The organism is Sorangium sp. So ce406 (genome assembly GCF_051474675.1).
Classification (GTDB): Bacteria; Myxococcota_A; Polyangia; order Polyangiales; family Polyangiaceae; genus Sorangium; species Sorangium cellulosum_G.
This window is the reverse complement of the sequence record NZ_CP150340.1, coordinates 4282572-4397914: the sequence shown is the minus strand read 5'-3', so window position 1 is coordinate 4397914 and position 115343 is coordinate 4282572. Positions and strand designations below refer to the sequence as shown.

Below are 115343 nucleotides of genomic sequence, written 5' to 3'. Positions count from 1 at the left end.
GGCGCAGATGCAAGACGCACTGCTCCACGCAGATACCCGATCTCGGCGAAGAGAGCGCCTCGAGCAACATGCCCTTTTGCGTCGGCGAGAGGAAGTAAATACCTTCGATTCGATCTTGGTCCATGAGAGATCTCCCCGAAGCCTGGGCCGCAGGGCTCAGCAGCGCCCGCTCCCCGCCGCTTCGGCCGCCGCCCGCGAGAGCAGCGTCACGTGGCGCCCTAGCCCGGCAAGGCGCGGATTTCTCGTCTCGCCGCGCAAGTATCGCTCATGGAGACGCTGCGCGATCACCGCGACCTTGAAGAGCCCGAAGACATAGTAATACACTGCGCGCGCGAGCGGCCGGCCGGTCCGCTGCTCGTAGCGCTCTACGAGCTGGCGCCGGGTCAGGCTGCCGGGGAGATACGTCGGGCCTACCGCCAGGAGGCGATGAGCCGGGTCGTCACGCTCTTGCCAGTAGGCCAGCGCGGTTCCGAGATCCATGCGCGCATCGCCGACGCTCCCCATCTCCCAGTCCAGCACGGCGACCACACGCGTGAGATCGCCGGGATCGAACATGAGGTTATCGTACTTGTAATCATTGTGGATCATCGCCGCCGCCCCGTCGGCGGGAAGCTCTGCCTCCAGCCAGCGCGCGACGTCAGCCATGTCGACCAGGGAGTCCACCGCAGAGCGCTTGTAGCGCAAGATCCACTCCCGCACCTGGCGCGCCGCGTAGCCCTCGGAGGCCGTCAGACCGGTAAGACCAGCCGCCTCGGCATCAATGCTGTGCAGATGCGCCAACGTGTCGATGAACACCTCGGAGAGGCGGCGTGCCTCCGCGACGCCGAGCGCGAGCCCGGCGGGGAGCTGACGCCGCAAGACAAGACCTCGTCTCCGCTCCATGACATAGAATGGCGCGCCGATCACCGAACGGTCATCGCAGCGGCAGATGGGTCGCGGTGCCAGCGGGTAGACCTCGCAAAGCCGCGCGAGCACATCGTACTCCCGCAGGACGTCACGCGCGCCGCGCCCCTCGGCCGCGTCGGGAGCGCGGCGCAGCACCATTTCACGCCCGCCCACCGTCACGAGGTAGGTCAGGTTGGAATAGCCGCCGTGAAACTGCGCGACCTCTACCGCCCCGCCCCGCTCCGGTGCGCTGGCGCGGAGCCACCGGGCGAGCGCAGCGACGTCGAGCCCCTCGCCGGGTCGCGGCGCTGCCGGTTCGTCCATCAGCGCGCTCATCGACGCTCGTCCTTACGAAGCCCAGCGCCGGCGAGGATCCGCCTCGCGACCAGGGTCTTGTGGATCTCGTCCGGCCCGTCATAGATCCGCGCGCCGCGCTCCTGACGGTAGAAGAACGACAGTACGGTATCGTCTGTCATCCCCAGGGCGCCATGCACCTGGAGCGCACGATCCAGCACCTTCGCCATCACGTCCGCCACGTGGAACTTGACCAGCGACACGTCCGTCCGAGCCTCGTTTATCCCGCGGGTCTCGAGCTTCCATGCGGAATGCAGCACGAGCAGGCGCGCGGCGTCGATCTCGGCGCGGCTCTCGGCGATCCACGTCTGCACGATCTGGCGACCCCCGAGCGGGTCGCCAGGGGCGAGCTCACGGCGCGCGGCGCGCTCACACATCATCGAGAACGCGCGCTCGGCGACGCCGATCCAGCGCATGCAGTGATGGATGCGCCCGGTGCCGAGGCGCGACTGGGTAATCAGGGCGCCAGCGCCACGCGACCCGAGGAGGCTCTCGCCAGGGAGGCGACAGTCCTCGTAGACGATCTCGGCGTGGCTCGCCCAGCCGCTGCCGGTCTGCCCCATGATGGATAAGTTGCGGACGAGACGGTACCCCGGTGTGCTGGTCGGGACGATGAAGACGCTCTGGCGAGCATGGGGCTCCGCGGCGGGATCGGTGATGGCGACGACGAGCGCGAACGCGGCGCCATCGGCCCCGGTGGAGAACCACTTACGGCCGTTCAACACCCACCCGCCGTCGCGAGGCGACGCGGTCGTACCCAGCCACAGAGGGTTCGAGCCAGGGCGCTCCGGCTCCGTGAGCGAGAAGCAGCTCCGGATCTCCCCTGCGAGGAGGGGGCGAAGCCACCTTTCCTGCTGCTCCCGAGTCCCATGCTCGATGAGGATTTCCATGTTCCCGGCGTCCGGCACCTGGCAGTTGAAGGCGTAATGCCCGAGAGGGCTTCGGCCGAGCTGCTCGCTGATGAGGGCGAAGCCGAGCACACCGAGGTTCATGCCGCCGTGCTTCTCGGGGAGTTGCGGGAGCCAGAGCCCCCGCCTCCTGGCGTCAGCGCGCACGCCATCCAAGGCTCTCTCGATCTCGAGGAACGGTCTCGTCGCGAGATCGGCTTCGAGCGGGATGACCTGGGCGTCGATGAACCCACGGATCTCCTGCGAGAGATCGGCGATATGTCTAGGGATCGAGAACTCCATGAGGTCCACCTCGCAGGAAGCGCCGCGTCAAGAGTCGTTCGCGTCGACGACGCCGATCTGCGCTATGACCGATTTCATCTGCCGCGCGCTCAACGAGGCCTCCGCCGGCTCGGTGAGCTTCGGTGCAGCGGCGAAGGCTCGTAACGAGCCCGCGACGTGCTGGCCGATCTCCGTGACCGCTGACTCGTCGAAGCCTGGCTCCCGGTATGTCCAGTCGAGACGGAGGGCACCGGCGAACACACCCGCAGTGAGGCTCAGCCGGTACACCCCCAGCGTACGCGCGTCGGGATCAGGAGCGAGCGTCTCTCGCACCGGCAGGAAGAGGGCCTCACGATCCCCGCCCGCGTCGACCTGGCCCATGTAGAGGAAGCTCACCGCCGCGGTCGGCAGCGCCTGCATCCGGGTCCTGACCTCGGGATCCGGGTCGATGCAGCGGAGCACGCCATAGCCGACGCCACCACGCGGAACCTCGGCGAGTCGTGCGCGGATCACCGGAAGGGCCTCGCTCAGATCGCGCGCGCGGCCGAGATCGATGAGGATCGGGAAGATGGCAGTGAACCAACCGATCGTGCGAGAGACGTCGAGATCCTCCCCTGCGAGCGCAGCGTCACGCCCGAGCCCCTCCACGTCCACGAGATGCGCGGTCCGGTTCGTTCGCGCGGCGAGCGCGAGAGCCAAGCTGGCGAGGCAGAGGTCACCCATGCTCACCCGCAAGCGCCGCGCTGCCTCCAGCAGGGCACGGGTCTCGGCCTCGGCGAGAGCGAGCGAGGCGCTCGCTACCCTCGTCTCTGCCGGGAGAGGGCGATCGCCGGGCAGATCCTCGGCGCCCGCCCGACCCTGAGAGAGCCAGTAATCCAGCTCGTCGCGGAACGCACCCGCGCGCGCCAACCGATCCACCTTCTCCGCCCAGTTCCGGAACGATGACGTCGCGGCGGGGAGTTGAACCGGCTGGCCGCGCGTGAGCTGCAGGTAGGCGTGCTCCAGATCCTGTACGAAGATCCGCAGACTCATGATGTCCGCTACCAGGTGATGAACGACGAGGAGCAAGCGGCTTCCGCGGTCGCCACCCAACGAGAACAGGGCGACACGAACGAGCGGCCCGTTCACCGGATCCAGCTCCCACCGCAGGCTCATGGCGGCGGCGGCAGCGGCGGCGGCCTGGTGCACGGCGGGGGGGCTACCGCTGAGATCGACGTGATCGACACCGGCGGGGTGCGTCGCGCCGATCTGCTCCTGGGTCCACTCGCCGTCATGGCGGCGGAAACGCAGGCGGAAGGCGTCGTGGTGATCCAGGACGCACTCCAGCGCGCGCTCGATGCGCTCCTGCACCAGCTCGGCGGGACTCTCCAGCACCACGGTGAGATCGAAACGGCGGGCATCGTCGATGCCCTGAGCGAAGAACGCGCGCTGGATGGGCGTGAGCGGGACCGGTCCTGGCTCCCGCTTCGCTGGCGTCCGGCGGGCGGGAGAGAGCTCCAGCGTCGGCGCCAGCGCAGCGATGGTGTCGAGCTCGAACAGCTTGCGCGAATCCAGCCTCATGCCTCGTTCGTGGGCCCGCGCGGCCATCTGCACGAACGTGAGCGAGTCGGCCCCGAGCTCGAAGAAATTGTCGCGAACGCCGATGTCGGCGAAGCCGAGGAGCTCACCGAGGATGTCCGCGAGCGCGCGTTCAAGGGGGCTCTTCGGCGCGACGTACTCGCTGGTCAGCGCGGGGCGGGGCTGGCGCGCGTTCCGGCCTGCGGGCCGCTCCTCGGTAGGCGCGATCAGCGCGGCCACGGAGAGGGCTTCCCGGGTTCGCTGGAGGAGGCCATCGAAGTCGCGGGTCGACACGATCACGTGAGGCCGAGGGCTCGCCAGGATACGACGGAAGACCTCGATCCCTTCGCCAGGCGTCATGCCGCCGCGAGCCAGGTCCGCTGGGAGGTAGCGCGACACATCCGACGCGTCGGCGCCCATGCCGAGCTTGCCCCAGCCGTCCCACGCCACGGAGATCGCCGTATGCCCATAGACCCTGCACAGCCGCACCGCGAGCGCGTCGAGCGCGCTGTTGGCTGCGCAATAGTCGACGCTCCCAGGGGGGCCCATGTACGCCAGCATCGAGGAGCAGAGCACGATGAAATCGAGAGAGTCACCGCCGAAGACGGTCTCGATGACGTGTCCTCCCCGCACCTTGGGTTCCAGGACGCGCTCGGCGGCCTCCCGCGTCTTCGTGTGAATGAGCCCATCGGGCGGGAGCCCGGCCGCATGGATCACGCCGTGAATCGCACCGAACCGCTCCTGCGCGCGCTGCCGCACCTCGCGCATCGAAGCCTCGTCGGCCGCGTCTGCGCGCAGCACGAGCAGCTCCGCGCCGGACGCCTGGAGCGCCCGGAGCGCGCGGATCCGCTCTCGCGTGCGCTCTGGAGCTCCCGAGCCGCCGCTGCTCGCCAGCAGATCGTCCCAGCGCTCCTCCGGCGGGAAGTCCGAGCGGCCCACCAGCACGAGCTTGGCCGCCACGGAGCTCGCGAGGTACCCAGCCAGCGCGAGCGCTATACCGCCGAGACCACCCGTGATGAGGTAGACGCCTTGTCGTCGGAGGAGCGGCGGTTCGCCAGCGGGCGGATCGAGCGAGACCTGCTCGAACGCCTGGACCCAGCGGTGCTCGCCGCGGTACGCGACCAGGAGATCGGACGGCACGTCCTCCATCTCCGCGAGGAGCTGGGTGACCCCTCGGCCTCCGGCGGGATCGACGTCGATGTTGCGGCACAGGATGCTCGGATACTCCTGGTTGATCACGCGGACGGGGCCGAGCACGGTGGCGTCGTGGGGGCGCGGGCGCTCTGCACCCGTGACGTCATGGAGCCCGCTCGTCACGACGAAGAGCGGGGTCTGCGATTCGTCCGCTCCCGCGCCGAGAGAGGACAGGACGAGCCGCTCGCCGAGCGCCTGTGCGAGGCCGAGCAGCTCGTGGAAGAGCGTGGCCTCCGCGGGCCCGCCCTCGTCGGGCGCGGCGCCAAAATAAAGGACGGCTCGGCGTGAGCGGCCGGCGAACTGGGTCTCGTCGAGGAGACGGATGCAGTCGCTCGGACGCGCGGGATCGAGCGTGTAGGCATGCTCTTCGAGCTTCTCGAACTGCCCGCCTCGCGCTACCACCACCACGTCGTCACCGGACGCGCGCAAGCGCGTGACGACGTCCCGTCCCACGCCGCCCTCGCCGCCGAAGACGAGCCAGGAGCGCCCGCTCGCCCGCGGCGTTCGCCGGCTAAAGCGCGCCAGGGTGGAGCTCGATTGCTTCCACACGGGGACGTAGAACCAACGAGCGATGTCGGCCTCCGGTGCGAGCATGCTCGCCTTGGAGCTCCACGCCGAAGGCTCGATCCAGTAGCGACGACGCTCGAAAGGATAGGTAGGAAGCGCGCTGCGGCGGCGATGCTCGCCGGCGAACACCCCGCTCCAGTTGATCGAGAGCCCCGCGAGCCACAGCCGCCCCAGCGCTCCGAGAAGGAAGCTCTGATCCGAGCTGGGATCGCGCGGCCGCCTCAGGAGGGACACGGCGCGCGGCCGATCGCCGCCACGAGCGCTCCGCTCCAGCCATGGCGCCAACGTTCGCCCCGGTCCGACCTCGATCAGCACGCGCCGTTCGTCCGAGAGCACCTCCACCATCCCTTCCGCGAAGCGGACGGTCTGCCGGAGGTGATCCGCCCAGTAGCGCGGGCTGGTGGCCTCTTCCGCTGTCATCCATCGCCCGGTGACGTTCGACAGGACAGGGATCGTGGGAGGATGGAGGCTGACCCCCGCGACCACATCGGCCAGGCGATCGACGGCGGGCGCCATCATCCGGGAGTGGAACGCGTGGGACGTCGCGAGGCGCGTGCTGCTGATGCCGCCTTCCGCGAGGCGACGCGCGAGGGCCTCGATCGCGGGCGTCTCGCCCGCCACCACGCAGTCGGACGGGCCGAGGACGGCCGCGAGGCACAGATCGTCGCCGATCACCGCGCGCGCTTCCCGCTCCGACAGGCGGATCGCGAGCATCGACCCCTCCGGGAGCTCCCCCACGAGGCGACCCCGCGCGACCACGATCTGTAGCGCATCCTCCAGCGTGAACACGCCGGCCAAACACGCAGCGACGTACTCGCCGATGCTGTAGCCGATCATCACCTGCGGGTGGATCCCCCAGGCCATCAAGGTCCGCGCAAGCGCGTATTCGAGCACGAAGAGCGCGGGTTGCGCGAGCTCGGTCCGGTCGAGCGTCCGCTTCGGCTCTGCGCTGTCCGCGCGCGGGTAGAGCGCGCCGAGCAGATCGAACGCGGGCTGACGACGCATCAGGATGTCCGCAGCGTGGTCGACGTGGGCGCGGAACACCGCTTCTCGCTCGTAGAGCTCACGCGCCATGCCCTCGTACTGGGAGCCTTGCCCGGAGAACACGAACGCTGGGACACACTCCCTGGCGACGACGTCCGACCCGATCGAGTGACGCGGATCTGCGGTGCTCAGCGCGGCCGCGGCGTCGGCCGGATCGTGGCACACGAACGCGCTGCGGTGAGCGAAGGCCTTGCGGCCCGTGCTCAGCGTGAAGGCGACGTCGGCGAGGCTGACGCTCGGGTTTCGCCGGAGGTGGTCGGCGAGGTTCGCGGTCACCTTCTTCAGCGCGTCGCTCGTCTCCGCAGACAGGACCAGGAGCTGAGACGGCCTCGACGGCCCCGATGGCGGGAGCGCGGGCGCCTCCTCCACCACCACGTGCACGTTGGTCCCTCCGATGCCGAACGAGCTCACGCCCGCGCGGCGCGGCGCGGCGCCTGCGTCCCACGGAGAGAGGACGGTGTTCACGTAGAAGGGGCTGCCAGCAAAATCGATCTCGGGGTTGGGTGCCTCGAAATGGAGGCTCGCGGGCAACAGCCTGTGGCGTAACGCCAGGACGACCTTGATCAGCCCTGCGATGCCGGCGGCCGCATCCAGGTGGCCGATGCTCGTCTTCAGCGATCCTATGGCGCAGAAGCCGCGCCTGCTCGTCGCGGCGCCGAACGCGCGCGTCAGCGCTGCCATCTCGATGGGATCACCGAGGGGCGTGCCTGTCCCATGGGCCTCGATGTAGGTGATTTCATCGGGCTGGACGCCAGCGGCCGCCTGGGCCTCGGCGATCACCTCGGACTGCGCGGCTACGCTCGGCGCTGTGTAGCCGACCTTCTGAGCGCCGTCGTTGTTGACGGCGGCCCCCCTGATGACGGCGAGGACGACGTCGCCGTCGGCGACGGCCTCTTCCCATCGCTTGAGCAGGACGACCCCCACGCCGCTGCCGGGCACCGTTCCGCGCGCTCGCGCGTCGAACGCCCGGCAGTGCCCGTCGGGGGACAGGATTCCGCCCTCCTGGAACACGTAACCTCGTTCCGGGAACACGCCGATCCTGACGCCGCCGGCGAGCGCCATATCACACTGGTACGTGGCGAGCGCGTGGACCGCGAGCTGCACGGCGACCAGCGATGACGAGCAGGCCGTGCCCACGTACATGGCGGGTCCCTTGAGGTCGAGCTTGTAGGAGACCCGTGTGGCGAGGAACGCGGGATCGTTGCCGAGCATGATCGGCAACTCGCCCGCTGTCTGGACGACGGATGGCGTCATCGCGATGTTCTTCATCAGGTAGTCGCTCGGGCCCGTGCCCGCATAGACGCCGATGCGACCGGGATACGAGGCGGGGTTATAGCCGGCGCTCTCGATCGCCTCCCACGCGCTCTCGAGGAAGAGCCGATGCTGCGGGTCCATGAGCTCGGCCTCGCGCGGCGAGACGCCGAAGAACTCCGCGGCGAACCTGTCGATGTCGTCGAGCGCGCCGGCTGCGCGGACGACGCGCGGGCTCCCCTCCCCGGCCGCTCCGCCGCGGTCGAAGAACCTGATCGATTCCACCCCGTCGCGGAGGTTGCTCCAGAACTGGTCGAGATCAGCAGCGCCGGGGAATCGCCCGGCCATGCCGATGATCGCGACGCAACCCACAGGCAAGTCGCTCATTCAGCGCCTCCTTCCTTTCTCCCGCCGGAGGCGCTCGAGCACTTCCCGGCCCCTGTCGACCCTCTCCTCGATAGCTTCGAAGCGCGCCGGCTGCGGCGGAGCACGCTCCAGGTGCTCGGCGAGACGGCTCACGGTAGAAAACTGGAAGAGCTCCACCAGCTTGAGCTCGTGCCCGAGGCTCCGGAGCTGTGCGTGCATGCGAACCAACAGCAGAGAGTGCCCGCCCAGATCGAAGAAGTTGTCGTGGATGCCGATCCGCTCGATCTGAAGGAGGCTGGCCCAGACGCTCGCGATCTGCTCTTCGGTCCGTGTGCGGGGCGGCGCATAGGCCTCGCTTTGCTCGGGGCGCGCCGCCTCGGGCGCCGGCAGGGCCTTGCGGTCGACCTTGCCATTGAATGACAGCGGCAGGGCGTCGAGCCACATGAATCCGGCCGGAATCATGTAATCCGGCAGCTCGCCCTGCAGGTGGTTGCGCAGCTCGGCCACGCTCGGCTGCGCCGCGTCACGCGCCACCACGTACGCCACGAGCCGCTTGTCTCCAGGCGCGTAGTCGCGCGCCATCACCGCCGCGTCACGAATGGCGGGGTGCTGCTTCAGCACACTTTCGACCTCGCCGAGCTCGATCCGGTACCCTCGAATCTTTACCTGATGATCGATTCGCCCCAGGTACTCCAGGCTGCCGTCCGGCAACCACCGGCAAAGGTCACCCGACTTGTAAAGACGGCCGCCGGCGTCCCCACAGAACGGGTCAGGAACGAACCTGTCCAAGCTCAGCTCGGCGCGGTTCTGGTACCCGCGAGCCACGCCGGCGCCGCCGACATAGAGCTCACCTGGGACTCCGATGGGCAAGAGAGCGCGGTTCTGGTCGAGCACATACACGCTGAGATCGGGGATTGGACGTCCGATGGGGCTCACCGACGCGCCGTCGACGTCCTCCGCCACCAGCGGCCGATAGGTGACGAACACGGTGGTCTCCGTGATCCCGTACATGTTCACGAGCTCAGGGGCGCGGTCACCGTGGCGCTTGAACCAGGGTCGCAGGCTCTCGAGATCGAGCGCCTCGCCAGCCAGGATGACCAGCCGGAGGGCCAGTCCGGCGTCCTCTCCGCCGGCCGCTGCGTCCGCGGGCACGATCTGCCGGAAAGCAGACGGGGTCTGGTTGAGCACGGTGACCTTCTCGTCGCGGAGGAGCCGGTAGAAGACCTCCGGAGACTTGGTGACCTCGAACGACACGACGACGAGCCGGCCGCCATACAGCAGAGCGCCCCAGATCTCCCAGACGGAGAAGTCAAACGACGAGGAATGGTACAGCGTCCATACATCCCGTTCGTCGAAGTGGAACCACGCCTCGGTCGCCTGGAACAGCCGGGTCACGTTCGCATGGGTGACCAGCGCGCCCTTCGGCTTGCCGGTCGAGCCCGAGGTGTAGATCACGTAAGCGAGGTGTTCGGGCGTCACGCCGCTCGTCGGGTTGGTGCTCCTCTCCCCTGCGATCTCCGGCCCTATCGCGTCGATGCACAGCGTGTGGCCGTCATGCTCCGGGAGCCTCGACAGGAGCGCTCGCTGCGTGAGCAGCACGGCTGGCCGAGCGTCCGTCAGCATGAACGCGATCCGGTCCTTCGGATAGGCGGGATCGAGGGGCACGTAGGCGCCGCCGGCCTTCAAGATGGCGATGATCCCGATGAGCATCTCGAGCGAACGCTCGACGCACAGCCCGACGAGCACCTCGGGCCCGACGCCGAGAGAGCGGAGGTGGTGAGCGAGCTGGTTGGCGCGCTCGTTGAGCTCGCGGTAGGTGAGCTGCTGCTGCTCGAACACCACCGCGACGGCTTCCGGGGTCCGCTCGACCTGCGCCTCGAAGAGCTCGTGAACGCAACGGTCGCTGGGATAGCTCACGTCGGCGCCCGCCCAGGCGCTGAGCTGCGCTCGCTCCTCTTCCGTGAGCATTGAAACCTGCGAGACCGGCCGCTCGGGCTCCGCCACGATGTTCTCCAGGAGAGACTGGAAGTGGCCGGTCAACCGCTCGATCGCGGCGGCGTCGAACCGCTCCGCGGCATAGATGACCTGCAGCGCCATTTCCCGCCCGGGCTTCACGACCACCGTGAGGGGATAGTTGGTCTGCTCTATCGGCCGCACGTCGGTGATCTCAAGCGCTGGGTGGCCCTCCCGCAGCATCTGGTCGATGGGGTAGTTCTCGACGACGAGCACGCTCTCGAAGAGGTCTTTTTGCCATGGGAGCGAGCTCCAGCGCTGCACCTGAGCGAGCGGACTGTGCTCGTAAGGAAGCTGCTCCGTCTGCCGCGCTTGGAGCTCTTGCAGCCAGGACACGACAGGCTGCTCGGACGCGATCTGGACGCGCACGGGGATGGTGTTGATGAACAGCCCTACCATCGCGTCGATGCCATCGACGCCCGTCGAGCGTCCCGACACGGTCGCGCCGAAGAGCACGTCGCTCTCTCCGCTGTAGCGGCTCAAGAGCAGCGCCCAGGCGCCGCGGACCAGGGTGCTCAGCGTCAGGCCGTGCTCGCGGGCAAAGCGCTCGAGCGCTGATTGGCCCGCGGCAGTCAGCCGCCGCTCATGGTGCGGCGGCGCCGAGCCCGCGGGCGGCGCCGAGCCCGCGGGCGGCGCCGCGCCGCGGGGCCGGTCCACCGGGATCGGTGTCGGCGCCGAGAAGCCCTGGAGCGCGCGGCGCCAGAACGATTCGGCGTCCGCTTTGCCCTGCTGCTTCAGCCAGGCGATGTGGTCGCGGAACGGCCGCCGGCTCGGCATCGCGGCGGGTCGGCCGTCACGCGCCGCTTCGTAGAGCTGCAGCATCTCGGTGAACAAGAGCGGCAGCGACCAGCCGTCCAGGATCACATGATGGTAGGTCCAGACGCACTGATAAGCCTCCTCCGTGAGCCGGATGAGCGTGAACCGCATCAGCGGCGCCACGCTGGCATCGAAGCCCCTGGCGCGGTCTTCCGCGAGCCACGAGGACGTCCTTTCCTGCTGCTCGCTCTCCGGGACACCACGCCAATCGAGCTCGACCCACGGCAGCGGGACGCCGCTACGCACCACCTGCAGGAGCTCGTCGGCACCCTCCCACACGAACGCCGTCCGCAGGACGGCGTGCCTGGCGAGGAGCGTCTGCAGCGCCTCCTTGAAGGCCGAGACCACGAGCGCCTTCGGGATCTTGAAGGCGACCTGCTCGACGTACACGCCCGAGGTCGGGTCCCGGAGAGCATGGAAGAGCATGCCCTCTTGCATCGGCGAGAGTGGATAGGCATCCTCGACCTCCCTCGCCGCCCTCCCGACGCCCACGAGTCGATCCACGGCGGCCTGGGTCAGCTGCACGAGGGGAAAATCCGATGGAGTATGGCCACCCGCTTCCGCTGCGCGGCAGTGCTCCATCAGGGTCCTGAGGGACGTCAGAAACGCCTGCGCGAGACGGTCGATCGTGGACCTCCGGTGCAAGCCCTCGCTGTACGTCCACGCGATCTGCAGCCGACCCTCGGCGACCAAGGCGTTGATCTCGATCGCATGCGTCCGAGCGCCGCGCGGGCTGCGAGCTGGCCCGGTCGGCTCCGTGGCGCGTTCGAACAGGGTGGATTCCGCGAAGCTCTGGTCGAGCTGCCCCAGGTAGTTGAAGAGCACCTCGGCGCGCGGCAGCGCCTGGTACCTGGCAGAGACCGAGGGGTCCTCGTTCAGGTAGCGCAGCGCCCCGAAGCCCACGCCTCGGCCGGGGATGCTGCGCAGCTGCTCTTTGACCGCCTTGAGCACCTCCCCAGGTCCGCCCTCAGGCGCTCGCAGCTCGACGGGGAACAGCGCCGTGAACCAGCCGATCGTGCGTGACAGATCGAGGCCGCCGCCGATGTCCTCCCGCCCGTGCCCCTCCAGGTCGAGCCGCAGCGCGCGCTCGCCCGTCCACTCGCCAAACGCTTCCAGGAGCGCGGTGAGCAGGACGTCATTGATCTGCGTCCGGTAGACCGCCGGAACGTCTTGCAGGAGCGCACGGGTCTCCTCGACGCCGAGCGCCACCTCGACCGTCCGTGCCGAGGCGACGCTGTTGTCTCCCTCCTCGACGTCACGCGGAAGTCGTACCGGTGAGCTCGGGGCCAGCCAGAACGAACTCTCGCTCTGCACCGCTTCCGACTGCGCATACGCCGTGAGCCGCTCGGCCCATGCCTGGAAGGAGGTCGTCTTCGGCGGCAGCCGGATCGGCTCCCCCGCGCGCGCCTGCGCATACGACGTCTGCAGGTCCTCGAGCAGGATACGCCACGAGACCCCGTCGACCACGAGGTGGTGAACCACCAGCAGGAGCCTTCCGCGCTGCCCCGCGCCGCGGTGTATCAGGACCGCACGCATCAGCGGACCCTGCGCGAGGCTCAGGCTTGCCTGCGCCTCTGCCGCAGCGGCTTCGAGGGCGTGCGTCTTCGCCGGCGCAGGCACAGCCGAGAGATCGACGACGCTCACCGCCGCGGCCGCATCGAGGGCGCCGCTGACCTGACGCACGCTCCCGCCCTCCGCCACGAACCGCATGCGCAGCGCATCGTGGTGCCGCACCAGCGCCTGCACGGCCTGCTCGAGGCACACCGGCTCCAGCGGCTCGCGGAGCTCGAGAAGCACCGCCTGATTGAAGTGGTCCGGCTCCGGCTGCCGCTGCTCGAAGAACCAGCGCTGAATGGGCGTCAGCGCGACCGGACCGGTGACGGGCCCCTGCTCGGCCTGCGCCGCGACCACGGTCGTCGCCTGCGCCGCCAGCGACGCCACGGTCTGGTACTCGAAGACCTGCTGGATCGACAGCCCGAGCCCCGCCCGTCGGGCTCTACTTACCATCTGCACGGCAAGGATCGAGTCGCCGCCCAGCGTGAAGAAGTTGTCGTGAATACCCACCCGATCGATCCTGAGCACGTGGCTCCAGACGCCAGCGAGCAGCTCTTCCGCGTGGGTGCGCGGCGGCGCGTACGTCCAGCCTTGCTCCGGATGTGCCATGTCGGGCGCCGGCAAGGCCTTGCGGTCGACCTTGCCGCTGGGCGACAGCGGCAGGGCGTCGAGCCACATGAATCCAGTCGGGACCATGTACTCCGGTAGAGCGCGCTGCAGAAGCTCCCGCAGCTCGTCGATGTCCGGTCGCACCGCGTCGCGCGCCACGAGGTACGCCACGAGCCGCTTGGCTCCGGGCGTGTCCTCCCGCGCGAGCACCACCGCGCCCTCGACCGATGGATGCTGCGCCAGCACGCTCTCGATCTCGCCGAGCTCGATCCGGTAGCCGCGGATCTTCACCTGGTGGTCCAGCCGGCCCAGGTACTCGATGTTGCCATCTGGAAGCCACCGGCACAGATCGCCGGTCTTGTACATGCGCGCGTCCGGGTCGGCGTTGAAAGGGTCCGCCATGAACCTCTCCGCCGTCAACTCGGGGCGGTTCAGGTACCCGCGCGCCACCCCGACCCCGCCGATGTAGAGCTCTCCCGGGACGCCCACCGGCACGGGTGACGCGTGGGCGTCCAGCACGTAGAGCCGGGTGTTCGCTATAGGCCGACCGATGGGAACAACCCTGCGCGCATCGTCGCGCTGGCACTTCCAGAATGAGACCTCGATCGATGCCTCTGTCGGGCCGTAGAGGTTGTACAGCTCCGCTTGGCTGCGCTCGAAGAACCGCGTCATCAGCTCATAGGACAGCGCCTCGCCACTGCAGATGACCCGCTTGAGCGAGCCACATCGGCCGGCGCTCAGCTCCTCCATGAACGCATGGAGCATCGATGGGACAAAATGCACCGCCGTGACGCGCTGCGCTTCTATGATCCGAGCAAGGTAGGCGCTATCTCGGTGCCCCCCTGGTCGGGCTACCACGAGCCGGGCCCCTGTCAAAAGCGGCCAGAAAAACTCCCATATCGATACATCGAAGCTGTGCGGCGTCTTCTGCAACACCGCGTCTCCCGGCCCCAGGGCGAACGCGTCTAGCATCCACAGCAGGCGATTCCTCAGGCCCCCGTGCGTGTTCATCACCCCCTTCGGGCGGCCCGTCGAGCCTGACGTGTATATCACGTACGCCAGCGTTGATTCCGTCGCTCCGCTCGCGGGATTGTCCTCTCGCCCCTCCGCGGGCTCTGCGTCCAGGCACACCACCGTGGCTCTGGAGCCCGACACATGCTCTACCAGGTGCGTCTGCGTGAGCAGCACCGGCGCTCCGGCGTCCGCCATCATGAACCGCAGCCGCTCTTCCGGATAGCTCGGGTCGAGCGGCACGTACGCCCCTCCGGCCTTCATCACCCCGAGCAGCCCCACCACCAGCTCCACCGATCGCTCCGCGCACACGCCCACCAGCGTCTCCGGCCCCACCCCGAGGGCCCGCAGCCGATGTGCCAGGCGGTTCGCTCGAGCGTTCAGCGCCCGGTACGTCAGCTGCTGCTCCTCGAACACCACCGCTTCGGCTTCAGGCGTCCTCTCCACCTGCGCCTCGAAGAGCTCGTGAACGCAACGATCGCTGGGATACTTGACGTTGGCGCCTGCCCAGGCGCTGAGCTGCGTTCGCTCCTCTTCCGTGAGCATTGAAACCTGCGAGACCGGCCGCTCGGGCTCCGCCACGATGTTCTCCAGGAGAGACTGGAAGTGGCCGGTCAACCGCTCGATCGCGGCGGCGTCGAACCGCTCCGCGGCATAGATGACCTGCAGCGCTGTTTCCCCGCCGGGCTTCACCACCACGGTGAGGGGGTAGTTCGTCTGCTCGATCGGGCGGACGTCGGTGATCTCAAGCGCTGGGTGGCCCTCCCGCAGCACCTGGTCGATGGGGTAGTTCTCGACGACGACCACGCTCTCGAAGAGGTCTTTTTGCCATGGGAGCGAGCTCCAGCGCTGCACCTGAGCGAGCGGGCTCTGCTCGAAAGGAAGCTGCTCCGCCTGCTGCGCCTGGAGCCCTTGCAGCCAGGACACGACAGGCTGCTCGGACGCGATCTGCACGCGCACGGGGATGGTGTTGATGAACAGCCCCACCATGGCGTCGATGCCGTCGACGCCCGTCGAGCGTCCCGATACGGTCGCGCCGAAGAGCACGTCGCTCTCTCCGCTGTAGCGGCTCAAGAGCAGCGCCCAGGCGCCGCGGACCAGGGTGCTCAGCGTCAGGCCGTGCTCGCGGGCAAAGCGCTCGAGCGCTGACTGGCCCGCGGCAGTCAGCCGCCGCTCATGATGCGGCGGCGCCGAGCCCGCCGGCGGCGCCGCGCCGCGGGGCCGGTCCACCGGGATCGGTGTCGGCGCCGAGAAGCCCTGGAGCGCGCGGCGCCAGAACGATTCGGCGTCCGCTTTGCCCTGCTGCTTCAGCCAGGCGATGTGGTCGCGGAACGGCCGCCGGCTCGGCATCGCGGCGGGTCGGCCGTCGCGAGCCGCTTCGTAGAGCTGCAGCACCTCGGTGAACAAGAGCGGCAGCGACCAGCCGTCCAGGATCACATGATGGAAGGTCCAGATGCACTGATAAGCCTCCTCCGTGAGCCGGATGAGCGTGAACCGCATCAGCGGCGCCACGCTGGCATCGAGGCCCCTGGCGCGGTCTTCCGCGAGCCACGAGGACGTCCTTTCCTGCTGCTCGCTCTCCGGGACACCACGCCAATCGAGCTCGACCCACGGCAGCGGGACGCCGCTGCGTACCACCTGCAGGAGCTCGTCGGCCCCCTCCCACACGAACGCCGTCCGCAGGACGGCGTGCCTGGCGAGGAGCGTCTGCAGGGCCTCTTTGAAGGCCGTCACCACGAGCGCCTTCGGGATCTTGAAGGCGACCTGCTCGACGTACACGCCGGAGGTCGGGTCCCGGAGAGCATGGAAGAGCATGCCCTCTTGCATCGGCGAGAGTGGATAGGCATCCTCGACGTCCCTCGACGCACTCCCGACGCCCACGAGGCGATCCACGGCCTCCTGGGTCAGCTGCGCGAGGGGAAAGTCCGATGGAGTACGGCCGCCCGCTTCCGCTGCACGGCAGTGCTCCATCAGTGTCCTGAGGGACGTCAGGAACGCCTGCGCGAGACGGTCGATCGTGGACCTCCGGTGCAAGCCCTCGCTGTACGTCCACGCGATCTGCAGCCGACCCTCGGCAACCAGGGCGTTGATCTCGATCGCATGCGTCCGAGCGCCGCGCGGGCTGCGAGCCGGCCCGGTCGGCTCCGTGGCGCGTTCGAACAGGGTGGATTCCGCGAAGCTCTGGTCGAGCTGCCCCAGGTAGTTGAAGAGCACCTCGGCGCGCGGCAGCGCCTGGTACCTGGCAGAGACCGAGGGGTCCTCGTTCAGGTAGCGCAGCGCCCCGAAGCCCACGCCTCGGCCGGGGATGCTGCGCAGCTGCTCTTTGACCGCCTTGAGCACCTCCCCAGGTCCGCCCTCAGGCGCTCGCAGCTCGACGGGGAACAGCGCCGTGAACCAGCCGACCGTGCGTGACAGATCGAGGCCGCCGCCGATGTCCTCCCGCCCGTGCCCCTCCAGGTCGAGCCGCAGCGCACGCTCGCCCGTCCACTCGCCAAGCGCTTCCAGGAGCGCGGTGAGCAGGACGTCATTGATCTGCGTTCGGTAGACCGCCGGAACGTCTTGCAGGAGCGCACGGGTCTCCTCGACGCCGAGCTCCACCTCGACCGTTCGTGCCGAGGCGACGGTGTTCTCTCCCTCGACGTCACGCGGAAGTCGGGCAGGCGAGCTCGGGGCCAGCCAGAACGAACTCTCGCTCTGCACCGCTTCCGACTGCGCATACGCCGTGAGCCGCTCGGCCCATGCCTGGAAGGAGGTCGTCTTCGGCGGCAGCCGGATCGGCTCCCCCGCGCGCGCCTGCGCATACGACGTCTGCAGGTCCTCGAGCAGGATACGCCACGAGACCCCGTCGACCACGAGGTGGTGAATCACCAGGAGGAGCCTTCCGCGCTCCCCCGCGCCGAGGTGTATCAGCACCGCGCGCATCAGCGGCCCCTGCGCGAGGCTCAGGCTTGCTTGCGCCTCTGCCGCAGCGGCTTCGAGCGCGTGCGCCTTGCCCGGCGCAGGCACAGCCGAGAGATCGACGACGCTCACCGTGACGGCCGCATCGAGGGCGCCGCTGACCTGACGCACGCTCCCGCCCTCGGCCACGAACCGCGTGCGCAGCGCATCGTGGTGCCGCACCAGCGCCTGCACGGCCTGCTCGAGGCACCCCGGCTCCAGCGGCTCGCGGAGCTCGAGAAGCACCGCCTGATTGAAGTGATCCGGCTCCGGCTGCCGCTGCTCGAAGAACCAGCGCTGAATGGGCGTCAGCGCGACCGGACCGATGACGGGCCCCTGCTCGGCCTGCGCCGCGACCACGGTGGTGGCCTGCGCCGCGAGCGACGCGACGGTCTGGTACTCGAAGACCTGCCGGACCGACAGCCCGAGCCCCGCCTGTCGGGCTCTACTTACCATCTGCACGGCAAGGATCGAGTCGCCGCCCAGCGTGAAGAAGTTGTCGTGGATGCCGATCCGCTCGATCTGAAGGAGGCTGGCCCAGACGCTCGCGATCTGCTCCTCGGTCCGTGTGCGGGGCGGCGCATAGGCCTCGCTTTGCTCGGGGCGCGCCACCTCGGGCGCCGGCAGCGCCCTGCGGTCGACCTTGCCATTGAACGACAGCGGCAGGGCGTCGAGCCACATGAATCCAGCCGGAATCATGTAATCCGGCAGCTCGCCCTGCAGGCGCTTGCGCAGCTCGGCCACGCTCGGCTGCGCCCCGTCACGCGCCACGAGGTACGCCACGAGGCGCTTGTCTCCAGGCGCGTAGTCGCGCGCCATCACCGCCGCGTCATGGATGGCGGGGTGCTGCTTCAGCGCACTTTCGACCTCGCCGAGCTCGATCCGGTACCCTCGAATCTTCACCTGATGATCGATTCGCCCCAGGTACTCCAGGCTGCCGTCCGGCAACCACCGGCAAAGGTCGCCCGTCTTGTAAAGACGGCGGCCGGCGTCGCCACGGAAGGGGTCGGGAACGAACCTCTCCGCCGTCAACTCGGGGCGGTTCAGGTACCCGCGAGCCACGCCGGCGCCGCCGACATAGAGCTCACCTGGGACTCCGATGGGCAAGAGAGCGCGGTTCTGGTCGAGCACGTACACGCTGAGATCGGGGATTGGACGCCCGATGGGGCTCACCGAGGCGCCGTCGACGTCCTCCGCGACCAGCGGCCGGTAGGTGACGAGCACGGTGGTCTCCGTGATCCCGTACATGTTCACGAGCTCAGGTGTGCGGTCACCGTGGCGCTTGAACCAGGGGCGCAGGCTCTCGAGATCGAGCGCCTCGCCAGACAAGATGACCAGCCGGAGAGCCAACCCGGCGTCCTCTCCGCCAGCTGATGCGTCCGCGGTCACGATCTGCCGGAAGGCAGACGGGGTCTGGTTGAGCACCGTGACCTTGCCTTCGCGGAGGAACCGGTGGAAGGCCTCCGGAGATCTGGTGACCTCGAACGACACGACGAGGAGCCGGCCGCCATACAGCAGAGCGCCCCAGATCTCCCAGACAGAGAAGTCAAACGACGAGGAATGGTACAGCGTCCACACATCCCGTTCGTCGAAGTGGAACCACGCCTCGGTCGCATGGAACAGCCGGGTCACGTTCGCATGCGTGACCAGCGCGCCCTTCGGCTTGCCGGTCGAGCCCGAGGTGTAGATCACGTAAGCGAGGTGTTCGGGCGTCGCTCCGCTCGTCGGGTTGGTGCTCCTCTGCCCTGCGATCTCCGGCCCCATCGCGTCGATGCACAGCGTGTGGCCGTCATGCTCCGGGAGCCTCGACAGGAGCGCTCGCTGCGTGAGCAGCACGGCTGGCCGAGCGTCCGTCAGCATGAACGCGATCCGGTCCTTCGGATAGGCGGGATCGAGGGGCACGTAGGCGCCGCCGGCCTTCAAGATGGCGACGATCCCGATGAGCAGCTCGAGCGAACGCTCGACACACAGCCCGACGAGCACCTCGGGCCCGACGCCGAGAGAGCGGAGGTGGTGAGCGAGCTGGTTGGCGCGCTCGTTGAGCTCGCGGTACGTCAGCCGCTGACCTTCGAACACCACCGCGACCGCGCTGGGCGTCCGCTCCACCTGCGCTTCGAAGAGCTCGTGAACGAGCTTGTCGGCTCGGTAGTCTGCCGCCGTATCGTTCCACACGTTGAGCTGCGATAGCTCCGCGGTCGTGAGCATCGGCAGCTCGCCGATACGCCGGGCTGGATCGGCGACGATGCCCCGCACAAGCTCCTCGAAGCTCCCCGCCATCCGCTGGATCGTCGCGACGTCGAACAGGTCCGTGTTGAACTCCCAGACGCCCGAGAGCCCCCGGTCGACCTCCTCCAGGATGAGGGACAGATCGAACCGCGCCATGCCGCTGTCGAGCTCCAGCGGCGTCACCGTGAGCCCGCGCAGCTCGAGCTTCGGCAGGCGCACGTTGTGAAGCGCGAACAAAACCTGAACGAGCGGATGGTAGCTCAACGTCCGACTCGCCTGGGTCTCATCGACCAACCTCGCAAACGCCACCTCCTGGTCATCGAAGGCGTCGGTGGCGACGCGACGGACGCGCTCGAGCACCTCATCAAAGCTCGGATCGCCGGCGAGGCGCGTACGCAGCGGAAGTATGTTGATGAAGAGGCCCAGCATCGACTCGGTCTCAGGCCGCGTCCGGTTCGCGACCGGAGAGCCCACGACGATGTCATCCTGGCCGGAGCGCCGCGCGAGCAACACCTTGAAGACGGCGAGCAGCGTCATGTAGAGCGTGGCGCCGTGCCGGCGCCCGAGCGCCCTGAGCTTCTCCGTCACCTCCGCGCTGAGGTGGAATCGCACGCTCCCCCCGCGGAACCCCTGGACCGCGGGGCGCGGCTGGCCCGGGGTCAGATCGAGCAACGGCGGCGCCCCTGCCATGCGCTGCTTCCACCGGCCAAGCTGCTCTTCGAACGACGAGTCCGCGGACCGCCTGCGCTCCCAGCGGGCGTAATCGGCGTAGTCGAGGGGTACCTCAGGGAGCGGAGATGGCTTGCCCGAGGAGAACGCTTCGTAGAGCGCGACGAGCTCCCGGAGGAAGATCCCCGCCGACCAGCGATCGAAGACGATATGGTGCACCGTCAACACGAGGATGTGCAGCGCCGAACCGAGCCGCAGCAGCGCGGCGCGAGACAGTGGCCCTTGCTCGAGCGAGAAAGGCCGCTCCACTTCCTCCCGGAGGATGCGTTCGACGGCCTCGGCTTGCAGGGGCTCCGGCTGCGCGGAGAGGTCGAAGAACGCTGGTGTGACCTGGGCGCTCGCGGCGACGACAGGCTTCAGCACGCCAAGCTCTTCGCGGATCGTCCAGCGGAGGATCGCGTGCCGGCGTGCGATCTCCGTCAGGCACCGCGCCAGCACCTCGGCGTCCAGCGCGCCGGTGAGGCGCAGCGCCATGCGCTCGTTGTAGAGCGCGCTCTGCCCCGCGAGCTGATGAACGAACCAGAGGCGCCGCTGTGCATCGGTCACCTCCGGCTCGGCGCCGGACTCCCGAAGGATCGGCGAGGCCGCGCGGCCGTCGCTACCCTGGAGCAGCGCGAGCACCGCGGCCTTGGACTCGACGAGCTGACGCTGCAGGTCCGGGCGCAGCGCGCCTTTCGGTGCCTGAATGCAGAGCTTGTCGCCCTCGGCCCAGAGCCGCACGCCGAGGCTGGACAGCTCGGTGATGAGTTCAGACGGTATCATAGCTCGATGATCTCGAACGCGTCGGTCGACGCGGTGATGGGTGGGGCCGGGGCGACGAGCTCACGAAGCGCGAGCTCGACGGTGACGCGCTCGGCGAGGTCCTCCAGCGTCGAACCGCCGAGGAAAAGCTCGAGGGGGACGTCGACGCCCAGAAAGGCCTTGATCCAGCTCTTGAGCTCCACCGCCATCAGCGAGTCGAGGCCGAGCTCGAGCAGCGAGGTCTTCGCGTCGATGGCCTCCGCGTCCTCGCGCTCGAGGACCCCGGCGAGCTGCTCCGCGACGAGGGCGCGCAGGACCGGCGCGCGGTCCGTGGCAGGGGTGCGCAGGACGCTCTCGAGCACATCCCGGGTCGGGCTTTCGAGCTGCGCGCGCGGCGCGTGGGCGCGCGGGAGGAGCTCCGCGAGAAGAGAACGCCGTTGCGTCGCGGGCAGCCGGGCGCCGAACGACGGCCAGTCGATGTCGAAGATCCCGATCTGAGGAGGGCCGCCGCCGGCGATTCGCTCCAGCGCCAGCAGCGCGCGCTCGGGGGAAAGCGCCTCGACGCCGCTCCTCTCGAGTCGACCCCTCCGCTCTACCTCCGCGCGCGCTGCCATACCGGCCTCACCCCAGGGCCCCCAGTTGACGCTGAGCGCCGGGAGGCCGCGCGCGCGCCGGTAGTGCGCGAGGGCATCGAGAAACGCATTGGCCGCAGCGTAATTGGCTTGCCCGGGCGATCCGAGGATCGCTGTCGCAGACGAGAAGAGGATGAAAAAATCGAGCGCGCTGCCGTGGCTGAGCTCGTGGAGAAGCCACGCGCCCCGGGCTTTGGGCTCCACCACCTTGCGGAATCGATCCCAGTCCTGGAGGAGCAGCACCCCGTCATCGAGGGCCCCTGCGGCATGCACGATGCCCCGGAGCGGGACGCCGGCGGCGCGCACCTTGTCCAGCACGCGGACCACGTCGCGCTCGCTCGCGGCGTCCGCCGCGAGGACGTGGATTCGGGTGCCATGCGCTCGCAGTCGGTCCAGCGTCTGCTCGGCGGCGGGCGAGGGCGCGCTGCGCCCGAACAGGAACAGGTGGCGCGCGCCGCGCTCGACCAGCCACGTCGCGACATGGAGACCGAGCGCGCCGAGCCCGCCCGAGATCAAATACGCCCCATCCTCGCGGATCGCCGGGGCGGGCGTCGTCGGCGGCGCGCAGCGGCGCAGGCGGGCGACATACACGCGGCCGCGGCGCAGGGCTACCTGGTCGTCGCCGGCCGGATCGCAGAGCTGCGCGGCGAGCGCGGTCGCCTCGCCGGCCTCTGCCACCGGCGCCAGATCGACGAGCCCCCCCCAGCCTTCCGGGTGCTCGAGCGCGATAGCCCGGCCCATTCCCCAGAGCGGGGCCTGCGCGAGCGCGGGCGCGCCATCACGCTCCGTGGCGACCGCGCCCCGCGTAACCCACCAGATCTTCGCCGTGGGGGCGTGCTTCGTGGCAGCCTGGACGAGGTGCAGAGCGCTGCCGCACGACAGGTGCATGGCCTCCGCGAGCGCGTCGGCCGACGCATCGGCGGTACAGCGCGCGTCGAGGCTCCACAGGTGGACGATGCCGGACGCGTCCTTTGCTTCTTCCTTCAGCGCCGCCCAGAGGCGCTCCACGTGGGACGCCTCGGTCGGCGCGATCTGCCACTCGCCGCCGCCGAGCTCGTGAAAAGACATGCCCTTTCGCACGATCCGGCACGCGTCGCCGCGTTCCCGCAGCACGCCAGCGAGCGTGTCCCCCACGCCACCTTCATCCACGAAGAGGATCCATGTCCGCCGAGCGCCCGTCGGAGCGTGCGCCGCGTCGGCACGTCGACGCGGCGACGGGTTCCACTGGATCTCATACAGCGATCCGTCGACACGGCGAGGACGCTGACGCCGGTGCTCGTGGACCAGCGCGTCAGCCACCCTGGCGAGCAACGCACGATCCACCTCGTGGAGCGCTCCGCTGTCGTGCAGCAAGCCCGCCAGCTCCTGCGCGCGCTCCTGCTCCAGGAGCCGCGTCACCAGGCTCCCTTCGCCCGGCGTCTCTGTTGCCCGCTCTCGAGGGCGCGGCGCATCGACCCAGTACCTCCGCCGCTGGAACGGGTAGGTGGGAAGATCCACGCGCGCCCCGCCGCGAGCCCGCTGGACGGCGCTCCAGTCCACGCGCGCCCCGCGGGCGTACAGCTCGCCCAGGCTGGTAAGGATGCAGCGGGGGTCTCCCAGCACAGGGCTCAAGCTCGGCAGGCGAGCGCCAGATCCGTCAGGCCTCCGCTCGCGCGCGAACTCGAGCAACGTCGAGCCCGGGCCGATCTCCACGAGCACGTCGCACCCTTGCGCGTGGAGCGCGTCCAACCCGTCGGCGAACCGCACCGGCGCGCGAAGATGGCGACTCCAGTACTCGGCCGATGGCTTCTCGCCGTCGAACGGACGTCCAGTGAGGTTGGAGATCAGCGTGAGGCGGGGCGACGCGTGGGGGATATCGCGGATTTCCCGGATGAAACCGTCGCGGATCGCGTCCATCAACGGCGAGTGGAACGCGTGCGATGTCCTCAGCTTGGCCGTCGCGATCCGGCGCTCGCGCAGCGTGGACACGACGCGCTCGACCGACGCGCGTCGGCCGGAGATCACGGTCTGCGCGTCGCCGTTGATCGCGGCGATCGCCACGTCCCCGGCAGAGGTCGCGAGCGCCTCCTCGACGACGGCCACGCCAGCGCGCACCGCCACCATCACTCCGCTCTCGTCGACCGACTGCATGCACCGCGCGCGGCGCAGCACCAGGAGCAGCCCGTCCTCCGCGCTGAACACACCAGCCGCGCACGCCGCGGCGTACTCGCCCAGGCTGTGCCCGAGCACCACGGCGGGCTCGACCCCCCACGATCTCCAGAGCTCGACCAGCGCGATCTCCAGGGCGAACAGCGCTGGTTGCGCGTACTCCGTCCGGTCGAGCAGCGGCTCTGCGCCGGGCTCCGGGAAGAGGATGTGCACCAGAGGAACGCCGAGGTGCGGTCGCGCGAACGCGTCGAGCCGATCGAGGCTCGCGCGAAATACCGGCTCGGTCTCGTACAGGCCTCGACCCATGTCGCGCACCTGGGAGCCCTGCCCGGTGAAGAGGAACGCGATCTTCAGCGACCGCGTGGCGACCGAGGCCCCCGCGGTCACGCCCGGCGCGCGCACGCCGCGGGAGAACGCGGCGAGCTGCTCGCAGAGCTCGGCGACCGACGAGGTCACCACGGCGAGCCGGTGGCGGAAATGGGAGCGACCCGTGCTGGCAGAGAAGCAGACGTCCGCGAGCTTCACGGTCGGCGCTTCGCCGAGCATCACGCGGTATCGAGCCGCGAGCTGCGCGAGCGCGGTCTCCGTCTTCGCCGAGAGAACCAGGAGGTGCGGCGATGCCGGATCCGCTTCGCTCCTCGCGACCGAAGGCTGGCGTCGCGCGTGCGGGCCGGGCTCCTCGAGGACCACATGGGCGTTCGTGCCGCTGAAGCCGAACGAGCTCACCCCGGCGATCCGGGGCCCGTCGCCCTCGGGCCAGGGCACGCGCCGGCGCACGACCTCGACCGGCAGCGAGGACCACGGAATGTGGGGATTGGGCTCGTGAAGATGAAGGTTGGCCGGGATCTCGCCGTGCTTGACCGCGAGCGCCGCCTTGAGGAAACCGACGACGCCGGCCGCGCCCTCGAGGTGACCGAAGTTCGTCTTGACCGAGCCGACGAGCAACGGGCGGTCTTTCGTGTGGCCCTCGCCGACGGCTGCGCCGAGCGCGAGCATCTCGATCGGATCGCCCAGCGCCGTGCCGGTGCCGTGCGCTTCGATGTAGCCCACCTCGTTCGGCTTCACCTGCGCGCCTTCGAGCGCGGTGCGGATCAGCGCCTCCTGCGCGGCGCCGCTCGGCACGGTCAGCCCGCCGCTCGCGCCGTCGTGGTTCACCGCGGAGCCGCGGATCACCGCCAGCACGTCGTCGCCATCCGCGATGGCGTCGTGCAGGCGCTTCAGGACCACGATCGCGCAGCCCTCCCCGCGCACGAACCCGTCTGCCGAAGCGTCGAACGCACGACAGCGACCGCTCGGAGAGAGCATGTGCGCGCGGCACTCGACGATGGTCGAGACGGGCGACACGTTCACGTTCGCACCGCCGGCGAGCGCCAGCGAGCACTCGCGTGCCCGGAGGCTCTGGCAGGCGATGTGGATGGCGACGAGAGATGATGAGCACGCCGTGTCGAGGGTGAGCGCGGGCCCTTGCAGCCCGAGAACGTACGAGAGCCGCCCCGCAGCGATGCTCACGGCGTTGCCGGCTCCGCTGTGGATGTTCAGCGCGTCGGGATCCGACAGGAGACGGGAGTAGTCCTGATGCATGATGCCCACGAACACCCCGGTCCGCGTGTCTCGCAGCCGTTCCACGGCGATGCCCGCGCGCTCGAGCGCCTCCCAGCCGACCTCAAGGAGGAGCCGTTGCTGGGGATCCATGGCCTTTGCTTCCCTCGGCGCGATGCCAAAGAACTCCGCGTCGAATTCGTCCACGCGATCCAGGAAGCTGCCATTGCGGCAATACACCTTGCCCGGCGCATCGCGATCGGGGTCGAAGTAGGCGTCGATGTCCCAGCGATCTCGCGGGATCTCGACCACGGCATCGACGCCGTCCAGGAGGAGACGCCAGAGATCCTCGGGCGTCTCGATGCCGTCAGGGAGCCGGCAAGCGGCGCCGACGATCGCGATCGGCTCTGTTGCCCGGGCTTCTGCGGCGTCCAGCTTCCGCTGCAGCTTCTCGATCTCGATGAACGAGGCCTTCAACAAGGCTATCGGATCACGGCTCCTCGCGCCCTCGTTCATGCCCTGCTTCGGCGAGGCCTCGGTCTTCTCAGCTGCCATGCAGCTCCTCGATTTTCCTCGACAAAAGGTCCACTATCTCTTCGGGTGAGAGCCCGTCGAGCGCGGCGGATGCCGCCGGGATCGCGGGGGGAATGGCGGGTGAGGGAGCGGCAGGAGGCGGCGCGCCAGCCGCCTCGCGAGGCTTCGTGCCGAACAGCGCTGTCATGAGGTGATCGGTCAGCGCCTCGATCGTCGGGTGACGGAACAGGAGCGTGGCCCCCAGCGTGATCCCGAGGCTCGTCTGGAGCCGGCTCAGCAGATCGGTCGCCAGAAGGGAGTCGAGGTCGTAGTCGAACAGGCTTCGATCGCGGGCGAGCCGCTCGCCCGCCTCCACGCCGAGCAGCGCCGCCACCCGAGCGTGGACATGCTCCTCGAGCAGCTCCCGCCGGTTGTCCGCCGGCGCGCGTCGAAGCTCGTCGATGAAGCCTCGTTCTCTTTGCTGCGCGTCCTCCGCGGCGCCGTGGTCGCGCAGCACTGCAGGGGTCGCGCCGTCCGGCAACCGCGCCAGGTACTTTGGCCAATCGACGCGAGCGACGCCGATCTGGGCCTCCTTGCCGGCCGCTGCCTGGCCGAAGAGCCGACACGCCTCTTCTGGATCGAGCGGCTCGACGCCGGCATCTGCGATCCGCCGTGCCAGGCGCTCGCTCAAGCTGGCCGCCATCCCGGCGCGAGCCCATGGCCCCCAGTTGATGCTCGTGCCCGGCAGCCCGAGCGCTCGGCGCTGATGCGCGAGCGCGTCGAGAAACGCATTCGCCGCGGCGTAGCTGGCCTGACCACGCGGGCCCAGCACGGAGGACATGGAGGAGAAGCAGACGAAGAAATCCAGGGGCAGCCCCTGCGTGAGCCGGTGCAAGATCCACGTCCCGTCCACCTTCGGTGCGAGCACGGCGCGGAAGCGCTCCCAGTCGAGGTTGACCAGGCTCCCATCCTCGAGCACGCCCGCTGCGTGGACGACGCCGCACAAGCGCGGCCAATCCGCGCCGAAGCGAGCGGCGAGCCTGGCCGCGTCGTCTTCCGACGTCACGTCGAGCTGAGCTGTGACGACGCTGGCGCCTGCCCGTTCAAGGGCGTCGAGCGCGCTCGCCGCGCTCGCGGGCGCGCGGCTGCGTGAAGCCAGCACGATGTGGCGCGCTCCCTGCTCCACCAGCCATGCAGCGACGTAGAGGCCGAGGGCGCCGAGACCGCCGGTGACGAGATAGCTCCCGTCGGCGCGCACGCGCGCGGGCTCCGCGTCCGTGGTCGACGCGCTCGCCTGGACGAGCCTCGGGACGAACCGATCACCCCGCCGCAGGGCGACCTCCAGCTCCGGGTCGTCGGCCGCGATCTCGTCGAGCAACGCGCGAGCGCCGCTCTGATCGAGCGCATGCGGCAGGTCGACCATCGTACAGCGCAGCGCCGGTCGCTCGGCGGCGATCACCCGCGCCAGACCCCAGAGCGACGCTTGCGCGACCTGCACCGGAGCATCGTCCGGCGCGCCGTCGGAGATCACCGAGCACGCCCCGCACGTCACCAGGTAAAGGCGAAGCGCAGGCGGCGCCGCGAGCCTGTCGATGGCCTGGACGAGGTTCAGCGCCGTGCGGCACCCGAGCTCCTGCGCCTCGATCACCGAGGCGCTCGTCATCGCGTCGACCGGCGCTGCGTCCACGCTCTGGAGGTGCAAGACGCCGACCCGAGCGGCCTTGAGCTGGGCTGTTGCCTCGTCCAGGAGCCGCTCCATGTCCGAGAGCGACGAGCCGATCCGGTAATGGAGGGCAGAGAGCCGCTCGAACGACGTGCCACGCTCGACGACCGCGCAGCGATGGCCGCGCGCGCGGAGGAGATCGCACACCTCCGCGCCCAGCCCGCGCGCGTCGACGAACACGATCCAGGCGGGCGCGCCATCGGCGGCGCGGGTCGAGGGCGCCAGGCGCCACCGGATCGCGTGGAGCAGCGAGCCCGCGTGCGCTACCGGACCGCGGGCCGCGCGGAGCAGCGTCCGCCGGGACGCCCTCCTCGACTCCAGCCCGCTGACCTCGCCGACGAGCTCGCCGTCGGCGCTGAAGAGCCTCAGATCCCCGATGATCCTGTCGTCCGCGCCCGAGGCGTCGCGCAGCTTGCCGTGGCACCAGAGCTCACGATCGTCGTGGCCGGCGGAGAGCCAGAGCCGGTCGACTCGGAAGGGCACGAATGTATCGCCTCCCGCCGCAGGGATCGTGGCCGCGAGGACCTGGAAGCACGCGTCGATCAGCGCCGGGTGCGGCCGGTAGGCCTCCCGCTCGCCCGCGGAGATCGGCGCGTTCAGGCGGCACACGACCTCTTGATTCCCTCTGCGAATCGACGTGACCCACCGGAAGCTCGGACCGAGCTGCACATGCCAGCTGGCGAGCGCCTCGTAGAGCTCCGCTGTCCGCACCTCTTCCGGGCACCGCCTCGAGAGCTCCGCGAGCGACGGTCCCTGCTCCTGCGGGCGATGCCCTCGCGCGCGCAGGACAGCGGTCGCAGAGGTCGACCATCCGGGACTCGCCCCGTCCCCGCCCGGCGCGAGGCGAATCAGGCGCGCGGGAGTGCCGTCATGGGCCGTGCGCTCGAGCACGATCTGCACCGTGCGTGCCTCGCCATCGGGAAGGACGATCGCCTCGGGAAAGCACAGATCGGCGATCTCGACGTCGTCACGGTCGAACGCCACCCGCGCCGCGCGGAGGAACATCGCCCCGAAGCACGCGCCGGGCACGACGACCTCGCCGTACACACGATGATCGGGGAGAAAGGACGGCCTGTCCGCGCGAAGAACGACCTCGAACAGCGTCTCCGCGAGGAGCGGGGAGCGGGTCATCCTGCCGAGCAATGGGTCTTCCCTGGCGGCTGCGGGGGCGACCTCCGCGCTCGCGACCGGGAGCCAGTGGCGCCTGCGCTGGAACGGATAGACGGGCAGGAGAACGCGGGAGCGGGGCTGATCGCGGTGAACGCCCTGCCAGTCGACGGATGCGCCGCGCATGTAGAGCGCCGCCAAGCTCTCCAGCAGGCTTTGCCAGCTCGGCAGACCTTGCACCAGGCTGGCGAGCCGGACGCAGCGTGACGCGCGCCCCTGCTCACGCGCCGCGGCCGATAGCACGGGGTGCGAGGAGAGCTCCAGGCACGCCCCGATTCCAAGCGCATCGAGCGTCTCCCAGGCCTCGCAGGCCACCTCCTCGGAGCTGAACGCGCGGAGCCAGTGGGCGGCCTTCCCGAGCGCGCCGCGGTCGAGCGTCTCGCCCGTGGCGCTGCAGACGAACCCGACCCGGGGCTCGCTCATCGACATCGCGTCTACCGCGCGGACAAGCTCGGCGACGCGCGGCTGGACGTCCGGCGCCTTCAGCGTCTCCGGCGTGATCTCGCGCGATCCCGCCGCGGCCAGGACTCGGCCCCGCAGCAAAGCGAGCTCCAGCGCCTCCTCGAGGGGAAGCACCCCGGCGGCGACGGCGGCGACACACCCGCCCGTGCCCACGCCGAGGACAGCGACCGGCTCGACCCCCCAGGAGCGCCACAGCTCGAGCAGCGCATAGCCTGCCGAGAAGGAGGTCAACTCCGCATGAAGGATCGCGTCCGGAGAACCGGGCTCAGGGGTCGACAGGATCGAGCGGCCGAGGCGCCGCCGCACGAGCTCGTCGCATCGCTGCACGGCGCCGCGAAACGTCGGATCCTCGACGATCGCCGGATGGACCGGCGCCCGGCCGCCGAACAGGAACGCAACCTCCACGGGCCCAGCCTCGGACGACACGCCGGGTGGAGGCGACGCGCAGTGCGCTTCCAGCCTCTCGATGATCTGTCGGCGCGTACCACCCGCGATCGCGATGCGGTGAGCGAAATGCGGGCGCCCCACGTTGGAGGTGAAACAGACGTCCTCGATCGGCGCCTCCTCGCTGGCGCGCAGGTGGCTGAGGTAGCGCTGCACGAGCGCGGAGAGCGCGACCGTGTCTTTCGCGGAGAGCGTGAGGACACCCCATCCACGACCCGGACCGACCGGGGCGCGCGGGGGCGCCTCTTCCAGCACCACGTGGACGTTCGTCCCGCCGATTCCGAACGAGCTGACGCCCGCGCGCCGCGGCACAGCATCGGTCTCCCACGCGGAGAGGCGCGCGGGGACATAGAAAGGGCTGTTCTCGAAGTCGATGCCGGGGTTCGCCTTCTCGTAATGCAAGCTCGGCGGGATCTGTTTGTGCTGGAGCGCGAGGACCGCTTTCATGAAGCTGGCCAGCCCGGCGGCCGCGTTCAGGTGGCCCAGGTTGGCCTTCACGGATCCCACGGCGCAGAACCCGCTTCGCGACGTGGAGGCCCGAAACGCGCGCGTGAGCGCGGCGATCTCGATGGGGTCCCCCAGCGCCGTGCCAGTGCCGTGCGCCTCGACCAGGGTGATGGTCTCCGCGTCGACGTCGGCGAGCGCGTGGGCCATCTCGATCACCGCCGCTTGCCCGGAGGTGCTGGGCGCCGAGAAGCCCGCCTTCAGCGATCCATCGTTGTTGATGGCACCGCCGCGGATGACGGCATGGATGCAGTCCCGGTCGGCGATGGCCTCATCGAGCCGCTTGAGGAGCACGGAGCCGGCGCCGTTGCTGAAGACCGTTCCTTGCGCCCGCGCGTCGAAGACGCGGCAATGACCGTCTGGCGAGAGGATGCTCCCCTCCTCGTACACATAGCCGCTCTGCTGCGGCAACGAGACGGCGGCGCCCCCGGCGATGGCGAGATCACACTGGTAGCTGAGCAACCCCTGGCAGGCGAGCGTGATGGCGACCAGCGAGGTCGAACACGCCGTCTGCACGGCGATACTCGGCCCCTGGAGCCCCAGTCGGTAGGAGACGCGGGTCGCCAGGTAGTCCTTGTCGTTCGCGAGCCAGGCTTGCAAGTAGCGGTTCGGCTCGCTCGGGTCGAGCAGGGGTCGGGCATGGAAGCGCAGGTAATCGAGGCTGCTCGCGCCCGCATAGACGCCCACGCGCGCGCGTGGGCCGGGCGGCGGGTAGCCCGCCCGCTCCATCACTTCCCAGGCGCACTCGAGGAACAGGCGGTGCTGAGGATCGAGCAGCTCGGCCTCGGCGGAGCTGATCCCGAAGAAGCGTGCGTCGAACAGATCGAGGTCAGGGAGGACGCCTCCGGCACGCACGTGCCGAGGGTGCCCCAGGACCGACGCGGGCGCGCCCGCCGTCCGCGCCTCTTCCTCGGAGAAGAAGGAGATCGATTCGACGCCCGCCGCGAGGTTATCCCAGAGCTGCTCGGGCGTGCTGGCACCCGGAAAGCGGCAGCTCATGCCGATGACCGCGATGTGTCCGGCCCCAGGAGATTCGAGCGCTTCCTTCATGAGAGATCCTCTGCGGGGCGTCGCCGCCGTCGAAAGAAGGCCTTCTGCGCCTCGGCCAGCTCACGCACAGCCGGGTCGCGCTCGGCAGGCGCCCGAACGAGGTGCGTGGCCAGCGATACGGCTGTCGGGTGCGTGAAGAGGTCGACGACCTTCAGATCGACCCCGAGCTCGTTGGCCAGCCGGGTCTGGATCCGGAGCATGTGGAGCGAGGTCGCTCCGAGCTCGAACAGGTTCTGCTGGTGATCCACGGCACCGACGCCGAGGACGCTGGCGATCACCGCGGCGATCCGCTGCTCCATCGCCGTCGCCTTGCCCCGACCAGGCGGCGGCGACACCGACACCGACGGCGGAGGCAACGCCGCGCGGTCGACCTTGCCGTTCGCCGAGAGCGGGAGCGATTTCATGGGGATCAGGAGCGCGGGCACCATGTACGAAGGCAGCAGCGCCCGGGCGTGCGCGAGGACGTCGTGCGTCGCGAGTGGCTCGCCGTTCGACGGGACAGCATAAGCGACGATCCGCCGCTCACCGCCGGGGGCCGTATCGACCACCGCCACGGCCTGGAGCACCGCTGGGCTCCGCGCGAGGACAGCCTCGATCTCGGCGAGCTCGATCCGGAAGCCGTTGATCTTGACCTGAAAGTCCTCACGTCCGAGGAACTCGAGGTTGCCGTCGGGCAGGTAGCGCGCGAGATCGCCGGTGAGATACATCCTGCGTCCCGTGCGGGGATCGAGCCCGAAATGAGCCTCCGTCTCGGATGGCTGATCGCGGTAACCCAGCGCGACCCCTGTGCCGCTGATGTACAGCCGGCCCGGGACCCAGACGGGACAGGGCTCGAGGCGCTCGTCGAGCACGTGACACTGCTGGTTGGAGAGCGGCTTGCCGTAAGGGATGGTCCTCCACGCCGGGTCGACGATCCCGATGGGGTAGACGACGGACCAGATGGAGGCCTCCGTCGCGCCACCCAAGCTCACGACCTGCGCGCCGCCGAACGCGGCCCGGATCCGATCGGGCAGCCCCACCGGGATCAGATCGCCGCTCAGCATGACGAGGCGCAGCGCGGACACGCTCCCCGCTGGCGACCCCTCCGCGCGCTCGACGAGCAGCTGGATCAGCGCAGGGACCGAGCTCCAGATGGTCACGCGATGCTCGAGGACGGCGGAGGCCCACCGCGCGGGATCCATCGCGGAGTCGGCGTCGAGCGTGACGAGGGTCGCCCCCGCCGCCAGCGTCCCGAAGATGTCATACACGGAGAGATCGAAGCCGAGCGCGGATATCGCGAGGACGCGGTCGTCGGGCCCCACGGCGAAGCGATCATTGATGTCGAGGATGGTGTTGACGGCGCCCCTGTGGTCGATCATCACGCCCTTCGGCCGACCGGTCGATCCAGAGGTGTAGATGACATAAGCGAGGTCATCCGGAGTCTGCGTGTCCTCGATCCGGGGGAGCTCCAGGGCGTGCGGGACCTCATCGACGCAGACGACGCGCGACCCTTCGGGGAGATCCAGCCTCGCCACGAGCGCCTGCTGGGTCACGACGATCTTCACGCCGCCCTCGTCGAGCAAGAGCCGGCGCCGCGCGGCCGGGAGCCCGGCCTCGATCGGGAGATACGCGGCGCCTGACATGGAAATGGCGAGCACGGCGACCGTTTGTTCCCACCCCTTGTCAAGGATGACCGCGATCAGGGTGTTCGGCGTGGCGCCGAGGTCTCGGAGGTGCAGCGCCAGCGCACCGGCACGCCGGGCGAGCTCGCCATACGAGAGCGTTCGAGCCGGAGCGAGGAGCGCCGTCCGGTTCGGATGAAGCCTGGCGTTCGCGACGAAGCGCGTGTGGAGCCGCTCGTCGCTCAGCGGGCGCTCGGTCGCGTTGACGGCAGCTCGCTGCGCCAGCTGCGCGGGCGGCGTCCACCGACGCTGCTGGGCGTGCCAGGCGGCGTCCGAGCCGGCCAGAAGCTCGAGAAGCGCCCCGAAGGCAGCGAGGAACTCCTCCGGAAAGCCATCCGGAAACAGCTCGTCGACGGTGTCGGTATGGACGACGAGCGCCCCGCCGCTCTCGAGCACATGGCTGCTCAGGTGGACGTGCGGCGTTGGGTTCGCGCTGTGTACCAGGCGACCGAAGGACTCGAGGCTCGCTCCCTGCGAATCGACGCCCAGCGTGCTCGTGAACACCACCGGCATGGCGGACGACCGGCCCGCTCCCCGCCTGCGGGCACGCTCCCGGAGGACCTGGATCCCGCTGATCGCGCGGTGCTCGAGATCCTCCCAGAGCCGACGCTGCAGGCGAAGAGCGCGGGCGAGCAGATCCGCGCCCGGCTCCGCGTCCACGGCGAGCAGCACCGTCGACGCAAAATCACCCACGAGATCGTCGACCTGGGGGTGGAGCGGCTGCCGGCTCAGCGTCGTCACGGTGATCGTGAAGTCGCCGCGAGCGCTCCATGTGCGGACCATCTCCACGAAGACCGCGAGGCAGAGCGCCGAAGGGGTAAGCCCAGCGCGCGCCGCGCGGGCCTTGAGGCACGACCAGACGCCGGGCTCGACGACCCGAGTTCGCCGAGCGAAGCGTGGTCGAGCGATCGAGCCGGGGCTCCGGGCGAGCGGCAGCTCGGGGGGCGGCGGGAGCGCGTCGAGCCGACTCCACCAGTACTGCTGCGCCCGCTGATGCGCAGCGGATCCACCGATCGCGTGCATCGCGAGGAGGTAATCTCTGTAGGTCAACTCCAGCGCAGGCAGCGCCGCATCAGGGTCGTCGTAGAGCGCTCGTAGCTCCCGCAAGATGACGAGGAGGCTTCGAAAATCCGCGACCGTGAGATCCACGCGCAGGTGCAGGCGCGAGCCGTGGAGAGCGCTGCGCGAAAGCCGCATCTCGATGGGCGGATGGTCATCCGACAGCGCCAGCTCGTCCGACATCTCGCGCCGGATCAACGCCAGCTGCGCCGGATCGCCCGACGACACGGCGACCTCGGGGATCGTAGCGACACTCTCGGGATCGAGGACTTGCTGTTCCCCGTTGGGCAGGATCACCGCTCGCAGGAGACCATGCCGCGCCACGAGCCGCCGGAGCGCCACGCTGAGCCGGTTCACATCGTCACATGCCGTCTCTATTTCGAGATAGGCGTGGGCGCGGACGTTCCCGAGCTCGAAGGCCCCGCTGCGACCGACCCAGTACGCCTGCTGGAGATCGGACAGAGGAAAGGGACGGTGTCGGTCCTGCGGAGCAGGCTGTAGCTCGGGCGCGTGGTCGACCTGAGGGGGCTCCTGCGTGACGAGCCCCGAGATGGCGCTCGCCAGCTCGCCCAGCGTGGTTGCCGAGAGGATCCGCTGCAGCGGAACCTCGACGTGCAGCTCGCGCGCGATCTGGGCGACGAGCTCCGCAGCGCGGAGGGAGTCGAGGCCGAGCTCGTAGAGTGACCCCTCGCCGACTCGAGGCGCTCCGAGCAGAGCGCCTTCGATCAACTGGCGCGCTCGCTCCTCGACCGTCGCCTCGCCGTCGTCCTCGACAGCGCTGCGCCAGACCTCCCGCAGCCGGCCCGTGAGAAGATCATCACGGCAGGCGCGGCGCCGTAGCTTCCCGCTCGAGGTCTTCACGAGAGCGCCTGGATGCAAGAACACGACCTGCGCGACATGAACGCCGTGCTCCGCGGCGACAGCGCGCCGCACCGTCGCCGCGAGCTCGACGAAGTCGAGGCGGCCGATCGCGTCCTCGTCGAGCTCCTGGACGACCGCCAGCCGCTCCTCGCCCTCAGCCCCTTCGACCTGGATGCTCACGGCGCAGCCCCGGCCGGGCCGGAAGGCCGGGTGGCACGTCTGGACCGTCCTCTCGATATCCTGGGGATAGTGGTTGCACCCGCGGATGATGAGGAGATCCTTGAGCCGCCCTGTCACGAAGAGCGCACCATCGTGGAGGAAGCCAAGGTCACCGGTGCGCAGGTAAGGGCCGCTCGCGTCGTCGCCGGAGAGACGTGCGTGAAACGTCTGTTCCGTCACGTCCGGTCGCTCCCAGTAACCTCCTGCGACCATCGGCCCAGAGACCCAGATCTCGCCGACACGCCCCGCTGGGCAGCGCTGCTGCGTCTCGGGGTCCACGATCAGGATGGTGGCGCCGGCGTGGCTCTGCCCGTTCCCCACGAGCGTTCGACAGCTCGGCGACGGTTCGTCGAAGACGACAGCGCCGCGCTCGAGCGCCGCCTTGTCCACGGCGACGAGCATCGGTCCTTGGTCTCGCGCCGAGGCTGCCACCTTGAGCGTCCCCTCGGCCAGCCCGTACCCTGGAGCGAACACGCGGGGACCAAAACCGCTGGGGCCGAACGTCTCGACGAACCGGCTCAATGTGGCCGCGTCGACCGGCTCGCCCCCGTTCACCGCGACCTGCCAGCGGCTCAGGTCGAGCCGCCGCGGCGCCGCGCGGCGGTATCGACGAACGCACAGATCGTACGCGAAGTTAGGCGCCGCTGTGTGCGTTCCCCCGAGGGTCGACATCGCCTCCAGCCATCGCAAAGGCTCATGAAGGAAGGCCCTGGGGTTCATCACGTGACAGACAAAACCCCTGAAAATCGGCTGGAGCACACCGTAGATAAGTCCCATGTCGTGAAACATGGGCAACCAGGTGACCATCACGCTGTCATCCTCGTGCTCCCAGCCGCAGTTCAGATCAGCGGAGGTCACCATCAGGTTGCGATGGGAGACCATCACCCCCTTCGGGGCGCCCGTGGAGCCAGAGGTGTACTGGAGGAACGCCAGCGCATCCTCGTGGACTTGCGGATCCCTCCACGCTCCTGCGAGCGCAGGGTCGATCTCGTCCATGCGCAGCCAATCCAGAGCCTGCGCCGCGGGACGCGTCGCGTGCGGGACGACGTGCTCGTGCCATGACCCGTCCACCAGCACGACGGAAGCCCGAGATTGCTCGGCGATGGCCCGCAACCAGAGCTGCGACGCGCCGGATCGCAGCGGCGGTAGAGGCACCGCGACGAGACCCGCGTAGAGGCATCCGAAGAAAGAGGCTATGAAGCTCCTCTCCGAGCGGAGCAGGAGTAAAGCGCGGTCCCCAGGGGTGTACCGGCGCTGGAGCTCTGCGGCGATCGCGCGCGCCTGGACGTCGAGCTCACCATAGGTCATCGCGGTCGACGAACAGCTGCCCGCCGGCAGCTGTTCGTAGTCGAGGAACACGAACGCGCAGCGGTCGGTCTGGGCCGAGGCCCTCTGCCTGAGAACAGTGGTCAGCATTGTGAGCCTGTACGTTGCAACCAACACCCTGATTCCGACAGAGGGCCTGCCAGAACATTCCTTGCCGAGAGGACTGTTCAAACGGTCGAAGCTTCGCAACGCATCACGCGCAGGCGCCCGTGCGCCATCGCAGCCAACCGTCTGAGGGCACCGTCACTTACATGGCCGCCATGACACCCCACGACCGGGCGGCATCGCTCGCCCCGATGCTCGTTGCGCAGTTGACGCTACTCCGGCCATCAACGCCCTGATGCCAGCTTCATCAATGCACACATCGCTCCGGGCATCGCCCGGATGAGGTCACGCATTGAGGCATCAAAACGCCAAATCAATGCGACAGGGCAATCCTTGTCCGATCCTCCCCCGTCGCGCAAGAGAAATGTATGGCCTGATGCACCCCGGGCCCACGCAAGACTGCAAAGATTCACTGCCCGCGCCTTCGCTTCCCGGCTCGGCTCTCCGCAGCAGCGGCAGCATCGTTTCACGTCTGGAACGCCGCCGTTCCAGCTCGCTGTCTGGCGTCGCCCACGGTGTTGTCGCATACTCTGGACACGATACCGGCACGGCTGCGGGCGGGTCGGGTGCGCCTGTCTCCGGGCCTCGGGCTGCGGCGGGCTCATCTTGTGGCCCGCCGGTGCAGAGGGCGTCATGGCGGAGGGAACCTGGCCTCGATGATCCGCCGCGGTGCTCCGGGCGCGTCCTCCCAGCGCGAGGGTCGCGCCCCCTACTGAGATCAGATTGCCATTTCCATCTCAACAATAGATATCCACAAAAGCGACACGATCGATTGGACGTCGATAGCGTTTACACTTTTGAGAATGATGCCTCCGCGCTGGCCGATGAAACATGAAACGGGCTCTTCACTACCGAGCCCACAGCACATATCGCGGTGTGACCAGATGGCGAACCAAGTGAAATACATCTGTCACATGACGCCCATGCGCGCCCTGTTCGGCGGCCTTGTCGCCGGAGGCATTTCGTCGAGCGCGCCCGCCCAAGCTCAGCTTGACAAGCCGATCCCAGCATTTAAGGTATGACGCGCATGCGCAGTAAGGTGCTGCCATGTTGCTGCAACCAACTAGAGCGGACTGCATGTCCACTCGGACCTGTAGGCCACTCTAGAACCACGAAGGAGTATCATCATGCATAATCAGGGAAACGCCCAGCAGGTTCATGTCGCGCAGCCCAAGCGTTCGATGAAGATCAAGTCGAACGTCAAGGGTAGCACCACTGTCTGCGCCTGAGCAGGAACCTAGCTGCCTCTCCTGACGTATAGGAGAGTGGTCGCGGGGCACGTCGATTGATTGATGCCGATGTGATTCCGATCTCTAGCCCTGATCGTTGAACAGGTCTGGATATCGCGAATTTTCAACTGCTCAACTAGAGGTGCCTCGCGGCTTTTCCATGGCAGGATGGAGCGCGCTCTGCCGATCGTTCTCTCGTCAGTGACACCTGAGCCGCATGGACATTTCGACTGTACATTTCTCCAGGGACACCGCAGCCGCCGCTGCGGCTGACCCGCTCGGGCGTGCATTGAACGAATCGAGAATCATTGTATTTCTTGCCGGGTAGTGAGTCGCATTCGATGATCGCCGCCGATCGATTCACCTCTACACCAGCCGTGAGCCCCGCCGGTCACGCGCGGTCGTTTGATGACACGGAGGTCTGGGTACGACCTTTGCTCAGACGGGTACCCATCACGCGCGTCGTCGACGTGACTCCGCTCGACTATCTGGGGCTGCCAAGCTGGGTGGCCGTCACGCCGCTCGCCAAGGACCTCACCACCCACGCAGGCAAGGGGTTGACCCACCGCGCTGCGCGCCTGAGCGCGATCATGGAAGCCATCGAGCGGTGCTGCGCGGAAGACCTGCCCGCCAGTACCGAGGTTCGTCGCGCGTCCTTCGAAGAGCAGCGCGAGAGCACTGGCGACGCGGTGCTGGACGTCGAGGACTGCGATCTGCCGTTCCGGAGCGTGTACCGGCCCGACCGCGCATGCTCTTGGATGATGGCGTTCGACCTGATCCAGCGGCAGCAAGTCTGGGTGCCGGTCGACCTGGTCATCACCCCCGGCAGCGATGGGATCTATCCGGGGCCCCACACCAACGGCCTCGCATCGGGGAATACTTACACGGAGGCGGCGTTGCACGCCTTGTGTGAAGTCATAGAACGCGACACTGTCGCGCAGCACGAGTTCTGTGATGAGGTCGCCGAGTCCGACGACCACGACGTGCCACACTGTCAGATGATAGATCTCGACACCATCCCGGGTGAGTTCCAGGAATGGCGTGATCGCATAACTCGCGCTGGGCTGCGGCTCGCGGTCGGAGAGCTGATCAACAGCACAGCGGTGTCCACCTTCGCCGCAGGCATCCTGGACCCGGCATTTCCGAGCCTCCACGGCGCTGCTGAGCGTCGTTTTGCGGGCTGGGGGACCGATCTCGACCCGCAACGCGCCGTCCTCCGCGCCGTGACCGAGGCCGTGCAGAGCCGCGTCGTCACGATGCAGGGTGCGCGCGATACCTTCGAAGGCGGTCAATCCATCGACCGCACATGGACTTTGCAGAGACTCGCCGACTTCTATCATCCGCGAGAGTTGCACCCGTTTGACGCTGCCAGGAGCAGCTCGTCGGGCGACCTGCTGCGCGACCTCGAGGAGGTCTGCGAGCGCTTGGCTGGCGCGGGGTTCACGCGTTGCATCGTCGCGGATCTTACCCGGTCCGATCTCCAGGTCCCCGTCGTTCGCATCATCGTGCCAGGGATGAGTGGTCCGCCCAGCTGCGGCGAGCGCCCGTCCTGGCGCCAGTTGAGGCACTTGCTGTGACATCTGACCGTTTGCAACGCGAAACCTCGCACGCGGACACACCTTGGGTCTACGTCGGCCCGAGCATCTCACCGAGCGCAGTGGCTGAGCTGCTTCCTGGTGCGCGGATTCGAGCCCCCGTGGTGCGTGGAGACCTGTACCGCGACCGGGAGCTTGGCGGCGCCATCTTCGTCATCATCGACGGCGTGTTCTCGCACGAGCTTGCCGTATCGCCGCGCGAGGTCATCGATATCGTGCGCGATGGCGCGCTGGTACTCGGCGCGTCGAGCATGGGCGCGCTGCGCGCCGCCGAGTGCTGGCCGGTCGGCGTACGAGGCATAGGGCTGGTTTATCGGGCGTTTCGGATGGGCGTCCTGAGCAGCGACGGCGAGGTCGCGGTCGGTACGGACCAAGACAACGACTATCGCGCCGTCTCCGTGGCGCTGGTCAACGTCCGGTACGCGGTTTCTCACGCCATCCGGCGGCAGATTCTGGACCGTCCGTCTGGGCGGCGCCTCGTCGACGTCGCCTCACGGATGTTCTACCCCGAGCGTCAATGGCGCGCCGTCCTGCGCGAGGCGCGCGTCGCCGATGAGTCTGGGGAGCTCCTGAGATTCCTCTCCGCGCAAGACATCAAGCGACAAGATGCGATCCAGGCGCTCCAGCATGCTGGCGAGCTCCTCCGCGTCGAGAACGTCGCCGCGAAATATGGCCGTGCGCACAGCGAGCCATTTGTTCGACCCAACCGCACGATCTCCGAGCCGTTCTTCGGGAGCTCCGCCGAAGCCTTGCGCGACGAGCTCGTGGAGTGGCTATTCGGCACGGGCAGGTACCGGCGCTACATCTGGACTCTGCTCGCCGGTCACGCCGATTTCCAGGGAATGCCGCAGGCGAACAGGGCCGAGCGACTTCGCGAGGTGCTCTGTGATGTCCTTGCTCGGACTCTTCCGCACGACGCCACATTTGCAAACATGGTCTGGGAAGAGCTGGGTTTCCTCGGCGAGCTCCACGCCGAGATCGCGAGGATGTACGCCGCGAAACGTCTAGCTCAAGACGCCAAGCGCATGTCATTGCACCTCGAGCCGCGGATCCTCCAGCGTGTTCGGGAGGAGATGAGCATCGCTCATGGAGCGTACCAGTGGTCCTTGCTCCTGGAGAACGTCGTCGATGGGCGTTTCTGCGGTGCGATTCCCTTCGCGTGGATCGACAGGAGCTGCCACGCCATCGCGAGCGCGCGCGCGTTCGTCGAGCACATGAGCTCAGCCCGCTCAGCCAAAGGGACGGCCAGCAAGGGAGCGAATGAGTCCGCGCCGTCCCGGCAGCTGCTTTCCAGCGAGCGTCATGAGTGGCACATTATCAACGACAGCGAGTCCAGCGGCTTGCCCCCAGGCTAGCATCGTCCGCTGGTCCGAGAGAATGTCGATGCACAGCGGTTCAGATACATCAGCAGCCAGCTCCGTGGCAAGGGTGCGGGCATCTTCTTCGGCCCGCGCGACGATCGGTCCGAGCTGGCGGATGTCCGTGGGCCACGACGAGAGTCCGAAGCCGACGACCTCTCCGCCACGCTCGACCACCAGCGCACGGTCGGAGGAGGCGAACAACGCTTCGAGCAGGCGACGGCGCGAAGCTCCCTGCGCCTCTCCGTCCAGCGCGCAAATCACATCGATATCTGCGGCGGTCATGTTCCGTAACCCGTCGCGTGAGGCCGCGCGCCTCAAGCTCGCGCGACCCTGGAGCCGCACGGAGGTCACGCCCGTCGCGATGAAGCCAACCTGCTCGTACAGCGGCCGTCCCATGCTCGATGCGAACAAGTAAACGACGATGTCGCTCCCCTGCTTCAGCGCGTGTTGCAGCAGGCTTCGCCCCAAGCCGCGCCGCTGATGGGCCTCGCTCACGAACATCATTGCAATGACGGCCAGCGCATCGAATCGGTTGAGTATCACCGTCCCCGCCAACTCACCGTTGTCAAGCTCGAGACCGAAAGCGTCGCCGACGGAGAACAGTAACCGCCACCTCGCCTCGGTGGTGTTCCAACCAACCTGACGCACCAGCGCAGCGCAAATGGACGCATCCTTGTCGTCAAGTCCACGAATGAGCATAGCTTCTCGATCCGGCGTGGGTAACAGCTGCCAGGTGGCCCTAAGGGGTAAAGCGATAAACGAGTTGAATCGCCGCAATGGTGCCCTCCGCGGCGGCAATGATAGCCAATTGGGAAGGCGAGGTCAGATCGCCCGCGGCAAAAATGTTTCGCTGCGAAGTCTCTCTCTGTTCGTTCACCCGGACGAACCCATCCTCCGTGAGATCCAGGCTTAGCTGCTGGACGATCGGCATCTGGTGCTGCTTGGGAAACATCAAGACTGCTTCTCGTGGGATTTTCTCCCCGTCCTCCAGCTCGACGGCTGACAGTGCGGTGTCACCCACAAACGCACGAACCCGCTTTTTGATGATGACCGCACCCCCTGCTTTCTCGAGGCGATCGAGAGCTTCAGGGTCGAGGTCCGTGACACCGTTAGTGAAGAGCATGACATCGTTCGACCAGTTCTTCAAAATTCGACATGCCCCCAGACCTTTGGAACTTGACTCGATGACAGCGATTGGCTGGTCACGAAACTCCCATGCATGGCAGTAGGGGCAGCCAAAGACGGATTTACCCCAGAACCGTTCGAACCCCTCGATCCGCGGATGCTCATCCACCATTCCGACCGCGAGCAGGACGGCAAGCGACAGGATTTCTTTACCGTCCTCCAAGCGAGCCCAAAACTGGTTACCTCTTCGGACCAGCTCGGATACCCGCCCCTCCGTGTAGGTGACGGTCTGATAGGGCTCGAGCTGTTCCCGACCGAGCTTCCGGAGCACCGGTGGAGGAGTACCATCTTGAGACAGAAAATTGTGCACCGCGTCGGCAGCCTGATTCCGGCCGGGTCCACCATCGACCAGAAGCACCTTCTTACGCGCGCGCCCGAGGGTGAGGGCTGCGCTCAAACCGGCGTGTCCGCCGCCAACGATCAACACGTCATAGATCGCCTGCAACACTTAACTCCCTTTCAGTATGTGGACAAAGGTAGCGGCCCAATCCGTGGATCAGTTCCCCTCTGGGCGACCCACCAGGCCCGATCCGCACTTCCGACGGACTTTTACTGCTTGCTTACACCTGAGGGTACGTTGCGACTCCGTCATCGTCGAGACGGAGGACGTCGGGCTCAAAGACAGCACGCTCGGCGTGGGCTTCTTTCAGGACCTAATAGCAGTTGGATATTCGTCGTGCAAGCCTATGCCTGGACGATCGGGCTCTTCTTGTTATGATTTTTTGACGCAGAAAGGCACGTTCAATGCTTTCCAGGGAGGAGGATGCTCCTTCGCTCCTTCGTTTGCCCCTGTAAGGCGACGGAACGAAAGCCGTCGAGACACCAGGCCCCGAGGAGTCGGTTTTCAATACGATCCGCGCAAGCTATGATGTGAACCATATACTGAATATTCGCGCCGAGCGATCCATTGTGCCCCTCGTCGCTCCAGTGCAATTACGCGGCGAGCATCCAGGCGACCGTGCTGGCCAGGTCGTGCCGATCGGGGGCACCAGAGCACCGGAGTCCGCGGCGATGTGATGCACGATGGCGCCCGATTCAAACAGCCCCCGACCATTCGCCTCGAATGGCTGGCACCATCCCGAAGGGGCGCTTCTGACGGTATGCGTGCGAGCTCCGCTCGCCGCTATCGATCAGTCTGGCCTGATGAGAACCCCGGCCTCCTCCGGCGCCCAACGCACGCGCAAGTCGCCACGGCGCGGTCCGACAGGTCGATCCGCGCTCGTCAGCGCTCGACCGGGAGCAGGATCGCCGAGGGGTGCGTGGGGTCGTGGTAGACCGATTGGTCTGCGGCGACGAGGCGCGTGGCGGTGGCGAGAGGCTGGCCGCTCCCGGTGTTGCGCGAGAAGCGCGGGTGGGCGCCGCTCGACACCTGCACGCGGATGCGGTGGCCGGGCTCGAAGCGGTGGGCGGTCGGCCAGAGATCGATCTCGATCCGGCGCGTGCCGTCGGCCTCGGCGGGCGGGCTGCCGGGCGAGAGGCGGAGGATGCCGTCGGTGAGGTTGGTCGATCTCCCCGAGGGCGCCACGTCGCAGAGACGCGCGAAGAAATCGGTGTGCTCCAGGCTGGAGGCGACGTGGAGAACGACCTTCACCGGGCCGATCACCTCCACCGCGCGATCGAGCCGCGCGCTCGTGTAGACGAGCACGTCGGCGCGCGTCTCCAGCGCGCGGTTGTCCTTCGGACCCGCGTTCTGGCTGAGGCTGACGCCGCCCACCGACGGCGTGGGGTCCGCAGGATCGTAGCGATATCGATCCGGCTCGGAGGCGATCGGCGCGCGCGTGGAGAGGCCCCCCGCCGACTGTAGATACCAGCGCTCCTCCGCGTAGCCCGACGGCGGCCACTCGGCGAAATCCCGCCACTCGTTCGCGCCCATCACGAAGAGCCGCACCGGCAGATCGCGGAGCCCGCTGCGATCGCCGAGGAGGTGCGCGCGGAACCAGGCGATCGACTCGCGCATCGCCACCGACAGCCAGCTCCGATCGTTGTGCGTCCAGGGCCCGATCGTCAGGTGCGGCGATCGGCCCGCGCCGCGGAGGCGCTGGTAATCGGCGAGCGTCTGCGGCAGGAAGACGTCGTACCAGCCGCCGAGCATGTACACCGGCGCGGTCACCTCGCGGACGCGCTCGCTGAAATCCACGGCCTTCCACCAGGGATCGCCGGGCTGATCGTGCTCCAGCCACTCGCGGAGGAACTTCGCCGGCTTGCCGATCACCTCGGTGTCCGCCTCGCGGAGCGGCAGGTGCGCGGCGCCGGCGCGCACGAGCTTCTCGGTCTTCATCATCGCGAGCGCCGCGCGGAGCACCGACTCCGCGGGATTGTGGACGATGTGCGTCCACGTCAACGCCGTGTCCAGCCAGAAGGATCCGCCCATGTACATGGGGCTGCGGAACTCGGAGCTGGTCACGTGCGTGGCCATCGCCTTCAGCTCCGGCCCCGCGTCGGCGGCCATCGCCCACTGCACGAACCCCATGTAGCTCGCTCCGAAGGTGGCCAGCTCGCCCGAGAACCACGGCTGCGCCTGGATCCACGCGAGCGTGGCGGCGCCGTCGGCCGGCTCGTTGCGGAGCGGATCGAACTCCCCCCCTGCGCCGTAGGTGCCCCGGCAGCTCTGCAGGAGCACCTGAAACCCTCGCTCCGCGAGCGGCCGCCCGAACAAGAGGCCGAAGAAGCCGGCCCGGCCATAGGGCGTTCGCACCAGGATCGTGGGGCGCTTCGGGCCGATGCGCGGGCGGTAATGGTCGGCGAGCAGCGTGACGCCGTCGGGCATGGGCACCGGGAGATCGCGCTCGACCACGATGTCGCGCGTCTCCGCCGGCGGGAGATCGAGGAGCCGTTCGAAGATGCGGCTAACGACGGTCATGGCCGGAGATTCAACCCGCCCCCGGGGGTCGCGTCAACGCAGCGCGAGCGCCACCGGCCTCACGCGGGGCCCCCACCACCGGAGAATGGTTGGGACGCTGCATCTTCGTTCTTGCGAGGGGCGCACCCCCCCCGGACCACGAAGAGGAGATCCCCATGGTAGCGAGGTCAGCTCCAGAACCAGGTGTAGATCGTGGCGACGGGCGAGCTCGTGGAGTCGCCTGCACGTGTACGTCACCGCCTGAACGGCGGCGACCACTCCGCCCACTTCCGCGTCGAGACGCTGTGGCCGCTTGCGATCGTCGCCGAACGCGGATCGTCGGTCGGCCTCCTCGGGACGGAGGCGCTCCTCATGATGGACCGGCCCGCCAACTACCGCGATGCTCGCTTCAACGACCTCTCCGCCCCGCGCTGCGCCGCCGTACCGCTCACGGTGAGCTATCAGCTCCGTGGAACGACGTTCCGTGAAGCCACGCAGTCGGGCTCCTTCGAGTTCGTCTCGGAGGCGACGAACAGGCGTTTGCGGGGACTGCACCTGAGCAACAGAGGCGGCGAGGTCCCGACGCAGTCGCGCAAACGCTTGTTCGTCGTGGTCCGCTTCGGCTCGAAGAACCAGCCCCCCAAGAACGGCAAGATCCGCCGCGTCTACCTCTCCGCCGACGCCGTCGACGTCTGCCGCCGCTGGCTCGCCCTCCTCCCCAGCTACGCCCCCCACAACCCGGAATCCCTCGTCTTCCCCGGCGCCCGGGGCGGCCGCGTCTCGAAAGGCAAGACCCCGCTCATCCGCAGCGAGATGGTCACCCTCCCGACCGGCCGCCGGAAGCAGAAGAAGGTCGACCTCTTCGACCGCCACCTCGCCGCCGCCGGCATCTCGCGCCCGGTCCGCTGGCACGACCTCCGTCACAGTTGCGCCAGCTCGCTCGTCGCCGGCTGGTGGGGCCGCCGCTGGACGCTCGAGGAGGTCCGCGAGCACCTAGGTCACACGTCGATCGCCTCGACGCACCGCTACGCACACCTGAGCGAGACGGCCATCAAGGGCGCCGTCCGCCAGACGCCCGGGTGGGCAGCGCCGCTGCCCACCTCCGCCTCGATTCCACCTGAGGTTTCGCGTCTAACCCCTCGGAATCATTCAGTGGGTCGACAGGGACTCGAACCCTGGACCTACGGATTAAAAGAGCCTGGGGGTGCTGAAGGAATTCGCGGGGTTAAGGGGCAAAGTGGGCAGGAAGGTGGGCAGACGGGAGGTGGGGGTGGAGACGGAGGCCAGGCGCGGGAGCTGGCGGTGGCGGCGCTGAGGGCGGTCGCGGCGGGTGAGGCCGTCGGGGTGGATATGCTGGTGCGGCTCGCGGAGCAGGTGGCGTCCGGGGGTGCGGCGGTGGTGCCCTCCCCTGCCGTGTCGGCGCGGGTGGCGCTGGTTGCGCAGCTCGGGCAGGGGCTGGGGATCGCGGCGGCGGCGGGAGATGTCGAGGCGGTGCGCGTTGCGCACGAGGCGATCGGGCGGCTGCTCGGGCAGGCTCCGCAGGATGCCGCGGCCCGGGTGGAGGCGCCGGTGATCAGCCTGCGCCCAGGAGAAAAACGTGCTGGTGGTAAGCGGCCCGGCTGAGCGAGGAGTTCGCGCCAGGGGCGCGAGTGAATCGAACGCGCGCGAGAGATGAGGCAGGCTGTAGCCGATCCCGATCTGCTCTGCGAGGGGCGCGAGATCGAGTAGCCTGAGCCCCCGCTGGCAGGACGAGTACACGCGCATGCAGCGCCCGTCGCGCCGACATGCGGGTGAGGCGAGGTGGGGCACGGCGCCGGCGGGCCGCGCCGGTAGGGCTCTGGCAGGACCGGCTGCGGCGCCCGCGGCGCGCGCGATACATCTTGAGCTCCGCAGGGCCCTCGGCGTCGAACGCCGCCTCGAGGAACGCGACGAACCGTGCCTCGTCGCCCGCGACGACGGGCTCCCACGCGGCGAGCGCGGAGACGACGCCCAGTCCGGAGGCAGGCCCCGTGAGCCCGCGTAGTGCCCCGGATTTCTGGGTTCGGCATCCGCCCTCGTCTACTATCCCGCTCGCATGAAGCTCCTGCGCTACCGGCAGCCCGTGGCCACGATGTTCGACCTCCTCGGTGACCGAGAGGACGACATGACGTACGCGCTTGGCTTCGTAGCCTCGCGCTCACCGAAGTTTGCCAGGGGTTTGACGAAGATCGTCGGCGGGATCCCGGGCACTGGCAACGACGGCGTTGTACGCCTTCAGGACGCGGAGGCCGGCGGTCGTACCGACCTTGAGCTTCAGTGGCCCGGCTCCTTCCACGGCATTTTTGAGGCGAAGCGAGGCCCGCACCTGCCGACGGTGGGGCAGCTACTGAGGTATGCGCCGAAGCTGAGCGCCTCCGCCGCGAAGACGAAGGTGCTCGTCGCGGTCACCAATGCCACGCAGGCCTACGCGGAGCAGGCGCTCCCCTCAGCCTTGATGGATGTGCCAGTTCGGCACCTTACGTGGCGACGCATCCGCGACATCGTTCGGAAAGTACGGCCTGCAGAGAGCAACCGGACCAAGCACCTGCTTGACGAGTTCGACACCTACCTCGTGGAGATCCTCGGCATGGAGAACGTTCGCTCGAACATGGTCTACGTCGTTTCACTGGGCGACGGTGGGGTGTGGGGCCTTGACTTCAAGGAGGTCGCAATCAAACGACGACGCTATTTCTTCCCCACGAAGGGCCGCTGGCCCTCGTCACCCCCGAACTACATCGCGTTCCGCTACGACGGCCGGCTCCAGAGCATCCACCATGTGGACGACCATGAAGTGTTCGCCAACCCGCGTGAGGTGTTCGCGGACGCAAAGAATCAGAAGATCGAGCCGCACTACCTGCTAAAGCTCGGCCCTGCGATTCAACCAGCTAAAGAGGTCAGGACCGGCGATAAAATCAGGCAGGCCATGCGTGTGTGGGCCATGATCGACTTGCTGCTCACGTCCTCCACTATCACCGAGGCTCGCGACAAGACCAAGGAGCGGCTCGGTAGCGACGCGGACGAGATCGAGGATGAGGAAGGTGACTGAAGCGACCTCGTTGTGGATTTGCAAGCGCGCAATTTCTACGGGAATGGGGTTAAGGGCGCACCTGGCGCTTGTTCGATCGGTGCGGTCTACGCTCCGCGCTTCCCACGTCGTCCGCTGTCCGAAAACTGGAGCAAATGTTCGATACCAGCATCGTGAACGGGGCGCGCCGTCGGCATCTTCTTGCCATAGTAACCTTGTTGCCAGGCCCGGAATACCGTGGTGATCCCCAAGTGAGCCGCCTTCTTTGCACGGTCGGCTCCGGTCCGCTTGTCGCCGGTGACGAAGTAGAGGTGGGCGACGCGGTCTAGAGCCTCGGCCTGATTGGCGCTGAGCCCAAGTAGTTCCTCGTACGTCTCGATGGCCGCCCGGTTACGCCCGAGTCGCTCGTACGTGTACGCGAGATGCAGCAGCACCCATGTGCTTGAGGTGGGCAACTCGAGCTTCGCCGCTTCGAGCTTGGCGAGAGCCTCGTCATCGCGACCCTCGTTGAGGAGGACGATGGCGATTTCGACACGCGAACGGTCCCACGAAGGATCGAGCTGCACGGCAATCTCCAGCTCCGTTAGCCCAGCGTCAACGTCGCCGATCTGACAGAGGTTCGCGCCCAAGCGGAAATGGATCTCCTGGCTTGTCGGATCCTGAGCGACGCTTGCGCGGAGGAGTTCGATCGCCCCGAGAATATCCCCACGGTTTGACGCTTCTGTCGCATGAATCTTCAGCTCAAGCGCGGCAAGCGCTCCGCCTTCGGAGGCTTGGCTGAGCATCGCGTCGGCGAAGCCAGGCTCGTGCATCAACTCCTCCTTGCTGGCCTGAACCAGGTAGACGATGGAGTCAAGGTACTCTTGCGTCGGCTTCTCCCTGATGACTTCGACAAGCTTCTCCTCATCGAAGGGACCCAGCTTGGCCGTCACCTCCTGGAGGTGCGCGAACCACGACCCCGTTGCAGCACGAATGCTCGTTCGCCAGACCGGGTCGCGCTCGAGCTTCCACAGGCGGTTAAGCATCGCAGCGACCCACTCCAGCTCCAAGCTGTTGCGCCCGAGCACGCCAAGGACGAGGGTGAGCCTCATCTTGTGGTCGTTCTCCTCGCGTGACTTGGCACTTCCCCTCGGCAAGAGGAGCATCTCGTTCGCATAGACGATCACCCGGCGGCACATGCCGATCGCCTGGTGTGTACCGACGGAAGACTCAATTATCTTGAAGATGTCGCGAGCGGCGAAAGCCAGCCTCATCCTTAGAAGGAGAGCGGCCCGAGACGCCACACCATGCTCGGCGAACACGTTCGCCAGATCCATCAGATTCTCAAAGGTCGGACGGGCTTCATCGTCAAGCCACCCATCCACCGTGTTCTGGTGAACACCGACGGCCCTCGCGAGGTTGTCCCGTGTGAGGCCACTCTGTTCATGCAAGCTCCGAAGCCATAGACTCACACCCCGCGATTTAGTCCAGAAGTCCGAGAGAGGTCGTTCTTCACTAAGTCGCATGAGCCACAGAGCCGCTGTCACCCTGACGGCGAGGTCGATTGATACGAGCCGAAGGCAAGCGCCCGCCGCATGATCCGGGAAGGCAACAGGAGCAGTAAGGCGGCGAAGGGCCCCAGCCAGCGCGTCCCAATGATCCGTATAGGCGCGAATCATCCATGCAATGATGACTGCGGATGAGCTCCCGTCGGCCCCAGCGGGCACGTCAGGACATAGATCGCTGGCCCTCAGCGTGCTCGGCACGAGCTCCGCCGCGATAAGAGCCTCGACGATGGCGACCTGCACCTCCGCCTCGGCCTCACGGCTCACGCGCTCACCGCGGAGATACCGACGGGCGTTCGTGCTGCTGAGGATCTGCTTTGAATCCCATCGTCGCAAGTCGAGTACATCGACCAAGACATCGAGAACGGCACCGGAGAGCGGCGGTGAAAATGTGGTGACCATTGTTGAACCTTGGGAATCCAGGGGCCGAGGCGAGCGTTGCCTCGGCCCCCCTTCGCACTACTTCTTCGGTTCCTTCGTCGGCTGTTCCGGCGTAGCGCCCCCCGCCTCGACCGGGTTGGTCACAGGAGGTGGCGTGCCGGTTCCTTCCGACGATTCCGTCCCTGTCGCGAGCCCTCGCGAACTCCAGTAGGCCCTGTTGTTCGGGTTCATCTGGTTGGACCGGTTGTTGGCGGCAGCTTGCGACGCGCTTCGTCCCTTCATCGTCCTCTCCTTCCAGCCGATGCTTCGGCTGGGTCGAAGATGAGGCGACGCGGAGGGCTGGTCAGCCCGGCGCCGTGGCCAAAGTTCCGCGACAGGCCCCAAGGACGCCCTATGCTGCAGTGCGTCGTTTCCGAGCCTGTTCTGGTCGGTCGTGCCGGCATCCCGGATGGTTCCGTACTCCGGGCACCGGGTAGACGGCCGCAGCGCGCGGTCTCTCGGGATCGCCCGCCCTACTCCGTCCTCTCCCCTCCGGCGCTCACCCTTCGGGAGGCCTGCAGGGCTGCGGCATCCCGCTGTAGCCAGTCGCCGCGCAGCACCGCCCCGAACCGGTTGGCCAGCGCCCCCACCACGACCCGGTCCGGCGCAGCCCCGTAGTAGGCCTCGATGCGGCGCTGCACCGCCTCGACGCTCACATGGCCATCGGCCTCGTCCAGGCATTGTCGGACGATCTCCGCTCGGGTCGGCACGCGCACGCTCTCCCACTGCATGAGGCCGACCGCGCCGGACTGGGACAGGCGGAACCGCGGATCCCCTCGCAACACCGACATGCACATGTCCAGCGACCACTGCGCGTGGCTCTGCGAGAGCCGCGATATCTCGGCCTTGAGCTGGGCAGCCCCGAGGCCGCGCTCACGCCGCTCGAGCAGACCGGCCACGTGCTCCAGCGCCTCCACGAGCGCAGCGGCGCCGCCGGGGAGGTCCCGTTCGAGCAGGCCCACCCGTTCGGCATCGCAGCTCACGAAGGGCGGCCGCAGCAAGTTGAGCGAGACCGTTCCGACGGGTGCTGTCGTCTTCTTGCGCAGCGCTGCGATGACGTCCTCGCGCACCATGGGACCGCCGTGGTCCCGAAGGATGCGGATCAGCTCGTCGCGGTAGTGAATGCGCCCTCGTTCATCGGGTGCGTCGAGCAGCGCGAAGCGATTGCGCCCAAGATATCGCAGCCGGTCACTCTTGCGCAGCAGCGCCGCGAGGTGCCAGTGGTCCAGCCACTCCGGCAAGTCCACCGACTCGCGCAGCTCATCGAGGATCTCGTTCGAGAGCCACTGCCGCTCGGGCGGCTCGCGCTGCAGTACCTCCAGCGCCGGCGGCACCACCCTGGCCATCCAGCCGCGGAAATCGGGGAAGTGTTGCTCCAGGCCCACCAGGCCGCGGTCGAAGAAGAGCACCTCGTCCGGCATGTGGCACCGCCCCAGCCGCTCGGTCAGCTCCTCGACCCGCATGGGCGTGGGTGATGCCCGCAGCGCCGCCAGGATCACTGCCGCGGTGCCGGCACCGAAACCAACCACGCGTGCCTCCGCACCGGAGACCTCTCCCACGCCCCCGTCGGCTTGCTCGACGTGGAGCCGCTCGCGCAGCCGCTCGAACGCCACGTCGGCCAGGAACTTTCCGATGGTCGGCACGAGCTCGTCGGCGAGCGCTCGGAACGTAGACAGCGGGCTGGGCAGAGGCACCTCCGATGCCTTTTTTCGCAGCTCCACCGCGGCCTCGTCGAACACGGTCTGGGCGCACCGCGCGAGGTAGACACGCTCGTCCACGTCGACCACGCGCATCGCGCCGCCGAGCAGCCGCTCGCCCAGGTAGTCGAGCGCCGCGGGCATCGCCGCGATGCCGGTCCACCACGGATCCTCCGCGAGGGTATCGAGCGCGGCGACGCCATCGTTTAGCGCCGCTTCGAACCGCCGCCGTATCTCGCCGAGCCACAAGCGTTCACGGCCCAGATCCATCAGCACCGCGCTCTCGAGCTGGCGGGCTCGCTCGCGCGAGATGCCGAGCGTTTCGCCGATCGATTGCAGCGTCTCCGGCGGAGCACCCAGGCCGACTCGCCGCGTGAACGCCATGCGGCGCACGGCATCCTGCTCCTGGAGAAGCGCTTTCCACGACTCCAGCAGGCCGGCGTCCATCTTCTTCCGGACGCCCTCAAGCCTCTCCATGTGGACCTGCAACGCCTCCACCAGCGCCGGAATCGACGCGCGTCCCATGTTCTTGGCGGACAGGAGGGTCGCCTTCGAGCGCGCAGCAAGTGCACCGATGGTCTCGATGCCCTCAGCGCGCGCGTACGTCACCACGCGTGTCGGCAGATCCACGTCCTCGACACGAGCCGAGGCCAGCGGTTCCGGCAAGGCCAGGCGCATGACGTCCCATTCCTTCGAGGCGAACGGGTCCTCCTGCGAGGATGCGTCGCCCACCGCGAGGGCGCGCGCTGCCGCTTCGGCTTCAGCTGCGGCCTCCTCCCACGAGCACCCGAGCGCTGTTTCGAGCACGACCCGGGTCTCGGCGAGGGTCTTCCGTCCCAGGTTGCGCTCGGCCAGCAGATCGCGCGGCGGGATACGCGAGAGCTCACCGAGGGTCGAGATGCCCTTCTTTTCAGCCCAGTTCATGAGGCGCACCGGCAAGGACAGGGCAAGCAGCGGGGTCTCGCCCGGTTTTGCAGCGGGAGGCGTCGTTGCAACGGGAGGCATCGCGGCCTGCTCCGTGGAGGCTGGTGAAGCTGGGGCTTCGGCGACGGCCGCAGGCTCCGGCGCGGGCGCCGCGTCCAGCTCGGGTGCCCCCACCGCCGGCGCGGGCGCCGCGTCCGGCCCGGGTGCCGCCACCGCCGGCGCGGGTGGAATCGGAGCCGGCGGCGGTGGGAGGCTGCTGGCCGCCGCTGGACGCACTGTGGGGCGCCGGGGGCTCACTGCGGCCGGGGGCGGACCCATGTCGGCGAGGAAAGGGCTCGGGGTGCCCCACGACGTGACGAAGAGGGCGTCGCGCGCGCGGCTCGCGGCGACGTAGAGGAGGCAGCGCTCGGCGACCTCGGCGCGGTGCGCCACGACCGGATCGTCCGACTCGAGCTCCGGTGAGCGGAAAGGCACGTCGTCGGCGTTCACGCCCACCACGAACACCACCGGGAATTCCAGCCCCTTGATCCGGTGCATGGTCGCCAGGCGCACGCTCGGATGGCGAGGCTCTTCGCGGTCGATCAGGTCCGCCGGGATGCCGTCGCGGATGAGCGCGTCGAGGAAGCGATCCCGCAACGCAAACACGCTCCGTGCCGCGATGCAGATGCCCTCGGGCGGCGTGCCCGAGGCCAGCAGCCGTCGCACCTCGCCGACCACGAAGTCCACCTCGTCGGCTGCATGCTCGAAGGTGTGCACCGACGGCGGCTGCCCCTCGCGAAGCGAGACGTAGCCGCGGCGGCTCGCGGTGCCCTCGTCGAGGTCGTCGACCTGCTCCCCGCCGAGCGCGCCCATCGACCAGCGGCAGATCGCCGCCGTGGTGCGGTAGTTGAGGCGCAGCTCCTGCGAGCGACGTCCGCGCACGTTGATGCCGGCGCTGCTCAGCGCGACCGGCCGGCCGTAGATCCGCTGGTGAGCATCGCCGACCAGGAAGAGGTCGTCCGGGTGCTCCGGCCCCGCCAGCGCGCGCACGAGGCGCAGCGCTTCCAGCGAGAAATCCTGCGTCTCGTCCACGACCACGGCGCGGTAGCGCGGGGGGCCGCCGTCGGCCTCGACCCGCTGCCGCGCGCGCCGCAGGATCTCGATCGGCTCCATCTGACCGAGCCCTTCGAGCTCCTGCCGGTACGCCCTGAACAGCGGCCACAAGAGCCGTCTCTCGCGCCGCCCGAGCGGCAGCCCGCGCGACAGTCGCACCGCGCGCACGTACGCCTCCTCGTCATGAAGGTCCTGCGCCTGCACCACGTCGCGCCACTCGGTCTTGCAGAACTCCAGGCTGAAGCCTGGGACCGCATAGATATCCATCACCCGTCGCCAGGCCTGGTCCCGCGTCTCGCTCGTCGCGAGGCGGACGTACTCGCCGCGGCTCCGCAGGTATTCCGAGGCCCACCCGTCGATGTTCTTCACATCGACGCGCGATAGCTCGTGCGGCTCCAGCAGCTTCTCGAGTTGCCGGCGCAGGTCGAACGCGAGGTTGACCGTGAACGTGGTGAACAGCAGGCGGTCGTCGGGCTTGACGAAGACGTCGCGCACCAGGAACGCGGCGCGGTGGAGCGCGACGACGGTCTTGCCCGTCCCGGCGCCGCCGGTGACGCGCATCGGCCCCTTGGTGCGGGCGCGCGCGAGGACGCGCTGCCTGGGGTGGAGGTACACGCGCCACACGTCGAGCGGATGCGCGAGGGCGCTCTCCAGGTCGAAGTCGGCGCCGAGCAACCGGAACTGCTGCTGCGTGCTGGGACGCTCGAGCGCCGCGGCCACGTCGGCTGGGTCCACGTCGGCCTTTGCCTCGGGGCCCTTCGGAGCGCCGCGGCCCAGGATCTCCTCCAGCACCGCGTCGAGCGTGAGGCCGGCCGCGAGACCGGTGAGCACCTCGGCCGCATCGGCAGGAAGGTGGGGCGCGAGCTGGTCGAGCTCGGCCTCCGAGGCGATGGCGCGCACCGCGGGAAGGAGCGCCCGCGGGACGCCGCCGTGAAAGAGGTCGTCGTCTGTGAAGGCCGCGAACAGCCGCGCGCCGTCAGTGTCCGCCGCGCTCGCTGGCCGCTCGAGGCCGCCCTTCGCCGGCCGCGTTTCGGGCGCCGGAGCAGCAGCGACGCCCTGCGCTCCGCCGAGCGTCGTGACCACCTGCGCCGCCGCGTCTACGTCGTAGAGCTGCAAGGTGCCCGTCGCCGGGTGCACGGCCGTGCGCTTCGACGCTGCCCAGCGATAGGCCTCGTCGTGGTGGTCCACCCACAGCAGCACGAAGACGTCCCCCCGCTCGGGAGCCCGCACGATGGCGCGGTAATCGTCGCCGATGCGCACGGAGCGGAGCTGCTTGTCCTGTGCGCCGCGGATGGGCTCGTAGTGGATCGACGCCTGCGTGGAGTCGGTCGTGAACTTCCGCAGAAACTCGTCGGCCTTGTGCTGCGCCTTGCGTGGAAGCCGCGCATACGCCGGGAAGTAGTCTCGCGCGATCGCCACCTGCATCGTGGTCATGCCTCCTCAGGGCGCAGCGCCCGAAGCAGCGCGGCCTCGTTCAACCCGGCTTCGATCGGGAACAGCGTCCAGCCGAGCGCACGCAGGATATCGGCTGTCTCGCGTTGCTCGTCGAGATAGCCGCCCACCCGCGCTTCCGCCCACCCGATCTCGATGTCACCCGCGTTACCGCGCAATCCCACCATTGTCTCGTACGGCACAGCCGGCACCGGCGCGCCGGCCAGCAGCACCGCCCGCACCGCGGCGCGCGCCTGCTCGTCGCGGATCTCGGCGAGCACCCCCTCGGCCTCGTCGGACAGCGCCGCCGCCGGCCGCGCGCTCGCGGCCCTGCGCGGCGGCGCCTCGCTCGCCGCTGCCGAGCGCGCGGCCTCGGTCGAGGCTTCGCCGCCCGTCTGATCGGCGAGCTGCTCAGAGCTGGCGATCTGTGCGCCTGGCAGGGCTTGCAGCAGGTTCCAGGCGCGCAGGGTCTGCCGCCACACCGTCTGGAACCCGGGCGCCTTCCGCCGCTCGTGCCGGTCGTCGAGCCGCAGCGTCAGGCTGACCCGCTCCGGCGTCGTCGTCAGCGCCGCGAGCGCCTCGCGCGGAGCGCTCACGACGAGCAGCGCCTCGCCGTCGGTCCCGACCACCGCCTTGGCCAGCACGGTGTCGCCGCCGGGCACCGGTTCGGCGGGCGACACCGCGGGCACGTCGGCCTCGCGGGCATCGTCGTGGTGCCCTGCGGCACGCGCCGCCGGAAGTTGCTTGCCGCGCTGGTGCAACAGCATGAATGCCGAGAGCGCCGCCAGCGAGCGCAGCTTCGACGGATCTCTCAGGTGCGCGAGCAGTCCTGTCAGCGGATCGCGGTCAAGGACCGGCAAGAGCGCGTCCAGTTTCAGCGCCGGTTTTGCTGCGAGCATGCCGAGCTGCGTGCGAAACGCCGCGTCGGGCCACCACGGCGGCACGGCGTTCGTCGTGGTGCTCGCCTCGTGCTCGTTCACGTCGCGCCAGGTGATCGACCACGTCAGGAAGTGCCCCGGCCGCGACAGGCCCAGCCGCTTGCGCAGGTCGTCCTCGATGCGCGCGCGCGGCGCGCCCGGCATCACGTGGTAGGCGGCGCCGTCCAGGAAGACCGCCATCGGCAACACGCCGCGCCCTTGCGCCTCCGGGTACAGCACGAAATCCGGCCGGCAGCGGTGCTCGGCCTGGTCCTCGTCGACCGGGACCTGCGCGCGGAGCAACCAGCGCCGCCCGCCGACGCAGAGCCGCCACGACCCCGCGTCGAGCCGCTCGAACGACGGCGCCGGCTCCTCCCCCTTCGCCCCCTGTTGCTCGCGCACCCAGGCGTCGATGCGCTCCAGGAACCGCGCCTCCAGCTCGCTCTCGAGCACCGCCTCCTGGGCCAGCGAGCCCACGGTCTCGCCCAGCGTCAGCCCCTCGAAGCTCGCCAGCAGCCTGTCCAGCTCGTCCAGCGCCACGGCGCGATCGAGCAGCGGCAGCGCCTCCTGCTCGCGGTACGCGTACAGGCACAGGTGGCACGCCTTCGCCTCGTCGCCTCGCTGGTTGCACGGGCAGCGTTCCAGCGCCTCCTTCGCCAGCAGCAACACCTGCCGCAGCTTCGCCCCCTTGCCGTACGCCAGGTCCACGAGCATGCCCGTGCCGCCCGGCACGAGATCGAGCACCACCAGGTAGCGCCGCCTCCCTTCCTGCCACGGCAACGGCTCGTCGTAGCTGTCGACCAGCAAGAAGTCCGGATCGCCCCCGAAGTACCGTCGCAACCCCAGCCGCAGCGCCCCCCGCAGGTTCGGGAGCCGCGTCGCCCACGCGTGCTGCGAGATCGGGACGACCAGGCGCAGCGCCTCGCTCTCCAGCCGCCGCACGAGGTGCATCTCGCGGAAGTCCTGCTTGTCCTTCGGCGCCTTGCGCTTCGAGCACGTCGTCCAGTGGCTCGGCCAGCCCTGGTCGGACGCGCGATCCACCGGCTGCTGCACCTGCCCGCAGTCGGCGCACACAACGAAGTTCACCTCGGGCAGCTCGCGCCCCGCGACGGTGACCCGGTTCGCCCTCGGGTCGCGCGGGCCGAAGTTGATCCGGCGCAGGGTCAGCCGCGGGAGCAGCTCGAAGCCGAAGCCCGCGTCGCGGTTCACCCACGCGTGGAGCGGCGTGTTCCCCGCCGGATCGTAGAAGTTGTGCGCCTCGTAGTAGGCCCGCTCGCGGTCCTCGTTCTCGTCGCCCACGGTCGCGTCGCGGTGCCGCGCGAAGGCGCGCACGTGCGTCATCGGGGCGAGCCATCGCCGCCGCCCCACCTCGCCCCAGCCGTCCGCGCCGCAGGCCGGGCAGCATGCCGGCATCGGGTCGGGCTGCTTCGCGACCTCGGCCATGTGGTGGCACTGCTCGCAGAGCTGCCACTGCCCCGGCGCGCCGCCGTGCTTGAGGTCGAGGTTCTGGACGACAACGTGCCGCGCGCTCCCGTAGAACGTGTTGAACGGCGCCAGCTCGGCGATCGCCGAGGCAGGCGGCCGCACCCAGGTCAGGCGCTGCACCGCGGACGCGGCGCCCTCGCGCCGCACGTACGCGTCGAGCTTCACGCCTGGCTCGGGGAAGGCGTAGTTCGGCAGCGCGCTGCGGTCGCAGAGGAACCCCCAGAAGTCCTCGTCCAGCAGGCCGGTGAGCTCCGCCGACGCGTAGCTCTTCTCGAAGCGCAGGTCGGCGATCTCCCGCTCGGGATCCTCGAGCTTCTTGCGCTCCGCCTCGTCGTTCTGGACCTTCTCGATGCGCGCGCTGAGCCGCTTCACCCGCGACAGGAGCTCCTCGCGCTGCGCCCGGGCGCCCGCGATCTCCTCGACAAGCCGTCGCTCGACGGGCGCGAGGCCGTCGCCCTCGGGCTCGAAGAACGCTTCCAACCGCTTCTTCGACTCGGGCGTGAGCTGCCGCGCGAACAGCTCGAGGAACCCCGCCTTGAGGCTGTCGCGCCGCTCGGCGATGGCCGCCAGCACCCGCTGCGGGAACGGCGGCGCCGCGTCGCCCAGCGCCTCGCGCATGAGCCCCGGCATCCTGTGCCCCTCGCGCGCCAGCCGGTCGAAGCAGAACGCTAGCGCCTGCCGCTTGAGCACCTCGGGCGCATCGAGGAAGCAGCCCGGCGGGTGGATGGCGCCGGCCATGACCGCGAGCGGATCCTCGAAGTAGTAGAGGTCGTGCGGCCGCGTCGCCGCGAAGCTGATCAGCAGCGCGTTGCCCGTCTCGCGGCCCGCGCGCCCGACCCGCTGCACGTAGCTCGCGGGGCTGGGCGGCACCGAGCAGAGCAGCGTCGCCGACAGGTCGCCGATGTCGATGCCCATCTCCAGCGTCGGCGTACACGACAGGAGGTTCGCCGCGTTCGGGCGCGGCCGCTCCTTGAACTCGACCTCGAGGTGCTCGCGCTCCGCGCGTCCGAGCAGGCCCGTGTGCTCCCGCGGGAACACGAGGCCCAGCGACGCCCGCGCGTAGTACCGCCGGTAGTACGCCGCCGCGCGCCCCTCGTCGTCGCTGACCGCCTCGTAATGCCCATCGCACCGGTACCGCAGGCACGGCGCTCCGAGCGGATCGGTCACCGAGCCCGCGACCGTGGCGAGCGCGTTCCCGCACGCCGCGCACCGCCGCCACGCGTGCCCCTGGCTCACCCACAGCGCCTCCGGCAGCAGGCCCCACGCCTTGTGCTTCGCGCCCATCGCCCGCTCGCCTAAGATCCCGGCCTGCACCAGGATCGGCGCGAGCGCCGCGCCGAGGTCGCGCGCCTCGTCCGGAGCGAGCTCCACACCCAGCGCACGCCCCAGCCAGTCGGTCAGCCAGGTGCGCTTCTCGGCCGGCTGGACGCTATCGAATCTCCTGGGCTTCGCCTCGCTCGTGAGAAATCTCGGCCGCGACGTAGATCGTCCGAACGGCGACAGCAGCGGCGCGCGCTGCTTGCTCAGGAAGAACGGCTCCCCTGCGTTCTCGACATAGCTCTCCAGGAACGGATCGAGCACGCCGCCGCGCAGCCGGAGCCGCGTCACGAGCCCCGCGATCATCCGCGCGAACGCCGCCGGTCCGGCGCCTCGCAGCACGCCCAGCTTCTCCGGCAGCATGCTCGCCGCCCGCGCCACGGCCCGCTCGAAGCGGGCCGGATCCACGGTCACCGCCAGGCACCCCGACTGCTCCAGCGTCCGCCCGATGCGCGACGCCACGCCGAGCTCCCGCGTCGCCTCCCACCGCAGCCGCTCCCCCACCGCGGCCACCAGCGCCTCCGGCGGCCGCGGCGACGCCTCGCCGAGCATCTCCCCGCGTGCCTCGGCCTCCCGGACCCGCGCCTCGTAATCGTCCTGCGCTTGCTGCCACAGCACGTTTGTCTCGAGGAACTCCAGGTCCTGTGGCAAGAACGCCGCCACGAACGCGGCGTCTGGATCCCAGCGCCCCTCGGCCAGGCGCGCCGGCCAGTGCGCCACCATGGCCGGGCCGATCGCCGCGAGCGGGATCGCCCCCTCCTCGGGCACCACCGCGAGCAGCGCCGAGCGCAGGGCGAACCGGTACGTCCGCCCCCCGAAGAACCCCGCGCGGTGCGACGCGTCCTGCACGCTGTCGCTGAACGCCAGGAGCTTCCGATCGGTGTTGAGGGGCGTGGTGAACAGGTGCCCCACCGCCACGCTCGTCAGGCTCGCGCTGCGCGACGCCAGGAATCGCATCGCGTCCCGCGTGCCGCACGCCGGGCACCGCTGCCGCCCTCGGCCTTTCCCGTCTGGCTCGTCTTGCTGAGCGAACACCGGAAGGCGCCCCGGGCCCGATTCGTTCTCGGCCAGGAGCTCCCGCCTCTCCAGGTCCAGCATGGACCGCGCCGGCGCGGTCCCGTCGTCCGCCCGCGCGCTGGCGTCGTGGTGCAGGTACCGCACCTCCGGGCTCCGTTGCTCCACGGCCTGCGCGATCACGCCGTAGTCGAGCTCGATCTTGCCCCCGAACCCGTCGGTCACCGTCACCCAGGACGCGTGCCCGCACTCGCGGCAGTACGCCGTCGGCAGCGCCGCCGTCGCCTCCGGGCCCGGCCCGTCGTCGACCCACCGGAAGCGCGGCGCCGCGCCCGCCGCCGTCACCTCGCGCAGCAGCCGTCGCACCTCGCGCACCCAGAGCTGCACCTGCACGCTGACGAGCGGCATGCGCCGGACGCCGACCTGCCGCTTCGACCACGAGAGCAGCGTCAGCAGGCTCGTCAGCAGCGCCTCGCCCTCGCCCTCCGGGCGCGTCGAGAGCGCGGGCGTCCCGGCCCGCACCTCGCGGCAGATCGCGTCCCAGGGCAAGAGCCGCTGCCCCGCGGTCCGCACGAGCGCCCGCGCCAGCGGGTGCCGCAGCACCGCCTCGCCGAGCCGCACGCGGAAGTCCTCGCCCGCCGCCCGGGCCAGCGCCGCATCCATGGGAAACCACGCCCTGGCCGCCGCGCGCACGTGGGCGTCGGCCTCTTCCTGCGGCGCTGGCAGCAGCCGCGCCACGTCGCCTGTGGGCAGCGCGCCCGCGCCCTCGGCGCCGAACATCTCGAACAGCTCGGCCGCCGAGAGCCGCGCCTCGCCGATCAGCGCGTCCTCGGCGAACTGGCGATCGAACACCCGCGACGCGAACCTGAGGAGCTCGTCCGTCGTATCCGCCCCGCCGGTGACGGTGGCGCTCGTGCCCACCGGGCAGATGGAATCTGCTCCTCCCAGCCTTGCCCCCAGCCTCGCGCCCAGCCGCCGCACCAGGCACGCCACGTCGGTGCCCTGGGCGCCGTCGTAGGTGTGCAGCTCGTCGAGCACCAGATAGCGCAGCCGGCCGGGCGCGTTGTGAGCCCACAGGCCCGCGTCGCGGGGGCGCTGGAGCATCAGGTCCAGCATCTTGTAATTGGTGAGGAGGATGTCCGGCGGGTTGCGGCGGAGGTGGTCGTTGTCGTCGATGCAATGAGAGGCGCCCATCTCGCGGTGCTGCCCCTGGCCGCCCACGAACATGCCGACGCGCAGGCGGCCGCGGAGGCGCTCGTCGCCGTGGACGATGCCCGCGATGCGCCGGGCCTGGTCGGCCGCAAGGGCGTTCATCGGGTAGAGCAGGATCGCCTGGATGCCCTTCTCGCGCCGGTTCAAGGAGCGCAGGGCGTGATCGAGGATGGGATAGAGGAAGCACTCGGTCTTGCCGGAGCCGGTGCCGGTGGTGACGAGGGTGGCCTCGGGCTCGTGGCCGTTGCGGGACGAGAGGCGCTGCCAGGCGAGGAGCTGGTGGAGGTACGGCCGGTAGGGCGGCTTGACGTCGAGGGGGATGTCGGCGCCCTCGGGGGCGAGGGCGAACGGGAGGCCGAGGCGGACCCAGGGGCCCTTGAACATGCCGCGTTCGTCGGAGAGGAAGGCGAGGAGGGCGCGCTCGAGGTCTCGGTCGGCGAGCTGCCAGGTGCTGCGGAGGTAATCGAGGAGGGTCTCGCGGATCTCGGCCGCGACGAGGTGGGGAATCACGCGCGGGCGGCCTTCGAGGAGGTGGAAGCGCGGCCAGCGGAGCGGGCCGGAGGGGTCTGCGTCGCGCCGGACGCGAGCCGTTCGGCGAAGAAGGCGTAGGCGGTGCGCATGTCGTCCTCGCGGTCGCGGACGTCGAACGGGGGTTCAAGCTGCTGGCGGTCGAAGTCGTCGGGGAGGCGTTTGCCTTCCATGAGGCAGGCTTGCCAGAGCTCGAACGCCTTGCGATCGAGGCCCACGCCGGTGAGACCACGGTTGGTGGTGAAGGCGATGCGGCCGTTGCGGTCGTACCAGGTGTTCTTTTCGTACTCGCGGAGGACGGGGAACTGGGTGCGGTAGATGGTGCAGAGCTCGTCGATGGTGAGCTCCAACTCGAGTGCGGCGAGGGCGTCGATCTCGACAAGGGCCCAGCGGCGCTCGAAATGGTTACGCAGGGCGCAGTGGCGGTGCCAGGCGGTGGAACGGGTCGGCCATGGGGAAAGGCGGGGGTCGGAGATCGACCAAGCGGGGGCGGCGGCGACCTGGGACCAGATTTCGTTCCAAAGCTCGGCGTAGTGTTTGGCAAGGCAGTTGAGACGGAGAGTGCGGGCTGCAAGCGAGCCGGCGAAGACTGACAGTGGCCGCGACATCGGGAGCAGGCCTAGACTGGCGGGATGTAGATTCGTACGTCCTAACGAGCGCACGAAGAAGTCAATCGGCAACGAACAACTCATCGCCGACAACAAGAGCAGCTCATAAGAACTGGCGCACGCCAGTGAAACAACCCCATCGATGTGCCCAGGACCGGGAGGAATAATCGCCGCCACAAGAGATCTTTCGCCAGTAACAGCAATCATTTTTCGATTCACATGCCGGTAAAAAGCAGTCACCGGCCGGTTGCCAAATACTTGAATACGCCGCGCATATTCACCCGCGCTCAGTGCGGGCACATAGTTCGTCCGTGGCAGGTAATCGTCTGGAATTAGGCCATGGTTCACCAGATCGTAGTCTTGGTTGTTCTTGCACCCCGGCCTTGGGGACTTGTTGAAGGGCGTGCCAACATAAAAATGCGGCCCCGATAGGATCCACTCTCGTGCGTTCTTGGGGTCTCGCGTCTCACGACGAATCGTGCCATCCTTTTGTGCCGCAGTCTCGTTCCAACCCTCAGAGCCGAAGACTCGCGGTCCGAGATCTCCGAGGCGCCGTGGATGCGCTGCCAGTTTCCGGAGCACCTCCAGCGCTTCTGTGCTGTGCACCAGAGGCAGCCGTGCCCGGCTTGGTGCCGTGCCGGGCTTATCGAACAACTGTGCAAACAGGATAAGGTCAGTTTCGGAAACACGCACAACTCGACTCTTGTGCCCGGCAGTATCAAAGTCACCGTCATCGGTCTTGATGTCCGGCACCGCTCCGAACCCGTCGTGCTCCAAGCAGGCATCGATGGTGCGCGGGTGGAACAGATTGGCGATCATGCAGAAATCGGGCTGGCTCTTTCGACCAGCGAAGACTGTAACCACATAAGGACGCAGATGATGGACGTCACCGAACAGTTGAAGCTCGTTCTTGAAGCGAAACACCCAGCGCAGCCGGACATAGGCTTCAGCCCGAAAGGCCGGCCCCAGAGGGTCGTCGAATACGCCATCTTGATGAATCAGCGCTGCCACACCATGCGACGAGCTGATCGTCCAGGATCGTGCCAGGAAACACTTGTACAGATTGGTCTTCACTCCGACGAGTAACTCGAAGTTCGTGGTGCAGTTAAGGAACGCCTGCATACCTTGAAGCCGCGTGGCTTCCATCAGATACTCTCGGACGCGTGCGGCTGAGCTCAGCACAGCCGGTCGCTTGCGGGCCACATCACTTGCGCTTGCACCGTCAAGTGTCAGGCGCGGATCGTATTCTTCGAGGAGCACCTGCTCGTTCCACTGCACCTTGAGCCACGGTGGATTCCCCACGATCAGATCAAACCCGCCGCCCTCGATAAACACCTCGGGAAACGCCAGCTCCCAGTGCAACGGCTGTAGCCTTGCACACGCCTCCTCCGCCACCGTCCACAAGGTCGCCACCCCCTTCTGCGCCTCTTCCCCAGCGTCGTCATCCGCATCTGTCGGCCAGATCCCCAGCGACATCTGCCCCACCGCCACGGCCGGCGCCCCCGCGTCCACCCCCAGCGCCTCTTCCACCGCCCGAAGCCACGCCTCCCGCTTGGGAATCAGCGCGCTGTGCTCCAGCGGAAAGGCCCACAACGCCGCCCACAGGTTCATCACCCGTTCCAGCCGCCAGTACGCCTTCCCCGGCTGCTTCAGCCCCGCGAGCAGCTCCGCCCGCTTCTCCAGCGTCGGCAGCGCCTTCTCCAGCGCATCGCTCCCCCACACGCCCGCTGCCGGCGTGCACATCGCCAGCACCCGCCGCCGCTCCTCCGTAGCCTCCCGGTACAGCGCGTCCACCCGCGCTGACAGCGCCTGAAGCCGCCGCACGTCGACCGCGCTCCACGGCTCCTCGATGTCCTTCCGCCACGCCTTCAGCCGCGCCACCGCCTCTGGCGCCAACTCGGCCACCACCTTGTCGTCCTCGAACGGTGACATCCCCGCGTCCGGCACCAGGAAGTGCCACACGCTCCCCGCCGGCCGCTCCCCGGCGACGACGGCCTTCGCCTCGACCTTGCGCGGCGGCCGCCGGTGGTGCCGCGGCAGCTTCAGCTCGGTCGCCAGCTTCTTCAGCGCCTTCACCACCTCCTTGCGCTGCGCCGCCGCCAGCTCCGCCTCGCTCGCCTCGGCCTCGCCCCCGTCGTCCCCGGCCCCCTCTTCCCCCTCCGCCGGCGCCCCGGCCAGCCGCTTCACCCGCTCCAGTCGGCTCCGCACCTCGGCCACCGCCTCCGGGTGCTTGCCCTCGTGCGCCGCCAGCACCAGCTCGAGCTGCGCCTCCAGATCGTCGGCCGCCCCGTGCTTCTTCACCGTGGCCGCGATCGCCTTGGCCAGCTCCTCGTCCGTGCCGAAGTCCTCCGCGGCCCACACCTCCAGCCGCGCGCCCACCAGGCTGTTGCCCACCGCCAGCCGCGCGCCGTACCACGGCGTCGCCTGGCCCTTGTGCAACGTCCCCAGCCACAGCGACACCCCCGCCAGCCTCGCCGCCATCGGATTGAGGTCCACGCCGTAACAGCGCGCCTCGGCCAGGTAGCTCTTCACCCGCTGCTTCTCGAGCGCGTACTGGTCGGGAGGCAGCGCGATCCCGCCGAGCTCCTTGCGGCGCCGCTCCAGGTAAGCGTCGGCGAGCTGGTCGATCGCCTCCACGAGAAAGGCGCCGCTGCCCATCGCCGGCTCGCAGATGGTCAAGGCCAGGATGTCCTCGGCCGACTTTCCCTCCAGCAGCTCTCGCAGCGCGTACTTCACCAGGCAGCGGGTGAGCACCTCGGGCGTGTAGTACGAGGCCGAGGACTCGCGGTCGCGCCCCGCCAGCCGGTAGATGAACGTCCCCGGCTCGTACTTGCGGCGCTTCTTCTGCCCGCCCTCATCGAACAGCAGCTCCTCGTCCTTGTAGCGGACCAGCTCGCGCTCCGGCACGAACCACGCCTGCTGCGTCGCGTCCTTGTCCTGCACCCCGGCGCGGTGCACCTCGTACAGGCGCTCGCGCGCGAAGAACCCGGTATACGAGAGCAATCCCTCGTAGACCGCGCCGAGCTGGTTGATGCCGAGCTGCGCATAGCTGATCCGCCCGCGGCCCCACACCCTCGCTCCGCGGCCGCGCCGCGCCTCGGGCGTGAGGCTCAGCAGGCGAATGACCTTCTGGAGCACCTCGTTGCGCAGGCGCACCTTGGAGAGGCGCGGCGTGCTGCGCGGGTCGAAGAGCGGGCTGTGCAGCCCTTCGATGCGGAAGCCGCGCTGGTCCTTGCCCGCCTCGGTCCTGGACACGTCCGCGGCGCCATCGCCGGGGGCCCCAGAAGCCGCCGGACGCACCGGCAACGAGAGCTGCTTCGTGCCCGAGAACCCGTCGTTCACCAGGCGAAACAGCCGGCGCAGGCTCTCGTCGAAGAAGAAGCCGTCGCGCGACTCCGGCCCCAGCGCCACCTGCTCCAGGTCGCGCAGCGCCTCGAGGCTGTAGCCCCGCGCGTACTCCTCGCTGTTCATCGGGAGCAGCCCCAGCTCGCCCGATCGCGCCTCCACGTAGAAGAGGACCAGGAGGCGGTACAGGTAGATGAGGCACTCCTCCGTCAGCTCGCGCGCGACCCGCTCGCCGTGCAGCGCTTTCTTGGCGGTGGTGCGCTGGTAATGGACCCACTCGTTGGCGAGCAGCTCCACGGCCTCGCGCGCCGCGAACTTGAGGTCGGCCGAGACGCCCTGCGCGTGCTTGTGCGAGTTCTCGTCGAGGCGATCGTGCAGCAGCGTGCCCCCGTCGGGCACCAGGCTGGCGCGGCACAGGAGCGCGGTCGTGATGCGCAGCGCCTTCGGGTCCTTGCGACCCAGCAGCTCGGACAGGTCGAAGCGCAGATACTGCCCGCGCCCCCACCGCGCGCGCTCGGCCAGGTACACCTCGGCGCCGGAGAGCAGCAGGATCCACCGGGGAGGCGACTCGACCTCGAAGGCGTGCGCGATGGCCTCGCCCAGCGTGGTATCGAGCGGGGGCTCCATGCCCGCGTCCCGGGCGCTCTGCGGGAGCGGCGCTGTCCAGAGGAGATCCAGCGAGGCGCCGCTCTCGACCTCCCTCGGCGCGCGCAGTCGGCCCTCGAGCACGGCCAGGTAGACCTCGCCGTGGCGCTCGGTCACGTGGAGCGCGGGCGCCGTGGAGCCGTCGCCCAGGGGCAGCACCGCGCCGCTCTGGTAAGCGAAGCCGAGCGCCTCGCAGAGCGACACCTGAAACGGGTGCGCGAGCGCGTACAGGTGCTTCGGCTCGGTGTGGAGCGGCGCGTCGGTCAGGGTCCTGTTCAGCTCGCGGCCGAGCGCGCCGAGCGCCTTCTGCGCGGCCTCAATGGCGGCGCCCCCGTCGCCGCCCTCGGAGGCCAGGTCCTTTTCCAGCAGCTCGGCCAGGTAATGCTGGCTGAAGAACTCGCCGACGTTCTCGATGCCTGTCAGGTCTGCCACGCCTCATTCCCCTGAAAAGACGGCCACGAGCCGCACGTAGGGCGCGCCTGCGGCTTGCAGGCGCTCGATCCACTCCCGATGGTTCCTGCGCGCCCGCTCGATGGAGCGCTCCTCGTCGCGCAGCTTGCGCTCGAGCAGCACCGGCACGCGCTCCTGCCTGGCCTCGTAGCGCGCCCGCCGCTCGGCCAGCGCCGCGAGCGAGCGAGCGTGCCACTCGGTCACGCGCCGCTCCTCGGCCCGCAGCTTCTTCAGGAGGCCCTTCATCGCGTCCTTGCGCTGCTCGGCCACCACCTCACGCGCGCGGCGGATCACCGGCTCGACCAGGGCCTGGAGCGCGGTGAGGCGCGCCGACCGCTTGCCCGGGTTCACCAGGTCGCCCGCGAGCCCCACGCGCGCGGCGAGCTCCGCGAACGGGATGGGCGCAGCGCCGAGGTTGGCCCCGCGGCTCTCGAGCGCGAACCAGCCCGCGTACACCGGCTGCGACTCGGTGTTGTAGAGCAGCGCGCTCAGCAGGAAGAACGCCGACCCCTTGGGCACGGCGGGGGCGCGCAGCACCGGCGCCTCGAGCCGCGCATACGAGGCCGCCAGCGCGTCGAGCAGCCACTCGACGAGCGGGTGCTGCTCCCAGAGCAGGTGCCACTCGGGCCAGCTCCCGTCGCCCTCGAGCGCGCTACGCAGGCGCCGCGCTACCTCGTCGCGGCTCTGCACGAGCTGGTAGGTGCCGTTGTCAGGCAATGCCTCCGCCGGCAAGAACGGCTCCCGGTAGGTACGAAACGGCTCCGGCGCGGCGATCTTGAGGGTGCGGTGGGCGTCGTTCGCTTCCCACTCGAGCGGCGCCTCGCCGACGGCCGGGTGCTTCTCGAGGTGGCGCAGCGCCGCCACCAGGAAGCTGTAATCGTCCGCGAACAGGGTCGGATCGGCCGCGACGAGCTGCTCGATGGGCGGCGCCTTGGCCTCGGCCGCCTCGTGCGCCGCGAGCAGCGCCACGAGGTCGATGGCGGGCCGCTCTGGCTCCTCGGCGGCGGCCCCCCCGGGACGCGCAGCGCCAGGCACTGCGAGGGAGCCGGTCGGCGCGGCGGCCGGAGCGGCGGTGGAGCCGACGGCGCCAGGGTCTGCCTCGATCCCTGCCTCTCTTCGCTCGATCTCGGCGACCAGGGCGAGCAGGTCGACGGGACCGGTGCCGGGCTCCTCCGGCGCAGACTCCTGGACGGTGGTCGTGGCGCCGCGGTCATCCGTCTCGTCGTCGTCCGCCTCGTCGGCGGCCGCGATCTGGGCCTCGGCGCGACCCACGGCGAGCGGCGCGTCCGGCAAGAGCTCGTTCACGTCGCGGCCGGCGGCGACGCCCTCGGTCAGGTACCGCTCCTCCGCTTCGGGATCGTACAGGCCGAGCTGCGCGCCCACATCGCCGAGCTGCCGCGTCGCGGTCTGCTCCTTCTCGACAAGGCGCCTCATGACGTGCTGATCGGCCGTCACCTTACGGGTACGGGTCATGAGGTAATGGAGGTGGGGCGTGTGCTTCTGCCCGAAGCGGTCGATCCGGCCGTTGCGCTGCGTGAGGCGGATGAGCGACCACGGCATGTCGAAGTGGAAGAGCTGCGCGCAGTGATAGTGCAGGTTCACGCCCTCGCTCGCCGCGTCGGAGGCGAGCAGCAGCCGCATCGGGCTGCTTTCCCGCCCGAACGACTCCTGGAGGTTGCGCAGCTCGGTCTCGGTGCGCTGCGAGGACGCGTCGTAGCGGCCCACCACCTGGTCGGGGTCGGCGATGCCGAACGCGCGCGGCAACGCGCTCTGGAGGCGCTTGAGGGTGGTGATGCGCTCGGAGAAGATCACGACGCGCGGCGAGTCGGGCTTACCGGTGAAGCCGACGGCGCGCAGCTCCGAGAGCAAGCGCCCGAGCTTGGAGAACGCGGCCTCGGTGCAGGCAGCGGCGACCTTGGTGCGCACGGCGCGAAGCGCTTCCAGGTCGGCCCGCAGGACAGCCGCGTACGGGTGGGGCCCCGCCGCGCCTCCCGCGAGCGCGCCCTCGGTGTTCTTGATGCGCTCGTCGAGGGTCTCGAGGGCGGCGTCGGGGCTTGAAAGAAACGCCTTCACGAGCGCCCAGCGCAGCAGGTGATCCACCCCGTGGCGCTTGCGCCCCAGGTTGTGGAGGGTGAGCGCGTGCAGCGCGGCGAGCGCGGCCTCTTCGGCGGCGCTGGCGTCCGCCTGGTGCAGGTGGATCTCGCGATCCCGGAGCGAGGCGCCGGCCTGGCTCTCGACGTCTTTCTTGAAGCGGCGCACGTAGAGGTGGCGGACGTCGGCCTCGACGAACTGCCGGTCGTCGGCCACGGCCGTCGGATCGAGCATGCGCATGAGGTTGGCGAAGCTCTCGGGCTTGCCGTTGTGGGGCGTCGCGCTCGTGAGCACCAGGGCGTCGCACCGCGTGGCGAGCAGGCGCGCGAGCTGCTCGCGCTGACTGCCACGGTTCGAGACGTTGTGGCACTCGTCGACGACGATCACGTCCCACGGGATCTCTTCGAGCCAGGCGCGGTAACGCGCGTTGTTCTTGAGGGTATCGACCGAGAGGATGCAGCGATCGAAGTGCGAGAACGGATTGCGATTCGAGGGGATCTTCTGCTGGACGCGGGCGAGCCCATCCGAGTCGAGGCGGACGAGCGGAATCGTGAAGCGCGCCCACAGCTCGCGCTGGAGCTGCGCGAGCATGCTCTTGATGGCCACGACGAGAATGCGCCGGGCGCGCCCGCGCTTGATGAGCTCGGAGAGCAGCAAGCCAACCTCGACCGTCTTGCCGAGACCGGTACCGTCGGCGATGAGCAGCCGCGGACGGAGGGAGGAGAGGGCCTTCTGCGCTGGAAAGAGCTGGTAGGCCATCACGTCGAGCGCGCCCCGGTGGCCCACGTGCACCCGGGCGTCGGTGGGCGGCGTGCGGCGCAGCAGCGTCTCCAGGAACAGCCGCGTGCGGCGGTAGCCAGGCGAGTCGTCGGTGACGAGCTGGGTTTGCTCGGGGTTCAGGACATCAATCGTGTCGAGCTCGCTGAGGAAGACAGCCTTGTGATGGCGGACGAGATCGCTCAGGCCCTGCACGTGGATCGCGACCCCGCCTTGGGGTATCGCCAGGCTCCGCTCGACCATCCACTCTTCGCCACGCACCTTCACCCGCGAGCCCGGCGGGTACTCTCCGACCACCGTCATCCTGAGATCTCCAGATCCGCGCGTCCGATGCGGCGCGCGACCACGTTGAACACCGCCACGTCGTCATCCAGCCCCAGGAGCCCCTCCTGATCCGGGAGCACGTCATCCCTAGTGACAAAGTACCGCGCCGCCCCCACCACGAGCGGCCTCGCTTCCGCAGCCAGGCTTCCGAGCTGCTCCAGCAGGTCGTCAAGCCGGCGAGCGAGCTCTTCAGCGAGGTCGATAGGCAACAACTCGTTCCGGCGCGACGCCTGGAGGAGCTCGCCGAGGTGTTGCCGCACCGCGTCCCGCAGCGTCGCGAGCTCCTCGGGGCTCACGGTGCCGCAGAGCCCCTCGAACACCTTTTTCTCGCGCAATGAAAGCGGTCGCATCCGTGTGGCCCCTCCGCGCTTCGTGGCTGCGTCACCCGTCGCCTCGAAGATGAAGAGGACCTAGGCTACAGCGGGTGCGTGGGCAGAGGGAAGGCTTCAGGAGGAGCGTACGCTCTCCACCTACAGGCGAGCATCACAGCTCCGCATCCGGGCGGCAAGGCCCCCCGAGAACGGTGGCGAGATCGGGTGCCAGCCGCCCAGCGTCCGGGTCAGCTTCGTCGACGTCTCGTGGAGAGGCGATCATAGAACTTGGCGATGCCAGCGTGATCGCTGTAACCTGGCAGGTTTGCCTTGTTCTGCGGGCCCGCGGACGGTCGCGGACATCGAGCTCCTCGCTCGCGTGGCCAGCAACCTCGGTCGTCTGTGCCTGTGCACGCCAGGAGCCGCAAGACAACGTCCGAGCGCAAGCATCGCCCGCGAGCGCAGCGCGTCGAGCGGCGCCGTGGCAGATCGTCCGTTGATGGCGGCGCGCCTGGAGCTGCACGACGGCCATCCGATACGTCGGGGTCCCTCGATCCCGAGATCGCACCGCCAACAGGCGGGTGGTGCGGGTCCGGCCGGGCGCGGACCGTCGTCAGCACCAGCTTTTGGGCGGCACTGGCACTACAGTCATCCTCTTGTGCCCGCATTCGTGTCGCCGTCGGGGTACTCGAAGACTCGACAAACCTGTGACGTACTCAGGCTCTGCCCCGGCGGGAACTCGACATCGGCGAGGGTCCCGCGGCGACGATGCTCGTCAAGGACCAGCTTCAAAAGCTTTCCCATGACCAGCCTCGGGACATGCTTTCGATTCAGTCCGCGTTGGCGATACCAATCAACAGGATTCTTGGAGGATTTCTGACTGTTGCAGGACGCGCACGACAAGACCATATTGTCGAAGGTGTCTGGACCACCGCGCGCACGCGGTATGATGTGCTCCCACTGGAGAGCTCCGGTCTTCCCGCAGTATGCGCACTCCTGCCCCACAGCAACGACGAGCTGATTCTCGCGGAGAACAGAGCTCGGAGAAATTTTGCCAGCTACCAGTTTCCTGAAAATCATTGCTACGAATGACCAGTATTCGCTCCCCGCTCGCGCCGCAGGCTCATACCTCGCTCGCTGTTCCACAGCCGCATCAGCGATGAGCTTCGCGTACTCGAACAAGATGACCTCCAGGACATTTTTGCACTTGATTGCCATGGCTCTTCTACACAAGCCCTATGGGTCCCGCTGTGTGACGTCCATCCCAGGTTACCGAGTATATCAGGCACTGATATCGCCTGACCACCGGGATTTGCTGGTGCGGCCGCTCCACGAGCCCACCCCTTGTCTATAGTTGCCATCGTGAATCCACGTCCCCCCCGCCCAACGCCCTGGCGGTCACCCGAGGGGCGCCGTGCCCAGTGGAGCGACGCTCGGCGCACCGTCGGGTGCAGCGCCTTGATGGGCTGGCTCCGCAACGTTGCCGCGACGCACCGCTGTACTGACCTCCTCGAAGCTGAACGCGATCAACTCCTTCATTGCAGTTACAAACGCGCTCGGCGGTTGCGTGAGAGGAATCCGGCTCACGAGCCTCCCTGGCCCACGCTGCCATCTTGGATACCATTCCACGCGAGAAGGAGCGCCTGTCTTGTGCGCAAGGCCTTCCACGACACCCGCAAACGAAACGCACGCAGGCGACTCCAGGTGCAGTTCAACCCCGATGGAGTCCGCGCATTGCACGAATTCGTAGTGCATACCCGCCGGCCATCCGGACGGGCGAATCTGACGGTAGTTGTGGGCCCGCCCCACGGCTGCGAACCCTGCAACCGCGCTGGCGTTATATGCGCTAACGACCGCCGCGAGTTCGTCGGACATCTTCTTTCCGAGCATGTTCGCAGGTCCGGAGCCACGTCCGCCCGAGCGCACGACGTGCTGAGGAATGAGCACGTAATGCCCATCAACATCCCGGTATCGAGAGACAGTGACCAGCCCGATGTCGAGACTCGACCGCGACGCTAGGAATCGCACAATCCGCTCAAGCTCTGCGGGCACTTCATCAACGAGAATAAGGTACCGCGCGAGTCCAGCTCGAAGGTTCGACCCGACGGCTCGCCACAGCTTTTCGAAGTCGTCGTCGGAGGCCCCAACCAGCGACCTGAGCGCAGCATCGAGGGCTCCGCCGACGAGCCCATCGAGCTCATCGACCGTGAACGAGGTCAGAGCCGACACATAGTCGACGACTTGCCCGACAACTTCGCGACGCGATTGGGCATTCCGGGCGAGCTTCGCTTCGACAACGACAGGCAGCCCCTCCGCGTTCACCAGCAGGATATCGAGCACTCCGGCATCCGGGAGGCTGACTTGCTGGCGGACGAGCGCAAGCCCGGGTTCTTCCGGCATCGACAGAAGATTGGGAAATGACGTGACAGCATCCTCGAGTTGCTTTTCAAGCAAAAACGGCTCCGCTTCGAGTTCTACGGGCCCCGACGGTTCGATACGTACGACGGTCATGTGCTTCTCCCTGGTGTGCTCCCCATATCCTGAACGTCAGCTCGGCTGAACGGCTCGGGCTTCTGCCGCGCGTGGGCGCGCTGTGCGCACCCACGCGCGGCCAGCAAGCCCTGCTTAGGCCTCGCTACGACCCCAGGCCGGCGTGCATCGCAATCTCCGGCAACGCTGGAGCCAGCCGCGCGAACACCCTCCGGCTCTCTTCGACGATCTCGTCGAGATCCCTTTCTTCCTGGAGCACAATGCGGGCCAGCGGAACGTTTCCCGCGCCAAACCAGGTGGTGTCTCCCTGCACGTACTCGACACCAGCTCGGTCGAGTGCAGCCCTGAAGGAGCGGACACGCGCAGCCCCTCCTGCCAGGTACACGTAAGGACAGACCCAGACCGAGCCCTCCGGGTCCGTCGCGACACCGGCTCCAATACACAGCTTCAACCGCTTCTTGCCCAACAGGACGTAAGCCCATGAACTCCAGTATTTCGACGCATCCTTCGGCGTGGCCTGCGATCCGATCGCCACTTTGTTGCCCAGAATCTCCAGCGCTTCGTCTCGGCACTGCGTCACCAGCGCACCCGCCTGCTGCCCCGCGAGGGCAAAGACTTCACGCCACTTCTGCCAGTCCACCTCCGCGATCCCTTCGGGCTTGCGGTCCAACTCTCCGAGCGCGTCGTTGTCGAGCGGGTGGCGCGTATAGAAGGCAAGTGCGGGCGGAACTGGACGTGTCATCTTCATTCCCCCAGAGCAGCTTCGAGGTAGGGGAGCAGCCTGGCCTGAACCGCCCGGCTCGGCGGGACCAGGATGCGTTCGCCAAGGACTCCCTGCAGGATCGTAGCGAGATAGAGGCGCAGCATCTCGGTCCACGCGCTCGTCTCCGTCTCACGCGCCAGGACGCGCCGCCATGCGACCGCCAACTCCCGGTAGCTCATGAGCTTCCAGGGCTCCGCGCGGTCCGCCGCGTCCGGTTCGTCTCCGCGAGGCGTGAGGTAGACCAGCATCACCTCGGAATCGTCGAAGGCTTGCTCGGCGTACTCACGATACGCATCGAGCTGCCCCTCATGGTCGCGGGCGTCGATCTTGTTCTCGATGACGACCACCAGCCGCTTCTCGGGCAACGGAACGGAGATCACCAGGTCCGGATAGACGAACCGCGGCTTCGGGCCGACCCGCCACTCCGGGTCGATCTCGATCGTCGCCTCCGCGAGCGAGGCTGCTGGCACCTCGAGCTCGGCACCGCCTCCCCGCACGACCCCGAGCAACGCGCGGAGCAGCTTTGCGGCGAGCGCTCCAGAAGCCGACCGGTCGAGCAACGCTCTCAGCATCCGCGTGTGGCTCCGCTCGTCGCGCTCCTTACCGAGCGGGCCCAGCAACGTCACGGACAGCGCCCCAGGCTCGCGGGCGAGATCGAGGCGCGCATGGAGGTCACGGAACTTCGCTGCGCCCACGAATGCGCGACCGATGAAGGCTTCCCATTGTGCCTCGAGGGCAGCGATGTTGAAGCGCTCGCGATCGAGCTCCTGCTCCCAGACGCGGAGCATGTCGTCATGGAGCCGCGCGAAGCGCGCCGCGGGGGGCTCGCCAGCGAGCACCATGGCGTGAACGGCGCACGCGTCGGCGATGGCGTGCTTCCAGCGATCGGGGGCCTGAACGTCACGATGGGACCACATGGATCTCCTCCCGTCCACGGCAAAACTCTTGAGCGGGCCGACGAACTCGACGAGGCTCCACACGTCGCCCTCGCACGAGCCCTCAGCGTCGATCCAGGCGCCGCACTGCGCGCGCTCGGTATAAACGAGGCGCCGAGACCCGCCACGTCGAGCTCTGGGATGAGCTTCTGCCCGTTCATTGTCCTTCTCCATCGAGAACGACCGATGGATCGAGCCGCGCCGCAGCTCGTCAGGCAGAGCCTAGTTCACCACAGAGACATCCACGCTTGCATTGATCACATAGGACGTTCCGCCATTACCCGAAATCCTCAGGGGGAACTGGCCCGGGCCGACGAGCTGCACAGGCGGCGAACGCCCGGGAGCGATCTTGCCACTTCCGAGCGCATCCGCATAGGATCCCTCAGCCGTGCATTCGAGCGCTCCTCCCGGCGCATCCATGAGGTCGATCGTTCTGTTGAGGCTGTAGGTCTGCCCGCCGTTCACACGATCCCCCGCCAGGAGGTATACCGGTTCACTGCCGTAGGCATTGCTCATGCGACACCTCGCCGACAGGTTCCACGGCGTTGAAAACCAGGTGCCGTCGTCGACGACGCGTACGTCCTCAAAGCGCACCGTGATGCGCAGCGCGGCGTCGAACGGAATGGGCGATGTCGTCCGAGACCACCTGCCGGGAATTGCGCGATACTCCACGAAGATGGGGCTAGGCGCCGTTGCGGTATCGTAAGCGCTCAGGATGGCTTGCGGTCCGCGCGCGAAAATCGCTGTCGGTGTCCTTGGACGGAGCCCTGCTCCGACGAAGTGCAACCTCAGCCCGCTCGATGCGGCAAACGCGTCTACGTCGCCCTCGAAGGTCGCCATACGAGCGCTCACCCCTGTGTTGAACTGTCGCCGATCGCCCTCGAAGACCGCTTCGTAGGAATAGCCCCAGTAGACCTTCGCGATGTAGAACGCTGCCTCGATCGGCGGGTCCTCCATCTCGGACGTATCATCGATCGAGGAGACGTGAACGACCTGGAAGGCCCGGTAGGTACCATATCGATTCTCGGAGGCGTACCCGATGGACGTGTCGACGATCGACCATGCGGCGAGGTTAGCCTCCAGCTGGGCGGTGTCCCGCATGGTGACGACGTCGTGCGATACGTAGCTCTGCGGCAGCCGCGCTATCGCAGCATTCTCGAAGAGAGTTCGCCCGATGATGCCTTGTAGCGGACGAAAATGTGCATCGACGGGCGCGCCCAGGGCGCGATCATCGATTCCGCGAGGCGCCGTCGCGGTGATCGGCGCAACTGGCATCGTGCGTGGAGCGCGTGCGCGGCCCGCGCACGCGGTGAGGATCAAAGACGTAGCCACCATCAGCAGCGTGACGACATGTCGCAGCGCGAGGAGCCCCATACTGAGAGCGTACCAAACGCTCGGGCGGAGCTGCCAGTACCATCGCAGGAGTGACGGCGCTCCGCTCGCGTCCCGGGGGCCAGGTAGGATACGCACCTGAGAGGCTGGCGGCGAACGTGTCGGGCCCGGCGCCACGGTCTGCGGAGCGGCCGCGGCGCGCGATCGCGCTCGCGTCGTACATGGCGTCGGAGCAGGCTCTCCTTTAGCTCGGATCCCCAGGATTGGGTGTGGGTCGGCGTGGGTGCCGCGATCGTCCTCGGCTTCCGGCGCTGTCGCTGACGAGATAGGTCGGCTGTACCTCGCAGGGCTCGATGCCCGCGTGCGGCGAAGCCAGGCGGGGAGCAGCCGCGGGGTCGTGGTGGCGAACGCGTCGCGACGGCGGTCGAGCGCCTCGGCGTCGGGGAGCAGAGCCGCCAGGGACACGCGCGCGATCCGGCTCTCGTCGGTCCGCTCGCGACCGAGCCGCGCCGCCACCTCGCGCGCAGTCGTCACGCGCGCCTGCCCGTCGAGCGCGCGCGCCGCGGCGGCGAGCACGACTCCGCCGGCGTGCTCCTCGCGGGCAGCCTCGAGCGCCCAGCCGAGCACGACGGCACGCTCGGCGTCGGGCAGCTCGCGCGCCAGCCGGATCAAGGCGGCGGCGCGCTCCCCGGCGTCGGCGCTCGGCCGGCCAGCGTCGAGGGCGTCCTCGCCGATGCGCTGCGTCTCGAGGCGCGATTCGGCGGAACCCTCGCCGCCCTCGGCCCCTTCCCCTTCCTCCTCTTCGTCCTGCGCGGCGAGCGCGCGCCGCGCCTCCTCGAAGCCGAGGATCGTCCGCACGGAGCTCGTGACGAGCAGGCAGGGGACCCGCGCGGCCAGCGCCACCACGATATGGCCTCCGGCGGCGCCATCGATCAGAAGGCTCGCCGCGCAGGTCGCGGTCGCGTCCACGTCGGCAATGAACCCGGACGATCCATCCGGGCGCGTCCCCCACACGTCGAGCCACGCACTCGCGCCTGAGAACCTCGTCATCGGCGTGGCGGCGGTGACGTCGACCAGGTCGTGGACGTCAGCGGCGCTCAGCTCTCGATCTCGCCAACGTCCGCCTCGACCTCCGCGGCTGCGTCGCTGTCGGGCTCCGTGCCGAACTCTCTTCCACCACGCTTAGCATCGGCGAGCGCATCAAGCCGCGCGCGCCGTCGCAGTCTGCGGCGCCGGTTTCGCCGCAGCCGCTTGAGCTCCGGGCCCATCGCCGGTGTGCGCGAATGGCGCTCGTGTGGCTGGAGCTCTCGCGGCGGACGCTCGCCGTGGAGCATCAGCAGGCACCGCCGCTCTTGCTCGATCTGTCCTTCACCATACGCAACGAAACGGAGCGCGTAGAAGGGCACGCCGGCGGCGTCGAGCTGCTCTCCCATCGGCACCGGCAAGCGAGCAACGCGCCGGTACTGGCTGCGCCGCTGGCGTGACACCTGCGCCCGCACCTGGCTCGGCGCGAGGCTGAAGAGCACGCACCAGTGATAGGTGATGCGCTCGGGAACGATGAGCTTGGGCCCGTCGTCGTCCGTGGTCCAGATGGGGTACGGGCAGGGAGGCGGCGCGACGCCTGCGGCGCGGCGCTCGAATCGGTGGCGCGTCGCAGGCGCCGCGCGCGCCGCTGTGCGCGATGCCTCCTCGGCCATCTGACGCCGCACACGCTCGAGCTCCGCCTCCCTGCTCCGGAGCGCCGCTTCCCTGCGCCTGAGCTCCGCCTCCCGGCGCTCGAGCTCCGCTGCCCTGCGCTGCTGCTCTTCGGCACCGTCGCGGAGGGTGTCCACGAGCAGGGTCACGCCAGCCACCACGCCAGGAGCGGCGTCAGAAACGAGCGGTAGGAGCTTGTCGAGCTTCGATCCCATAGATGGAGCGTACGGCCGCGCCGGCCCGGCTTTAGGCCTCCTGTATACGATGACGTGTACAGGGGGCCTACGGGCGCCGAAGCCAGAGAAATTTCGCGATGATAGACCCGTCCATCGAGAGGAGCCGCGGACGGGTCCGGAGCGATTTTGGAGCGCTCCAGGCCAGGTGCCCCGCGAGGCGCTCTCCCCCTGACCATACGACACGCTCTCACCCGGAAGAGCGGCCCGGATTGCGTTCCCCCACCGCGCCACGCCGGCCGGCGCCGGCCGAGCGAGCGGAGCGCCCCCGCAGTGCTGGGGCTACTCGGCCGCCGCACGCGCGCTCTCGTCGGGATCCGCCGAAGTGGGTCGACTTCTTCGCGGCGCACCCGGGTAGGTTCGTCGTTGGGCTCTCGACGGGGACGCTAGACGCGGAATGGGCGCGCGCCGTCGAGGTCGGTACGTCGAGCCCGCGGGCGCGCATGCGGGCGCTGCGCGCGCTCCAGGAGGCTGGGGTGCCGACCTTCGGGATGCTCTGCCCCGTGTTCCCCGACGCGCTGCTCGCAGATGGCGGGCGATCGCTCGAGGCGCTCATCGAGCTGATCCGGCCGGAGCGCTCCGAGACGGTCTGGGCCGAGCCGTACAACGACAGATCGAACTGGCGGGCGGTGCGCGACGGGTACCCGGCCGACGCGCCCGGGCGCCGCGTGATGGAGTCGATGTTCGGCGCTCCCGCCGGCGATCGCGGCGCATGGAGCCTCTACGCGCGGAACCTGTACGAGCGGCTCCACGATGCAGCACAGCGCGGCGGCTGGCTGTCGAAGCTGCGCTACCTCCTGTACGAGGACGGCATCGACGACAAGGACGCGCCGGCGTTCCGCGGCCTCGACGGCGTCGAGCCACGCGCCGGCGGAGAGCTCCTCGCCAGCCCTCGTGTGCCCGCCCGTTTCCGCCCGAACCGTGGGCAGAGGCCGCCCGCGCCCAGCATCGTCGGCCCCGGCGAGATCCGCAAGGGGCCGCGCCCATGGCGATGGCTGGGCGCTTACGTTCCGTTGCGTAAAACCGCGAGCGATTGCGTCCCACGGCAAACGTTTGCGCGCAGCCACAAACGCCAGCCCAAGGTGACGACCGGCGCAAATGGTTTGACTGCTGTGGCCACGGTCCGCCGAGAGGCGGGGCGGCGCCGCGCCGTTTGTTGCGGCAAGGGCTTCGCTACGGCCGAGCTCGTCGACGAGCTAACGCGGCTTCCGAGCGGCGAGCTGCGGCGCACCATGGGCGGCTGATGCGCCCACGACGCGGAGCAGGCGTGGAGGCTATTCGCGCGACAGCCGCGGCAGGACAGCACCCGGCAAGCCTCCAAAACGATATCGAGGTGCTGGAGGACGCGCGGGAGATTTGGGCATGCCGGGTCGGAGCCACCGCGAACCAGAGACACTGAAGTTCACCGTCCAGGCTGGATTTGACGCATCGTGGCACACTGCTTGCTGTCCGCGCGACGCGATGTGGAGAGGTCCTTGGAATTGGGCCTGTGCTTCCTTGGCGGACCCGAGCACGGCAGACGTCGAGATGTCGCTGCAAAGACTTCATGCCTTGCGCACACAACGCCAAATGAGTGAGCCTGCGCCGATTAGAAAGTACCAGTAGCTAAGGTGTCTTGTATGATGCATCCGGGTGCGTGGATTCGTCTTGCGTTGTTCCTCTCGGTGTTGCTGCTGTTCGGGCACGGGCACGAGGGCCTCGCGCTGGCTGGGCCTCCGGAGCCGCGGCTTTGGCCGCTGTCGCCCCCGGGCGGCGGGGTGGCGCTCTCCACCGTTCCTTTGCGGCTGCCGAGCGACGGTGCAGGAGGCCTGTCGCTGGGGCCTCGTGTGGACGCGCCGCTGGTCGAGGACGTGGGGGCGCCCTATGGCGAGATGGTGCTCCCCGATCAGGCCCGGGTGGTGGCGTTCGCGGGGGCTGCGCTCGAGATCCCCGAGGGCGCAGTGGACGAGCCGGTGCGGATCACGATCCGCCCGCTCGACCCAGGCGACGTGCGTCCGATGGGGCGCGCGATGGTCAATGTCACGCCCGGAGGGAAAGCCTACCGCTTCGGGCCGCACGGGCTCAGGTTCAAGAAACCGGTGCGCCTGACGCTGCCTTATGACGAGCACGCCATTCCGCCGGGGATGACGGCGCAGCACATCACCGGCTTCTATTTCGACGAGGCGCTCGGCGCCTGGAAGCGCGTCGAGCGGGCCGGCGAGGCCGCCAAGGGCACGCTGGCGAGCCTGACCGATCACTTCACCGATTTCATCAACGCGACGCTGGCGATGCCGGACGCGCCGGGCGCGCGCTCGTTCGATCCGAACAGCATCAAGGGGCTCGCGCTCGGCAGCCCGCTCGCCGGGGTGACGCTGATCGCGCCGCCGGAGGCGAGCTCGAGCGGCTCGGCGCACCTCAGCCACCCGATCGAGGTCCCGCCGGGGCGCAACGGCATCCAGCCGGCGCTCGCCATCCGTTACGATAGCGAGCATCGCAACGGCTGGCTCGGCGTGGGCTGGGATCTGCGGCTGTCGCGGGTGGAGATCGACACGCGCTTCGGCGTGCCGACGTATGCCACCGGCGAGGAGCGGTACGCGCTCGACGGGAGCGAGCTCGTGCGGATTGGCGACGCGTCGGGCGAGCCGCAGGTCTACCGGCAGCGGGTGGAAGGGCGCTTCGCGCGGATCCTGCGCCACGGGACCGGACCCGACTCGTACCACTGGGAGGTCACGGACAAGGACGGAACGACGTATGTCTACGGGCGCAGCGCGACAGCGCGGCTGGACGATCCGGATCCGAACCGCCCGCGCAACGTGTTCCGCTGGTATCTGGAAGAGGTGCGCGATCCGTTCGGCAACCAGATGTTCATCCACCATGCGCGCCGGGTGGACTCGGCGGGTCCGGCGCCGCGCATCGAGGTGCACCCCGAGCGAATCGAGTACACGGCCAACACGTCGCAGGGCGTGGACGCGGCGTACGCCGTGGATTTCATCTCGGAGGGCGGGCGCCCGGACGTGACGCTGAGCGGCAGGCCGGGCTTTCTGGAGCAGACCAGTCAGCGGCTCGCGCGCGTGGACGTGCGGTTCGGCGATACAATCATCCGCAGCATTGCGCTCGAGTACGCGCAGGGCGACTTCGGCAAGAGCGTGCTCCAGGCGATCGCGGTGCTCGGCAACGGGGGCCGCAACGCCGACGGCACGCTCACGAGCCAGGAGCTCTATCGGCACACGTTCGAGTACTTCTCCGCGCCGCGCACCGCGTCCGGGCAGCCCGGGGCGTTCGCGGCGGACGCCGTGACGTGGGGGCAGGCGTGGTCTCAAAGAGGCCTGTCGCGCACGGAGGACTCGACGTTCGGTGGGAGCGTGTCCGTGGGGCTGCTCGGTATCGTCAGCGTCGGCGGCGGCGGCTACAGCGGCAATCAGACGACGCGTGCCAGCCTGCTCGACCTGAACGGCGACGGATTGCCCGACTTCGTCGGCGACGGCGGGGACGCGCTGCGCAACCTGCTGCGCCTTCCCGACGAGAATCACCTCGATCCGTTCCACCTCAGCGGGCTCACCAGCGACGATCTCGGGTTCACGGACACCTCGGGATGGAGCGTTCACGCAGGCATCAACGTGGGCGATGCGCTCAGCGCGTCGGCGGCGTACACGCGGAGCCGGGCGGAAGACGAGCGGGTCGTCTCGGACCTCAACGGCGACGGGTTCCCTGATCTCGTGTCGGTCGGGGCGCTCGGACAGCTCCAGGTCGCGATCAACGATCGACGCGGCGGGTTCCAGGGCGTGAGGGACTGGGGGACCGTCGACGACAGCGCGCCTTCGGGCAACCCGGACTTCGCGCTGGCGTCGCGCGCGGACTTCCATCCGGCCGACCCGATGCTCCGGTGGACCGCGCCATTCGAGGGGGACGTGCGCATCGAGGGCGTGCTCCAGAAGCAGGAGACGGGGGGCGACGGGGTGCGGGTTGAGCTGGTTCGCAATGGGACCCTGCCGCCGCTGTTCAGCCACGTGTTCGGTCCGGACGAGCTCGGGCCGTGCGCGGTGGGCGCGGGCGATTGCGGCGGCGCGGCGCTCTCGGTGCACGTGCTCGCGGGCGATCGCCTCTACTTCCGGGTCAGCGCGGCGCCCGAGATCGACCCGGAGCGGGCGGTGAACACGGCGTCCGATGTGCTGTCGTGGAGCCCGTCGATCACCTACGAGGTCGGCGAGGAGCTGCTCGGGCACGTGGGGCCGGACGGCCGGCCCATCCATCGATTCGCGTACGTCGAGGACCATCGGCTCGGAGGGCAGCCCGAGGTGCCGTGGGTGGCGTCGTCGGATGGCCTCGTGAGCATCACGGGCGATCTGTTGAAGGCGTCGACGAGCGATGCGCTGCGGGTCTCGATCGCGCGGGAGAGCGAGGGCACGTTCCGCAGCGTGATGGATGAGGAGGTGGTGAGCGCGGACGCAGGGGTGCTGGCGCTCGCGGGGCGGATCCACGGCGACGCGAACGGCCTTGTCGAGGTGAAGGAGGGCGATCGGCTGTGGTTCCGGGTGAAGTCGGATGTGCCCGACGACCCGGCGCGCGTCGCGTGGACGCCGACGGTCGACTACCGGACCTACTGCCGCGCCGACCGACGGACGGGTGAGCGACGTTGCGGGCCGGTGGCGTGCGCGATCCAGCCGAACGGGCGCGCCGGCTGCAAGCTGGACAGCGACACGGCCGAGGACGCGGCGCTGCCGGTGGCGCTCATCCAGCAGCAGCCGTACGTGGCCATGCCGGTGCGGCGGTGGAGGCCGGCGCGCCGGGCGCCCTGGATTGCGCCAGAGACGGGAATCGCGCGGCTCGAGGGGACCCTGGTGGTGCCGGGGACCAGCACGCTTGCCCAGCCGCTGACGTTGCTGGTCCAGGGCGTGCACCGGCTGCTGTACAAGCAGTCGTATTCAGCGCCGAGCAGCGCTGGAACCGCGTATCCCGTCTCCGTCGACCTGGAGGTCCAGGCCGGCGAGCCGATCTACGTGACGCTCTTCTCGGAGCAGGCGCCCGGGGGCTTCGCGGTCCTGAACAGCGCCAGCATCGATGGGGAGCCAGTCCCGGTCGCCCAGCTCGTGCCCGACGCGGCGTCCGAGGCGCTTGTCGACGGGGCGCCGCAGGACCCGACCGCCGGCGGGTTCCACGGCTGGTCGGTCGGCTTCATGAACGGAGACCGCGCGTTCTCCGAGGCGGACATCCTGTTCCCGACGCGCGATCCCGAGCGCAGCTTCACGCTTGCGGTGCCGCTCTCGCCGGAGGAGGGCGCGCCGGTCTGGGGCGCGGCGGCGTCGGAGGCGTTCGTGGGCGGCGATCGGGTGCTGCCGTCGGTGGTGGGGCGGCTCTCGGGGCAGCGCCAGCGGGGCAGCGTGCGCTACGCGGAGACGTGGAACGCGGAGCTCACAGCGGGCGCGGGCCCCGTGGGCGGAGGCTATAGCTTCGGCAGCACGACGACGGATCTGGAGCTGATCGATCTGAACGGCGACCGCTACCCGGACAGCGTGACGCGCGGGGGCGCGGCGCTCAACACGGGGGCGGGGTTCGGTGCGAGCGCGTCGTTCTCGCTGCCGGACGCGCTGAGGCGGGTGGAGCACCGCACGGTGCGGCTGAGCGGCGACCTTGCGTCGCTCACGTTCAGCGGGGGAGACGAGGAGGAGCAGACGCTCAACAAGACCGACAGCAAGGGGCGTTCGCAAGGATACCTGCGCACGAGCTTCAGCGCCGGGACCAGCTACGGGCTGTCGGCGGCGCACGTGGAGCTGCTCGACATCAACGGCGATGGGCTGGTCGACCAGGTGGCGCAGAACCCCGAGAGCGGGCAGATGACGGTGGCGCTGAACCTCGGGTATCGGTTCACGGCGCCGGTGCCGTGGCAGCGGGGCGGGTTCAACAAGGCCAGCTTCAACGCGGGCGCGCTGAACGACGTGCTCGGCGAGGTGCTGGGCTTCTTCACGGACGCGGCGGGCGTGGAGGCGGTGCGGCTGGAGGACACGGGCGCGCAGAGCGTCGGGTTCGGGGCGAACGCGGGCGGCTCCAGCGGCGCCGTGAGCGCGAGCGTGGGCGCGGGGATCGGGTACACGCGCACGACGGCGCGCACGATCGTGGACTTCGCGGACGTGAACGGCGACGGGCTGCCGGACAAGGTGATGAAGGACCCGGCGGAGGCGTCCTTCCGGGTGCAGCTCAACCTCGGCGACCGGTTCGCGGCGGAGGAGGAGTGGCCGGCCGGCGACTGGGGCGTGAACATCGACCCGCCGGAATACGCGTTCATGGGGAGCGGCGATGCGGTGGGCTTCCGGCGCTCGGAGAGCCTCGACGGCAGCGTGTCGCTCCAGGTCTGTTACTTCGTCTGCATCGGCGGCTCGGTCTACTACTCCGAGGGGACCGGCGCGTCGCACCTCGGGTTCGAGGACATCGACGGCGACGGGCTGGCGGACCACGTGCTGAAGCAGGACGGCGACAGCGCGGTGCGGGCGCGGAGGAACACGATCGGCAAGGCGAACCTCCTGTGGCGGGTGCATCGCCCGCTGGGCGGGAGCGTGGAGATCGACTACCGGCGCGAGGGCAACCTGGTGGTGCCGAGGGAGGTGCCGGCGGGCGGGCCGGTGGACGAGAATGGCCTTCCGATGGACGACGCGCGGACGGAGATCGACGATCGCGCGGCGGCGGTGGACATGCCGTCAAGCCAGTGGGTGCTGAGCGACGTGGTCGTGCGCGACGGGGTGGAGGGCGTGAGCGGCGCGCACGGGGTGCACACGTACCGGACGCGGATCGAGACGCACGCGGACGGGGTGTACCACCGGGACGAGCGGGTGGACCTCGGGTACCGGCATGTCACGACGACGACGCTCGACGAGAATGGCGTCTCCGCAATGGCGATCGAGGAGGCCGCGTACGAGAACGAAGACATCTACCGGCGAGGATCCCTGGCGCGCTCGGCGCTGCGCGACGGCGAGGGGATGCTCTACCTCGTGGAGGAGATCGACCACCTGCCGCCGGACCTGGCGCACATCGAGGCGAACGGGTGGTTCTTCCCGAGGGAGACGGAGCGGAGGAGCGCGTTCTACGAGGGCACCACGGACGACCCGGAGGCGACCCACAAAAGCACGCGAGAGACGCGGCTTCATGACGAGGACGGCAATCTCACCGACGTGTTTTTCTACGGCGAGGCGGGGACAACGGCCGACGACGTGCACCACCACGTCGAGTACGAGAAGGACGACGCTCCCTATCACGTGAAGCCGAAGCTCGTGCGGACGACGGACACGGAAGGACGCGTGCTGCGCGAGCGCACGGCGACGTACTGGCCCGGCACGGGCGCGCTCGAGACGCTCACGAACGTCATCACCGGGGGCAAGCGTCCGGATGGGTCGCTGTACGCCGGCGACGAGGCGACATGGCATTTCGACTACGATGACCTGGGCAACATCGAGACCTTCAGCGACCCGAACAGCTACACGCTGACCTACGGCTACGATGAGCTGACGCGCAGCTACCGCACGTGCGTGGTCGACAGCTTCGGGTACCGCTCGAACAGCGTGCCCAACGTGCTGTATGGCACGGTGGCGCAGGAGACCGATGTCAACGGGCACACGATCGTGCATCGGTACGACGACTTCGGCCGGCTGATCGGCGTCTGGGGGCCGAACGACCTCACCGAGGCACAGGCGCTTCCGGTCGACTGCACGCCGAGCAAGATCTGGAGCGAGGACGAGCTCGACGGAGAAGGCGAGCCGGCGGTCGGGTTCGAGTACGCGCTCCAGCCGGATCAGTCGACGGCGATGCCGGCGTGGGCGAGGACGAGCCACAAGGACATGGAGCACCCGGGCGACCCGATCGTGACGGTGACGTTCGCGGACGGGTTGGGGCGGGTGATCCAGACGAAGAAGGACCTGGAGCGCGACACGGGGACGGGCACCGAGGTCGGGATGACCGTCAGCGGCGCGGTGGTGTTCGACGCGCTCGGTCGGGTGGTGGAGCAGGGGCAGCCGGTGTTCAGCGCGGAGCCGGACACGACGTTCACGGCGGTGGAGCTCTTGCGGAGCACGCGCTTCGAGCACGACGTGCTGTCGCGGACGCGGCTGATCGAGGTGCCGGACCCCAAGGCCACCCTGACGGGCGGCTACGCGCAGACGCGGGTCGAGCGCGACGTTGTGCAGTTCGACGGGCAGCTCCTGTTCCAGGAGACGGTGATCGACGCGAACGGCAAGTCGCGCAACACCTACCGGGACGTGGGGGGGCGGATCGCGGCGGTCGAGGAGTGGAACACGATCGACGAGGTCGAGCGGCAGATCGTGACGCGGTACGTGCACAACCCGCTGGGCGAGCTGGTGCGGGTGACGGACGCGCGGAGCAACGCGACGGAGGCGAGGTACGACACGGTCGGCCGCATGGTGGAGCTGATGAGCCCCGACGCGGGGCGCACCGAGTGGCGGTACGACCTGGCCGGCAACCTTCGGGCGAAGCAGACGGCGGAGCTGGCGCTGCGCGGGCAGCTCATCCGGTACGAGTATGACTTCAACCAGCTGAGGAAGATCGACTATCCCGTGACGCAGGACGTTGTGTACACGTATGGCAGCGTCGAGGAGGCCGGCGATGCGCAGGGCAACCGCGCGGGGCGGCTGAAGCAGGAGACGAGCGCGGCGGGGACACGGAGCTATCGCTACGACCGGTTCGGCAACGTGGCCGAGCTCGTGGCGGAGTTCCCGCGGCTGCGCGAGCCGCACCGGGGGCCGTACCAGGCGAAGCTGGAGTATGTGTTCGATTCGCTAGGGCGGATGCAGGAGCTGCACTTCCCCGGCTCGGGCGAGGAGGTCGTGCGCTACGGGTACGATCGCGGCGGGTTGCTGGTGTCGGTCGCCGGGGAGAACCAGCAGGTCAACCCGCAGCACCCGGACGAGCCGAGGACGACGGAGTACCTGAGGCACATCGGGTACGACGAGCACGGTCGGCGGGTGCGCGTGGTGGCGGGCAACGGGATCGAGACGAAGTACCGGTACGACCCGTCGACGCGGCGGCTGTCGGACGTGGACGCGGATCACCAGTCGGCGCAGATGCGGCGGATGGGGCGCGGGCCGAGGGCGTTCCAGCGGCTGCGGTACGACTACGACCTCGTGGGCAACGTGCTCGCGCTCCGCAACGAGGCGCAGTTCGACGAGTCGCTGGGCGGGGCGGTGATGGTCGCGACGACCGAGCAGCGGTTCGCGTACGACGACCTGAATCAGCTCATCGGGGCGTCGGGCACCTACCAGGAGCGTGGGAAGGAGCGGCAGGGGTACGCGCTGGAGATCGCGTACGACGTGCTCGGGAACGTGAAGAGGAAGGGGCAGGAGGTCGCCCGGTACGCGCCGAAATGGGGCGCCCCGGTGGGGGAGTGGGAGAAGCAGGGCGTCATCCAGGAGAGGACGTACCGCAACGAGTACCGCTACACCGGTCCGCGGCCGCACGCGGCGAATCAGGTGGACGAGTTCGTGCATGCCGAGGCGAACCCTCGGCTGCGGGAGCTGTTCTACGACGCGAACGGCAACCACAAGGAGTGGAGATACCGGGATAACCTGCAGCGCACCCTGGGCTGGGACGAGGACAACCGGCTTGTGTCGGTGAGAGAGAACAACCAGGAGGTGTCGCGGGCGCTGTACGACGGCGCCGGGGAGCGACGGGTGCACCTGCACGGGGTGGCCGGCGAGGAGGAGACGGCGTACGTCGACCAGCACCTCGTGGTGCGCAACGGGGTGGTCGCGACGAAGCATATCTTCGCGGGCGAGACGCGGCTGGCGAGCAAGATCGACGCCGACTGGTTCCAGAGACCGCCGGTGATGTACTACCACCCGGACCACCTCGGGAGCACGCAGTACGTCACCGACCAGGACCAGGAGCTGAGCCAGCACGTCGAGTACCTGCCGAGCGGGGAGCTGTGGGCCGACGAGTCGGACTCGCGGTTCCAGAACCGGCAGCCGTACCTGTTCAACGGCAAGGAGCTGGACCTGTCGACGGGGCTCTACTACTACGGCGCGCGGAGCTATGAGCCGCGGCTCGGGGTGTGGCTGAGTCCGGATCCGATCCTCGATCAGTACATGCGGGGGGCGCCGAACGGCGGGGTGTACGAGCCCGTGAACCTCGGGCTTTACAGTTACGCCCGGAACAATCCCGTCGTGTACGTGGATCCGGATGGTCGGTCGTGGTGGACAAAGGCGCTCAAGGTAGGCCGCAAGCTGCTGAAGGGCGCGGACGCAGCCGATGCCTTCGCGGACAACATCCAGGACGCTAAGACGATCATTGACCCCACTGCATCGCTGACCGATAAGCTCATCGCAGGGGCGTCGCTGGCGAGCGAATTTCTGCCGGTCAGCGCGAGCGACCTGAAGGACGTCAAGCGCGCCATCGACGGAGCGGATGCCGTTCGGGATGCGGCGAAGAAGGTTGAGAAGGCAGATGAAGGACTGGATGCCGCAAGAGCCGCACGCGACGCGAGGGCTGCTGAGTTGGGCCCCGTGAAATCGCGGAAACGACCTGCGACAGTCACCGGTGGATATAACACCGAGACGGGTCAGGTTGCAACCGGATGCTCCGGTGGAGGCCGTTGCGCAGAGGAGCGCGTTGTCGATGCCCTGGGTGGTGACCCCAGCAAGGTGAAGTTCACCGAGGCCGTTCGTCCAAGACCAGAAGATCCCCCATTCAGAGAGGTGCCAGTGTGCACAAATTGCGAGGAACGATACGGACGAGGCGCATTCCCCGAGCGAACAAGATTCGAGTCTGACGAGGTAAAATGATATGAAATTGGAGATTCTCCGCCATGATTGGTCCGCTCTTCGTGCTGCGGGTGGCGCGGGTCATATTCCGAGGGCTCTTCAAGACCTTGAGTCGGCATCGAGGGAAGACGAAGCGTCGAATGCATACTGGAAGATTGATAACTGCGTGGTATTGCAGGGCCATGTGCATCAGGCCGCTCTTGCAACCGTGTCGTGTCTCCTCGTGACGCTGCTTCGCTGCACTGATGTTGCTCGTCGGCATGTCCTTGAGCTTCTCGTCCAGATCGGCAGCGGCGAGCCTGCGCCTTCTGAGCTTGCGCTCGGTGAATCGGACGTGGTTGACCGGTGCTTGGCAGAGATCGCCAGGGGAGTGCCTATTTACGTCGATATTCTGGAGCGCAGCAGAGACGCTCATGAGCGCAACTCCTGTATCGATCTCCTCGGGTTGTCGTGCGCAGCGGATAGTGGATTGCGAGATCGTGTTCGATGGTACATGCGTACAATTCTATCGGAGCCCGTTAATGACGGAACGCGAAAGCTGGTGGCTAGCTGGCTCGAAGAGATCGGGGAGTCCTGATGCGTAGGATATCCGATCGTGTGCCCATGAACGTCTATAAATAATAGGCATGGCGATGCTCGCGATGCGTCTGTCGACGGACGGCACGAGCCAGGCGCTTCGAGGAGGGCACCTCCTGAGCGCTGAGCGCCAGAGCGCAGATGCTGGTCCCGGTCAGCTCCCCTTGAAGAGAACGGACGCGTTGCATGCGAATCGCACGAGGTCGCCTTTCATTTGACACATGAAGCCACGAGGGCTTTGAGATTCAAGACTGGACGAAGGCAGACGAGCGTGGCGGGGACGCGGAGCTACCGCTACGACCGCTTCGGCAACGTGGCCGAGCTGGAGGCGCAGTTCCCGCGGCTGCGCGAGCCGCACCGGGGGCCGTACCAGGCGAGGCTGAAGTACGCGTTCGACGCGCTGGGGCGGATGCAGGAGCTGCACTTCCCCGGTTCCGGCGAGGAGGTCGTGCGCTACGGGTACGACCGCGGCGGCCTGTTGGTGTCGGCGGTCGGGGAGAACCAGCAGGTCAATCCGCAGCGCCCGGACGAGCCGAGGACGACGGAGTACCTGAGGCACATCGGGTACGACGAGCACGGGCGGCGGGTGCGGGTGGTGGAGGGCAACGGGGTCGAGACGACGTACCGGTACGACCCGTCGACGCGGCGGCTGTCGGACGTGGACGCGGATCGTCAGTCGGCGCAGATGCGGCGGATGGGGCGCGGGCCGAGGGCGTTCCAGCGGCTGCGGTACGACTACGACCTCGTGGGCAACGTGCTCGCGCTCCGCAACGAGGCGCAGTTCGACGAGTCGCCGAGCGGGGTGGTGATGGTCGCGAGGACCGAGCAGCGGTTCGCGTACGACGACCTGAATCAGCTCATCGGGGCGTCGGGCACCTACCAGGAGCGTGGGAACGAGCGGCAGGGGTACGCGCTGGAGATCGCGTACGACGTGCTCGGGAACGTGAAGAAGAAGGGGCAGGAGGTCGCCCGGTACGCGCCGAAATGGGGCGCCCCGGCCGAGGAGTGGGAGAAGCAGGGCGTCATCCAGGAGAGGACGTACCGCGACGACTACCGCTACACCGGGCCGCGGCCACACGCGGCGAATCAGGTGGACGAGTACGTGCATGCAGAGGCGAGCCCTCGGCTGCGGGAGTTGTTCTACGACGCGAACGGCAACCACAAGGAGTGGAGGTGCAACACAGTCCCAAAGTCAAGAAACTTCTAATCGATGGAAGGTTTGCCAAGTGAGCTGGTTTAGTTCCAAGATTCGAATCGCGTGCCTGATCGAGTCCGAAGGGATCCATAGGTATATGGACTCTGTTCATTTGTTCAAGGCGTCCGATTTCTCTGATGCTATGAAGCGTGCGCTGGACCTGGGTAAGGCCCACGAGCAGGAGTATCTCAATGCTGATGGGAAGCGTGTTAGATGGCTGCTCGCCTCCGTGATTTCGCTGGATTTGATCGGCGATGATGTGATGGATGGGGTCGAGGTCTACTCGGAGCCCGTGGAAGTCCCAGCCGGTGAAGTTGTAGATTTTGATCATAGATTCTCTCCAGAGAAATCTGAGCCGACGCAGACCGTCTAAGTTGGCGGGCTCCTCCGTAAGATCTGTGGACGTATCGTCCGGGCAACAGCATAGCGGCCAAGATCCACCAGGCGAGTCGCTGCGATGGTGGTACACGCGGGCGACGGGCAGCCCCTGGTGAGCAAGCGCGGTCACGTGCCCGCCGGAGCAGCAGTAGTACACGCTAGAGATCGCGTACGACGTGCTCGGGAACGTGAAGAGGAAGGGGCAGGAGGTGGCCCGGTACGCACCGAAATGGGACGACCCGACGAAGTGGGAGAAGCAGGCCGTGATCCAGGAGAGGACGTACCGCTACACCGGGCCACGGCCGCACGCGGCGAATCAGGTGGCCGAGTACGTGCACGCGGAGGCGCAGCCTCGGCTGCGGGAGCTGCAAAGCAGCGGCGGCGCGGGGAGCCCCGGTAGTCCAGGCAGCGGGATGAACGGCGGCGCAGGCGAGGTCGCTGCAGCGTGCATGCCTGGCACCGCGGGCGACAACGGCATCGAGGGAGAACCCGGCGCCGGCGCGCGTGATGTTGGTGAGATCGCACCGAGCGGTTACACGGGGGTCGCGGGCAGCGAAGGCGCGCCCGGGACCACTGCACAGGGCGGCGGCGGTGGCGGCGGCGCCAAGGGTGGCGTCGCCGCGAGCCAGTGCACGGCTGGCTCGGCGGGAGGGGCCAGTGGCGGCTCCGGCGGCGCTGGCGGCTGCGGAGGCGCCGGCGGAAGGGGCGGCGGCGCAGGTGGGTCGAGCATCGCGCTGGTGAGCCTCGACGCGACGCGTCTGTTCCAGGACGTGACGATCGCCACCGGCCGCGCCGGAGGCGGCGGTGCTGGCGGTCCTGGCCAGGACGGCGGCGCGGCAGGCGCAGGCGGACCTGGCGGCGGCGTGCCGGAGGGCGCCACGCGGCTACACCCCGGCTGCTCCGGAGGCCCGGGCGGCACCGGCGGGCGTGGCGGCACTAGAGGCGGCGGGCTGGGCGGGCACGCGGTCGGTATCGCGTACGTGGGCGAGGCGCCGCCTTCAGAAGGCGTAACGTTCGCGGTAGGCAAGGCCGGCGCGGGTGGCGTCGGCGCGGACGCGGAGCACAGCGGCTCGCCAGGGGTCCAGGCCGACGCGATGGCATTCGAGCAGAACAAGCGGCGCTGAGCGCGAGTGGCCGAACGCTGACCGGACCTGACGGCGGCGGCCGCGGTGACGGCGCTCGAAGCGGCTCGGCTCGGTGATTCGATCGGACATAGCAGCGCGTGGTCAGGTCTGTTGACCGGCGCCGTCGCAGGTGTGGCGCTGGCGGCAACGGTCGTGGCCGTCGTCGGCACCGGCGGCGTGGCTGCGGTGCCAGGACGGCGGCATGGCGGGCGCGTGCGGCCCGTGCGCTGATCCTACTCAGGGAAACGCAGCGTCTCGGCGGCGGTCCCGTCCGGCCCCGCGATCGTGTCGCCATTCCAGTCCCAGCTCATGCCGCCCTTGCCCGGCGGTCCGATCTCGAAGGTGACCCCCTCCAGCGTGAGCTGGTCCTCGTCGAGGTAGGCGATGCCTATCGTGTCGCCGCCGCGCCCCGGGCCACCGAAACCGCCCTCGCCCCCGTAGCCGCCCGTCCCCCCGCCACACGACCAGGTGCCGTCCCCGACGGCGCCCCCCGGCGCTCCTCGACCGCCTGGTCCACCGCGCTCCGGCGGGCCCCCGTCGCCGCCCGGTCCCCCGCCGCGCGCCGTGATCACGCTGTCGCGCACGGTGAGCTTCGCAGCGTGGAGCGCGACGATCCCGATGCTCGGGTGCCCGTTCGCGCCCCCTCGACCGCCTCGGCCGCCGCAGCCGCCGGCGCCTCCGGAGCCGCCGCCGGCGCCCCCCTTCGAGGCCACGCCGCACACGGCGAGCCCGCCGCGACGGCCACCGCCGCCGCCGCCACCTTGACCGGGCATGCCCCTGCCGCCCTCGCCGGCCGTGTCGCCCTCCCAGCCCTTCTCGCTGATGCGCCCGATGCCCTCGCCGCCCGGCCCCACCGTGCCCAGGGCCCCAGAGCTCCCGGGAGACCCGCCGTGGCAGCCGACGTCTTCCCGGTCTGCGTGACCGCCGCGCCCTGAGCTGGTGGGGTTCGGCGTCGGGGCCGGGGCGCCGGCTTCGCCATCCTCGGCACCGTCGGGCAGCCCATCGCCGCCCTTGCCGCCGGTGCTCGGCGCGCCGCCCTCACAGGGGTTCACCACCGCCGGACCCCCGGCAACCGTGGCGGCGGTACACGCGTCCCCGCCGTAGAGCCCGTCGGGGCCGGTCGCTGCTCGGTTCGGCCAGGGCCACTCCTCGCCATGCTCGCCAGGCCGTCCGTAGTCGGCCTGAATCTCGCTCCGGATGATCTCCACGGCCGTGTTCGGCTCGATGATCATCGAGATCGGCCCATTCCCCTCCAGGAACATGTCGGCGAGCGTCGATACGCCGTCCGCGGCGCCCGTATCGCTCGGGCGCGCCGGCTCGACGAACACCAGCGGACCGACGTAGTTTGTGCCTCCGCTGTACAGCGTTGACACCTTTTTTCTCTCGTCGCGCACCCAGTGCACGCAGTTGAACCCTCCCAGGAGATCGACGCCAGACGGCAATCGCACGCTCTCGCTGAAGCTACCATTGCAAATGAAGACGCGCCCTCGTCGTGTGCGCGCCAGGTTGACGGCGTGCTGAACGGAGAGCAGGGGCTTCGCCTTCGTTCCAGGGTTCTTGTCATCGCCGCCCCCGTAGAGCCTGGCGACGAACACGCCGCAACCATCGTCGAGAATGCCGGAGGCGATATGCTCCAGGCAGACCGATTCCGGCGGCTCATCGCCTTGGCACAAGGCGCCGTCGCAGGGCGGTCCGCCAGCATCGCTTGGACCGGGGGCAGTCCCGCAGCCGGTCGCCCACGGTGACAACATGAGGGAGAGGGCTGCAACGGTCGTCTTTCTCATCGGCATCTCCAGTCGCGAGGCCCCTGCACCTGGCGGTTCATTGCGGCGGTCCCGGGTCGGGTGCATCGAACCGATACCAAAACTCCGAGCGTCCTGTGACTCCCTGGCCCCTCGCGTCCCCCGAAGCTGCGTTGCCGGCGAGACCGCCCTCGCCGCCCCTGCCGGGGGTGACGATCGCATCCGAGGCAAGTGTCACAGTGGCGGCTACCGACGCAATCCCGAACGAGTGGCCGCCAAGGCCGCCTCCGGCATCGCCCCCGCGACCACCGTCGCCTCCATGGCCGCCCATGCAGGCGTGCCACATGTCGGTTCCAGCATAGCCCTCTCCGCCGGCAGCGCCGGACCGCCCAACCCCACCTAGTTGGCCCGTTCCACCGATCCCACCGCGGCCACCATTGCCCGCGACAATCTCGCTGTCCTCGACGGTCAGGACGCTCCCCTGCAAGGCAACGATCCCGATGCTCGCGCCGCCGTAGCCGCCCCCCTTGCCTCCGAGGCCACCGCAGCCGCCGCCGCCCCCGGACCCGCCAGCCGCGCCGCCCTGCGGCAGACCTGTGCGACACGCCGTCATGGGACCGCGCGATTTGCTGCCGCCTCCGCCGCCCCCGCCCTGGCCGATGCCACCCTTCTTTCCGTCCCCGCCCCGAGCGCCGATCCAGCCGTCGACATCGAGGTACCCCACGCCAGCCGCGCCGGCAGCACGACCGCCGTCGTCCCCCTTGGCGCCGCCTTCACCCGGCCTGCACCTGTCACTCGCCGCGCCGGCCCCTCCAAAGCCTTTGCCTTCCGGATTCTCCGCGAGCGCTGGATGTCCTGAGGTGCCATCGCCGCCCGCATCGATCCTGCCATCACCCCCGTATCCACCCATCGACTCGGTGCCATCGCCACAAACGGTCACGGCCGCTCGGGCCCCCTCCACGACATCCGCCGTGCAGGCGTCCGCACCGTTGTTGCCCGGAGCGCCATCCTTCGCACGGTCCGCGGGCGCGTCCTCACCCGCTTCGCCGTCCTTGCCGTCGGCGGCCTGCACCTCGCTCGATCGCACGACGGCCCTGGCACCGGAGCTCAAGATCACCGCGATCGACGACTTGCCATCCCTCGCGGAGGCAGGGGACGCCACGACGCGCACGCCGAAGATCATGGACATGGCGTCCGTGGCGTCCTCCTCTGCCCCGAGGACGCGCAGCGGGATTCCTGCCGGCGGCGCGATGGTCGTCAACTCATCGGGCCCTGCAAACGACCCCCCATACGACCAATTGCCGCCGTCGCAGAGACGGGCGCCCCAGAGGTCGACGCCCGCGGGCAGCGTGATCGCCTCCTGGAACGCCCCGCCGCAAGCGTACACCCGCCGGGTCGGCGCCTCGCCGTTGCCTCGCCCGCTCGCGGCGAGCCCGACGGCGTGTTGCAAGGTCTTGACCGGCGCGCCCTTCGTGCCGGGGTTGTTGTCGTTGCCCTGCTCGCTGACGAACACCCCGCACGGATCGAGCGCCGGCGCGCTCTGGGGCTGTCCTTCGCACGGTCCTGGCGGCGGTTCCGGATCGGGGGCGCACGCATACACCTCCCAGCAAACATCGGCGTACGTGCACGCCTGTAGTGTGCTGGCGCTCCACGCGCAGAGCGCGAGAGCCAAGACCGACGTCCTCGTGCTTCGGCCTTCCTGCGAACGCGTCTCCACGACTCCCGGTGTCCTCACCACAGCCCCCCGATGTTCACGCCCATCCCGTGCCCGATCGCCACGGGCGAGACGTGGATCCGCTCCTGAGCCGGCGTGAGTCCCAGGAAGGAGAAGTCCGTGAAGAAGGACGCGGCGGTCGCCGCCCCGATGACGCCCCCTGCGATGACCAGGGCCGTGCCCGCGGCTCCGGACAGGTTGCGCTCGTCCCGCAGGCGGAGCAGCTCAGCACACGCGGAGCGTTGCGGCGCTTGCCAGCACATGGACGAGCTCGTCGTCGGATCGCGGTTGAGCCCATCACGCCGCTCGCTCAGGTCGCCGTCAAGCCTGGTGGCCCGGATCATGAGCAGGCTTCCCACCGACACGGTAGCCGTCGTGACGGCGATCCCCGCGATACGCAGCGTCCCCGGCCACGAAGCCCACGGACTCGGGGCCTGCGACCGAACAGCCAGCGTAGAGCTCAGCGCCTTGGGTGCTTCCCTCGGTGCTGCCGCCGCCACCTCCTTGGTACTGCCTGAGGAGCGCGGCAACTGCATCAGCATCTCGTGCTCCTTCCCCGGAATGGCTGTGAACACCTGCAGAGATTCCTCGCGTCCCGGCGCGCGGGCCCGCACCATGTGTTGCCCGGACTCGAGAAACAGCTTGTGAGTCCGCGCGGTCCTGCCTAGGGGCTTGCCATCGACGAGCACCTCGGCGTCCGGCGGATCGATCGCGACCAGCAGCGTCGCGACGTGCGTCGTTGCCTTCCGCAGTCCTTCCTCGAATCGGAGCTGGAGGCCTGCAGGAAGCGCCTCGCGTTGCTCAAGGCTCCAGGCGAGGTGCTCGGCCGCGTCGCGATACCTGCTCAACACAAGCGCGCAGAGCCCGAGCTCCCCGGCGATCTCCGCGCGCTCTCGCTCCGTGGTCACCGATGGCTCGGCTGCATCCAGGGCCGCCTTGTAGGCATCATATGCCTCGGACCACTTTCCCGCAGCACGAGCCCTTTGCCCAGCGCGTACGAGGTCTTTCACTGTCGAACCGACGCTTCGTCGCAGCGTCCCAGCGATGCTCTGAGCGCTGGCCGGGCTCACAAGCCCGGCGGCGGCACCCAGCATCAAGAAAATCGACAGTGAACGTGGAGCGCACCGCATGTGGGCGACGGTACTGACGCCGGCCTCGCCGCGTCAACGGTCAGGCATTTCCGTCGATTGATCCATGAACGAGAAAGAACAGAGCAATTCCGGAATGTGTTGGTCCGTTCCACCGCGACGGAACTAGACAACTGGCAGCCAACAATACTACATCTGCATACATTATCCTACCAACATCGGCCGTCCGCTCATTTTCCTGAACCCTGCAGGGCGGCTCAGGTGTGCTACCCGCCGTGGTCAAGCCAGCGGTCCCTCCCACCAGCTTCGATCTCTTCCGGCGCCTGGCGATCCGTCGCGGTGTCCCGGCGCGAGACGCGGAGGACGTCGCGCAAGAGGCACTGCTGAGGGGCTTGGAAGCGGATCAGCGGATCGAGCCGGGCGGGGATTCGGCGCCGTACCGCGTCACGATTGCCCTCAATCAGGCGCGCAATCATGTGCGCGACGCGGGCCGCCGGGGCGAGTTCCTGACGTCCTTCGACGAGCGCGAGCTGCGTGGAGGGGGCCCCACGCCGGAAGACCTGCTCCGCCTGCGGCAGCGGGCCGAGCTCACGCGGCACCTGATCGCCCAGGTCGACCCCAAATACCGGGACATTCTTATCAAGCACGAGCTGGAGGAGACGCCGCTGGTCGAGATCGCGGCCGAGCTCGGGCTCAACATCCAGACGGTGAAGACGCAGTACCGGCGGGCGCGCCAGCAGCTCGACGCGCAGAAGCGACGGTGGAAGGCGCAGCAGCATTCCCGCGGCTGGGACGAGGACGCGTGCGTGGCGATGCCGCTCGCCTTCAGGTTCCGCGATCGCGCGTCGTGGGTGGCCCCCCTGCGCCGTCTGGGCCTGAGAGTCCTCGTGCAGGTTGCGTTCGTCGTTGTGGCGGGCGCTCTCGTCTCCGGCGTGCCGCGCTTGCCCGGCCGGGAGTGGTGGCCGCGACCGGCGGCGGTCCACGCGTCTGAGACCGCGCCTGCCGCACAGGACGTCACGGCGCCCACCGTACACAGCGTCGCCGCCGTCGTCGCGCACGCGGTCTCGTGGCCGGCGAGAGATGGCAACGCGGGCGCTGGGGTCATGGTGAACAGCACGCCCGCCTCCGCGGCGATCATAGTTCCTCGTGCCGCGTCGCCGGGGAGCGCCGTGCGCCTGCCTGCGAGCGAGCGGGAGAGGAGCCTGGTCAACCAGGCCCGCAGGGCAATCGAGGCCCATACCGCCCTCGGTTACCTCGAGGCGCGCCGGCTGCTCGAGGCCCACGCGCGGGAGTTTCCGCGCGGGCCGTTCGCTGCGGATCGCGAAGCGCTACTCAGGCAGATTCGCTGAGTCGTCGGCTGTTCACTGGCGGTAGCTCCGATGCTGTCGTCGACAGCAGGAGGCCGAGATCCGTCTCGCGTCGGGCAAGAAGGCGCACGTACACGAGGAGGAACACATGGAGGAAGTGCTGGGTGCGATGTGGCTCGTCTCGCCGCTCGGGCTCGCGATGATCGCCTGCGTCGCGATCGGTTTCGCGATCACGGCGCGCGAGGCGATGGGACGCGAACGCGGGCTGCGCGAGGCTCGTGAGCAGGCGCATGACGACGAGGAGTCTACGCTCGCCGAGGCGAAGGAGAACGCGGAGCGGGAGCTCGGGCGATACCAGCGCCTGCTGGACTGCCACGTGGATGCGTTGATCGCCGCGACGACCGGCGCCGGGGCACGTCCGGTCCCCTGGCCGGGCAGGGTCATCGAATCGTTCTGCGCGACGATCCCCGCATGGCAGCGAAAGCTGGCCGAGAACACCGGGCTAGAACCATGGGACGTGGAGCGGCTGCTGAACAGCGAGCTTCCGATCACCCCCGGCCTCGCGCGCCAGCTCGAGACATTCACGGGCGCGCCTGCTCGGTACTGGGAGCGCCTGTGGCGTCTGCACGATGACTACCGAGCGGACGCGGAGGACACGGCGGTGCTCCAGCTCGGTGAGCCCATCACCAGGCGCGAGCGGTCGGCGCGTGCGGCTGGGTCCTCGATGTCAAGCCCGACGTCGACGAACCAGGCCGCGGTTCCTCCTCGCGCGCCGGATGTTTCACCGCCCGTGGTGCCTTCTTCTGAGGCTGCCAAGAGCCCACGGGCCAAGCTCCCGCCACCTCCTCAGCCGCGGCTTCGATCACCGCTGCCTGCTCGCACGATGCCGGGAGCTGAGTTCGCGTGTCGCGCTGCCGCACTGACGAGCTTTCCGGTACAGCGTGACAGTGGTGGCTCCAGCGTCGTACGAGGGTCCGATGGGGAGGACAGCGAACGCTCTGCATTGAACACGACCCTGCCGGGCGTGGGAAACCACGGAGCAGCCCAACTGTGACCCCCGTCGATGGAAGCCAGCATGCAAGCGAAAGCGCAGCCGGCGACCCAACGGAGCACACATGGAGTACGAAAATCACCGATCAAGCCTCAAGCAATTGACCGAGCGAATGGAATGGCGCATTGTTCCGCTGAGCAAGAGCCACGTGCAGGCGCTCAGCGAAGAGGGCTTTAACGCGTACTACAGCGCTCCAGCGGGCAAGGTGGCGACAGCGCTGCTGACGTTGGCTCGATTGGTCCTGGACGAGGCGACCCCTGGACATCGGAACGATCCTGAACCTATTGAAGAAAGGGTGCCGATCTGTCGCATCTCACCGCTCGAGGAAGCGCTGACCGGTTGGGCTAACGTCGATGAAGTGGAGCAAAAACGAGTAGTTACAATCCTGGACGTGATGGGCGCCAAGGACCCCGCCGCCCGTGCCGCCCACGCGGTTCTGGTCTGGGCCGCGCAAGTGTACAAAGTCGCAACGAGAGCCGGTGCAAATAGTTGATGCGCCAGTGCTTCGGCGTCATCTGCTCGGCGCAGCGCCAGGGTAAGCGCCCGGCCATCGCCATGGGCGTGCCCTCTTGCGGCTCTCGCCGGGCTCGATGATGCTGGGCGCGGGGGCGGTGTCGGCCCACGGCTTGGGGCGGGCACGGGCGAGCCTTGGAACAAGTCGTGATGGGCTCCCACAGATGGTGGCCAAGCGCCGGAACCATCCCGTAGGCGCGCGTCGCCGAAGTAGAGGACTTCAGGTTAACGCACGGCGATCTGCCTCGGGCCTGGTCACATCAACGCCCGCCGCCCGAGCCCACGAGAATCACCGCGGTCTATACCGGCAGGCATCCTCACGCTCCTCACCGTGGCCAACTGCATCCCACCGCCATCGAAGTCGCCCACCTCATCGGCGCCGCGTACTGCGAACACCACGCACGTAAGTGCGACATGTGCGCACGCCTCCGACCAACGTAGGCGTGCGCTCTCTGCCCCCTCCCGCACGCACGCTCGCACGCCCGCACGCACGGTCCGCACGCTCACCCGCCCCCGGTGGCGGCCGAGTGCATCTGCCGACGACCGGGCACCGTGCCGACGCCGGTGCATCCTCGCCTTCTCAGTCGGTCCTGGAGTTCGCCGCCGGGCTCGACTTCCAGCCGTTCGCCGGGCTACTGGACAGCCTCGGCACCATCGCCGCCTACGACCCACCGCGCGTGCTTCCTCGCCATCGTCGCGGGCTCCGCACCGGGCCAGATGCGCTGGGCCGTCGTCGAGCGCGCGCGTTCCGCGCCGCCCGTGGCGCCCGCACTTTCCTCGAGACCGAGCCCTTGCCCCCGGCGTGGGCCGCTGCTCGTCACCCGCGCCACCTTGGCCGCCCCGCGCTCGGCCGTGCTCGACGCGTCCGGCGCGCTCGTCCTAGACGGCGATCGCTACGAGTTCGCCCTCTGATTCGGCGGGCAGTGCTGGGCCGTCAATGCGCAGCACGCCAGGGAGGAGGAGAAGCGACGTACCGCAGCCGCCTGGCCGCGTGAATGGCGGCGGCTCAGGCCACGCGCACTCGGGGCACGATCCCTGGTTCCTCCGCCCGCAGGCTGGGCCGCGCCCGAGCTCCGGAGTCACGCTTTCCGGCTCCTCCCCTCGCAGGGCTTCCCAGCGCATTCACTACCCTACGGGGTCAAGAACGACGTGACCACCACGTCCGTGCGCATCGATGGCGAGACGACTGGGTTCTCGAGACAGCCGGCATAGAAGCCGTCAGTGGTGTCCACCCTGTTGCACACCGCATCGCATGAGCCCACGATCGTCATGGGACCGCACTGCTGAACGGTCGTGGCCCCGGTCACGGGGTCGACGCTGAGGTGGCCGGCCGCACAGTCGCGCTGCAGCTGGCGCGCGCGCGCCACGCCGGTTGGCGAGTAGCAGGCCCGCACGTAGGGCGTCGAAGCGAACAGGTTTCCCCAGAACGCCCCCTCTCTCACCGCATAGGTCGTGCGCTCCGAAGTCGACGAGGACATCGATGACTCCGCGTTGCGCAGGGAAATCGTCACATGAGTGCCGTACCAGTTCGTCCGCGCGGCGATGCAGGCCGTGATCTGGCGCTGTACATAGGTATCGTTCGCGATGCCAAAGGTCGCCCACCAGTGCGCCATCCCGAGCTCGCCCCGGAACACCTCCGGATGGACGCTCCCGGCGCTGTCCGTCCAGGAGAACGAGAACGTCTGGTCCGGGCGCAGCGCACAGCTCACGAGGTAGCGCATGAACTCTCTCGACTGGGCGCCGCTCGCCCCCGGATTCTTGAGGGCCGTCAGCGCGTTCGGCGTCAGCGCGTTCGGCGTCAGCGCGTTCGGCGTCAGCGCGTTCGGCGTCAGCGCGTTCGGCGTCAGCGCGTTCGGCGTCAGCGCGTTGGGGAGGAAGCCATTCCCCGCCATCACCTCACCTTCGGCTACGCCGACGAGTTCCTCCGACTCTTCCTCGAGCTCGGCGCCAATGCAAGCAGCTGTGGCCAAAGGTGCGGCGAGAAGTGCAATCATGCAAGGATGACGGACAGCCATGCTCCTGCTCATATAATTTCGTCCTCTGCCCGATCGTCGGGCGGATACCCATATTGCACGGCGTGTGCCACTGACGGAGTTCCCGCAGGCCGTGCTCGAGGGGTCGAGTGACCGATAACAGAGCGCGCGCACCACATCGGCCGGGATCACCCCGCCGAGCGCGCCGGCGGCGGCCCGGCGAGCGCCGTACAGCGGGCGGCTCGATCGCCGCCGGTGGTAGCCTCCGGCGTATACGCGTGCGGCTCATCCGGGAGAAGAGCGGCTATCCTATCACGAAGCTCGTCGACACCCCCGAGGTACCCGCCGTGGGCTCGATCATCCAGGCGGCCCGCGAGCGCCGCGTCGCAGCCGTGGAAGGCGACGGCGAGCTCGGCGAGGTGGCTGTCTACTTCGCCGAGGACCTCAATGACATGACGCTGCATGTCAACCCGGCGCACCTAGCACACATCGACCAGTTCAAGGCGTCAGGGTGGGATGTGGAGGAAGAGCGGGCGCTGCGTGTCCGGCTTCAGGAACGAATCAGCCGTCAAGGTCGTCCGATATCGGCTGGTCAGAATTGAGCGCGCGATCAGCTGCCGAGCCACTGCTGCGCAAGCTCAAGCGTGCGGGCGTTGTCGGGCACGTCGCGCAGGAAGCGCTCGCGCCAGGCCGAGTCGCTGAGCTTGTCGGCGCGCGCGAACAGCGCCGTCCTGGCCTGCGCGATCGCGGCGGTGGCCTCATCCTGTCTGCCGGCCGCCGCGAGCGACTCGGCGAATGTCAGCCGGACCAGCGACTCGCCCTCTTCGAGCGCGCCGAACGACGCAAGCTTGGAGTTCGCCTCGGCGGCTGTCTGGACCGCCTCATCGATGCGCCCGAGCCTGAGCAGTACGCGCGCGAGGACAGCGAAGGCCTGTACGCCGAGCGCCGGCGCGCTGGGCGAGAGCGCTACTGCAGCGCGCGCTTCGCGTTCGGCCGTGTCGAGATTGCCCATAGCGAACGCGACCTTGGCGAGGTAACAGCGAGAAAATAGCTCCGTGCGTGCGTTGCCCGCTTGCCGGCTCGACGTGATGGCCGACTCGGCGAGCGCGCAGGCTTCGGCCAGCTCGCCCCGAGCCGTGAGGACTTGAGCTAGGTTCGCCTGCACGCCGAGCTTTAGCTCATGCAGATGCATCCGGTCGGCTTCCTCCAGCGCCGCGCGCAGAATCTCCTCCGCTCTCTGGAAGTCGCCGAGCTCCGCATACGTGAAGCCAAGTCCGGAGCGGCTGCTGCAAGCGTTGCGGCGATCGCCTGCTTGCTCAAACGCCGAAATAGCGGCTTCCAGGCTCTCCGCGCAGGCGCCGGTGTCACCTGCGCACATCGCGCGAGACGCACGCGCTTCTCTAACTTTCGCGACCAGCTCCAGATTTCGTGCCTCTACGTCTCCAAGGGAGCGCTCTACTGTCTCGAGCAACCGGGCGCCCTGAGCGTAGCAACCGCCCAAGGTCAGCACGGTCGCGCCAATCGCGAGACAGTCGAGCTTCGTGCTCTGTGCGTCGACCAAAGGGACCGTATCCACCGCCGTCATCGCCCAGCCCTGTATCTCATCGAGCCGACCCAGCCTGTTCAAGGCAAAGAGGATCTGCGAAATGGCCGCGAACCACGTGGTCGATCCGCGCTCGATCCAACCAAGCGCCTCGGTGCCCCGCTCCACGGCAAGGGTGAGCTCGCCGCGCCACACATGAGCCTCCGCCTGGACGCGGCGGAGCTTGCCGGCAGCGTTCCCCTCCGCGCCGCAGCGGATACCCCGATCGGCCCGTTCGATCGCCGCGGCGAGATCGCCGCCCCGGAGCGCCTCCTCGGCGGCGCGCCGGTACGCGTCCGCCGCCCTCTTCTCCTGGCCGCCATGCTCGAAGTGCTCGGCCAGCACCATCGCATCCGCGCCGTCGCCCCGGGCGAGCCAGTCACCCGCGAGGCTGTGCCCGACGCGGCGGTCGCGCTCGGTGAGCATGCCGTAGGCGGCCTCCCGCACCAGTGCATGCCGAAACTCGTACTCCACCTCACCCGCGATACGGGCCTTGTGCCGCCGAAGGATGAGCTCGCGCCGCGCGAGCTCAGTAAGCCGCCGCGCGACCGGCGCGCCGCCCACGAGAGCCGCAACCCCGTTTTCCCAGAACGTCTCGCCGAAAACGCTCGCCGCGCGAAGGACGCGGCGCTCCTCAATGTCCAGCGCCTCGAGCCGCGCCTGCACCATCGCGAGCGCCGTCTCGGGCAGGCCCTCACTTCTGCCCTCAGCGACCGCGCGGATCTGCTCCTCCAGCACGAATGCGTTTCCGTCGGCGCGCGCGAGAAGCCTTTCGACCTGCTCGGCGCCGACGCCGTCGCCCAGCACCTCGCGCACGAGCCGCTCGCTCGCGCGCCGGGGTAGCGGCGCCAGGCGGATCCGGAGGCCATTGCGCTCGCTCCAGAGCGCCGGAAACAGCTCGTTGACCTCCGGGCGGGCGAGCGCCAGCACGAAGAACGACTGGTCCCTCGCGTGCTGGAGCGCTGCGTCGACGAGGGTCACCGTGGGCAGGTCGCCCCAGTGCAGATCCTCCAGCACCAGGATCACCGGCCGTCGCTGGCACTCGGCCCGGACGAAGTCCTCGAACGTCTCTCGGAGGCGATCGCCCATCAGCACCGGGTTCTGCCGCGCCGCCTGGAGCTGCACATCACCTTCGTCGGGAAACGTCGCCCCCACGAGCTCGCCGAGGAACGCTGCGACGTGCGGGCCCTTGTCCCCGAGCCCGTCGAGCTGCTCGACCCGGGCGAGCACCTTGCTCTGCCTCGCCTCCAGCGGCTCGCCGTCGAGGATGCCCATGGCGCGGCGGAGCGCCCGGGCGAGCAGGCCGAACGCGGAGCCGGCGGCGACGGGCTCGGCCCTGCCGATCCAGATCTCGGCTGCGTCGCCGTTTTCCCTCAGGGCACGGAGGAATTCCCAGGCGAGGCGCGACTTGCCCAGGCCCGGGGCGCCAACGACGACCACGACGCTCGCGGTGGTCTCCTCCACGCAGTGGCGCCACTCAGTAGAGAGCTGAGAGAGCTCGCGCTCGCGCCCTACGCAGGGCGTCGGCTTCCCGAGGAGCCTCGGAACGGTGTCCGGCTCCTCCTTCGGTCCGCGCAGCCAACACCCGTCCAGTCCCAGAGCTGTCTCGAAGCGGCTCGCGAGCAGGCCCGCCGTCGCGTCGTCGAGCCGGACGCCCGGGCTGCGCGTCCCCGCGCGCTGCGCAAAGAGATGCACGACACGATCGATCAGCGCGCCGACCGGCAGCCGCCCGGCGATCTCTGCGCGCCCCGTGGCGATCGCCATGGGCACGCCGCCGAGCTCCGCCCGCAGCGCGAGCGCGCAGTGGGCCGCGCGCGCTGCGAGGTCCGTCGGGGCCTCGGCGCCGGACAGCGTGATGAGCAGCCACTGCGCCTGCAGGAGCTCGAGGCGCCCGCCGTGGCGCGCCGCGAGCTCGCGCAGCGCCTCGGCTCGCGCGGCGCGGTCCGCATCCGCGAGCGTGACGTCCTCCGGCGCGAGCGTGGTGGCCGTCTCCGCGCTGCCCTCGGCGGCCAGGATGACGCACATGACCCGGCGCTCCGCCGTCGTGATCCCCTCCCCGGACGCGGGCATCTCGGTGATCTCGCGCCCTCCATCCGGAACCCCTTCGGTGGCCAGCGACGCCAGCTCCTCTGCCACCGCGGCGCCGTCGCGCGGCCGTTCCGCTGCGGGTTTGGACAGCATCCGTGCAATCAGGCGCTCGAGCGGCTCGGGGATGCCGTCGCGAAGCTGGCCGAGCCGTGGAGGATCTTCCAGGACGACCTTCATGATCAGCGAGAGCGCGCTGTCGCCGAGGAACGGCGGACGCCCCGCGAGGCACTCGAACAGCATGCATCCGAGCGCGAACATGTCGGCGCGGGCATCCACCGCCGAGTCGCCGCGCGCCTGCTCGGGGGCCATGTACCCGGGCGTGCCGAGGATGGCGCCGGGCGCCGTCAGGCTCCGCGGGAGCCGCACATCGCGGGCGATGCCGAAGTCGAGCAGGGTGGCGCGCTCGACGGCGCCGCCCACGAGCATCAGATTGCTCGGCTTCAGGTCGCGGTGAACGATGCCGAGCTGGTGGATCGCGCCGAGCGTTGTCGCCACCCGCGCCGCCAGCGTCACGCTCTCGGCAATCGAGAGCGGACCTTCAGCGAGCCTCTCCTCCAGGGTGATGCCATCGAGCCACTGCATGGCCAGGTACGGCCGCCCCGCGCCGGTCACGCCGTGCCCCACGTACTGCACGACCCCGGGGAGCCGGAGCGTGACGAGCGCCTCCGCCTCCCGCGAAAGCCGGCTCATGTCGCGCACGCTCGCGCTCTGCAGCACCTTGAGTGCGATCGCCTCGCCCGACAGGCGGTCGCGCGCACGGTAGACGTCGCCCATTCCGCCTGAGCCGGCGAGCCGTTCGATCTCGAACCGATCCTCGACGACCTCCGAAGCGCGCATCGCCGCTTCAATGTACTCTGCGGATGCGTCGAAGGTCTCGTGTAAGTGGATTCACCCCTCCGCGCACCTTGACCAGCCGCTCGACGAAGTATGACTCGACGAGCGGCCGGAGGCGCAGCGACTCCTCGAGGTACTGCGCAGTGAGGCAGGCGATCGCGGCGGGGTCGGGGCCGGCGGCGCCCGGCGCCGGGGCGGAGCGCGGCGCAGCGGGCGCGCTCCGGGAGGCGTCAACGAGCGCGCTCCGGGCGGCGTCGCCCAACGGAGCAGCGCGCCCGGCTCCGCCGGCACGGTGGCCGGCGGGCGCGCGGCCGCCGAGCCACGCGGCGACGTCCTCGTCGGGCGAGCGGCGCGCTTCTCCCGCGCGGCGACGCGCACGGCGACCTGCGCGCGCGGCGCCCCACGCGGGACCGCGGCGCGCACGGCGGCGAAGCGTGCGCTGGACCACGACGGCACCGCGCACTCGGGCGCGGCGGAAGGCGCCGCGGCCCCGGCGAGGACCGACACGCGCGCTCCTGACAGGCCTCGCCAGAGTCGCGGGCGCCCGGAGCCACACGCGCCGCTGCGCCCGGGCCGGGCTGGAGGCGGCCGTCCGCCGAAGTAGAAGGTCTCCGGGTCAGGCATCGCTGACAGCCATCGATTCAGGCCGGCCCACGCCCGCGCATCGCGCGGCGCGCGCCCGGGAATCACCCAGATCCACCACGACAGCGAGATCCTGGTGCGAGGAGGAGGCCACGCGCCGTCGCGATCGCGCGACGCGGGCGCCCACGCGCGCCTGCGCCGCGTTCAGCACGCCCCCGCCCAAGACGAAGAGCATGATCACCAGCCTGATCCTCTCCATCCTCCCCATCGTCATCCCCACCGCCATCGACGTCGCCACCCTCATCCGCACCGCGCGGGCCGAGGGCCGCCCTATCGACCGGCGCGCCCTCGCCATCTGCCTGTTGAAGCTAACCTGCCGCGCCCTTCTCGAGCTGCCCCTGGACGAGTAGCCCGCCGCCCGGGCGTGAGCCCTCCCGCGTGCGCGGGCTCACGCCCTCTCGCCGGCCGCCCTGTGCCGCCGCCACAGCTCGGGGCCTCGGCCCTTGCCGCGCAGGCCTGGAGCGACCCTTCGAGTGGGCCCGCTCCACGTCCGACGCCGGCACGGCGCCACACTCCCCTGGGCCTTGGGCAGGCTACCTCGAGGACTGGCACGACCGCGCGCCAGTTCGCCCGAGAGGCCGAGGACCCGCTACCAGTTCGCGGCGCCGGTGCCGGCCGCCCTTGGGTTTGCCGCTCTTTTCTTCGTAGGCGAACGGCCCGACCACATTCCCCAGCCCCTAGACGCCGGAATGATCCTGAAGCGGCTGAAGCCCGTGCGCCGATCTGTCGCATATGACCGCTTGATGAAGTGTTGACCCGTTGGGCTAAGGTCGACGAAGAGGGCAACAGCGAGCAATCACAATCCTGGACTTCATGGGCGCCAAGGACCCCGCCGCCCGTGCTGCCCACGCGGTTCTGGTCTGGGCCGCGCAGGTGTACAAACTCGCCACGAGAACCGATGTAAATAGTTGAGCTGCGCCGATGTTTCAGAGCCGCCTGCTCGGCGCAGCCTCTGTAGCTGCCCGCGTCGATTCACTCGGTACAACCAAGTCCCGCTGCGGCACCCCTCGCGCGCTGGTGCGCCTGTTCTCCTACAGCCAGCTTCGAACTCGGATCCGGTGCCATGCCCACGGCTCAGTATCCTCAGGAGCCGGCCGAATCGCCTGGATTTCGTGCGTTGCGACCGGGAGCTTTTCTCCCCGCTCGTTCCTGGTCATGACGACCTCAGGGAATCTGACATCGACGATGCGGACGCGGTGCGCTCGCCACCAAGGATTCGCCCAACCCGGCGCCGTCCCCACCACCAGGTCGACGACCGCGTCCTTCTCGTAGGCGCTCTTCAACTGCTGGTGGAGACTCACGTCGCCGGGCAGGGCCCAGTCGGTGGCCAGCATCTCGTCGACGAAGCCCCAGCGAAGGCGAACGGCGCCATGGAGGACACCGTACCGGTAGAGCGCGTGAAGCGCCTTGACATCGCTCGCGATCCGGCGCGCAAGCGGCCAAAGGTCGCCTTCGGAGAGGTAGCGCCCCACCCTCTCAGGCTCGCCCAGCGGGCGGCGGATGCGGGTGGTCCCGGCAATGAGGAGCTCCGGCGTGATCTGCAGCGTGCGCCCCGCACGGTTCAGCCGTCTCGACTTCTCCGGCGGATCGAGGTCCACGACCTGGCGACGGTCGGCGTCGAACCCCAGCGCGCGCAGCGTGTCGCGGATGTGGAGGCCCGCGATCACGTCGAAGCGCTCGAGCAGTCCGGCGAGCTTGGCGACGTCGCGACCGAGGAAGGTCTGGATCGATCGCCGGCCGACGTCGAGCATCGCCACGGCCTGGGGATCCGCTGCGGAAGGCACCACGCGAAGAACGGCGCGGCGGGCCGTGCGCGCGATCTCCTCGGTCTCCGCGTTGCGTCTTGCCTCGGCGCCGGGTTCCGGCTCCACGCGGCGGACCACGCAGCCCTCCTCCGACGCCGTGGGCTGTGACCGGGACTGCTGAACGAGCGCCGCTGGCGGCAGCCCTCGGACTGCCCGCCGCATCGCGACCAGGCCCGGCGCGACAGGGTTCAGCGTGAGCCGGCCGTCCTCATCCGTGACAAAGAGATCGCTCGGCCCTGGCCTGTTGCGCGAGCCGAGTTTTTCTCGGTGCGTCGTGAGCCCGGCGAGGAAGGTCTCGATCTCCTCGGCGGTCATCGGCGTCCTCCGTGCATCCAGCACGGCCGCGGCCTGTTGGATCCAGGGCAAGCTCGTCACCGAACGATCGCGGAAGGCCGCCTCTACCTCCTCGGTCAACAGCGGCACGTCGTCGGGCACAAGAAGCATGGGCTTCGGGAGCTGTGGCGCCGGGTGTTCGTCGAGGAGAGTGGCGGTTCCCGCGGCCAGGACATCGCGCTCGAAACCGAGGTCGACGACCTTGCGGTACATCAAGTCCCGCAGGACACGGCGCGCCTTGGGAGCGATTGGGCGGAACTCAGGATCCCGCGAGGCTCGGGGACTCGGGTTTGCCATGGTGTGCACACCCTACCGCAACGTGCGTTCCGATTCAGCACCGCCGGCGGGGCTGGGGAACACTCGAGCTTGCATGGAAGATGGCCACTCGCGGGATCGGGACTCGGCCGAGAAGATCACGAACCCGGTCGGAAAGGCGCCCAATGACTTTACGGACAGCCGCACGGATTTTCCGCATGGCCCGTCGCCATGGCGGCCGATCACGGGGCGTCGGCTGGCGAACATGTTTCTGTCCCTGGGCGAAGGCGTGCGAGGGGTCGGGACAGCAGGATCACGGCGGTGCGGCCGGATGCGAGGTGCCGACCGGTCAACTCGACGCCCCCGCTCCCGCAACTGCTTCGAGCCCAATGACGGGCAGCCGACCGCCGTACGCTCGCGCGCTCCGAATTACAAAATCGAGCCCCTCAAAACCGCCCCCGACGGGTTTTCTGCGCGCGCACAAGCTCGCGTTCTGATTCGGTTGATTGCGCTCGTGGAGAAGGGCACCTCGCACCGAGATGCCTCGCGCCAGAGTTACCATTTTGTGCACCTCGGCAGGCCCTGCATCAGGCTCGCCTCGAACGGATGCACAGCGGGCCATGCCGATCCCCCTCGCACGAGCTGCCGGCGGCGAAGGGGCCACCCATCCGGGCTTCCGATGGCCACGCGCGCACGAACCCAAGGGAACGACGATGAAAGGCGATGCAGCAAGAAAGGACCTGGTCGGGCATGAGGATCGGCCCCTCACGCCCCGCGAGCTCGCGCGTCTCCTCCGCGCCTTCGCGCACATGATCGAAGCCGCTGCGAACGATCCCGCGCCGGAGCTCCCTCGCCCGGTCCGCCGGCCCTCTCGCGCCGCGGCTCTGCCCGCAGCGTCTCCGCTGACGCAGGCCCGGGCCACGGCCGCGCTGAAGAAGCTCGGCGTGCTACCCTGAGGGCCGCATGGGCGAGCAACGCAAAGGTCGGCACCTGGTCCGCATCACCATCAACGGCGAACGCCGCCGGATAGGCTCCTGCGCCACCGGGGAGGAGGCCGAGGAGCTGCGCGCCGCCGTCTATTCGCGCGCCAGCGACGTCACCGGCATCACCCTCCGGGCCTGGGGCGAGCAATGGCTCGACCGCCGGGAGCGCCTCGACGGCCTGCGCAGCATCTCGACCGACCGTGGCCGCTGGCGGACGCACATCGAGAACTCTCCACTGGCCAGCATGGCACTCGTCATGATCACGCCGGGCGACGTCGACGCCTGGATATGCGCCCTCCAGAAGAAGCTGACCGCAACACCCTATCGCGCGCCCAAGCCGATCTCCCCCGCCACGGTCAAGCAGGTCATCGGGCTGCTCCGGCAGATGCTCGACGATGCGATGCCCCAGCACATCACCACGAATCCCGTGGCCGCCCTCAAGAAGCGCGTCCAGAAGGCCACCAAGCGCCGCGCCCGCGACGCCACCGTCGAGCCGTGGACCTACCTGGAGCCGGACGAGCAGCACCGCATTCGCACCAGCAATGCCATTCCCGAGGCCGACCGCCAGATCATCCTCTTCGCCCTCCTCACCGGCCTCCGCCAGGGCGAGCAGTTCAACCTCGAGCTCGCCGATCTCCGCCTCGACGCCGACGCCCCGCACGTCGTGGTCCGCTTCGGCTCGAAGAACCAGCCCCCGAAGAACGGCAAGATCCGCCGCGTCTACCTCTCCGCCGACGCCGTCGACATCTGCCGCCGCTGGCTCGCGCTCCTCCCCACCTACGCCCCCCACAACCCCGAAGCCCTCGTCTTCCCCGGCGCCCGAGGCGGCCGCGTCTCGAAAGGCAAGACCCCGCTCATCCGCAGCGAGATGGTCACCCTCCCGACCGGCCGCCGGAAGCAGAAGAAGGTCGACCTCTTCGACCGCCACCTCGCCGCCGCCGGCATCTCGCGCCCGGTCCGCTGGCACGACCTCCGTCACAGTTGCGCCAGCTCGCTCGTCGCCGGCTGGTGGGGCCGCCGCTGGACGCTCGAGCAGGTCCGCGAGCACCTCGGCCACACGTCGATCGCCTCGACGCACCGCTACGCACACCTGAGCGAGACGGCCATCAAGGGCGCCGTCCGCCAGACGCCCGGGTGGGCAGCGCCGCTGCCCACCTCCGCCTCGATTCCACCTGAGGTTTCGCGTCTAACCCCTCGGAATCATTCAGTGGGTCGACAGGGACTCGAACCCTGGACCTACGGATTAAAAGTCCGCAGCTCTACCGACTGAGCTATCGACCCGATTCAGCGGCCGGCGAAGTTAGCAGAAGGTCCAGGCAGGTTCCACCTTTCCTTTCCTGCCCCCGCCGCCCGCTTCCCGCCGCCTGCTTCCCGCCGCCCCCGCGCCCGTCCCCCTGTCCCCGCCCCGCTCACCCTCCCCCTCTCCGAAACGCCCCCGCCCCCGTCCCGCCCGCCTCCCCTCCCTCTCCCCTCGCTTCTCCCTCACGGCCGCCTTCCTCACGCCCTCGCCTCGCGCTATGAGGTCCCGCCATGTCGCCGTCGCGCCCTTCCGCCGCCTCCAAGGAATCGTTCGCTTCGCTCTTCGAGCAGTCCGAGGGGGCTGGCAAGCAGCGCCGCCGGCAGTACCACACGGGCGAGACCGTCGAGGTGACCATCGTCGCGATCGCGCGCGAGGCGGTCTTCGCGGATCTCGGTGGCAAGCAGGAGGGCATGTTCGAGCGCGTTGCCCTGAGCGATGGCGACGGCAACGTCCGGGTCTCGGTCGGCTCGCGCGTCTCTGCGGTCGTCTCGGGCGTCGACTTCGGCACCGGCCAGGTGCGCCTCACCCCGGTGGTCGTTCGTGCGAGCGATGACGGCGACAGCGCGTCGCCGCTCGCTGTCTCTTCGCCGACTGCCGGTGGTGCGCCGCTGCTCGTCGAGGGGGCCCGGGTCAAGGGCAAGGTGACGGGCATCGAGAGGTACGGCGTCTTCGTCCAGATCGCCGGCACGTCGGGCCGCTCGGGTCGCGGCCTCGTCCCGACGGCCGAGACGGCGACGCCTCGCGCCGCCGATCTGAAGAAGCACTTCACCGTGGGCCAGGAGGTCGAGGCGAAGATCCTCAACGTCGACGAGTCCGGCAAGATCCGCCTGTCGATTGCCGCGCTCCGCGTCGACGAGGAGCGCGGCCAGTTCGAATCGTACGCCAAGGCCGAGCGCTCCGGCGGTGGCAATGACAAGGGCGACAAGACCGCCAAGCCCGCTCCGCGCAACTTCGGCACGCTGGGCGACCTGCTCGCGAAGAAGGTCAAGCGCTAATCGAGCGCGCCGCCTCGCTGTCCCGTCCGCCGCCGCCTCACCCGCGCCGCGCGGCAGGAGATTGCATCGCCCCCGCCGCTCGGCGTACACCTCGCCCGCTCGGCTCCCGGCTCGCGCTCCAGCTCCTCGTGGCCCGCTGGTCGCGTCCTCGCGCACGCCCGCCCAGGCGCCCGCGGCCTTGCTTCTCCGTCTCCGCCTGCGCCCCCGCGTCGATGCCTTCCCTCGCTCGTACCTCCGCGCCCGCCCTCGCCTTCCTGGCCGCCGCCTGCTCTCCAGCGCAGGATCCACCCGGCCGGGCGACCGATGACCGCCGCGCCGACGCTCCTGCAGCCACCGCTCCCGGCGCCCCCGCGTCGCCCGACAACGCAGCCGCTTCCTCTTCCGGCTCGCCCTCTCCCGACTCGCCTTCCCTCGCCGCCGCCTCCGGCTCTCCCAAGGAGGCCACCCTCCCGGGCCAGGGCGCGAAGATCGCCAGCATCGCGATGCGCACCTGGATCTACGTCGCCCCCGACGAGCGCTCCACGAAGCTCGGCTACCTGCGCGCCGGCGCGGTCGTCGACCGCGCCGAGCTCCCCGCGGGCACCAAGGGGTGCGCTGGCGGCTGGTACCGGATCGCGCCGCGCGGCTACGTCTGTGTCGGCAAGGGCGCCTCGCTCGCGCTCGAGCACCAGGTGGTCGCCGCCGCCGTGCGCGGCCCGCGCCGTGGAGCGCCCGTGCCGTACCACTACGTCATGTCGGGCTCGCCTCCGCCGCACCTCTATTTCCGGCTCCCAACGGTCGAGGATCAGCGCCGCGTCGAGGGCTCCACGCTGAGCGTCCACCTCGCCCGCGCCGCCGTCGCGCCCTCTTCCTTGCCGCTCGACCCGGTGCCCGCGTTCCTGCTCGCCGGCCGGGATCTCCCCAAGCCGTACGGCGCCGAGGAGAAGCTCCACTACTCCGTGCACACGGGCCGCGCCAAGGAGAGCTCTGCCTTCGGCCTCATCACCACCTTCGAGTGGACCAACCGCCGCTTCGGCCTCACCACCGAGCTCGACCTCATCCCGCTCGATCGCACGCGTCCAGCGCGCCTCAGCGCGCTTCGCGGCGTCGTCATCAAGGACCTCGACGCCGAGGGCGCCGAGGTCCCCGCGAGCGCCGCCGACCCCGCGTCCCCGCCCGGCGCCGCCTCGCCGACCGCCAGCGCGGCCCCGGCCTCGCCGATGCCCGCGGCCGCCCCAACGCCGTCGGCCTCGCCGATGCCCGCGGCCGCCCCGACGCCCCCGGCCGCTTCCCCCGCCGACGCCGCCAGCGCCTCGTTCTCCATCGCCGAGCCCCCCGCCGACGAGCTTCCTCCCCCGCCGCACGGCACCGACCCTCGCATCGATCCCAGCCTGAAAGGCGCCCCTGCGTTCGTCCGCGCCCACGGCGCGAGCAAGCATCGTCCCTCGGCGTCGGGCGGCTCGCTCGTCGACGCGGGGCTCGCGCCGTTCCGCTCGGGCTGGGTGCTCACCGGCCGCACGCGCGGCGGCGCGAAGGGGCTGCTCGAGACGACCGAGGGCTCATGGCTCGCCGGCGACCACCTCGTCATCGCCGAGCTGCGCAAGGACCCTCAGGGGTTCGCGCGCGACGGCAAGAAGTGGATCGACATCTCGATCCGCCGCCAGATCCTCGTCGCCTACGAGGGCACGCGCCCCGTGTTCGCGGCGCTCATCTCCAGCGGGCGCAGCGGCATGGCGGATCCCGAGGAGACCGACGCCACCGTCCGCGGCTCGTTCTACATCCACGCGAAGCACGTCTCGACCACGATGGACGGCGACGACGAGGCGTCCGAGGCGTTCGACCTGCGAGACGTGCCGTACACGCAGTACTTCCACGAAGGGTACGCGCTGCACGGCGCCTACTGGCACGACGAGTTCGGCAAGGCGCGCAGCCACGGCTGCATCAACCTGGCGCCCGCCGACGCCGCCTGGCTCTTCGAGTGGACCGAGCCCGCCGTCCCGCCCGAGTGGCACGGCGCCCTCAATATCGAGGGCGGCGGCACGCTCGTCTACGTGCACGGCTGAAGCCACGCGCACGCCTGAGGCCACCCGCGCGGTCGACGTCACGCGCACGGCCGACGCTGTCACGCGCACGGCACCGCCGCCGCCGTCCGGCCTCGGCCCGCTCCGCCAGCACGTCTGGCGGAGGGGCCGCGCCCCAGCTCTCCCGCTGCCTCGCTTCCCGCCTCGCCGTTACTGGCAGGAGGCCGGCATCTGCGCGCCGAGCAGGAGGCCGCGCAGCGTCGAGAGCGCCTGCCGGCCTTGCGGCGAGTTCGCCAGGCCGTCGCACGCCGAGGCCGCCGCGAGGTAGCCGCCCTGCTGCTCGGGGGGCGCCGACTTCGCGTTCTGGCGCAGCGCCGCGCAGCACTTCCGGATGCCGCTCGGGTCGCCCGTTCCGACCACCTTCTTCCCGGCGTCTGCGTCCGCGACGTCAGCGTCGGCCGCGTCCGCCCCGGCGTCCTCTTCCGGCACGATCTGCGTCGTGGGCGTCGGCGTCGGGGCCGGCGTCGGCACGGCCGGCGCCGAGGGCACCGGCGGCAGCTCCTCCTCCTCCTTCTTGCACCCGTTGCTGACCAGAGCCACCGCGAGGGGGAACGTCAGCGCCCCCAGAACCGTGAAGAGCCGTGTAGGTTTCATCTCACCTCAAGTATCCGATCCGCGTTTGCGTGGGAACTTCTGTTCGACGAGGGACGCCCCGATCGCAACCAACTTCCCCGAGCGCACGCGGTCATGATACCCGCCGACTGCACGCCCTCGGCGATCCGAGCGGTCGAAGTATGGGCGTCGCGAGTCCGCTCGCAAGACCGCGAACGCCGCCGACGTCCGTCGCCTCAGGTGCGCCCCGATCTCGTCTACGGGCGCGTCCGTCGCGGCGTACGACGGCGCGCGCAGCGCGGCGTGGAGCGCGGTGAGCTGCGATGCCGCCATGAAACGCGAGCGGGCGCGCGCCCCTGGCCCAAGCGCTCGCGCGTGCGCATGTCCAAATCACGAAAGGACACGCCGACCGGCCGCCCGTGGGTCACGACTCCAGCGTTCGACCGATACGGCTGAAGCAGAAGCAACCATGAAGAGCACGCAGCACAAGGAGTGGAGGAACGAACACCGATCCGCTGTCGCCAACCCCGGAGAAGACACCTCGGTCGCGTTCTCGGTGGACGCCCAGCCGACCACGGAGACCGCCGCCGCCACGACCCCGCCCGCGGCGCACGTCGCGGACGACGATCGCGACGTGCCCTCGGGGGTCATCGACCTGAGCGCGCTGAGGGCCGGCGAGCACAGCGCTCCCCATGTCCTCGACGTCCTGCCGATCTTCCCGTTCGGCGAGCCGCCCGCGTCGGCACGCGCGCCCGCGTCGGCACGCGCGCCTGTGTCGGCACGCGCGCCCGCTGCCCCGGCGCAGGGCGGCTCGATCCGGGCGTGGCGCGCCCGCCCGGCCGTCGCCGTGCTCGCGGCCGCCGGCGCGGTCACGGCCCTCATCGTGGGCTTCGCGGCGCCGCGCGCCGCCGATCCGGGGCCTCCGGCGACCGCCGGGCTCGCCGCCGCGACGCGCTCGATCGAGGCGCGGCTCCCGCACGCCGAGGCGTCTGCTGCTGAGCCTGCCGAGCGCGCGCAGGTCGCGCCGGCGCCCCCCGAGGCGAAGCGCGCGGCCGCCGGCGTCCCCGGCGACGATCCCGGCACCGTCGTCGCCGCGCGCCGCGCCCCCGAGGGCCGCACGCGCGTCACCGGCGCGGCCGCCCCGCAGCACGGCAAGGCCGGCTCCGCGGCGACGGGCGCCGCCGACCGCCGCGCTCCCGCGGACCCTTGCGGCGGCGACCTCATGTGCGCCATGCGCCGCGCGACGGGC

Annotated in this window: 48 protein-coding genes, 1 tRNA gene and 2 pseudogenes (2 of these 51 cut by a window edge); 19 read left to right on the top strand and 32 right to left on the bottom strand. The window is 69.1% G+C overall.

The window, feature by feature from the left end:
• The 8 genes in view from WME96_RS16100 to WME96_RS16065 are tightly spaced (at most 32 nt apart) and all read right to left on the bottom strand, a layout consistent with a single transcriptional unit that may run on beyond the window.
• Positions 1-124: the 5' end (the start) of an alpha/beta fold hydrolase gene (locus WME96_RS16100; protein ID WP_437290992.1), read on the bottom strand. 2372 nt of this gene lie to the left of the window's left edge; only the first 124 of its 2496 coding nucleotides appear in the window; the start codon lies at positions 122-124; its stop codon lies off the left edge, out of view.
• Between the two features lie 32 nt (positions 125-156).
• Positions 157-1221 (bottom strand): phosphotransferase family protein, encoded by a 1065-nt coding sequence (locus WME96_RS16095; RefSeq protein WP_437290991.1) that lies wholly within the window; start codon positions 1219-1221, stop codon positions 157-159.
• Complete coding sequence (locus WME96_RS16090) at positions 1218-2429, bottom strand: acyl-CoA dehydrogenase family protein (protein WP_437290990.1); 1212 nt, start codon at positions 2427-2429, stop codon at positions 1218-1220. The genes WME96_RS16095 and WME96_RS16090 overlap by 4 nt, the downstream gene beginning before the upstream one ends.
• 27 nt (positions 2430-2456) lie before the next feature.
• Entirely contained in the window at positions 2457-8408 is a 5952-nt protein-coding gene (locus tag WME96_RS16085) for an SDR family NAD(P)-dependent oxidoreductase (RefSeq protein WP_437290989.1), read from the bottom strand.
• Entirely contained in the window at positions 8409-21044 is a 12636-nt protein-coding gene (locus WME96_RS16080) for an amino acid adenylation domain-containing protein (protein WP_437290988.1), read from the bottom strand.
• Entirely contained in the window at positions 21041-25897 is a 4857-nt protein-coding gene (locus tag WME96_RS16075) for a type I polyketide synthase (RefSeq protein WP_437290987.1), read from the bottom strand. The genes WME96_RS16080 and WME96_RS16075 overlap by 4 nt, the downstream gene beginning before the upstream one ends.
• Entirely contained in the window at positions 25887-31205 is a 5319-nt protein-coding gene (locus WME96_RS16070) for a type I polyketide synthase (protein ID WP_437290986.1), read from the bottom strand. Before WME96_RS16070 ends, WME96_RS16075 begins: the two co-directional genes overlap by 11 nt.
• The gene (locus WME96_RS16065) at positions 31202-36421 is read right to left on the bottom strand and encodes an amino acid adenylation domain-containing protein (RefSeq protein WP_437290985.1); all 5220 of its coding nucleotides are present in this window, start codon (positions 36419-36421) and stop codon (positions 31202-31204) included. The genes WME96_RS16070 and WME96_RS16065 overlap by 4 nt, the downstream gene beginning before the upstream one ends.
• Before the next feature lie 1585 nt (positions 36422-38006).
• On the opposite strand from WME96_RS16065, the gene WME96_RS16060 reads away from it, so the two are divergent.
• Complete coding sequence (locus WME96_RS16060; protein ID WP_437290984.1) at positions 38007-39242, top strand: YcaO-like family protein; 1236 nt, start codon at positions 38007-38009, stop codon at positions 39240-39242.
• A pseudogene (locus tag WME96_RS16055) lies at positions 39239-39763 on the top strand (TfuA-like protein); the annotation flags it as partial. The gene WME96_RS16060 and the pseudogene WME96_RS16055, both read left to right, overlap by 4 nt.
• 726 nt (positions 39764-40489) lie before the next feature.
• Here WME96_RS16055 and WME96_RS16050 read toward each other — a convergent pair.
• From WME96_RS16050 to WME96_RS16040, 3 genes are all read right to left on the bottom strand, one after another.
• Positions 40490-41320, bottom strand: a complete 831-nt coding sequence (locus tag WME96_RS16050) for a GNAT family N-acetyltransferase (RefSeq protein WP_437290983.1) — start codon at positions 41318-41320, stop codon at positions 40490-40492.
• A gap of 40 nt (positions 41321-41360) precedes the next feature.
• Complete coding sequence (locus WME96_RS16045; protein ID WP_437290982.1) at positions 41361-42251, bottom strand: NAD(P)/FAD-dependent oxidoreductase; 891 nt, start codon at positions 42249-42251, stop codon at positions 41361-41363.
• 777 nt (positions 42252-43028) lie between these two features.
• Positions 43029-44666: a CocE/NonD family hydrolase gene (locus tag WME96_RS16040; RefSeq protein ID WP_437290981.1), complete on the bottom strand. Its 1638-nt coding sequence runs from the start codon at positions 44664-44666 to the stop codon at positions 43029-43031.
• A gap of 192 nt (positions 44667-44858) precedes the next feature.
• Here WME96_RS16040 and WME96_RS16035 point away from each other — a divergent pair, with 192 nt between their 5' ends.
• On the top strand, positions 44859-46268 hold the full coding sequence (locus WME96_RS16035; protein ID WP_437290980.1) for a tyrosine-type recombinase/integrase: 1410 nt from the start codon (positions 44859-44861) through the stop codon (positions 46266-46268).
• 451 nt (positions 46269-46719) lie between these two features.
• Positions 46720-47709 (top strand): hypothetical protein, encoded by a 990-nt coding sequence (locus WME96_RS16030; protein WP_437290979.1) that lies wholly within the window; start codon positions 46720-46722, stop codon positions 47707-47709.
• A gap of 86 nt (positions 47710-47795) precedes the next feature.
• Here WME96_RS16030 and WME96_RS16025 read toward each other — a convergent pair whose 3' ends face one another.
• The 12 genes from WME96_RS16025 to WME96_RS15970 all read right to left on the bottom strand — a co-directional run bounded on the left by WME96_RS16025 (position 47796) and on the right by WME96_RS15970 (position 77250).
• On the bottom strand, positions 47796-49634 hold the full coding sequence (locus WME96_RS16025) for a helix-turn-helix domain-containing protein (RefSeq protein WP_437290978.1): 1839 nt from the start codon (positions 49632-49634) through the stop codon (positions 47796-47798).
• 491 nt (positions 49635-50125) lie between these two features.
• Positions 50126-54625 (bottom strand): UvrD-helicase domain-containing protein, encoded by a 4500-nt coding sequence (locus WME96_RS16020; protein WP_437290977.1) that lies wholly within the window; start codon positions 54623-54625, stop codon positions 50126-50128.
• A 170-nt stretch (positions 54626-54795) separates the two neighbouring features.
• Positions 54796-61251: a DEAD/DEAH box helicase gene (locus tag WME96_RS16015; protein ID WP_437290976.1), complete on the bottom strand. Its 6456-nt coding sequence runs from the start codon at positions 61249-61251 to the stop codon at positions 54796-54798.
• The gene (locus tag WME96_RS16010; RefSeq protein WP_437290975.1) at positions 61248-66299 is read right to left on the bottom strand and encodes an Eco57I restriction-modification methylase domain-containing protein; all 5052 of its coding nucleotides are present in this window, start codon (positions 66297-66299) and stop codon (positions 61248-61250) included. Before WME96_RS16010 ends, WME96_RS16015 begins: the two co-directional genes overlap by 4 nt.
• 3 nt (positions 66300-66302) lie before the next feature.
• Positions 66303-69488 carry an SNF2-related protein gene (locus WME96_RS16005; RefSeq protein WP_437290974.1) on the bottom strand — a complete coding sequence of 1062 codons (3186 nt, stop codon included), beginning with the start codon at positions 69486-69488 and terminating at the stop codon, positions 66303-66305.
• On the bottom strand, positions 69485-69859 hold the full coding sequence (locus WME96_RS16000) for a hypothetical protein (protein ID WP_437290973.1): 375 nt from the start codon (positions 69857-69859) through the stop codon (positions 69485-69487). Before WME96_RS16000 ends, WME96_RS16005 begins: the two co-directional genes overlap by 4 nt.
• Before the next feature lie 609 nt (positions 69860-70468).
• Positions 70469-71038 carry an HNH endonuclease gene (locus WME96_RS15995; RefSeq protein ID WP_437290972.1) on the bottom strand — a complete coding sequence of 190 codons (570 nt, stop codon included), beginning with the start codon at positions 71036-71038 and terminating at the stop codon, positions 70469-70471.
• Positions 71039-71218: 180 nt separating this feature from the next.
• Positions 71219-72331 carry a hypothetical protein gene (locus tag WME96_RS15990; protein WP_437290971.1) on the bottom strand — a complete coding sequence of 371 codons (1113 nt, stop codon included), beginning with the start codon at positions 72329-72331 and terminating at the stop codon, positions 71219-71221.
• A 124-nt stretch (positions 72332-72455) separates the two neighbouring features.
• Complete coding sequence (locus WME96_RS15985; protein ID WP_437290970.1) at positions 72456-73058, bottom strand: hypothetical protein; 603 nt, start codon at positions 73056-73058, stop codon at positions 72456-72458.
• Positions 73055-73861: a PD-(D/E)XK nuclease family protein gene (locus WME96_RS15980; RefSeq protein ID WP_437290969.1), complete on the bottom strand. Its 807-nt coding sequence runs from the start codon at positions 73859-73861 to the stop codon at positions 73055-73057. The genes WME96_RS15985 and WME96_RS15980 overlap by 4 nt, the downstream gene beginning before the upstream one ends.
• A 369-nt stretch (positions 73862-74230) precedes the next feature.
• Entirely contained in the window at positions 74231-76309 is a 2079-nt protein-coding gene (locus WME96_RS15975; RefSeq protein ID WP_437290968.1) for a hypothetical protein, read from the bottom strand.
• A 128-nt stretch (positions 76310-76437) separates the two neighbouring features.
• On the bottom strand, positions 76438-77250 hold the full coding sequence (locus tag WME96_RS15970; RefSeq protein ID WP_437290967.1) for a hypothetical protein: 813 nt from the start codon (positions 77248-77250) through the stop codon (positions 76438-76440).
• A 494-nt stretch (positions 77251-77744) separates the two neighbouring features.
• On the opposite strand from WME96_RS15970, the gene WME96_RS15965 reads away from it, so the two are divergent.
• The 6 genes from WME96_RS15965 (at position 77745) to WME96_RS15940 (ending at position 91277) form a co-directional block, all read left to right on the top strand.
• Positions 77745-78512, top strand: coding sequence for a hypothetical protein (locus tag WME96_RS15965; protein WP_437290966.1), 768 nt, complete (start codon positions 77745-77747; stop codon positions 78510-78512).
• A gap of 420 nt (positions 78513-78932) precedes the next feature.
• A complete protein-coding gene (locus WME96_RS15960; protein WP_437290965.1) occupies positions 78933-88025 on the top strand; it encodes a SpvB/TcaC N-terminal domain-containing protein in 9093 nt (3030 codons plus the stop codon).
• A 1-nt stretch (position 88026) separates the two neighbouring features.
• Positions 88027-88581, top strand: coding sequence for a hypothetical protein (locus tag WME96_RS15955; protein ID WP_437290964.1), 555 nt, complete (start codon positions 88027-88029; stop codon positions 88579-88581).
• A 237-nt stretch (positions 88582-88818) separates the two neighbouring features.
• On the top strand, positions 88819-89787 hold the full coding sequence (locus tag WME96_RS15950) for an RHS repeat domain-containing protein (protein WP_437290963.1): 969 nt from the start codon (positions 88819-88821) through the stop codon (positions 89785-89787).
• Positions 89687-90148, top strand: coding sequence for a DUF4288 domain-containing protein (locus tag WME96_RS15945; RefSeq protein ID WP_437290962.1), 462 nt, complete (start codon positions 89687-89689; stop codon positions 90146-90148). The genes WME96_RS15950 and WME96_RS15945 overlap by 101 nt, the downstream gene beginning before the upstream one ends.
• A gap of 193 nt (positions 90149-90341) precedes the next feature.
• Complete coding sequence (locus tag WME96_RS15940) at positions 90342-91277, top strand: hypothetical protein (RefSeq protein WP_437290961.1); 936 nt, start codon at positions 90342-90344, stop codon at positions 91275-91277.
• Positions 91278-91510: 233 nt separating this feature from the next.
• Here the strand turns inward: WME96_RS15940 and WME96_RS15935 are convergent, their stop codons facing one another.
• From WME96_RS15935 to WME96_RS15925, 3 genes are all read right to left on the bottom strand, one after another.
• Positions 91511-93061, bottom strand: coding sequence for a hypothetical protein (locus WME96_RS15935; protein ID WP_437290960.1), 1551 nt, complete (start codon positions 93059-93061; stop codon positions 91511-91513).
• A gap of 37 nt (positions 93062-93098) precedes the next feature.
• Entirely contained in the window at positions 93099-94532 is a 1434-nt protein-coding gene (locus WME96_RS15930) for a hypothetical protein (RefSeq protein ID WP_437290959.1), read from the bottom strand.
• Between the two features lie 218 nt (positions 94533-94750).
• Entirely contained in the window at positions 94751-95641 is an 891-nt protein-coding gene (locus WME96_RS15925) for a hypothetical protein (RefSeq protein ID WP_437290958.1), read from the bottom strand.
• Positions 95642-96084: 443 nt separating this feature from the next.
• Here WME96_RS15925 and WME96_RS15920 point away from each other — a divergent pair, with 443 nt between their 5' ends.
• The 3 genes from WME96_RS15920 (at position 96085) to WME96_RS15910 (ending at position 98672) form a co-directional block, all read left to right on the top strand.
• On the top strand, positions 96085-97170 hold the full coding sequence (locus WME96_RS15920) for an RNA polymerase sigma factor (protein ID WP_437290957.1): 1086 nt from the start codon (positions 96085-96087) through the stop codon (positions 97168-97170).
• A gap of 106 nt (positions 97171-97276) precedes the next feature.
• Entirely contained in the window at positions 97277-98182 is a 906-nt protein-coding gene (locus WME96_RS15915; protein WP_437290956.1) for a helix-turn-helix transcriptional regulator, read from the top strand.
• A gap of 61 nt (positions 98183-98243) precedes the next feature.
• Positions 98244-98672: a hypothetical protein gene (locus tag WME96_RS15910; protein ID WP_437290955.1), complete on the top strand. Its 429-nt coding sequence runs from the start codon at positions 98244-98246 to the stop codon at positions 98670-98672.
• A 1150-nt stretch (positions 98673-99822) separates the two neighbouring features.
• Here WME96_RS15910 and WME96_RS15905 read toward each other — a convergent pair.
• On the bottom strand, positions 99823-100707 hold the full coding sequence (locus WME96_RS15905) for a hypothetical protein (protein WP_437290954.1): 885 nt from the start codon (positions 100705-100707) through the stop codon (positions 99823-99825).
• A gap of 305 nt (positions 100708-101012) precedes the next feature.
• Here WME96_RS15905 and WME96_RS15900 point away from each other — a divergent pair, with 305 nt between their 5' ends.
• Positions 101013-101267 carry a hypothetical protein gene (locus WME96_RS15900; RefSeq protein ID WP_437290953.1) on the top strand — a complete coding sequence of 85 codons (255 nt, stop codon included), beginning with the start codon at positions 101013-101015 and terminating at the stop codon, positions 101265-101267.
• 8 nt (positions 101268-101275) lie between these two features.
• Here WME96_RS15900 and WME96_RS15895 read toward each other — a convergent pair whose 3' ends face one another.
• Together WME96_RS15895 and WME96_RS15890 are read right to left on the bottom strand one after the other, a co-directional pair.
• A complete protein-coding gene (locus tag WME96_RS15895; protein ID WP_437290952.1) occupies positions 101276-105172 on the bottom strand; it encodes a protein kinase domain-containing protein in 3897 nt (1298 codons plus the stop codon).
• A gap of 613 nt (positions 105173-105785) precedes the next feature.
• Positions 105786-105992, bottom strand: coding sequence for a hypothetical protein (locus WME96_RS15890; RefSeq protein WP_437290951.1), 207 nt, complete (start codon positions 105990-105992; stop codon positions 105786-105788).
• Between WME96_RS15890 and WME96_RS15885 the strand changes: the two genes are divergently transcribed.
• A complete protein-coding gene (locus WME96_RS15885; protein ID WP_437290950.1) occupies positions 105985-106161 on the top strand; it encodes a hypothetical protein in 177 nt (58 codons plus the stop codon). The two genes, WME96_RS15890 and WME96_RS15885, sit on opposite strands and share 8 nt — an antisense overlap.
• Before the next feature lie 681 nt (positions 106162-106842).
• Here WME96_RS15885 and WME96_RS15880 read toward each other — a convergent pair.
• On the bottom strand, positions 106843-108162 hold the full coding sequence (locus WME96_RS15880; RefSeq protein ID WP_437290949.1) for a hypothetical protein: 1320 nt from the start codon (positions 108160-108162) through the stop codon (positions 106843-106845).
• A 1005-nt stretch (positions 108163-109167) separates the two neighbouring features.
• Here WME96_RS15880 and WME96_RS15875 point away from each other — a divergent pair.
• Positions 109168-110226: pseudogene (locus WME96_RS15875) on the top strand (tyrosine-type recombinase/integrase); the annotation flags it as partial.
• Positions 110227-110395: 169 nt separating this feature from the next.
• Here WME96_RS15875 and WME96_RS15870 read toward each other — a convergent pair.
• A tRNA-Lys gene (locus WME96_RS15870) sits at positions 110396-110468 on the bottom strand.
• A gap of 249 nt (positions 110469-110717) precedes the next feature.
• Here WME96_RS15870 and WME96_RS15865 point away from each other — a divergent pair.
• Both WME96_RS15865 and WME96_RS15860 read left to right on the top strand, forming a co-directional pair.
• Positions 110718-111482, top strand: a complete 765-nt coding sequence (locus WME96_RS15865; RefSeq protein WP_437290948.1) for a S1 RNA-binding domain-containing protein — start codon at positions 110718-110720, stop codon at positions 111480-111482.
• Positions 111483-111964: 482 nt separating this feature from the next.
• Positions 111965-113524 (top strand): L,D-transpeptidase, encoded by a 1560-nt coding sequence (locus tag WME96_RS15860; RefSeq protein WP_437290947.1) that lies wholly within the window; start codon positions 111965-111967, stop codon positions 113522-113524.
• A 168-nt stretch (positions 113525-113692) separates the two neighbouring features.
• Here the strand turns inward: WME96_RS15860 and WME96_RS15855 are convergent, their stop codons facing one another.
• Positions 113693-114136 (bottom strand): hypothetical protein, encoded by a 444-nt coding sequence (locus tag WME96_RS15855; protein ID WP_061613774.1) that lies wholly within the window; start codon positions 114134-114136, stop codon positions 113693-113695.
• Positions 114137-114563: 427 nt separating this feature from the next.
• Between WME96_RS15855 and WME96_RS15850 the strand changes: the two genes are divergently transcribed.
• A protein-coding gene (locus tag WME96_RS15850; RefSeq protein ID WP_437290946.1) for a hypothetical protein crosses the window boundary here: on the top strand, positions 114564-115343 show its 5' portion. It continues 6 nt past the right edge of the window; 780 of the gene's 786 nt are visible here — the first part of the coding sequence; it begins with the start codon at positions 114564-114566; its stop codon lies beyond the right edge, outside the window.

What these genes read in the sequence shown, in the direction of transcription:
- WME96_RS16030 (WP_437290979.1), top strand. Translation starts at nt 46,720, where the DNA reads ATGAAGCTCCTGCGCTACCGGCAGCCCGTGGCCACGATGTTCGACCTC.
- WME96_RS15915 (WP_437290956.1), top strand. Translation starts at nt 97,277, where the DNA reads ATGGAGGAAGTGCTGGGTGCGATGTGGCTCGTCTCGCCGCTCGGGCTC.
- WME96_RS15860 (WP_437290947.1), top strand. Translation starts at nt 111,965, where the DNA reads ATGCGCACCTGGATCTACGTCGCCCCCGACGAGCGCTCCACGAAGCTC.
- WME96_RS16005 (WP_437290974.1), bottom strand. Translation starts at nt 69,488, where the DNA reads ATGACGGTGGTCGGAGAGTACCCGCCGGGCTCGCGGGTGAAGGTGCGT.
- WME96_RS15905 (WP_437290954.1), bottom strand. Translation starts at nt 100,707, where the DNA reads ATGGCTGTCCGTCATCCTTGCATGATTGCACTTCTCGCCGCACCTTTG.
- WME96_RS16040 (WP_437290981.1), bottom strand. Translation starts at nt 44,666, where the DNA reads ATGACCGTCGTTAGCCGCATCTTCGAACGGCTCCTCGATCTCCCGCCG.
- WME96_RS16065 (WP_437290985.1), bottom strand. Translation starts at nt 36,421, where the DNA reads ATGCTGACCACTGTTCTCAGGCAGAGGGCCTCGGCCCAGACCGACCGC.
- WME96_RS15895 (WP_437290952.1), bottom strand. Translation starts at nt 105,172, where the DNA reads ATGCGCGCTTCGGAGGTCGTCGAGGATCGGTTCGAGATCGAACGGCTC.
- WME96_RS15945 (WP_437290962.1), top strand. Translation starts at nt 89,687, where the DNA reads ATGCAGAGGCGAGCCCTCGGCTGCGGGAGTTGTTCTACGACGCGAACG.
- WME96_RS15985 (WP_437290970.1), bottom strand. Translation starts at nt 73,058, where the DNA reads ATGAAGATGACACGTCCAGTTCCGCCCGCACTTGCCTTCTATACGCGC.
- WME96_RS15855 (WP_061613774.1), bottom strand. Translation starts at nt 114,136, where the DNA reads ATGAAACCTACACGGCTCTTCACGGTTCTGGGGGCGCTGACGTTCCCC.
- WME96_RS16080 (WP_437290988.1), bottom strand. Translation starts at nt 21,044, where the DNA reads ATGATACCGTCTGAACTCATCACCGAGCTGTCCAGCCTCGGCGTGCGG.
- WME96_RS15970 (WP_437290967.1), bottom strand. Translation starts at nt 77,250, where the DNA reads ATGGGATCGAAGCTCGACAAGCTCCTACCGCTCGTTTCTGACGCCGCT.
- WME96_RS16075 (WP_437290987.1), bottom strand. Translation starts at nt 25,897, where the DNA reads ATGGCAGCTGAGAAGACCGAGGCCTCGCCGAAGCAGGGCATGAACGAG.
- WME96_RS15995 (WP_437290972.1), bottom strand. Translation starts at nt 71,038, where the DNA reads ATGGCAATCAAGTGCAAAAATGTCCTGGAGGTCATCTTGTTCGAGTAC.
- WME96_RS15980 (WP_437290969.1), bottom strand. Translation starts at nt 73,861, where the DNA reads ATGCTCCGCGTCTGGGAGCAGGAGCTCGATCGCGAGCGCTTCAACATC.
- WME96_RS16095 (WP_437290991.1), bottom strand. Translation starts at nt 1,221, where the DNA reads ATGAGCGCGCTGATGGACGAACCGGCAGCGCCGCGACCCGGCGAGGGG.
- WME96_RS15865 (WP_437290948.1), top strand. Translation starts at nt 110,718, where the DNA reads ATGTCGCCGTCGCGCCCTTCCGCCGCCTCCAAGGAATCGTTCGCTTCG.
- WME96_RS15885 (WP_437290950.1), top strand. Translation starts at nt 105,985, where the DNA reads ATGATCACCAGCCTGATCCTCTCCATCCTCCCCATCGTCATCCCCACC.
- WME96_RS15935 (WP_437290960.1), bottom strand. Translation starts at nt 93,061, where the DNA reads ATGAGAAAGACGACCGTTGCAGCCCTCTCCCTCATGTTGTCACCGTGG.
- WME96_RS15990 (WP_437290971.1), bottom strand. Translation starts at nt 72,331, where the DNA reads ATGACCGTCGTACGTATCGAACCGTCGGGGCCCGTAGAACTCGAAGCG.
- WME96_RS15880 (WP_437290949.1), bottom strand. Translation starts at nt 108,162, where the DNA reads ATGTACCGCAAGGTCGTCGACCTCGGTTTCGAGCGCGATGTCCTGGCC.
- WME96_RS15910 (WP_437290955.1), top strand. Translation starts at nt 98,244, where the DNA reads ATGGAGTACGAAAATCACCGATCAAGCCTCAAGCAATTGACCGAGCGA.
- WME96_RS16085 (WP_437290989.1), bottom strand. Translation starts at nt 8,408, where the DNA reads ATGAGCGACTTGCCTGTGGGTTGCGTCGCGATCATCGGCATGGCCGGG.
- WME96_RS16050 (WP_437290983.1), bottom strand. Translation starts at nt 41,320, where the DNA reads ATGCTCATTCGTGGACTTGACGACAAGGATGCGTCCATTTGCGCTGCG.
- WME96_RS16070 (WP_437290986.1), bottom strand. Translation starts at nt 31,205, where the DNA reads ATGAAGGAAGCGCTCGAATCTCCTGGGGCCGGACACATCGCGGTCATC.
- WME96_RS16090 (WP_437290990.1), bottom strand. Translation starts at nt 2,429, where the DNA reads ATGGAGTTCTCGATCCCTAGACATATCGCCGATCTCTCGCAGGAGATC.
- WME96_RS16025 (WP_437290978.1), bottom strand. Translation starts at nt 49,634, where the DNA reads ATGGTCACCACATTTTCACCGCCGCTCTCCGGTGCCGTTCTCGATGTC.
- WME96_RS15955 (WP_437290964.1), top strand. Translation starts at nt 88,027, where the DNA reads ATGAAATTGGAGATTCTCCGCCATGATTGGTCCGCTCTTCGTGCTGCG.
- WME96_RS16000 (WP_437290973.1), bottom strand. Translation starts at nt 69,859, where the DNA reads ATGCGACCGCTTTCATTGCGCGAGAAAAAGGTGTTCGAGGGGCTCTGC.
- WME96_RS16060 (WP_437290984.1), top strand. Translation starts at nt 38,007, where the DNA reads ATGATCGCCGCCGATCGATTCACCTCTACACCAGCCGTGAGCCCCGCC.